At 60.0% G+C, this 82078-nt stretch carries 87 protein-coding genes; 47 read left to right on the top strand and 40 right to left on the bottom strand.

Annotation, left to right across the window (positions count from 1 at the left end):
- The 10 genes from VWZ85_RS19430 to VWZ85_RS19385 form a co-directional block, all read left to right on the top strand.
- The coding region (locus tag VWZ85_RS19430) for a multicopper oxidase family protein (protein WP_416535768.1) at window positions 1-785 on the top strand (785 nt) is incomplete at its 5' end.
- Window positions 786-825: 40 nt separating this feature from the next.
- Window positions 826-1281 carry a DUF411 domain-containing protein gene (locus VWZ85_RS19425; RefSeq protein WP_416535767.1) on the top strand — a complete coding sequence of 152 codons (456 nt, stop codon included), beginning with the start codon at window positions 826-828 and terminating at the stop codon, window positions 1279-1281.
- A 66-nt stretch (window positions 1282-1347) separates the two neighbouring features.
- A complete protein-coding gene (locus tag VWZ85_RS19420; RefSeq protein WP_416535766.1) occupies window positions 1348-1482 on the top strand; it encodes a hypothetical protein in 135 nt (44 codons plus the stop codon).
- A gap of 154 nt (window positions 1483-1636) precedes the next feature.
- The gene (locus VWZ85_RS19415) at window positions 1637-2062 is read left to right on the top strand and encodes a c-type cytochrome (protein WP_416535765.1); all 426 of its coding nucleotides are present in this window, start codon (window positions 1637-1639) and stop codon (window positions 2060-2062) included.
- The gene (locus VWZ85_RS19410) at window positions 2059-2655 is read left to right on the top strand and encodes a DsbE family thiol:disulfide interchange protein (protein ID WP_416535764.1); all 597 of its coding nucleotides are present in this window, start codon (window positions 2059-2061) and stop codon (window positions 2653-2655) included. Before VWZ85_RS19415 ends, VWZ85_RS19410 begins: the two co-directional genes overlap by 4 nt.
- Window positions 2652-3164 (top strand): TlpA family protein disulfide reductase, encoded by a 513-nt coding sequence (locus tag VWZ85_RS19405; RefSeq protein WP_416535763.1) that lies wholly within the window; start codon window positions 2652-2654, stop codon window positions 3162-3164. Before VWZ85_RS19410 ends, VWZ85_RS19405 begins: the two co-directional genes overlap by 4 nt.
- A gap of 82 nt (window positions 3165-3246) precedes the next feature.
- Entirely contained in the window at window positions 3247-3546 is a 300-nt protein-coding gene (locus VWZ85_RS19400; RefSeq protein ID WP_416535762.1) for a hypothetical protein, read from the top strand.
- On the top strand, window positions 3543-4241 hold the full coding sequence (locus VWZ85_RS19395; RefSeq protein ID WP_416535761.1) for an SCO family protein: 699 nt from the start codon (window positions 3543-3545) through the stop codon (window positions 4239-4241). The genes VWZ85_RS19400 and VWZ85_RS19395 overlap by 4 nt, the downstream gene beginning before the upstream one ends.
- Window positions 4238-4729 (top strand): hypothetical protein, encoded by a 492-nt coding sequence (locus VWZ85_RS19390; RefSeq protein ID WP_416535760.1) that lies wholly within the window; start codon window positions 4238-4240, stop codon window positions 4727-4729. Before VWZ85_RS19395 ends, VWZ85_RS19390 begins: the two co-directional genes overlap by 4 nt.
- The gene (locus VWZ85_RS19385) at window positions 4726-5466 is read left to right on the top strand and encodes a cytochrome c biogenesis CcdA family protein (protein WP_416535759.1); all 741 of its coding nucleotides are present in this window, start codon (window positions 4726-4728) and stop codon (window positions 5464-5466) included. Before VWZ85_RS19390 ends, VWZ85_RS19385 begins: the two co-directional genes overlap by 4 nt.
- Here the strand turns inward: VWZ85_RS19385 and VWZ85_RS19380 are convergent.
- The 5 genes from VWZ85_RS19380 to VWZ85_RS19360 form a co-directional block, all read right to left on the bottom strand.
- Window positions 5463-6572, bottom strand: a complete 1110-nt coding sequence (locus VWZ85_RS19380; protein WP_416535758.1) for a permease — start codon at window positions 6570-6572, stop codon at window positions 5463-5465. The two genes, VWZ85_RS19385 and VWZ85_RS19380, sit on opposite strands and share 4 nt — an antisense overlap.
- A gap of 87 nt (window positions 6573-6659) precedes the next feature.
- Window positions 6660-7424 carry a MauE/DoxX family redox-associated membrane protein gene (locus VWZ85_RS19375; RefSeq protein ID WP_416535757.1) on the bottom strand — a complete coding sequence of 255 codons (765 nt, stop codon included), beginning with the start codon at window positions 7422-7424 and terminating at the stop codon, window positions 6660-6662.
- A gap of 22 nt (window positions 7425-7446) precedes the next feature.
- On the bottom strand, window positions 7447-8316 hold the full coding sequence (locus VWZ85_RS19370; RefSeq protein ID WP_416535756.1) for a DUF305 domain-containing protein: 870 nt from the start codon (window positions 8314-8316) through the stop codon (window positions 7447-7449).
- Window positions 8317-8423: 107 nt separating this feature from the next.
- A complete protein-coding gene (cueR, locus tag VWZ85_RS19365) occupies window positions 8424-8843 on the bottom strand; it encodes a Cu(I)-responsive transcriptional regulator (RefSeq protein WP_416535755.1) in 420 nt (139 codons plus the stop codon).
- A gap of 19 nt (window positions 8844-8862) precedes the next feature.
- On the bottom strand, window positions 8863-11370 hold the full coding sequence (locus VWZ85_RS19360; protein WP_416535754.1) for a heavy metal translocating P-type ATPase: 2508 nt from the start codon (window positions 11368-11370) through the stop codon (window positions 8863-8865).
- Window positions 11371-11508: 138 nt separating this feature from the next.
- Between VWZ85_RS19360 and VWZ85_RS19355 the strand changes: the two genes are divergently transcribed.
- The 11 genes from VWZ85_RS19355 to VWZ85_RS19305 all read left to right on the top strand — a co-directional run bounded on the left by VWZ85_RS19355 (window position 11509) and on the right by VWZ85_RS19305 (window position 21701).
- Entirely contained in the window at window positions 11509-11718 is a 210-nt protein-coding gene (locus VWZ85_RS19355; RefSeq protein ID WP_093734254.1) for a heavy-metal-associated domain-containing protein, read from the top strand.
- Between the two features lie 173 nt (window positions 11719-11891).
- Complete coding sequence (locus VWZ85_RS19350) at window positions 11892-12314, top strand: hypothetical protein (protein WP_416535753.1); 423 nt, start codon at window positions 11892-11894, stop codon at window positions 12312-12314.
- A 294-nt stretch (window positions 12315-12608) separates the two neighbouring features.
- Window positions 12609-14072: a TolC family protein gene (locus tag VWZ85_RS19345; RefSeq protein WP_416535752.1), complete on the top strand. Its 1464-nt coding sequence runs from the start codon at window positions 12609-12611 to the stop codon at window positions 14070-14072.
- An 11-nt stretch (window positions 14073-14083) separates the two neighbouring features.
- A complete protein-coding gene (locus VWZ85_RS19340) occupies window positions 14084-15442 on the top strand; it encodes a multicopper oxidase family protein (RefSeq protein WP_111550018.1) in 1359 nt (452 codons plus the stop codon).
- Between the two features lie 46 nt (window positions 15443-15488).
- On the top strand, window positions 15489-16205 hold the full coding sequence (locus VWZ85_RS19335) for a copper-binding protein (protein WP_027238594.1): 717 nt from the start codon (window positions 15489-15491) through the stop codon (window positions 16203-16205).
- Between the two features lie 109 nt (window positions 16206-16314).
- The gene (locus VWZ85_RS19330) at window positions 16315-16848 is read left to right on the top strand and encodes a cupredoxin domain-containing protein (protein WP_027238595.1); all 534 of its coding nucleotides are present in this window, start codon (window positions 16315-16317) and stop codon (window positions 16846-16848) included.
- A gap of 9 nt (window positions 16849-16857) precedes the next feature.
- The gene (locus VWZ85_RS19325; protein WP_027238596.1) at window positions 16858-18162 is read left to right on the top strand and encodes an ABC transporter transmembrane domain-containing protein; all 1305 of its coding nucleotides are present in this window, start codon (window positions 16858-16860) and stop codon (window positions 18160-18162) included.
- Window positions 18159-18617 (top strand): c-type cytochrome, encoded by a 459-nt coding sequence (locus VWZ85_RS19320; RefSeq protein WP_036783961.1) that lies wholly within the window; start codon window positions 18159-18161, stop codon window positions 18615-18617. The genes VWZ85_RS19325 and VWZ85_RS19320 overlap by 4 nt, the downstream gene beginning before the upstream one ends.
- 76 nt (window positions 18618-18693) lie before the next feature.
- On the top strand, window positions 18694-19146 hold the full coding sequence (locus tag VWZ85_RS19315; protein ID WP_027238598.1) for a c-type cytochrome: 453 nt from the start codon (window positions 18694-18696) through the stop codon (window positions 19144-19146).
- Between the two features lie 154 nt (window positions 19147-19300).
- Entirely contained in the window at window positions 19301-20371 is a 1071-nt protein-coding gene (locus VWZ85_RS19310) for a sialidase family protein (protein WP_096708181.1), read from the top strand.
- Between the two features lie 634 nt (window positions 20372-21005).
- The gene (locus VWZ85_RS19305) at window positions 21006-21701 is read left to right on the top strand and encodes a hypothetical protein (RefSeq protein WP_173674657.1); all 696 of its coding nucleotides are present in this window, start codon (window positions 21006-21008) and stop codon (window positions 21699-21701) included.
- A 120-nt stretch (window positions 21702-21821) separates the two neighbouring features.
- Here VWZ85_RS19305 and VWZ85_RS19300 read toward each other — a convergent pair whose 3' ends face one another.
- From VWZ85_RS19300 to VWZ85_RS19290, 3 genes are all read right to left on the bottom strand, one after another.
- Window positions 21822-22049, bottom strand: a complete 228-nt coding sequence (locus VWZ85_RS19300; RefSeq protein ID WP_027238601.1) for a hypothetical protein — start codon at window positions 22047-22049, stop codon at window positions 21822-21824.
- A gap of 169 nt (window positions 22050-22218) precedes the next feature.
- Window positions 22219-22476, bottom strand: coding sequence for a helix-turn-helix domain-containing protein (locus VWZ85_RS19295; protein ID WP_017470289.1), 258 nt, complete (start codon window positions 22474-22476; stop codon window positions 22219-22221).
- A 124-nt stretch (window positions 22477-22600) separates the two neighbouring features.
- A complete protein-coding gene (locus VWZ85_RS19290; protein ID WP_008327366.1) occupies window positions 22601-22852 on the bottom strand; it encodes a hypothetical protein in 252 nt (83 codons plus the stop codon).
- Window positions 22853-23062: 210 nt separating this feature from the next.
- Between VWZ85_RS19290 and VWZ85_RS19285 the strand changes: the two genes are divergently transcribed.
- Genes VWZ85_RS19285 through VWZ85_RS19215 form a run of 15 tightly spaced genes read left to right on the top strand, consistent with a single transcriptional unit; the run spans window position 23063 to window position 34561 of the window.
- Complete coding sequence (locus tag VWZ85_RS19285; protein WP_027238602.1) at window positions 23063-23431, top strand: hypothetical protein; 369 nt, start codon at window positions 23063-23065, stop codon at window positions 23429-23431.
- A gap of 43 nt (window positions 23432-23474) precedes the next feature.
- Window positions 23475-24089, top strand: coding sequence for a lytic transglycosylase domain-containing protein (locus tag VWZ85_RS19280; RefSeq protein WP_416535751.1), 615 nt, complete (start codon window positions 23475-23477; stop codon window positions 24087-24089).
- Window positions 24086-24379, top strand: a complete 294-nt coding sequence (locus VWZ85_RS19275; protein ID WP_009503803.1) for a TrbC/VirB2 family protein — start codon at window positions 24086-24088, stop codon at window positions 24377-24379. Before VWZ85_RS19280 ends, VWZ85_RS19275 begins: the two co-directional genes overlap by 4 nt.
- Window positions 24372-24650: a type IV secretion system protein VirB3 gene (locus VWZ85_RS19270; RefSeq protein ID WP_027238604.1), complete on the top strand. Its 279-nt coding sequence runs from the start codon at window positions 24372-24374 to the stop codon at window positions 24648-24650. Before VWZ85_RS19275 ends, VWZ85_RS19270 begins: the two co-directional genes overlap by 8 nt.
- A complete protein-coding gene (locus tag VWZ85_RS19265; protein WP_040182600.1) occupies window positions 24640-27015 on the top strand; it encodes a type IV secretion system DNA-binding domain-containing protein in 2376 nt (791 codons plus the stop codon). Before VWZ85_RS19270 ends, VWZ85_RS19265 begins: the two co-directional genes overlap by 11 nt.
- Window positions 27012-27179, top strand: a complete 168-nt coding sequence (locus VWZ85_RS19260; protein ID WP_024099338.1) for a hypothetical protein — start codon at window positions 27012-27014, stop codon at window positions 27177-27179. The genes VWZ85_RS19265 and VWZ85_RS19260 overlap by 4 nt, the downstream gene beginning before the upstream one ends.
- A 55-nt stretch (window positions 27180-27234) precedes the next feature.
- Window positions 27235-28323 carry a lytic transglycosylase domain-containing protein gene (locus VWZ85_RS19255; RefSeq protein WP_040104432.1) on the top strand — a complete coding sequence of 363 codons (1089 nt, stop codon included), beginning with the start codon at window positions 27235-27237 and terminating at the stop codon, window positions 28321-28323.
- Window positions 28323-29132: a type IV secretion system protein gene (locus VWZ85_RS19250; RefSeq protein WP_040104422.1), complete on the top strand. Its 810-nt coding sequence runs from the start codon at window positions 28323-28325 to the stop codon at window positions 29130-29132. Before VWZ85_RS19255 ends, VWZ85_RS19250 begins: the two co-directional genes overlap by 1 nt.
- A 17-nt stretch (window positions 29133-29149) precedes the next feature.
- Window positions 29150-29803 carry a virB8 family protein gene (locus VWZ85_RS19245; protein WP_024099335.1) on the top strand — a complete coding sequence of 218 codons (654 nt, stop codon included), beginning with the start codon at window positions 29150-29152 and terminating at the stop codon, window positions 29801-29803.
- 2 nt (window positions 29804-29805) lie between these two features.
- Window positions 29806-30504, top strand: coding sequence for a TrbG/VirB9 family P-type conjugative transfer protein (locus VWZ85_RS19240; protein WP_024099334.1), 699 nt, complete (start codon window positions 29806-29808; stop codon window positions 30502-30504).
- Entirely contained in the window at window positions 30501-31880 is a 1380-nt protein-coding gene (locus tag VWZ85_RS19235) for a TrbI/VirB10 family protein (RefSeq protein ID WP_024099333.1), read from the top strand. The genes VWZ85_RS19240 and VWZ85_RS19235 overlap by 4 nt, the downstream gene beginning before the upstream one ends.
- Before the next feature lie 4 nt (window positions 31881-31884).
- Window positions 31885-32871, top strand: a complete 987-nt coding sequence (locus tag VWZ85_RS19230; RefSeq protein WP_024099332.1) for an ATPase, T2SS/T4P/T4SS family — start codon at window positions 31885-31887, stop codon at window positions 32869-32871.
- The gene (locus tag VWZ85_RS19225) at window positions 32868-33062 is read left to right on the top strand and encodes a hypothetical protein (RefSeq protein ID WP_024099331.1); all 195 of its coding nucleotides are present in this window, start codon (window positions 32868-32870) and stop codon (window positions 33060-33062) included. The genes VWZ85_RS19230 and VWZ85_RS19225 overlap by 4 nt, the downstream gene beginning before the upstream one ends.
- Entirely contained in the window at window positions 33059-33472 is a 414-nt protein-coding gene (locus VWZ85_RS19220; protein WP_024099330.1) for a hypothetical protein, read from the top strand. The genes VWZ85_RS19225 and VWZ85_RS19220 overlap by 4 nt, the downstream gene beginning before the upstream one ends.
- A 12-nt stretch (window positions 33473-33484) precedes the next feature.
- Window positions 33485-34561: a type IV secretion system protein gene (locus VWZ85_RS19215; protein ID WP_024099329.1), complete on the top strand. Its 1077-nt coding sequence runs from the start codon at window positions 33485-33487 to the stop codon at window positions 34559-34561.
- 95 nt (window positions 34562-34656) lie between these two features.
- Here VWZ85_RS19215 and VWZ85_RS19210 read toward each other — a convergent pair whose 3' ends face one another.
- The 6 genes from VWZ85_RS19210 to VWZ85_RS19185 are packed head-to-tail and all read right to left on the bottom strand — an operon-like array spanning window position 34657 to window position 38774.
- On the bottom strand, window positions 34657-36003 hold the full coding sequence (locus VWZ85_RS19210) for a dihydrolipoyl dehydrogenase family protein (protein WP_024099328.1): 1347 nt from the start codon (window positions 36001-36003) through the stop codon (window positions 34657-34659).
- 45 nt (window positions 36004-36048) lie between these two features.
- Window positions 36049-36411, bottom strand: a complete 363-nt coding sequence (locus tag VWZ85_RS19205; protein WP_027238612.1) for a hypothetical protein — start codon at window positions 36409-36411, stop codon at window positions 36049-36051.
- Window positions 36412-36415: 4 nt separating this feature from the next.
- Window positions 36416-37828, bottom strand: coding sequence for a mercury(II) reductase (gene merA, locus VWZ85_RS19200; RefSeq protein ID WP_024099326.1), 1413 nt, complete (start codon window positions 37826-37828; stop codon window positions 36416-36418).
- A gap of 12 nt (window positions 37829-37840) precedes the next feature.
- A complete protein-coding gene (gene merF / locus VWZ85_RS19195) occupies window positions 37841-38032 on the bottom strand; it encodes a mercury resistance system transport protein MerF (protein ID WP_081731463.1) in 192 nt (63 codons plus the stop codon).
- A 32-nt stretch (window positions 38033-38064) separates the two neighbouring features.
- Window positions 38065-38361: a heavy-metal-associated domain-containing protein gene (locus VWZ85_RS19190; RefSeq protein WP_024099324.1), complete on the bottom strand. Its 297-nt coding sequence runs from the start codon at window positions 38359-38361 to the stop codon at window positions 38065-38067.
- Between the two features lie 14 nt (window positions 38362-38375).
- Entirely contained in the window at window positions 38376-38774 is a 399-nt protein-coding gene (locus VWZ85_RS19185; protein WP_024099323.1) for a mercuric transporter MerT family protein, read from the bottom strand.
- A 73-nt stretch (window positions 38775-38847) separates the two neighbouring features.
- On the opposite strand from VWZ85_RS19185, the gene VWZ85_RS19180 reads away from it, so the two are divergent.
- Complete coding sequence (locus VWZ85_RS19180) at window positions 38848-39282, top strand: MerR family transcriptional regulator (protein WP_024099322.1); 435 nt, start codon at window positions 38848-38850, stop codon at window positions 39280-39282.
- Window positions 39283-39374: 92 nt separating this feature from the next.
- On the opposite strand, the gene VWZ85_RS19175 is transcribed toward VWZ85_RS19180, so the two are convergent.
- The 5 genes from VWZ85_RS19175 to VWZ85_RS19155 form a co-directional block, all read right to left on the bottom strand.
- Window positions 39375-41378, bottom strand: coding sequence for a type IV secretory system conjugative DNA transfer family protein (locus tag VWZ85_RS19175; RefSeq protein ID WP_096873517.1), 2004 nt, complete (start codon window positions 41376-41378; stop codon window positions 39375-39377).
- A gap of 8 nt (window positions 41379-41386) precedes the next feature.
- Complete coding sequence (locus VWZ85_RS19170) at window positions 41387-43720, bottom strand: relaxase/mobilization nuclease domain-containing protein (RefSeq protein ID WP_416535750.1); 2334 nt, start codon at window positions 43718-43720, stop codon at window positions 41387-41389.
- Window positions 43707-44300, bottom strand: a complete 594-nt coding sequence (locus tag VWZ85_RS19165; protein WP_096708177.1) for a helix-turn-helix domain-containing protein — start codon at window positions 44298-44300, stop codon at window positions 43707-43709. The genes VWZ85_RS19170 and VWZ85_RS19165 overlap by 14 nt, the downstream gene beginning before the upstream one ends.
- A 562-nt stretch (window positions 44301-44862) precedes the next feature.
- A complete protein-coding gene (locus VWZ85_RS19160; RefSeq protein WP_007120662.1) occupies window positions 44863-45069 on the bottom strand; it encodes a hypothetical protein in 207 nt (68 codons plus the stop codon).
- A gap of 539 nt (window positions 45070-45608) precedes the next feature.
- Window positions 45609-46538 carry a DUF2493 domain-containing protein gene (locus VWZ85_RS19155; protein ID WP_096708176.1) on the bottom strand — a complete coding sequence of 310 codons (930 nt, stop codon included), beginning with the start codon at window positions 46536-46538 and terminating at the stop codon, window positions 45609-45611.
- A gap of 775 nt (window positions 46539-47313) precedes the next feature.
- Between VWZ85_RS19155 and VWZ85_RS19150 the strand changes: the two genes are divergently transcribed.
- The 4 genes from VWZ85_RS19150 (at window position 47314) to VWZ85_RS19135 (ending at window position 56033) form a co-directional block, all read left to right on the top strand.
- Window positions 47314-49545, top strand: coding sequence for an ATP-dependent nuclease (locus VWZ85_RS19150; RefSeq protein ID WP_024099315.1), 2232 nt, complete (start codon window positions 47314-47316; stop codon window positions 49543-49545).
- Window positions 49542-51386 carry a UvrD-helicase domain-containing protein gene (locus tag VWZ85_RS19145; RefSeq protein ID WP_024099314.1) on the top strand — a complete coding sequence of 615 codons (1845 nt, stop codon included), beginning with the start codon at window positions 49542-49544 and terminating at the stop codon, window positions 51384-51386. The genes VWZ85_RS19150 and VWZ85_RS19145 overlap by 4 nt, the downstream gene beginning before the upstream one ends.
- 67 nt (window positions 51387-51453) lie before the next feature.
- Window positions 51454-52632 carry a metallophosphoesterase family protein gene (locus tag VWZ85_RS19140; protein WP_096873515.1) on the top strand — a complete coding sequence of 393 codons (1179 nt, stop codon included), beginning with the start codon at window positions 51454-51456 and terminating at the stop codon, window positions 52630-52632.
- Window positions 52629-56033: an AAA family ATPase gene (locus VWZ85_RS19135; RefSeq protein ID WP_024099312.1), complete on the top strand. Its 3405-nt coding sequence runs from the start codon at window positions 52629-52631 to the stop codon at window positions 56031-56033. The genes VWZ85_RS19140 and VWZ85_RS19135 overlap by 4 nt, the downstream gene beginning before the upstream one ends.
- Before the next feature lie 159 nt (window positions 56034-56192).
- On the opposite strand, the gene VWZ85_RS19130 is transcribed toward VWZ85_RS19135, so the two are convergent.
- The 15 genes from VWZ85_RS19130 to VWZ85_RS19060 all read right to left on the bottom strand — a co-directional run bounded on the left by VWZ85_RS19130 (window position 56193) and on the right by VWZ85_RS19060 (window position 69420).
- The gene (locus tag VWZ85_RS19130; RefSeq protein ID WP_024099311.1) at window positions 56193-56729 is read right to left on the bottom strand and encodes a hypothetical protein; all 537 of its coding nucleotides are present in this window, start codon (window positions 56727-56729) and stop codon (window positions 56193-56195) included.
- 156 nt (window positions 56730-56885) lie between these two features.
- Window positions 56886-57614 carry a DUF736 family protein gene (locus VWZ85_RS19125; protein ID WP_024099310.1) on the bottom strand — a complete coding sequence of 243 codons (729 nt, stop codon included), beginning with the start codon at window positions 57612-57614 and terminating at the stop codon, window positions 56886-56888.
- Between the two features lie 124 nt (window positions 57615-57738).
- Complete coding sequence (locus tag VWZ85_RS19120; RefSeq protein ID WP_024099309.1) at window positions 57739-58044, bottom strand: hypothetical protein; 306 nt, start codon at window positions 58042-58044, stop codon at window positions 57739-57741.
- 18 nt (window positions 58045-58062) lie between these two features.
- Entirely contained in the window at window positions 58063-62331 is a 4269-nt protein-coding gene (locus VWZ85_RS19115) for a strawberry notch family protein (protein WP_096873514.1), read from the bottom strand.
- A 102-nt stretch (window positions 62332-62433) separates the two neighbouring features.
- Window positions 62434-62586 (bottom strand): hypothetical protein, encoded by a 153-nt coding sequence (locus VWZ85_RS19110; protein WP_024099307.1) that lies wholly within the window; start codon window positions 62584-62586, stop codon window positions 62434-62436.
- Entirely contained in the window at window positions 62576-62740 is a 165-nt protein-coding gene (locus VWZ85_RS19105; protein ID WP_009819683.1) for a hypothetical protein, read from the bottom strand. The genes VWZ85_RS19110 and VWZ85_RS19105 overlap by 11 nt, the downstream gene beginning before the upstream one ends.
- 94 nt (window positions 62741-62834) lie before the next feature.
- Window positions 62835-63353, bottom strand: coding sequence for a type II toxin-antitoxin system YhaV family toxin (locus tag VWZ85_RS19100; protein WP_024099306.1), 519 nt, complete (start codon window positions 63351-63353; stop codon window positions 62835-62837).
- Window positions 63350-63676 (bottom strand): type II toxin-antitoxin system PrlF family antitoxin, encoded by a 327-nt coding sequence (locus VWZ85_RS19095; protein WP_005668772.1) that lies wholly within the window; start codon window positions 63674-63676, stop codon window positions 63350-63352. The genes VWZ85_RS19100 and VWZ85_RS19095 overlap by 4 nt, the downstream gene beginning before the upstream one ends.
- A gap of 124 nt (window positions 63677-63800) precedes the next feature.
- Window positions 63801-64454, bottom strand: a complete 654-nt coding sequence (locus VWZ85_RS19090) for a DUF6927 domain-containing protein (RefSeq protein ID WP_024099305.1) — start codon at window positions 64452-64454, stop codon at window positions 63801-63803.
- Window positions 64454-65047, bottom strand: coding sequence for a hypothetical protein (locus tag VWZ85_RS19085; protein ID WP_024099304.1), 594 nt, complete (start codon window positions 65045-65047; stop codon window positions 64454-64456). Before VWZ85_RS19085 ends, VWZ85_RS19090 begins: the two co-directional genes overlap by 1 nt.
- 72 nt (window positions 65048-65119) lie before the next feature.
- Window positions 65120-67102 carry a ParB/RepB/Spo0J family partition protein gene (locus VWZ85_RS19080; RefSeq protein WP_024099303.1) on the bottom strand — a complete coding sequence of 661 codons (1983 nt, stop codon included), beginning with the start codon at window positions 67100-67102 and terminating at the stop codon, window positions 65120-65122.
- Window positions 67103-67258: 156 nt separating this feature from the next.
- Window positions 67259-67648, bottom strand: coding sequence for a DUF3768 domain-containing protein (locus VWZ85_RS19075; RefSeq protein WP_024099302.1), 390 nt, complete (start codon window positions 67646-67648; stop codon window positions 67259-67261).
- 86 nt (window positions 67649-67734) lie between these two features.
- Window positions 67735-67944, bottom strand: coding sequence for a DUF6330 family protein (locus VWZ85_RS19070; RefSeq protein ID WP_040182663.1), 210 nt, complete (start codon window positions 67942-67944; stop codon window positions 67735-67737).
- Between the two features lie 23 nt (window positions 67945-67967).
- Window positions 67968-68909, bottom strand: coding sequence for an ArdC family protein (locus VWZ85_RS19065; RefSeq protein WP_096705139.1), 942 nt, complete (start codon window positions 68907-68909; stop codon window positions 67968-67970).
- Between the two features lie 40 nt (window positions 68910-68949).
- Window positions 68950-69420, bottom strand: a complete 471-nt coding sequence (locus VWZ85_RS19060; protein ID WP_024099298.1) for a hypothetical protein — start codon at window positions 69418-69420, stop codon at window positions 68950-68952.
- Between the two features lie 292 nt (window positions 69421-69712).
- Between VWZ85_RS19060 and VWZ85_RS19055 the strand changes: the two genes are divergently transcribed.
- The gene (locus VWZ85_RS19055) at window positions 69713-70915 is read left to right on the top strand and encodes a Fic family protein (protein WP_024099297.1); all 1203 of its coding nucleotides are present in this window, start codon (window positions 69713-69715) and stop codon (window positions 70913-70915) included.
- Between the two features lie 212 nt (window positions 70916-71127).
- Here VWZ85_RS19055 and repC read toward each other — a convergent pair whose 3' ends face one another.
- The 4 genes from repC to VWZ85_RS19035 all read right to left on the bottom strand — a co-directional run bounded on the left by repC (window position 71128) and on the right by VWZ85_RS19035 (window position 75839).
- A complete protein-coding gene (gene repC / locus VWZ85_RS19050; RefSeq protein ID WP_024099296.1) occupies window positions 71128-72183 on the bottom strand; it encodes a plasmid replication protein RepC in 1056 nt (351 codons plus the stop codon).
- Between the two features lie 238 nt (window positions 72184-72421).
- Window positions 72422-73390: a plasmid partitioning protein RepB gene (repB, locus tag VWZ85_RS19045; RefSeq protein ID WP_024099295.1), complete on the bottom strand. Its 969-nt coding sequence runs from the start codon at window positions 73388-73390 to the stop codon at window positions 72422-72424.
- Complete coding sequence (gene repA, locus VWZ85_RS19040) at window positions 73390-74589, bottom strand: plasmid partitioning protein RepA (RefSeq protein WP_024099294.1); 1200 nt, start codon at window positions 74587-74589, stop codon at window positions 73390-73392. The genes repB and repA overlap by 1 nt, the downstream gene beginning before the upstream one ends.
- A gap of 341 nt (window positions 74590-74930) precedes the next feature.
- Complete coding sequence (locus VWZ85_RS19035; RefSeq protein ID WP_024099421.1) at window positions 74931-75839, bottom strand: recombinase family protein; 909 nt, start codon at window positions 75837-75839, stop codon at window positions 74931-74933.
- A 246-nt stretch (window positions 75840-76085) separates the two neighbouring features.
- On the opposite strand from VWZ85_RS19035, the gene VWZ85_RS19030 reads away from it, so the two are divergent.
- Window positions 76086-77135 (top strand): hypothetical protein, encoded by a 1050-nt coding sequence (locus VWZ85_RS19030; RefSeq protein WP_416535749.1) that lies wholly within the window; start codon window positions 76086-76088, stop codon window positions 77133-77135.
- A 173-nt stretch (window positions 77136-77308) separates the two neighbouring features.
- Here the strand turns inward: VWZ85_RS19030 and VWZ85_RS19025 are convergent, their stop codons facing one another.
- Both VWZ85_RS19025 and VWZ85_RS19020 read right to left on the bottom strand, forming a co-directional pair.
- A complete protein-coding gene (locus tag VWZ85_RS19025) occupies window positions 77309-78628 on the bottom strand; it encodes an MFS transporter (RefSeq protein WP_416535748.1) in 1320 nt (439 codons plus the stop codon).
- A gap of 8 nt (window positions 78629-78636) precedes the next feature.
- Window positions 78637-78897, bottom strand: coding sequence for a metal-sensing transcriptional repressor (locus tag VWZ85_RS19020; RefSeq protein WP_416535747.1), 261 nt, complete (start codon window positions 78895-78897; stop codon window positions 78637-78639).
- A gap of 501 nt (window positions 78898-79398) precedes the next feature.
- Between VWZ85_RS19020 and VWZ85_RS19015 the strand changes: the two genes are divergently transcribed.
- The 4 genes from VWZ85_RS19015 to VWZ85_RS19000 all read left to right on the top strand — a co-directional run.
- A complete protein-coding gene (locus VWZ85_RS19015; RefSeq protein ID WP_416535746.1) occupies window positions 79399-80127 on the top strand; it encodes a HupE/UreJ family protein in 729 nt (242 codons plus the stop codon).
- Window positions 80128-80144: 17 nt separating this feature from the next.
- On the top strand, window positions 80145-80768 hold the full coding sequence (locus VWZ85_RS19010; RefSeq protein WP_416535745.1) for a transmembrane anchor protein: 624 nt from the start codon (window positions 80145-80147) through the stop codon (window positions 80766-80768).
- Between the two features lie 212 nt (window positions 80769-80980).
- A complete protein-coding gene (locus VWZ85_RS19005) occupies window positions 80981-81334 on the top strand; it encodes a hypothetical protein (RefSeq protein ID WP_416535744.1) in 354 nt (117 codons plus the stop codon).
- Window positions 81335-81424: 90 nt separating this feature from the next.
- The coding region (locus tag VWZ85_RS19000) for a multicopper oxidase family protein (protein ID WP_416535743.1) at window positions 81425-82078 on the top strand (654 nt) is incomplete at its 3' end.

Below are 82078 nucleotides of genomic sequence, written 5' to 3'. Positions count from 1 at the left end.
GGGAACGCATCCGCCTGAGGTTGGTCAACGCAGCCAATGCCCGGATATTCGGGCTGGATTTCGGGGGGCTTGCGCCGGTCGTGGTCGCTCTGGACGGTCAACCCGTGGCACCTCATGCACCAGACGGTGACGTCGTGCTGGTCGGCCCGGCCATGCGTGTCGATCTGGTGATTGATATGACCGGCAAGCCCGGAGATAGCGTGACCGTGACCGATGTCTTCTACAGGGATCTGGAATACCGTCTGGTCGATCTCGCCTACGAGCCGGATCGGTTACGGGACGCGGTCCCGGACTGGTCGATGGCGCTGCCACCCAACCCGCTGGCCGAACCCGATATGCAAGCGGCCAAACGGCATCGGATTGTCTTCAATGGCGGCATGATGGGGCAGATGATGATGGGCGGCGGCATGGGGTCGATGATGGAGCAGATGCGCGAAGGCAACATGTGGTTCATCAACGGCGAAGCAGCAACGGGGCATATGATGGATCCATTGCTGGTCCTGCCGCAGGGCACGTCGCATGTGCTCCAGATGGACAATCGCACCGCGTGGCATCACCCGATGCATCTTCATGGACATTCGTTCCGTGTGATCACACGGAACGGGCAACCGACACGGCATCGCGAATGGCAGGACACCGTCCTGATGGCACCGGAGGAACGGGTCGAGATCGCCTTCGTGGCGGACAATCCGGGAGACTGGATGTTCCATTGTCACATCCTGGAACACCAGGCGGCCGGCATGATGGGCATCATACGTGTCGATCCTGGCACGACCAAAACCTGAAACAATTTCACGTAACGATCACCACGAAAGGAAAGAACCGATGAAGAAACTAATTGGACTTGCCAGTCTTGGCACCGCAGGTGCTGCCGCTGTCCTTGCAATGAGCCTGAATGCCGCGCCTGCCGCAGCGCAAGAGGCCACGCTCTACAAGAACCCGCAATGCGGATGCTGCGAGAGCTATGCCGACTACCTCCGCGAGAACGGCTTCACGGTCGAGGTAAAGCCGACTCACGATCTGGCTCAGATCAGCCGTGATGCAGGTATCCTGGACGATTTCCAGGGCTGCCATACGACCTTTCTGGGAGACTACGTCGTCAGCGGTCATGTGCCGATCAATGTCGTCAACAAGTTGCTTGATGAGCGCCCGGACATTGCCGGCCTGACACTTCCTGGCATGCCGTTGGGATCCCCGGGTATGGGCGGCGAGAAGCAGGAACCGTTCAAGATCTACACCATCGAAGAAGGTGTGAACCCGACCGTCTATGCGGTCGAATGATCAATTGCGCGGTCTGGTGCGATCCCGTGCCAGACCGGCTTGAAGGGAAATTAAAGGATGAACTGCATGATGACGGACGGTGGAATGATGGGTGGCGGCATGATGATCGCGATGGGACTCGTTTGGTTGCTGATCGTGGCGGTGCTGGTGCTCGCGGCGATCGCCCTGGTCAAATACATCCGCTCGGACAACGGGAAATAGAAATGCGCCGGGATGCGGAATGAGGGCGCCAACAGTGGCGACAGTTTGTTGTCGATGGGATTGGTCTGGGCGATTTGCGTCCTGCTTTTCGTGGCATCGCTCGTGGCACTCTTCATCCTTTGTATGTGGATCGCAAGAAGAAGGCACAAGCGACATGAAAAACACCATTAGGCTCGCCGCACTCTTGCTGGCTGCAACGGTCTTGCCCGTTTCGGCGCAGGTCGACCTGCTCGCGGGCGAACGCCTTTATCAGGAGAATTGCGCCAGTTGCCACGGTGCAAACCTGGAGGGGCAGCCTGATTGGCGCACCCGATTGCCGAACGGCAGGGTGCCTGCCCCGCCGCATGACGCCTCTGGCCATACCTGGCACCATCCGGATCGCGTATTGTTCGACATCGTGAAACGCGGACCAGCGGCGATTGTCGGGACCGGTTACGAAAGCGACATGCCCGGGTATGAGGGCGTGCTGACAGACGACGAGATCACGTCGATCATCGACTACATCAAGAGCACCTGGCCCGACAAAGAGCGTGCCTTTCAGAGTGAGCGGACCCGCGAGGACCAGCAAGCACAGCCATGACCAGCACTCGCGACAACAAGATTGTTCCCGCGCCCCGCCGGAGAAATCTGGGCTTTGTGCTGGTGCCCGTGGTGGCTTTGGCCCTCATGGTTCTGTTCGGCTGGGGGCTTTTCAGGGGTGCTGACGACCTGCCATCGGCGCTTCTCGGCAAATCTGTGCCGGAATTTGTGCTTCCCCCGGTTCTCGGTCGCAAGGAAGGTCTTTCGACGCAGGACCTGATCGGCCATGTCTCGCTGGTGAATGTCTTCGCATCATGGTGTGTGCCCTGCCGTGCCGAACATCCGCTGTTCATGGAATTGAGTGCCACAGGCGAAGTGCCGCTCTACGGGATCAACTACAAGGACCCGCCCGATCAAGCGCGCGCCTGGCTTGACGAACTGGGCGATCCCTACGCGCGCATCGGGGCCGACATCGACGGACGTGCGGGCATCGAGTGGGGCGTTTACGGCGTGCCCGAAACCTATGTCATCACGTCCAACGGCACCATCGCCTACCGCCATGTCGGACCGATCACTCGGGCAATCTTGCGCGAAACCCTGTTGCCGATCGTCCGGGATCTGAAAAACCAATCTTTCAAGGAGCCAACGCCATGAAATATCTCAAAACGGCGCTGCTCGTCTGGGCATTGTCCGTCGGCACGGCGTTTGCCGGGCCGCAAGGCTTCGCACTGCACGACACGCCGCAGCCGGTGATCAATCTGCGCTACGAGACCGAGGACGGCAGCCGTGGGGACATGGAGGATTTTCGCGGCAAGGTGATCCTCCTGAACGTCTGGGCAACCTGGTGCGTGCCGTGCCGTGAGGAAATGCCGACACTGGATGCACTTCAGGCGGAACTTGGCAGCGACCGCTTCGAAGTTGTCGCCCTGTCCATTGACAGGGCGGGGTCGCCCGTCGTGCGGCGTTTCTACGACCAGATCGGTATCACCAACCTCGCGATGTATGTCGACGAGACCATGCTGTCGATGACCGCGCTGCGCACCGTCGGCCTGCCGACAACGATCCTGATCGACGCGCAGGGGCAGGAGCTGGGACGGCTGGTCGGCCCTGCCGATTGGGATGATCCCGAGATGGTGTCATTCTTGCGGAATTTTATCGAATGAGTGCCGCCAAAAGAATAGCGCCCGCCCTTGACCATCCGGTTACTGGAATGGCTGGTTTTCAAACATCGAAAGGATTTTCCGGATGACCGACATATCACCTTCCAACATTGCGGGTGCCGCCGACATTGAAAGCGCTGGCAACCGGCCGCGGTGGCTTACGCGCAGACGATTGCTATTCGTCGGTGCGGCAACCGTGATGGGCGGCGGCATGGCCCTGAACTGGGGATGGCTCACCGCGATCGGTCTCGCGCCTGTCCTGGTCTCGCTGGCACCCTGTGTCGTGATGTGCGGCCTTGGTCTGTGCATGAAGGGCGGGTCCGGGGGGAAATGCAGCGATGCGGGTAGTGGCAAGCCCGATCAACCCGAAGGGCGAGAAAGTTGAGCAGGTTTCTAACACGGCGCGCTGCCTTGGCGACACTTGCGGCCACGATCTCCTCTCCGGCCTTCGCCGATCATCCCGGTGAAAACTTGGATGCGCGCATGTTCGAGATGGAGCCGTACTTTCAGGCCATCGATGCAGCGCAGGCTCCCGATTTCGAGTTGCAGGATGCGGAGGGCAATCCCGTACGCCTGTCCGATTTCAGCGACAAGGTTATCATCCTGCATTTCATCTACGTCAACTGCCCGGATATCTGCCCGCTCCACGCGGAAAAGATCGCGGCGGTTCAGGCTTCGATCAACGACGGGCCGATGAAGGATCTGGTCCAGTTCACCTCGATCACGACCGATCCGGTGAATGACACGCCGGACGTTCTGCGCGGGTACGGAGACCGGCAAGGTTTCGATCCGACCAACTGGGTCATTCTGACCAAACGGCCTGATCAGGCTGACGACGCGACGCGCCTTCTGGCGCGGGACTATGGGCTGGAATTCACGATGACCGCCGACAGCGACATGATGATGCACGGTGCGGTCACCCATGTCGTGGATATCGGGGGGCGGTTCGCCGCAAAGTTCCATGGCATGGAATTCAAGAATGTGAACCTGATCCTCTATGTCAGCGAGTTGATCAACAATGCCCAGCACCGACGCCGGGAACGCGGTTGGTGGGACCGCCTGACAGGGGCTTTTCAATGAGTGATATCGCGATTGGCGTCATGCCATCTTCGGCGGATAGAATTTCCCTGACAGCGCTGCGTCGGTATTTTTCAGTGATCATCCCAGCCAATCTGATCTGGGAATTCGCCCACATGCCGCTCTACACGATCTGGAACGAGGGCACCTGGGGTGAGATCGTCTTCGCCGCGGTTCATTGCACGGGTGGCGACATCCTGATTGCCATGAGCGCGCTGGTGCTCGCCTTGATGCTGACGGGCCGAGGCTGGCCCATTGTCGCTTCGACGCGACGCTCGGTAACCGTCCTGACGGTGGTGTTCGGGTTGGGATATACGCTGTTCAGCGAATGGCTCAACATCGTGATCCGCGCGGCTTGGGCCTATTCGGACCTGATGCCGATCATTCCGGTCCTCGATGCGGGGCTGTCGCCCGTGCTGCAATGGATCGTGATCCCGCTGGTCGCGTTCTGGTGGGCGGCGCGACCCTTCAGCGGACATGGAAACGCATGATGGATATTTCCGGCATCGGCATCGTCGCGGCGTTTCTGGCGGGGGCCATTTCGTTCCTGTCGCCCTGCGTCCTGCCGCTGGTGCCGGGCTATGTCTCCTATATTGCGGGCCAGCCGGATTTGCGCACGACGCGATCGGTCGGCCTGCGGGCCCGCGCCGGGGCACTTGGGCTGAGCGCCTGCTTCGTTTTGGGATTTTCCACGGTCTTTGTCGCGTTGGGGGCCGGGGCCAGCGCGCTCGGGTCGCTGCTTCTGACCTGGCGCACTGAACTCAACTATCTGGGCGGGGCGATCATCATCCTATTCGGACTGGTCATGCTGGGTGCCTTCCGTTTGGAAGCGTTCTCGCGTGACACCCGCTTCACACTCGACATTCCGGGGGGGCGCCCGCTTGGAGCCTACGTCCTGGGCTTGGCCTTCGCCTTTGGATGGACGCCCTGCATCGGGCCGATCCTTGGCGCGATCCTGACACTCAGTTCGACCTCCGGCGGCATGTCGGACGGAATCTGGCTACTGTCGATTTATTCCGCTGGGCTGGGCGTGCCGTTTCTGCTGGCCGCGCTGTTCACCGACGCCATCGCCGCGCGGGTCAGACAGATCGGCAAGGCCGGTCGCTGGCTCTACAAGGGTGCAGGCGTCGCCATGATCATCATGGGCGTTGCCATCATGACCGGCCAATTGTCCCGGTTTGCCTACTGGCTCTTGGGAACCTTCCCATTCCTGGCCTCAATCGGTTAATTCTCCTTGGCATTTCTGAGGTGAAGCCAGATCAGTATTGCCCCAATGACGAGAAATATCAGGTTTAGGAAGAACGTGTAGTCGATGCTGAACCGGACCATCTCCTGAAGCGAAGGCCGCTCGGTCGGGATCATCCCGACGAGAGCGAACAGGTAATGCACCGTAATTCCCGCAGCGACCATGCACAGGTACAGCAAGCCTGAAAGATAGAGCGCATACTGCCAGCCGTAATACTTTGCGTGCACCCAGATCACCGTGGCAGCAACAAGATCGGCGCCGAGAAAGGCGATCACACCTCCGAACGACGCGTCACGCGACCAGAGCATCGCAGCCAGGGGGACATTGCCCATCGACCCGATGAAGGTGAAGAAGGCCACGACCGGTGCCACCAGCGCGTTTTCAAGAATGATCAGGAAGCCCGGCGCGCCCTGCGCACCGCCATCTCCGACCAGGAAGATCGCGTTCCAGAAGCTCTGTGGCACAAAGACGGAAATGAAACCCGCGACCGTGAAGCCGAACAGGATCTCCTTCCAGACCATCTGCCATTCCATGAAGAAAGCGCGGGCGATCCGATTCCATCCTTCGCGGGACAGCAGCTTGTCGCGGAACGATCCCTTCATGGTCTGGTCCCTGTCCATACCTTCGTCGGACTGGGCCTTCTCCGCGTGCTCTTTTGCGCTTTCGACAAGCGATCTTGGAAACCATATCAGGGTAAGGGCATAGGCGTAGATCGTCATCAGGATGCCAAGCATGAAATTCGCCACCATGAATTTCCAGCCCAGCAGGACCAGAAGGACGATTCCAAGCTCGATCACCAGATTTGTCGATGAAATCAGGAAGGCGATGGAATTGACCGGATGAGCACCCTTCACGAGGATCGAACGCGACGCGGCAAGGGCCGCGAAGGAACAGGACGACGACACGAAACCAAAGAAGCTGGCAATGCCTGCCTTCCTGGCACCGCGATCGCCCAGAACACGCGCCATCTGATCCCGTGTCACGAAAATCTGGATGCCTGCGGAGATGATATACCCGAAGATCAGCGCCCAGAGCGCCTTCCAGAGCATGCCCGCCCCGGTCGTGAATGCTTCGACTATCTGGTCCATTCAGCTTGACCTTTTTTTGCAGTGATGCCTGATCTGCGCACCTGCCGGGAGAACGAGTCTGAGGGATGTGAAAACGGCATCCGCCTTTCAGCCGATCAGATAGACTCTGATCGGCATCCAAATCCCCATGACCATCATCATCAGATTTTCCGTGAGCGAGACAAAGCCAAGCGGAACATTGCTGTCACCACCGACACAGGCGCATTTCAATTCACGCTTGTCGATATAGACCGCCTTGAAAACCGATACCGCGCCGACAGTGCCGATGAACAAGGCCACCGGTGCCGAAAGCCAGGTCAGCGCCCCGGCGACCATGAGGATACCTGCGAAAGCCTCTCCGAACGGATAGATCTTGCCATAACGCACCCACCGACGCGCCAGCAGGTCGTAGTTCAGGAACATGGTCGAAAAGCTTTCGACATCCTGAAGTTTTTGTACGGCCAGAAAGCACATCGAGATGGAAATGAACCATTCCAGCCCGCGCAGGGTGAAAATGGTCTCGAAGCTGTACCATGACAAACCGAGCGCCATCAGGAACGCCACGGCAAAGATCGCAATCACCGGCTGATAGGACGTGTCCGAGCGTTCGTCTTCGGGCGCATCGATGCCGAAATGGACCCGAAGGTCGTCATATCCGCCGATCCGCTCGTCCCCGATCCAGGTTTGCGGGGTGGTTTCGACGCCGTGCTTTTCCATGAAAGCGTCGGTTTCCTCACGCGTGGTCAACGGGTGATCCTCGACCTTGAAACCCTCGCGCTCCAGCAGGTCCTTGGATTTGAGTCCATAGGGACAGAGGTGGTCGGGCATCACCATCCGGTAAAGCCTGGCTGTCTGGGTTGTGTCTTTTGGCATGTCATATCCTCCGTTTCAGGGTTCAGGCGTCGCAGCCATAGAAGCCGCGATAGCCTGCCCGCAGGCCGGCATCGAGCTCGAGAACGAGGTTGGCGTCCTGCATTTCACCGCTGTTTACCAGCGCCGCAGCCCCGTCCGGGGCACTGAGGGCCACAGACATTCCTTCGGCGCTCAGGGTGTCGGTTCCGCCGGTTGAACCAAGACGCACCAGATCGCCGCTGATCTTGGCCAGCGCTGCCGGGGTGCCGTCGATCTGTCCTGCGGCAAGCACAGGTTTGCTGGTCGTGGTATACCTGAAGGTGCAGATGGCCCCGTCCGGGAAAAGCTGCGCGATCTCATCGCCGGTCAGGAATTCCAGATCGAGGATGGCGATTTCAGCGGATGAGAGTGCCTCGTTCAGATCGACGATGCGGGCCGGACCATCCGGGCTCTCATCAGCCGCGTCACCATTCGCGTCGATGTCATTCACCAGATACCGCATCTCGGCGATTTCCTTGTCCTGGGCAAAGATGATCTCGTCGGCCAGTTTGCGCACCCGCGGGTCAGAAATGTTGGCGCGGCTCGACGTCATGATCGCGATCGAATGGTGCGGGATCATTGCCCTCATGTAGCTGGTATCACCGACCGTCACCTGGCTCCGGACCAGCCAGAGGGATCCGGCAAACACCACGGCGCCGCCAACAAAGATGGCAGCGTTGATCGCCTTGTTGGAGTACATCGACAGCATGAAGCCCAGCATGATGATCGCCATTGTGGCCCCCATCAGCACGGCCATATACGCGCGTGTTTCGGACCAGAAGATATGGCTCAGCAGATAGGTGTTGAGATACATCAGGATGAACATCACCACCGTGGATGTGGCGATCATTGCGAAAAAGCGTAGGTATGACATTGGCGACCTCCAGTCTCGAAAAATTGATGACCTACGGGAGGAACAACTTTACCGCGCTGGAATGTTCCACCGCTTCCGTGAGGGTCCGGCTTTTGGGAACGTCAAAGCTACCCGGACGCCTTGCTGATACTGCCCGCCTTATGTTCCATCGCCAGATCGGCCAGGATCGGGCAATCGGGACGGTGATCGCCCGCGCAAGCATCTACAAGATGCGACAGAGTGGCGCGCATTTCGGTCAGTTCCGCGATCTTGCAGTCAATCCGGTCAAGGTGCTCTTCGGCGATCTGCTTTACCTCGGCGCTGGCGCGGTCGGTGTCGGCATAAAGCTTGAGCAGGCTCCGGCAATCCTCGATGGTGAATCCAAGGGCGCGGGCGCGGCCGAGAAAGGCCAGCTTGTGCGCGTCGCTCTGCCGGAAGCTGCGATAGCCATTTGAACTGCGCAGCGGTTCGACAAGACCGATGTCTTCGTAGTAGCGGATCGTTTTGGCGGGAAGGCCGGAAAGGTCGGCCACATCTCCGATGTTCATGATCGTTTCCTCCTAAAGTTCATTCAGCTGGAATTGCGGATGCCGAGGCTGCGGAGACGGGGCGCGCCGTTTCGTCCATCGCCGGGCGCACGCGGCGCAGCCGCAGCGCATTCGTCAGCACGAAGACAGAGCTGAGTGCCATCGCACCCGCAGCCAGAACCGGCGAGAGCAAAAGCCCTGACACCGGATAAAGTACGCCGGCCGCAACCGGGATCAGGGCGACGTTGTATCCAAATGCCCAGAACAGGTTCTGGCGGATGTTGCGCATGGTGCTCCGAGACACCTCCAGGGCGTTCACGACGCCGCGCAGATCGCCGGACATCAGCACCACATCGGCGGATTCGATGGCCACGTCGGTGCCGGTGCCAATGGCGATACCCACGTCCGAATGTGCAAGCGCGGGTGCGTCGTTGATCCCGTCGCCAACGAACGCGATGCGCTGGCCCGCGCCCCGCAGATCGTCCAGCGCCGCCACCTTGCCGTCGGGCAGAACGCCAGCGATCACATGGTCGATGCCGGTTTCGCGGGCGATAGCCTCTGCCGTTTCACGCTTGTCACCGGTGATCATGGCAACCTTCAGTCCCTGTGCGTGCAAGGCGCGGATTGCAGCGGCGCTGGACGGCTTCACCGGATCGGCTACAGCGATGACGGCGGCGACACGACCGTCAATAGCCGCGAAAAGTGCGGTGCGGCCCTGTTCGGCCAGCCGGCGCTCCTCGTCGGCCAGATCGCCGATTGTCCGCCCCTCGCGGATCATCAGGCGGTCGGCCCCGACAAGCACCTCGCGGCCCGCCACTTTTGCTCGCACGCCGTGGCCGGTAATGGATTCAAAATCCATGACGTCGTGCCGCGCGACGCCTTCGACCTTTGCCGCGCGCACGATTGCCTCGGCGATGGGGTGTTCCGATTGCGCCTCAACAGCGGCGACCAATGCCAGCACCTCGGCGCGGTCAAAACCGTCAGCAAGCACGAGATCGGTCAGTTCCGGGCGGCCCTGGGTAACCGTTCCGGTCTTGTCCAGCGCCACCACATCCACGCTGGATAGCTGTTGCAACGCGTCGCCCTTGCGAAAGAGCACGCCCATCTCGGCGGCACGTCCCGTGCCGACCATGATCGACGTCGGCGTGGCAAGACCCATCGCGCAGGGGCAGGCGATGATCAGCACGGATACGCCGGCCACCAATGCAAAGGACAGCGCGGGCGAAGGACCGACCAACAGCCAGACAATCACCGTCAAAAGCGCCAATGCCATGACAGCGGGCACGAACCAGAGCGTGATCCGGTCCACCAGCCCTTGAATCGGCAGCTTGGCGCCCTGTGCCTCTTCGACCATCCGGATGATCTGGGCCAGCGTCGTGTCGGCGCCCACACGCGTCGCGCGGAAGTGGAAGGCACCGCTGCCGTTGACGGTGCCGCCGGTGACGGGATCGCCCATGGATTTGGCCACCGGTACCGGTTCGCCGGTGATCATGCTCTCGTCCACACGGGCACTGCCCTCGGTCAGCTCACCATCCACTGCAATCCGCTCGCCGGGGCGCACGATCAGAATATCGCCCGCGACGATGCGGTCGATGGCCACATCCTGCGGCTCCCCGTCAACCAGCACACGGGCCGTCTTTGCCTGAAGGCCCAACAACTTCTGGATCGCAGCCCCGGTCCGGCCCTTCGCGCGGGCCTCCAGCCAGCGGCCCAGAAGGATGAGCACCACGATGACCGCCGCCGCCTCGAAATAGACCGCGCGCGATCCCGCAGGCAGCAGCGTCGGTGCGAAAAGCGCCACAAGTGAATAGATGTAGGCCGCCGAAGTGCCAACCGCGACAAGGCTGTTCATGTCCGGCGCGCCTTTCAACAGTGCCGGGAAACCGCGTGTGTAAAAAGTACGTCCTGGCCAGAGCAGGACTGCCGTGGTCAACACGAACTGGATCATCCAGCTGGTCCAGTGGCCGATGGTGTCACCGATCAGACCGTGCATGCCGGGGATCAGATGTGCGCCCATCTCAAGTAGAAACACCGGCAGGGCGAGGGTCGCTGCCACGACAGTCCGTCGTGCCAGATCCCGCGCCTCTTCGTTCTTGCGCGCTCCTGCGTCTTCCGATGAACTGTCTTCGGCCTGCGTGGCGGGGTAACCTGCGTCGCTGGCCGCCTTGATGAGGTCGACAACCGCGACCGCGCCCTCCAGATAGGTGACCGTAGCGGTTTCCGATGCCAGGTTGACGTTCACGTCCAGCACACCCGGCAGCACTGCCAGTGCCTTGTCCACCCGACCGACGCACGAGGCACAGGACATGGATGAAATGTTCAGACGTACGCTCCGGCTCCGGGCCGGATAGCCGATCTCCTGAAGGGTCGTGGCGATTTCGGCGATGCGCTCCGGTGCGTCGATCTGCGCCTGAGCGGTCTCGTTGGCGAGATTTACACGGACATCGCTGACCCCCGGCAGACGCGTGAGGCCACGTTCCACGCGGCCGACGCAGGAAGCGCAGGACATGTTTTGCAGGGAAAGCCGAAGGGTGCGTGGATCCGACATGAGAATCTCCTTGTTCTGATCCTCCTACAGATAGGGCCTCCAGTTACTGGAAGGTCAACAGGCATGTAGAATAAAATTCTGGCCATTGACCTTCCCGCGCCAGAACGCCTTACCTGCATGTCGTCAAAGGAGATTGCGATGTTCAGATTCAGCGTACCGAACATGAGTTGCGGCCATTGTACCGCTTCCATCCAAAAGGCCATTATGGCGGCCGACCCAGATGCAACGGTTTCGTGCGATCTGACTGCACGTATCGTCGACGTCGACAGCACTCTGGATGAAACTGCATTGGCCGCAGCGATCAGCGATGCGGGCTACAGGTCTGAGAAGCTGGCAGAGGTTCAGTAGCCAAGATGCGTCAGCAACGCTCCGCTGGACGGAGATAGTGGCTCTCTCTATGTCGCTGATATGCAACACTCTCTGACAGCAGCGGCCAAAACTCGCCTGTTTCAAAAAAAAGCGACAAACCTTCCTGCGCAGGACGGATTGACTGTACTGCGTCGGTATCCGATGTTCGCGGCATGAGCTTTCGAGTTTTCATATCAAGCTGGTCAAGGGCGTTTACGTGCATTGCGTTTGCGCTGGCATTGGTATTGTCACCACCTTCTGCCGCTCACGCGGCATCCGGCATGCATGACGGACATCAAGCCAAGTCTATTGTTGTCGTTGGTTCCGCCATGACTCATGACACCGGAAGCGATGCGCATCACGCGCATGAGAAGCTTAGGGTCGCAAGCGACATCGACATCGCAGCGTCCGACAAAGATGGCAAAGAGCAACAATCCCAAGAGTGTTGCAACGGTATCTGTATTTCTGTCGTCTTCCTCGAAGACACCAAGATCAAAGCAGAGCCGGTTGGTACAAGTGAATATGTCATTCTGGACGGTCAAACGTATTCGGTAGAAACAGCAGGGTTCCTGCGGCCCCCTCGATTCCTGATCTGAACCGGCGCCCAAATCGGGTGTGAGCCTTGCGCAGATTCTGCGTGAGACAACGTTCACCAATCAGGTTACTTTCATGAAAACTCATCTACTTATGGGGGCTTCGGCCCTCGCACTTGGCGCATGTGCTTACGAGCCTACGCCACTGCCCATCGTGACGGCCCAACAGGCTGTTACAAATACTGCGGTCGCATCACCAATCAGGTATCAAGATCCGCTTGCCGGCTACACCTATCGTGGCCCCACCGGCCCACGTGATTGGCGCTCAGTCAACGAAGAACAGACGGAGGGCAACTGATGCGCGTTTCAAAATACCCGGTGATCGTTGGGTTTCCGTTACTCTTGGGCGCCTGCGCGACAGCCGTTCCCGGAGCCTATACCGAGCAAAAAGCCGGGTTTTCCAACGTGTCGAGCCAAACCGCTGCGGCGATCGGAAAACGCACCGCATTTGCTCAGACCCAAGCGGAAAACGTAGCGTTGACTCGTGAAGTAAAGAGCATGGTTTATCGTAAAACTATTTCCGCGGAAACTGCGGTTCAGGTAGCTCTACTCAACAACAAGGGTTTACAGGCGGCTTATGCAAACGTCGGATTGTCTGCTGCTGAGGCATGGCAACAGGCGACGCCCGAGAACCCAGTAGTTTCAATTGGACTGTTCGGCTTGGGTGCTCCGGAGCTGGGAGTGTATCGTAGTATCGAAGGTCTGATCCGAACGAATATCCTGGATGCGACGACCCGAAAGCAGCGTATGGCGATCGCAGAAGCCGCATTCCAGCAGGCCCAATTGACAGCCGTGAACGATACGCTTTCTCTGGCCGCTGAAACGCGGGCCGCCTGGATTGATACCGTGTCCGCTTTTGAGACGGTCAGTTATCTCAGACAAGCAAAGGCGACCTCCGATGCTGGCTCTGAATTGGCCCTTCGATTGGGAGAGACAGGGGCATTGAACAAGGCGGGCCAAGCGCGGGAGCAAGCCTTTAATGCCGAGCTTGCCGGCCAATTGGCTCAGGCGCGCCTCAACGCCGCCCGGTCTAAGGAGAACCTAACGAGATTGATGGGGCTATGGGGATCAGACCTTGAGTATTTCGTACCTGATGCTTTGCCGCCGCTTCCGGGATCGATTGGCCGTGTCTCAAACATCGAAGCCAAGGCTTTGGCAAATCGAGTTGATCTGCGCGTTGCTCAGTTAGGACTGGAGGCTCAAGCCCGTGCTTTCGGCCTTACGGACAAGACACGGATTGTGAGCGATCTTGAACTTGTTGCCGGGTTTGAAGCTGAGCGGGAACGCGAGGACGGCAACACTGAAACCGAAACCTTACCGCAACTCGAATTGGAATTTGCAATTCCAATTTATGATACTGGGCAGGCGCGCATGCGAAAAGCAGAGCTGATGTATCTGCAATCTGCAAACGTGTTGGCCGAAAAGGCGGTCAACGTTCGCTCAGAAGCGCGTGGAGCAGAAACCGCCTATCACGCATCCTACCAGATTGCGCGACATTACCGAGATGTTCTTGTTCCACTTCGTACCACTGTCGAGGAACAAGGTTTGCTGTCTTACAACGGTATGATCACCAACACATTCGAACTGCTTCAGGACGTGCGTGAGAAGCTAAGTGCGTCTCTCGAAGCGGCAAATGCAAAACGCGAATTCTACTTGGCCCAAGCTGACCTGACCGCTGCCATTTACGGCGGTGGTGCAGGCAGTGCCGGTGCCGGTGGAGAAGGCGCAACACTTGCCGCCGGTGGCGGCGCAGGACACTGAAAGGAACTGACATGTTGAACAGACGTCAATTACTCGGAGCCGGTGCGGCAGGTGCAACGCTGGTCTCTTCGAAAGCCTGGGGTCAAACCTTGAACATGGGATTGCCCGAAGCCGCGCAAATGGACAGTGCGGCAACGGCGATCACGGCGCGTCCCAATTCCGGGCCGGACTACACACCTGTGGTCACATTGAACGGATGGACCCTGCCACACCGGATGAACAACGGCGTGAAGGAATTTCACCTCGTGGCCGAACCGGTAGAACGCGAGCTTGCCGACGGCATGATCGCGCATTTGTGGGGCTACAACGGCCAATCCACCGGCCCGACGATCGAAGCAGTCGAAGGCGACCGGGTGCGCATCTACGTCACCAATAAGCTACCGGAAGGCACAACGGTACACTGGCACGGGCTGATTCTTCCGTCGGGCATGGATGGGGTCTCCGGGTTGAGCCATCCCAGCATCCCGCCGGGCAAAACCTTCGTCTACGAATTCGACTTGGTGAAGTCCGGAACGTTCATGTACCACCCCCACGGCGATGAAATGACCCAGATGGCGATGGGGATGATGGGCATGTTCGTGGTCCACCCCAAGGATCCCACATTCATGCCGGTGGATCGTGATTTCCTGATCATGCTGAATGCTTTCGACATCGATCCGGGGACCTATGTACCCCGCATCATGACGATGACGGATTTCAACCTTTGGACCTGGAACAGCCGGATCTTCCCCGACATCGATCCGCTGGTCGTGAACAAGGGCGACCGGGTGCGAGTACGGGTTGGGAACCTTACGATGACGAACCACCCGATCCATATGCACGGCTATGACTTCAAGGTCACCTGCACGGATGGCGGCTGGGTGCCGCCTGAAGCACAGTGGCCGGAGGTCAGCATCGACATTCCCGTAGGTGCGATGCGCGCCTACGAATTCGTCGCCGATCATCTGGGAGATTGGGCGATCCATTGCCACAAATCGCACCATACGATGAACGCCATGGGCCATGACGTGCCGACGTTCATCGGGGTGAACAAGAAGCCGCTGACCCAGAAGATCCGTCAATTCCAGCCGGAATACATGCCAATGGGCATGTCCGGCATGGGCGACATGGCAAAAATGGAAATGCCGCTACCCGACAATACCATCCCGATGATGACGGGTTGGGGCCCGTACGGACCCATCGAGATGGGCGGCATGTTTTCGGTCGTGAAGGTGCGGGACGGCATCGACGCGGACGATTACTCCGATCCCGGCTGGTACGAGAACCCTCCGGGCGAGATGGCCTACGAATGGACTGGCGAATTACCCGACTTTGCCTCCAACAACAGCCCCAAAACCATTCTCACACCGAAACCAACCTCGAAGGGCTGAGCGGCCCTTCGTCATCTCCAACCGAACCAACCTACAGGACAATAAAATGAGAAATCTTCTTTTGACGACAAGCTTCGCGATCGCGCTATCAGCACCGGCCTTTGCTGCAGGTACACACGACGGCGGACATGGGGAGACCAAGCCAGCCGCAATGATGGTCGGCATGCCGGGTGACGCCGCCAAGGTTGACCGCACAATCGACGTCACTTTGCTCGAAAACGATGAGGGCCAGATGCTGATCGAGAGTGAGCCGATGGATATCAAGGAGGGCGAAACCATCCGCTTCAACATCACCAACAAGGGTGAGCTGGAGCATGAATTCGTCCTCGACACGGTAGAGCGTAATGCCGAGCACAAGATCGAAATGGCCAAGATGGACATGGAACATGACGATCCGAACCGTATCCGTCTCGATGCGGGCGCCTCGGGCGAAGTTGTCTGGACTTTCGCAAATTCTGGCACATTCGAAGCAGCGTGCCTGATCCCGGGCCACTACGAATCGGGAATGCACCGTGAGGTCGCAGTCGGTGACCAGATGGCTCAGGCTGACGTGGAATACACAAGCGGCACCATCAAGAAAATCGACGCAAAGGCCGGCAAGGTCACAATTATCCACGGCCCTCTCGTCAACCTGGATATGCCGGCAATGACCATGGTGTTCCGCGCCGACGAGGCGATGGTGGCCAAGATGGCGGAAGGTCAGGACATCGAGTTCGTTGCCGACCGGGTCAAGGGTAAACTGACCGTCACGCAGATGAAGTAACTACTAACAATGGGGCCGGGGGTAAACACTCCGGCCCCATCGCCTTGATCGCTTAGCCCAAGCAAGCAAGAAGATCCCATAAAATCAAGCGCTACGGAGGTAGCCGAGCATGAAGAATTTCCTGAGAACCTGCACCATCGCCCTTGCGCTTGTCCTTCCGGCTTTTTCAGTGGGCGCTTCCAGTGGCAAGGGCCAGCAGCCTCACGCGCGAGCCTTCGAAGTGCCTGGCCATGATCCGATCGGGAAACCCGGTGATGGCTCCTCGATCGACAGGACGATTGAAATATCCATACGGGAGACGGAAAGCGGCTACATGCTTTTCGAGCCGGACGCGATCCAGATTGAAAGCGGCTCGGTTGTCCAGTTTTCAATCAGAAATACCGGCGCATTGGATCACGAGTTCTTTCTCGGTTCCTTTGACGAGGTCGCAAAACATCAGCAATGGATGCGCGAACATCCCGATATGCAGCATGACAGCGCCAACTCGGTTTCGATCCCTAGTGGGCAAAATGCCGAGTTGATCTGGGATTTCTCCGATATGACCAACCTGGAGTTCGTATGCTTGATTCCCGGCCACCGGGAAGCGGGCATGTGGGGCGTCATCATCGTGCACGATCACCTTGCGCCGAAGTCCAAGGATTAGACATTTTCAATGTCACTCTTGGATAGGTATCACCTGCTTGTACACGACGTAGCTGCCGCCCTTGGGTACGACTACAGCGATGCCACGCCGGACTGGGTTCATCCGTTCATTCATCTCATACTGGTCTTGGCCCCCGCGCTGCTGATCAGTGTTGGCTCATATCTTGCTATTCGCGGCATTCTGAAGCTTTGGAAGTACCGCAGCACGCCTGCGATCCACCCAGAGCCCATACGAGGGCTCGAAGGAAGTCTTTTCAGCACCGTCTTGCGCTATTCAAGAAGGCAGCAAGCGTTGATGATCGTGGTTAGCCTCATCGCGATGCCTATACTCTATCTGACTTTGGAACTGCCAAAACAGATCGTAAACAACGCTCTGGATTCTGGCCGTTTCCCAGTTGCCGTTTTGGGACGAGACGTCGACCAGGTCGTTTTCCTCATGCTTCTTTGCGGTCTCTACCTTTTGGCTATTATCCTGAATGGGCTAAACAAATATAGCCTTAACGTCTTCAAAGGGTATGTCGCCGAGCGTTTTCTGCGGCGCTTCCGCCTGCTGGTCTATCGGCAATGGCGCAGCGATCCAGACTCCGGAAACCAAAGCGAGATCGTCCCTATTCTCGCACAGGAAGTCGAGCCCATCGGTGGCTTCGCGGCAGATGTCCTTACGCTGCCAATCCTGCAAGGCGGTACGCTTCTGACGATCCTGTTTTTCATGTTCGTTCAGGACCCTGTCTTGGGTGCCGCCGCACTGACGGTACTGCCAATTCAGCTCGTGCTGCTGCCCAAGCTGCAACGGCGGGTCAACGCGCTTTCACGCACCAGGATCAAGGAGGTCCGACAGCTTGGCAGGCAGCTCAGCGATCAATTGCGCGAACGGCAGGTCAATCCGGCCGGGCTGCTGCCAGTAAGCGCAAGTTTTAGAGAGCTTGAGCACGTGCGCAGGAAGATTTTCCGTCTGAAGTTCTTCATCAAGGCCCTCAACAATTTTCTGACCGCGCTGACGCCATTCCTGTTCTACTCTCTGGGTGGATATTTCGTCATCGAAGGGCGGATCACACTCGGCGCGCTGGTGGCCGTCCTGGCAGCGCACAAGGACTTCTCGGCACCGCTGAAGGAACTTTTCCGCTACTATCAGACCTTGGAAGACACCCGAATCCGGTATCACGAAATCACGGCTTTTTTTGCCGGGTCAGGCCACTCGTCCGAAGTGGCCCAGGCTGATGACAGTACGCTGGAAAAGGTCAGCCAATTCGAGCAATCGCCGCTCAGAAAAACGACTTTGCCTTTCGAGGGGCATGGAGACCTCGCTTCACAATGAAGGAGTTTGATAGCATGAAATGGGCAGCAATATTTTTTGCTCTGATCGCCGTTTCTGCGGCAGGATGGTACATCCTGCAGCCGACCCACTCCCAGACGAGTACTCAGACGGACGAAAGAATGGCACTTCCCGCAGGTGCGCTTGCAACTGTCAGGCTGCCCCCAAGTTTCACCGAGCAAGAGCAAATCGGCAAGCGTGCCTATGGTGCGGCCTGCGCGACCTGCCACGGCGTCAATGGGCAGGGTCAGGACGGCGTTGCTCCACCGCTGGTGCACAAGATTTATGAGCCGGGCCACCACGGTGACATGGCGTTTGTCCTCGCAGCACAGAATGGTGTTCGGGCGCACCATTGGAAGTTTGGCAACATGCCAGCTGTCGAGGGCGTAACACGAGCAGAAGTATTGAATATCGTGGCATATATACGGGCTCTTCAAAGGGAAAACGGAATTAACTGAGTGACCTGTCGACCTGAGGCAAAAGCATAACAGCCATCCAGTAGATAATAACTGTCATCAACGGGGAGAGAAACGAATGAAACCTAAATTTATCGCAACGCTAGCATTGGCATTGTCCGGAACAGGTGTTCTCGCCGATGGACATGCAACCGGCGACGCATCGGCCGGAGACAAGGTATTTAACAAGTGCAAGGCCTGCCACTCAATCGTCAGGACGGATGGTGACGTTATCCGAAAGGGTGGCGCGGTTGGGCCAAATCTTTATGGTGTGTACAACCGAACAGCAGGGACCGAAGAAATGTTTGGGAATAAATTTCGGGACTCTATTCGTGAAGCGGGCGAGAATGGCTTGGTCTGGAACGAGAGCGATTTCGTAGCCTATATTGCAGATCCGAAGAAGTTCCTCGCGACTTTTCTGAACGACAGCAAGGCGAAATCTGGCATGTCATTCAAATTGAAGAAAGAAACGGATGCCAAGGCAGTCTGGGCTTATCTCGTTTCGGTTGGACCGGAGGTTGAGGCCGATTAGATTTTTATTCGTTTGCACGGCTCTTTTTATGCTCGGTGCGCCCTTTGTAGCGGCTGAAGATGCCCCTCTGTTTCCAGTCAGACCACTGGTTGCACCGGTTGGGGATCACGCACGTGAACCCTCGCTTTCAACACTGCCCGATGGTCGGATCGTGATGAGTTGGACCGAAGGTAACAACGCCGTTCGGATGGCCCTGTTCGATGGCACCTATTGGACGGAGGCGCGTACAATTCATCAATCTGAGACACTGTTTGTGAACTGGGCCGACTTTCCGTCAGTCGTTGGGCTTAGCGATGGGACGCTTGCAGCGCATTGGTTGGAATTGAATGGGCCGGGCAGCTATCAATACGACGTAAAGATCGCTTTCTCCTTCGATGAGGGTTTGAACTGGACAACGCCAATCATACCCCACGATGACCGATCAAAGCGTGAACATGGTTTCGTGTCGCTAATCCCTGATGATAGCGCTGGTTTGACAGCTCTTTGGCTAGATGGTCGTGCATACGATAATCAAGCCGCAGACGACAGCTATGAGAATGCCATGCAGGTCCGCGCACGTCGCATTGCGCCGGACGGTTCAATGGGACCGGAAAGCCTGCTCGACCCACGCGCTTGTACGTGCTGTCAAACATCGGCCGTCCGCAAGGAAGCAGGTAACATCATAGCGGTTTACAGGGACCGAACAGCCGAAGAAATCCGCGATATTTCGGTTGTCAGGTTGGTCGAAGAAGAATGGACCGACCCCGAAACAATCTACGGCGACGGCTGGGAAATCGCAGGATGCCCTGTCAACGGACCTGCCATCGATGCGTTGGGAACGTACGCGGTAGTCGTGTGGTTCACCGGTGCCAATGGCGAGGCAAAGGCTCGAATTGCGTTTTCCAGGGATGGGGGCGCATCCTTTGAAGACCCGTTGCAACTCGATCTCGGCACACCCGCAGGTCGCGTAGATGTCTTGCAGATGGGTGACGGCAAAGCACTTGCTCTTTGGTTGGAGTATGCGAATGGCGGTGAAGCAATAGTCGTGTGTCAGGTGTCGCCGGAGAGCGGGTGTACTTCGCCACAAGCACTCCACATCAATCGTGGGCGAGAGTCGGTAGGATTTCCAAGGATTACGCGATCAGCAGCTGGCGTTGTCGTTGCGTGGACCGGGTCTGCACAGGGCAACTTGGCGGGGACAACCGTGGTTGGTGTCGAAGTAGCGATACCGTCTCCCGCAAGGTAATCTTCAGGACCAAAGCGACAAGTCGGTTCAAGGCTGTTCCATGGCGGTGAAAGTCAATATTCCGTCCTACTCTTAGAACCCCGCAAACGGATTATTCTAGCCTTGGAGGTTTATCGCTGCGCGAGGATCTCGTAGCCAAACAATCTGGTCACTAGAGCTTCGAAATCGTGAAATCTTTAGATCAAGAGCGCAACAATTGGACCGTCGAGGAATCGCTTCAAGATCGTCGGTAAACCATGGATAAAGATCCCGTCATTATTTACGGGACTGGTGTGATTGTTGTAGGTGCTTCAAGTTGTTGTGCGCCTTACTGTTTTCGAAAACATGCTGCGAAGAGACAGCGAAGGTGGAGTTTGGACTTTGTGACATTTAGCCAGATTGAATGACCGCATTGGCAACTTGAGCTGCAACGCAGCGACAAACCTGCCGCATGCGCGAAGCCGTGCTGCGTCAGCGAAATATGAAAAACGAATGACGGCATTGTCCCGCGATGTGCACCTTTACCAAGCATAAGCGAAGGTCGGCATTAGCCGGAGAAGAAATAACATAAACTTCATTATGCGAATTTATACTTAGCGTTGCGATAGTATATTATTGTATGTATGCTGAACTCCTATCCCGGAGGCTCCACAGCATGCGCCATTTACTCAAGAAGCTCCTCCCCTCGGTCGCAGTCGCTTTGACCGTGACAGGTTCTTCGCTGCCAATACCCGCCCGCGCGCAGACATACCCGATCGATTGCGCGATCCTCTTGTGCCTGTCTGGCGGCTGGCCTGCTTCCGTCCCTTGCGCCCGAGCCCGCGCCGAATTTATCCGGCGGATTACACCTTGGCCGGTCGAACCACCGCTGCAAATCTGGCGCTGTCCCATGGGCGCCTCCTACGAGAACGATCGGTTACAAAACAACGCTGGCGGCATCTTTGAAGCCTTGTACCGAACCGACAGCCGTCGACCGCTTCAATCCTTGCCAGTAGATAATCTCGTTCCCACCGACCTCGCCCTGCGGCTCGTTCAGGACCGCGCGGACATCGATATCAGCGGGCCAGAGTTCAATTTCGTGCGGTCCATCCGCGTCTTCGATGTACGGTATGCACGACAGCACGAGTCCGGGCGCGATGGGGATTGTAACCGAAGCGCGACCGTGGTCCTCGGCACCTACGGGACCCAAGGCGATTTCTCATGGCAGCGATCTTCGATAACTGCCCTGCCCGAGGCCCATGTGGGACTTGAACGTTGGGGCGAGCATTGCCCTGGCATTTATCACCGATCCGTCTTCGTCGATTGGCGTGACTATGACGGCAACTACGGGTTCGAGCAGGTGAACTACTGACCTGCCGCTACGTAGATTTGTCATGGAAGACGGCTTCTTTGGCTTGCACGACCGCACCGCATACGCTTCGCGGTCCACATGCTGTTTGGCGTTTAGGCAAACACCGCGGGTTCGCTCTGTTCACCCGTCGTCGCTTCTTCCGATCCTCGTCAGCGCATCGAAGTCGATTTCTTGCTTCTGTTCGTCACTTATATCCGGCCGGGTTTCCGATACCGGCTGGGGCCCTTGGACGTCCCACATCACCGCATGTGAGCCTGTCCTCCAGCGATAAACCCAACCAACAACACTGCACCCATCGGTCCCGATCAGATTGGCGATCGCGACGCCCTCACCCTTATCTTCGTTCACTGTTTACTGGCTTCCTGCACTGCGGCGCTGCGAATTGCGGCGTGGGGTTGCAGAGCGTTCACTACGACCGCGCGCCGGGCTTCTTTGATGTTGGCTAACTGGTCCTCGATGAGGAAATGATCATCAGACCGGGAAAGTGGGTTCCCGTGTTCTCAACAATTCATTGGCTTCAAATCCTGTGGTCGGGCTCCGTGGCGGCTTCAACGATCGCCAGAACCTCGAACGGGTCAAAGCCGATGGCGCGCGCCAAGACGACCAGCTCGACAACGTCGACCCGGCGCTGGCCGCTCTCAAGGCGGGCAATAAGGGACTGGTGGCATCTGAGCCTGTCTGCCAGGTCTTTCTGACCAAGGCCCGCTTTGACACGGGCGTCGACCAACGCCTGACAGAGTGCCACTTGTCCCTTGCTTCTGATTGTCTTTGCCACGCGTCACATACCTTTTGTGACGTCGCTAGCGGATGAAATCTGTTATCTAAAAAGTAGATATATGAGGGTGTTATCGGCGTCTGGTTTCCATGGGCTGCAAGTCTGATGCTCCCGAGGTTGCCCATCAATCCCCTACCAATTGCAGGAACCGGCCATATTCCTCGCTGACTTCGCGCGCTTCCTCGAAGGCGCGGGCCCGTTCACCGTCGAGGCAACGGAAGTAGCTCTGGATATCCTGAATGTAATCTTCGAAGTCGCCGCGGATGATATCCGCATAGTCCCGCGCGGCCTGCGAATCGCTTGGCAGGAAAGGACGGGATGGCGCAAAGCAGGATTCCGCCAAAACCGGCCCAGGAACGCAGATCAGAAGGGCCATAGCTTGCAATGGGAGCAGGCATGTCAACCTTGGGTTTCTCAAACCTGTTATCTCCTTGATCGCGGACACTGGCCGTGACTAGTGTTTGCGTAACCAAACTACAGCCAAAGCACGATATTACATCTTGCGGTTGATAATATACTATCGTAACTCTGGGCTTCAAGTAGGAATGCCTGGGGTCGCGCCATTGGAGAAAGCGTGAGCCGGGCCATGAACTGGGACATCGAAGCACCAAATGTGGTTACGGAAGCCAGGTTCCGCGAGCTCGTGGAAAGCGGCTATAGCGCAGAAATCCTGTGCCAGGAGTCGGCACATAAGAAAGGCCCCAGCTATTACGGGGTCTGGATCATGCGCGTTGTCTCTGATGATGGGGTGGAAAAGCTCCTCGTCACCGCCCGCACACGGACGACCTACAACGATATCAAGATCCGCGAGTTCAAGACGATCTCCGGCGTGGTGTCTTTCTTCATTGGCCTTGGCTTTGCGCATGTCGACCTGCCGCTTGAGGCGGGCACAAGCCGCACGCATAAACTCGCCCCGTCAGACAAAGCCTCGTCAGACAAGGCCGCTGACAACTAACCTCGTCTGCCTCTGGCTGGTCGCAGCACCTGCCTCAGCGCAAATGGTCCTGGTCATGGAGAGCGACGGCTCCCTGATCCCGTCCCGCTCCCAAAGCAGCTTTGCTCGAAACTACTATGACGGGATTGGTCAGAGTTCGGCTTCCGATGGGATCGCGATCTTCGGCGAGGTAGAGGCCGAGCAAGAGGGCGTCCAAGTCGCGGCCCTTGCCCGCATGACTCCCCTGCCCCGCGCCGATGTTCTCTCCGGGATTCAGACCACGGCCTTGCGCTATGCCGGCCATCCTGGCCTGCGTCGCGCGGGGCTTTCCCTGACGGATTGGCTGGCTCTCTATCGGGCCAATATCGAGGTTGAGAGCGCCTACCGGCAGGATGCGATTTCAAGTGCAGGTGCCATTGGCCTTGGTCAATTGATGCCAGCGACGGCGCGTGATCTGGGCGTCGACCCGCGTGATCCGCTGCAGAACCTCGACGGCTCCGCCCGCTACCTCGCGATAATGCTGGAGACGTTCGGCGATCCGCACCTGGCGCTGGCTGCCTACAACGCCGGACCCGATGCGGTCCGCCAGTATGGCGGCGTTCCCCCCTACCGAGAAACCCAGAACCACGTGGCCCGCGTCATGGCCGTCGCGGCCCGATTGGAAGGATCAAATTCATGAAACAGATTTCAAACCTCTTTGTCGCCTCGCTGGCGCTATTCCTGCTGATTGCCGAACCCGCCCTCGCCCAGAGCATTGATCTCTCCCCGATCCAGAGCCTGTTACAGGGCATCGTGGATGCGCTGACCGGCCCACTTGGCGTTGTCATCGCGACGCTTGCCGTTCTCGGCGTTTTCTTGAGCTGGTTCTTCAACATCATCGACCTGCGCCAAGCGCTTTGGGTCCTCGTGGGCATCGCCGGTGTCGCGGCTGCCCCCACCATCGTTGCCGCGGTCTTTGCCGGTGGCTGAGCGCTCGCCTCTCTTTCTCGGCCTCGTGCGCCCGCCGAAGCTTCTGGGCCTGCCCATCATGTACGCGATGGTCTGGCTCTTTGGCTCGGTGCTCTTGTTCGTCTGGGTCCAGCACATCGCGGTGCTGGGCGTGGCCACCCTTCTCTATCCGGTGCTGTGGAAGGCCGCCGATTGGGACCCGCGTTTCATCGACGTGATGATGACGGCCCTGCAGGAGACACCGCCCACGCGCAACAGGTCCATCCATGGCGGGGACAGCTATGCCCCGTGATGACGCCCGTGATGCTGCGCTCGATGCCCGCACGATGACGCCGGACTGGTATGCGCGCGAGACCCGCCTCGCGCATATGCTGCCCTATGTGAGCCTCGTCGACGACCAGACCGTGCGGACCCGGGTGAACGAACTCTTCCGCTGCATCCGGCTCGAGGGGATCAACAGCTACACGACGGACGATGCCTATCTCGACAAGGTGACGGCGCTCTTTGCCCGCATCGTCGCGCAGCTCGGGCCGGAATTCAGCTATTACGTCCACAAGGTCTCCAAGGCCATCAAACCTGATCTCGACCCGATCCGTGAGGACAGCTTCGCAGGCGAGGTTGACCGGCGCTGGCGCGCGAAACTCGAGACCAGCGGGCTCCGCGACAAAACACTGACGCTCACCGTCATTCACCGCCCGCCCCCGAAAAGCCTCCTGCCGTTCCTCAGCCGCAGCGCGCCGGACCGACTGAAGGAGGAGACCCGCAAACGCCTGCAGCGCCTCGGTGAGGCCGTGAACGTCTTCCTGTCCGGCCTCGCAGAGCTCAAGCCGCGCATGCTCTCAGCCGGATCGGGAGAGTTGGTGGGATTCTTGGGCGCGCTGAACACGGGCACCGAGCTGCCGCTCTACCCGGCCAACACCTACGGCTTTTTGTCCTTCAACGTCGCCAATACCCGCGTAACGTTTCACGGAGACCATTTCGAGCTTTCCGAAGGCGTCGTGGGCCATCGCTACGGCAAGAGTTTCACCATCGGGGAATATGCTGAGGCCACCTCCTGCACCATGTTCGACATGCTGAACCTGCCGGTCGACATGATCGTGACGCACTCCTTCACGCCGATCAATTCGAACCTCATGGCGGGCCGCATCAAGCGGCAAAAGCGCCAGATGCAGGCCAGCCAGGACGCGGCCCTCTCGCTCCTGGAAGCCCTCGACATCGCCGCCGATGATCTCGAGGCCAAGCGCCAAAGCTTCGGCGAGCATCACATGGTCGTGACGCTCTTTTGCGACACGCTCGAAGAACTGCAAACCCTCAGCGCCGAGATCATGAACGCCGCCGCAACCGAAGGCGTGAAGATGATCGGCGAGCGGGTCGCGGCCAAGGCGCATTACTTGAGCCAGCATCCCGGCAACCAGCCCAAGCGCGTCCGTGCCAGCGCCGTCACCAATCGCAACTTCGCGGATTTTGCGGCCTTTCACCGGACACAGCTCGGCAAACCCGCCGCGAAAACCCCATGGGGCCGGGTCGTCACCTATTTGCCCACGCCGGAGCAGAGCGCCTACCGGTTTTCCTATCACGAGCAAGGTTCGCCCGACAAAGAACCGACCAGCGGGCATACCCTGATCATGGGACGGCCCGGGTCGGGTAAATCGGTGTTGTCGGCCTTCCTGATGACCCAGGCCCGTCGCGCAGGCGCACGGATCTTCGTCTTCGATTACCGTAATGGTATGGAGATGGCGGTCCGCGCCAATGGCGGGCGTTACGCGTCCCTGAACGCCGGTCAGCCTACGGGTCTCAACCCGCTCTGGACCGAAACCGATGCACGCGGCACCGCCTGGCTCTCGGACTGGCTCACCACGCTGCTCTACCGCGCCGACAAGCCCCTGACCCCGGCACAGACCAACCGCATCCAGGAAGTGGTGCGCCAGAACGCGCAGGCCTCCAATCCGGCCCTGCGGAACTGGCGGGATTTCGCATCGCTTTTTGTGTCCACCGATGATGGCGGCGATCTGCACCAGCGCCTGTTTGAGTGGACCGAAGACGGCCGCTATGGGTGGATCTTCGGCCAGACGCTGGAAGATACGTTCTCGCTCGAAGGCGAAGTGGTCGGGTTCGATCTCACCGGCATTCTCGACAGCGAGGCCGAGAAAGAACGCATGGCGGTCCTATCCTATCTTTTCCGCCGGGTCGAGCGCGAGATCGAGGATCGTCGCCCCACAATCATCGTGATCGACGAGGCCTGGAAGGCGCTCGACAACGCATATTTCGCCGAACGGTTGTCGAACTGGCTCGTGACTGCGCGCAAGCAGAACACCGTCGCGGTGATGATGACGCAATACGCAAGCCAGCTCGAGCGCACCCGGACCGGCAAGACCATCGTCGAGGCCGTGCCGACGCAGATCCTGCTGCCCAATATCCGCGCGCAGCCTGCGGACTACGCCATGCTGAACCTCACGGAGAAGGAGCTCGACGTCCTTCTCAACACGGGCAGCAACAGCCGCTTGGCGCTCATCCGTGACGATCAGGGCTCGATCGTCGTCGATGCCGATCTGAGCGCGCTTGGACCCAATCTCACCATCCTTGGCGGCATGGAAAAGGGCGAAGCGCACGTTGGCGCCGATTATCGCACCCGCCCGGACTTCTGGAGGCTTTCATGATCCGTATTCTCTTGTCCCTGACAGCACTCGGCCTGCTCGCTTCCTGTGCGCAGTATCGCGAACCGCAGGCAAACTGCTTCACCTTCCTGGCCTCGACAGCCCCTGTCGCGCCTGATTGCACCTTCACGCCTCTAGATGCGCCGGAGGGCGACATTGAAGTCTAGCCTGCCTCATATCCTCGCGTTTTGCCTGCTGCCTGGTCTCGCCTTGTCTCAAGGTGTGCCGACCAATGACAGTGGGCTGACCTCGCGTGACATCGTCGAGACCGGTGATCGCGAGGCTGACTTGGCCGTTCAGGCCGACAAGCTCGCCGTGCGCGAACTCATCGCGGAGATCGAGCGCGAACAGCTGGCAACCCTGCAACGCATCCTCGATGCCCAGACCAGCTTCGGCGGTCAGGGCTTGCCGGCTATGGTCTCGGGGCTGGAAAGCGGCAGCGGGTATCCGGCCCGGTCAGTCGAGGCGGTCTATGGCAATGCCGACATCGACCCCAATCCCGGCGGTGCGCAGATGTTCGGCGACGCCGCCGAGAACATCGAGCAGCTCATCATCCGCGTCGCCCAGGAAACCAGCGACTTTGCGGGTGTCGGCCGCGCTGGTCTCTCACCCGTCCAATGGCGCGCGTTGCTGCAAGCGCTCATCTGGCAGGAAAGCCGTTTCACCATTGGGGCACGGTCTCCCGTCGGCGCCTATGGCCTCACCCAGATCATGCCCGGCACCGCCAGCGATCTCGGCATCAACCCGGATTACTATGACAGCCCTTACCTGCAGGTGCATGGCGGCGCGCGCTATCTCGCGACCCAGCTCAACACATTCGATGGCAACATCATCAACGCGCTCGCGGCCTATAACGCCGGACCCGGCCGGGTGTTCGAGTATGGCGGCGTGCCGCCCTTTGCCGAAACCCAGCATTACGTTCAGGTCATTCCCGAACGCTACAATCTCTACCTGAGCCGTATCGGCGGGATCGAAGCGCTTGGCACGATCGACCCCGCGCTTCTGGCCAATGCCAACCTCTCAATCACCGGGCACGGCGCGGCCTTCTATGGTAACAACTCACCCGCCGCGATCAGGCAAGCCGCCTTCCGTATTGCGGACATCGTCGAGCGGATTTCCGAGACGGAAGACGTGCAAGAAAGCATCGCGCTCAACACCTATGCCCGCGCCGAACTCGTGCGCCTCGTCGCTGCACGCATCCGGCTTCAGGCGGCCCGCACCCGAGTCCTCTCTGCCGAGGAGCTGGCCCAGGCCAGCGCCCGCATGGCCGAAGGCGCGTTCATGGATTTTACGATCAGGGAGATTGAATGATGGGACGGAAGTTTCTGAGAGCGGCCTTGGCCGCAACGCTTGGGATTGGCCTGCATCTGGGAGCCCTCTCCCCTGCCGCGGCGCAGGGCGTGCCCGTCGTCGACACCCAGAACATCGCGCAAAACATCCAGCAGCTCCGGCAGATGATCGAAGACGAGATCCTGCAAAACGAGCAGCTGACGCAGCTCCGCGAACAGCTCGGCCTTCTCACGGATCAACTCGCGGAGCTGCAAAGAACCTATGAAGCGCTCACCCGACTTGCCGAGCTTCCAGAAATCATCCGCACGGAAATGGAAGACGAGTTGAACGGACTGCTCGACCAGGAGTTCGGAGACATCCTCGCCACCATCGAGGCCATCAAGACGGGTGACTTCTCAGGTCTGTCGGGCTCCGGTGCAGGCGAGATCGAAACCCAGATGGACCGGGTGCTGGCCGATCTCGGCTTCGATGAAGACACGCTCTCGGAAATGGCCACCAGCGGCAATCCCGGGGCCAACCGTGTGGCCACGCAGGCAACAACCGGCGCACTCGTCTCAGCCGCCGCCCAGAACAGCTATGAAGATGCCGGCCAGTCGCTCGAGCGGGTAGACCGCCTTGTCGGGCTCATCGACGACATGGAAGAGCTCAAGCAAAGCATCGATCTCAACACGCGCGTGACCGCGGAGCTCGCCATTGCGCTGGTCGCCATGTGGCAACTCGAAGCCATCCAGACCGTAGGCGATGGCACAGGCGGCGTGATCGATGCCGCCACCATCGCCGAAGAGCAGCGCTTCATGGATTTCACGTTACCGGACCTCCGGGCCGAGTGATCGCGAGGGCATGACGGGTGGCGACTGAACAAGAAATCATCGAGGAAGAACTGGTCTACGGTGCCTTGCGCCGCGAACGGCTCTGGCAACGCCTTGGTCTGGCAGGTCTTGTCTTCGGCATCATCGGCTGTCTGAGCGCAGCAGCAGTCGCGATCCTCGATGTCGATCCGCCCCCCGTCGTTGTCCCCTATGATCCCGCCACCGGCTTTGCACTCCCCGAAGCCTCGGTGGGCGCCTCCTCGGTGACCGCCAACCAGGCGATCATCGAGGCGGAGGTGTTCCGCTATGTGGCCGACCGGGAGGTCTATAACCAGCTCGACAACGATCTGCGCATCCGCAGCGTCCTGCGCCGCTCGGACGGAGCTGCCGAGAGCGGGCTGCGCCAGATCTGGAACAGCGCAAATGAAAACTATCCGCCGACCGTCTATGGCCCCAATGCTCGGCTCGACGTGGAAATCCTCAGCATCAACCGGATCGGAACCAACCGCGCGACGGTCCGCCTGCGCAAGCGCCTGACGTCCATTAACGGCACCCAGACCGGCCTCTTCACTGCGACGCTTCTCTTCGAGTTCCGCCCGGAGACCCGCCGCTCCATCGATGAGGTCTGGACCAATCCATTCGGCTTCACCGTCCTCGAATATTCCATCCGCTCCGACAGATTGGAGAACTGATCTTGTTTCCCGTACGAATTGCATTTGTTGTCCTTATCGTTTTGTTGCCGGGGTTGGTCGCCGCCGAAGCCATCCCGCGTGGCGGTCCCAACGACAGCCGGGTGCGCTTGGCCACCTACCAGGAGGGTCAGGTCTACCGTCTCAGCGTGTCACTCACCCATGTGACCACCATCGAGTTCGGGATCGGCGAAAGCATCCGCTCGATCATCGCGGGCGACACCGAGGGCTTCGAGATCGACGGCGTCCCGGGCGGTCAGGCCTTCGCGATCAAGCCCGTCGCGCGCGGGGTGCATACCAATGTGACAGTCTATACGAACCGCCGGAGCTACTACTTCAACGTCGAGGAGGTCCGCAGCCCAACCTTCTACGTGGTGCAGTTCCGCTATCCTGATGACGCTGCGCGCCCGACCCGGGCCATCGCCGCCCAAGCACCAAACTACAATTACGGCGCCAGCGCGCGGACCGAGTTCACGCCAACGCGCATCTGGGATGACGGGACGTTCACGTATTTCGCGTTTCCGAGAAACGCACCTGTGCCAGCGATCTTCCGCTACGCGGGCGGCCGTGAACGCACGGTCAACACGCAAACCCCTGAAGACGGCGTGATCCGCGTCAGCGGCGTGAACCGCCAATGGATCCTGCGACTTGGCGAAGAGGTGGTCTGCATCGAGGCGATCGCGCCCGCGGAGGCCACCTCATGAGCGATACCGGGAACACCGAGCTGGAAAAACGCCTCGCCGCCCTTGAGAAAGGCAGTGCCCGCGCCCCCACGGCGGCGCAGCGCCGGTCGCCCCTTCTCGCGCTGATCGTGATCCTCGTCATCGGCGTGGGTGGTGCCCTGCTTTATCTCCTCTCACAGCCCGACGAAGAGGAAGCCTTACCGACGGCCACCCCGGACGTCTTCCAAAACGAAGGGGACGGCTTTGGCGCTATCGAGACCTTGCCCCCGCCCGAGCCCGAGGTTGTGTTCGTCGGACCAGACCCCGTCGAGCCCAACGCGGAGCTTCTGGCGCAGATCACCGCCCTGCAGGCCCAGATCGAGGAGTTGCGCAACGCCCCTGAACCAGTTGTCGAGGAAGACACCGCCGCCGCAGAGGCAATTGACGCGCTGACTGCTCAGATCGCGGCGCTACAAGCCGCCTCGGAAGCAGCACAGCAACGATTTCAGGACGAACTGACGGCGCGGGATCGAAGTCTTGAACAACTCCGCATGGATCTGGAATTGGCCCAACTCGAGGCCAGCCGACCGCAACCCGCACCAGCGGGCCCCACGGAAGATGAGCTGCGCGCACGCGAGCAAGAGCGACTGCGCCGCGAGGAAGAAGCCCGGCGCATGGCCGAGCTGGAGCGCCGGGCCGCGGAGGAACGCGCCTTCCAGGAGCGGCGCATCGCCTCGCCCACCATCGCGTTTGGCGGTGCCTCAGGAGCGAATGAAACGGCTCTGACCGAACGCACCTTCGGCGAGGTGACGGATTTCGTGCTGAACGGTGCGCTGCCCTCCACCGTGACGCAGGCCGAGGTGATCGCCAATCCTTCCAACACCATCATCCAGGGCACCATGATCCAGGCCGTCATGGAAACCGCCCTCGACAGCTCACTGCCCGGCCAGACCCGTGCCGTGGTGTCCGAGGATGTCTACAGCGTCGATGGCGCGCGCCTCTTGATCCCCCGCGGATCCCGTCTCGTCGGGCGCTACCGCGCTGGCGTCGATATTGCGCAGCGCCGCGTCACGATCGCTTGGGACCGGATCATCCTGCCCGCGGGCCAAACCGTCCAGATCAGCTCCTTCGGGGGCGATGAACTTGGCCGCTCCGGCGTCACGGGTTTCGTGGACACGCGTTTTGCCGAGCGTTTCGGGTCGGCCGCCCTGATCTCGCTGATTTCGGCCGCGCCAAGTGCCGCCGCCTCCGAGGTCCAGGATGAGACTGCCGCCGACGTTCTCGAAGACGTTGGCGATGATCTGGCAGATGCCACGGACAGCGTCATTGGCGATTACCTCTCCATCGGCCCCGTCATCTATGTCGACCAAGGCGCGCGCGTCACCGTCATGGTCGACCGCGATCTGGAGATCTTCTAGCCCGATGTCGCTCAGCTATCTCGAGACATCCCTTGACCGGATCGACGCCGCCGCCCGCGACGATGTCATCGAGATCTGTATCAACCCCGACGGGACCTGTTGGGGCGAATTCCAGGGCGATCACTTCATGCGCGCGCTGGATCAAAGGCTGACGGGCGTTCAGGTCAGGGACCTCGGCAACCAGATCGCCTCCTCGGCCAATACCACGATGAGCAAGGACCGCCCCATCGTCTCGGTCTCGATCACCTACAAGGGGCGCCCGATCCGCGCACAGGTCATCACCCCGCCCGCCGTGCTCTCGGCCTCGTCGATCAGCCTGCGGTTCTTTTCCAGCCTGCCGCTCAAGGGCATCGAACTCGACTTTCTCTTCGGTAAGGAACGCAAGCTCGAAGAACTGCGCCTCGAGAAAACGCGCGAGCTGCGCGAGGTCGTGGCCTCCGGTTTGATCGATGACGCCCTCGCCTTCTGTGTCGAGAACAAGCTCAACATGATCGTCTCGGGCGGCACCTCGACCGGCAAGACCGTCGCTGCGCGAAAGATCCTCTCCCATGTCCCGTCTGAGGAACGCATCGTCACCATCGAAGAAGCCGCCGAGCTTCTACCGACGCAGCCCAATGCTGTGACCCTGATCGCCAATCGCGATGCGGAATTCCAGACCGCCGATGTGCTTCTCACCGCCACGCTGCGCATGCGCCCCGACCGGATCATCCTGGGCGAGGTGCGCGGCAAGGAGGCCATGACCTTTCTGGAAGCCATCAACACCGGCCATGGAGGCTCGATGACCACGCTGCATGCCGAAACCCCGCAATTGGCCGTGCAGCGGCTCGCGATCGCGGCGCTGAAGACCGAAATCCCGATGACCTATGCCGACATGATCCAGTACATCGAGAACTCCATCGACGTGATCATCCAGGCCGGCCGCCATGACGGCAAACGCGGCATCACAGAATTCTACCTCCCCGGCGCAACTGAGATTGGAATTTCCCAATGAAGACATTTGAATACGATATTCTGTCCTTTCCCATGACCCGCAAAGCCAGCCTTGCCGACATGCAGGCCAGCCTGAATGCCAAAGGTGCGAAAGGCTGGGAGGTGGTGTCGATCAGCTCCTCGGAATTCGCCAATGTGGGACACACGGTCTTCCTGAAGCGTGAAACCACAGCCACCGGATCCACGGCATGAGGCAGGCGAGCTGTACCCTCGTACTGACTGCGCTGGTCCTGGGCCTGACGTCGGCACCCGGCTTCGCTGAGCGCAATCTCGTGCCGACCCTCGAGCGCAGTTTCGACGTCTGTCCAGACCGGCCCGCTGAACCCGTGTGGATGCAGGAGATCCCCCTGCGCCAATCTTATCAGCGAGTTCTGGTTCAGGACATCTACCGCGCCCAGAACCTCGAGCGGATTGTCGAGACCGTCAGCTGCGCCTGCGAAATCCGGTTCCCGTCCTGGGACGCTGCCGAAGCGGTGTTTCGGGAGAGCTACGCGAGCGACGAACGATGGGAAATGCTCGAAGCCTCCGACGCCTACAACCGCCGCGCCAACGCCGCCCGAACTGCCGCCAAGGCCATCTGCGACGCCGCAGGTAATTGGTAAGGCAGCCCCGCGATGAGTGTCGTCACCTACTTCGTTGAAACCTCCCAGGGCTATCTCGACACCGCCGCAGAAACCCAGTTCGGATCGGTTGCGGCAACGGTTGGCACGCTTCTGGTGCTGGGAACAACGCTGGTGGTGGTTCTCGTTTTCCTGAACATGGTCTACCAGTACAAGGCGATGGACGGACGCACGGCATTCTGGCTCGCGGTCAAGATCGGGCTCATCGGGATATTTGCAACCAACTGGGTGCAGTTCAACGCCCTCTCCTCCGCCATCCTGGCCGGGATCGACAGCATTGCGGGTGCGCTGGTTGCTTCCGTTGGTGGTGGAACTCCCGGCCCTTCTGGCACTTTCGCAGAAGAGTTTGACCGGCTAATCGCGGAACTAGGGGACTATCTCAACGCCGCTGGGTCCGAGCTGAACTGGATGGCAGGGGCCATGCTCGACATTGTCGGGGTCCTCTTGCTCTCGATCCTCGGCGGGCTGGCCGCCTTCATCCTCGTGGCATCCCGCCTGATGATCGCACTTCTGATCGGGATCGCACCGGTGATGATTTTCCTGACCCTCTTCGAGGTCACCAAGGACTATTTCGCGCGCTGGCTGTCGGCGCTGGTCTCCTTCGCGCTCTACCCCATAGTCGTGGCCGGTGTGTTCGCGACAATCACGGGTGTCTCCTCTGCCCTCATCGGCGAACTCGGCGACCCGGAGGGAGCCTCAAACATCGGCGCGCTCATTCCCTTCTTCATGATGGTGCTCATGGCCAAGGGCTTCATCATTGCCACGCCCTTCATCGTCCGCGCGATCTCCGGAAACATTATGATGCCCGCCCTCTCCGGTGGTCTCGGCGGCGGCTACAGCTTTGCCCGCGCCGCCATGGGAAGCCAGCAGGCCTACAATCGCTACCTGATCGGAGGCGCAAGTGGCGCAGAATACGCAGCCCTCAGGGCGCGGCAGTTCTTCGGCGTGCAGCAGATGCCCGTGAGGCAGGGCATGGGGCAGACGGGTTCCGCAGGAGGCGCAGGATCCGCAGACTCGGGGTCAAAAATGCTGGCGCAGCTGGCGAGACTGGGTCGACTTGGCCGACGGTGACGGCCCGTAGCGGACCTTCACATATCGAGTCGCGAAGGTCCGGTTCCGGGGTGTTACTAACATGAAGGAGTGCGCAACGGAAAGCCGTTGCACCATCAGAACATTGACCCCAAGTCAGAAGCCCCTGTCGGGTAAGCGGCAGGCATCGCTTTCACCTGCGCCGCCGTCAGCCCCAGCTTGATCGCCAGCGAGAAGACGTTGATCAGCTCGGCATACTCCGGGCCGAACATGTGGGCTCCGAGGATCTTGCCATCCTTGCCGGTGATAATCTTCGCACCGGCATGTGTTTCACCGATGCGCTTCTGCGAGAACCAGCCCGAGGTGTCGGTGAAGCTCACCTCCACATCACCCACCTCTCGCGCCTCTTCCTCGAGCAACCCGACCCGCGCCAGCTCGGGTATGGTGAACACCACGCTCGGCACTCCAGTGTAGTCGGGTTCAGTCCGCTTGCCCTTCAGCATGTTGGAGGCGGCGATCTTACCTTCGAACACAGCTACCGGGGTCAGCGGCTTTCCTGGCGAGGCGGCAGCGTCTCCGGCCGCATAGATGCGTGGGTTCGACGGAGATTGCAGCCAAGGCATGACCTTCACGCCACCGTGCTCGGTTTCGATATCGGCAGCCGCAAGGTCAAGATGGTCGATGGCAGGCACCCTACCTGCACCGTGAACGACGAGATCGGCTTCGATGGAATGGCTCTGACCGGCCCTGCGGTAGAGCACCCGGCGCGCCCCATTCGCGTCCTCGATCCGTTCCATTTCGGCCTCGGCCGCGATCTTAATCCCGGCTTCGCGGCTCCGTTCGAGCAACATCTTTACGAGTTCGGGGTCAAACATCTTCAACTGGCGTGCGCCGCGGTCGAGGATTGTCACCTCAGCTCCCGCCAGCGCGGCGATATGGGCGAATTCGAAGGAGATGTAGCCGCCACCGACAAAGGCGATCCGGCGCGGCAGTTCGGCGAGGTTCAGGAAATCGGTGCTGTCGATCAGTCGCTCGGCACCGGGAAATTTCAGCGGCCTCGGCTTTGCGCCCGTAGCAATCAGTGCGCGGCGAAAGGCGATCTCGCCGTAGCCGTCGATCTCGATCCGGTCCTCGGCGGTGAAGCGCGCGCGGCCATGTAGCGTTTTCACCCCGGCCTCTGTCAGCGCACTTTCCATGCTCTCGGGCACCGGGTCGGTGAAGCTCTCCTTGTGCTTCATCAGCGTGGGCCAATCGATCCTGGTCTCTCCTGCGACGCCCTTGCCTTCGAGCAGCCGCACGGCCTCCACCGCCTCGGCGCCGGCGCGCAGCATCTTCTTCGGGTCGCAGCCCCGGAGTGCGCAGGTGCCGCCATAAGGCAGCTCGTCGACGATGGCGACGGACCAACCCGCCTGGCTGCATTTTTTCGCGGCGTTGATCCCGGCCATGCCGGCGCCGATGACGATCAGGTCGAGTGTCTCGGTCATATGTGCTCCTCGTTCATGCTTGTCAGTCTGGGGCCGCTTACGCGTTCAACGATAGCGACCCATCAATCGTTCACTCAGCCCCCAGATCGCCATAGTGCCTCCACCCGTCGCAATGCCGAGCCAACGCCAGCCGTCCTCTCCGAGCGGCACCAGCCCCGTGCCATGGCCCAGCACAGGAAGCGTCATCGCCAGCAGGAAGGGCCCGGTGTAGCGGCAATGGACCCGGCCACAGCGCCGGGCATTGAACAGGCAGGCACTTCCCATCCACACCAATGCCAGCAACCAGATCCCCATCTTGGGTCCATCGGGCAGTGGAATCGCCAGCACCATGGCACCTATCGGCAACCACCAGGCAAGAGCGGCGCCGAGAGTCGAACCGAGGAGGTCGCGCTTCGATTTTCCGCTCATGCCTTCACCCAGCGCAGCAACTGAGAGCGGCCACGTCCTTCTCGAAGGTCTGGGCCGCAAGCTTCAGCCCTTCCACTGTCGTGAGATAGGGCATGATGGTATCGCCCAACTCCTCGTAGGTGAGCCCGGCTTTCAGCGCCATCGCTGCGGTCTGGATGCTGTCTGCGCCCTCGGGGGCGAGGATCTGCGCCCCCAGCAGGCGTTTGCTGCCTGCCTCGGCCACCAGCTTGATCAGACCGCGCGTGTCGCGGGCGGCAAGCGCGCGGGGGACTGCGTCGAGCGGCAGGACCGAGGTGAGGACCTCGTGTCCAGCGGCGCGGGCCTGTGCCTCGCTCAGTCCCACGCCCGCCACCTGCGGATCGGAGAACACGACCCAGGGCATCGTGCTGTTGTCGTAGCTGCGTGCCTCTCCCGCCACCGCGTTCCGGGCGGCGAGCTTGGCGCCGTAGGCCGCCATATAGACGAACTGGTTGCGCCCTGTGACATCGCCAGCGGCCCAGACGTTCGAGTTGGTGGTGCGCATCTGCGCGTCCACCACGATGCCGCCGCGCGCGCCGGTCACGATCCCGGCCGCGCCGAGGTTCAAGCCATCACTGTTCGGCACCCGCCCGGTGGCAAGCACCAGTCGCTCGGCGATGAAGTTCTCACCCCCGTTACCGGTCAAACGTAGGCCGTCGCCGTCGCGCACCACGCTCTCGTAGCCGGCGACCCGCGCCAAGCGAATACCCTCGGAAGCGAGGTAGCCCTCCAGTGCTTCGGAAATCTCGGGTTCGGCCTCGGGCAGCACACCGCGGCGGCTGACCAGCGTCACCGCGACACCGGCACGGGCGAAGAGCTGCGCAAACTCCACGCCGATATAGCCCGCACCGAGGACCAGCATTGAGGCGGGTAGAACGGTGAGTTCCAGCGCCGACGTGCTGTCGAGGGCGCCGATATCCTGAATGCCGGGGATCGCGGGCGCGTGGGGACGCGATCCGGTGGCGATAACGATCTTCGCTGCCGGGAACGCCGCGTCGTCTACGGTAAGACTGCCTTTGCCGTCGAACCGGGCGCGACCTTCGATGTAGTCCACGTTCTCGTGCCGAGGCAGCACGTCGGCGTATTTTGCCGCGCGCAACTCCTCAACGAGCGCCTGCTTTTGCGCAACCGTCGCAGTCCAATCAGTCACGCTGGCTTCGGCACTGATGCCGTCAAACCGATTGGCGGCGCGGGCGTGGTGAAGGCCCTCCACGGCGCGGATCAGGGCCTTGGAGGGCACGCAGCCCACGTTCACGCAGGTCCCGCCAATCGTCCCATCGCCGATCAGCGCGACTCGAGCCCCGGCTTCGGCGGCGGTAATGGCGGCCGAAAATCCGGCCGAACCAGCGCCGATCACAGCGAGATCGTAACCGCCCTTGGGAGTGCAGCAATCTTTCATATCATTCTCTCTTCAATTCGTGCGTTGGCGCCGCCAGAGCGCAAAAATGGTGATGCCGATGAACACTGCCAGCGCCGGCAGGAGCACGAAGTCGAGCCAGCCCAGCATGGCCGAGAGCCCGACCGCGCCCAGCAGGACCACAAGGACCGGGGTGAAGCAGCACAGCGCCACCAGGACGGTGCCGATCAGCCCGTATTTCAGCATGCGGTCGTCCTTGGGGTTTGTCTCGCGCTCGCTCACGAGACGTCTTCCTGGGCCACTGTTGCTCCATAGCCCACTCCGGTGACGGCGGCGATCAGCTGGTCCGGGTCGGTGGCGAGATCGTCATAGTGCAGGACGTAAACGCCATCCTCGGCCTCGCCCTCGAGGAATTCCGCGATCTCCACAGTCTCCACGCGCTTGAGCGCAGTGGCGACGATATAGCTGCACGAGGGGCAGGTCAGACCAGTGACGTGCAGGCGGGTCTCGGCTTCGGCTGCAAAGATCGCGGTCGGCGAGATCCAGAGGATGGCAGCGAGTAACACTTGTCTCATGATGGGCTCCGATATCAGAAGGTTAGGATGCGCGGCGCGACATAGGGAAAGACCAAGGCCAGCAGCACCACGGCCAGCGCACCCCAAAGCAGTCCGCGCATCAGGCCGCGATCCACCGGGCGCGCGCAGACCCCGGTGCCACAGTCCTCGGCAGACACAGGTCGGTAAGCCTTCCAGAATCCATAGCCGAGCGCCGCCAAGGCGAAGGAGAGGGTTATCCACTTGTAGGAGTAGAGCGCTGTAAGTTGGCCGATGAAGACCCCGGTGACGCCAAGGCTAACCAGGACCAGCGGCAGGATGCAGCAGGAGGTCATCGCCAGCGCCCCGAGCACCCCGGCGCCAGTGGCGGTCCATCCGGTCCTGTCGGGGCTGTCGCCCTCCCAACGTTCGGTATCGTTCGTCTCGATCGTCATCGTGTCACCCTGTTGTCGTTCGATGACTGACAAGATAGGGTCTGTAGCAGCTACAGGATCAAGGAGAAATTTCATGTCGGCTGATCACGCCCCCGCGAGCGAGCTCAAACGCTCCGATCTGGCCAGGCTGACCGGCTGCAACCTCGAGACGATCCGTTATTACGAAAATGTCGGCCTGGTGCCTGATCCGCCACGCACCGCATCGGGCCATCGCCGCTACAGCACGGCACATGTGGAGCGGCTGAACTTCGTGATGCGCGCGCGGGACCTTGGCTTTACTATGGAAGAGATCCGCGGGCTGCTATCTCTCGTCGATCGCGGCAGCCACACTTGTGCCGAGGTCGAGCGGATGGGGCGCCACCATCTCGAGGTAGTGCGCGACAAGATCCGCGATCTCCAAGTGATCGAGACCGTGCTCGCTCAGACAATCGCACGCTGCACCGGCTCGGACACACCAGATTGCCCCCTGCTCGACGTCCTTAGTGCGGGACAGACCAAGTCAGAGTAATCAGAAAGCTCGGTGGAATAGCTGTCATACACGCGAATTGCAGCGAATGGCCGTTGTCCGCCCTCTATGACCGTCAGACCATGCCCACCGCCCTACCGGTGAATTGGCTTTTTGCCACCCTCCTCCTCTCGCAGCATCTCTTCCATTTCATCCAATCCATCGACAGCAGAGCGCATCTGCGCCTCATCATCCACGCCCACTGTCTCGGCATCCGCAACCTGGCCCCCAAAATCCATTTCCATCTGTCGCTGTTCCTCGGCGATTACGGCTTGAACGACAGGCGCAGTCTTCTTTGGGGTGACATCGGTTTGCCCTGACGATTGGCCATCAGCAGCGTGGCGTGCGGCCTCAACGTCGGCGTCGGGTCCGCCTGCTCCGTCCGAAGGCGGCGTCATCGGCATGGCGCGCACACTCAGCGGCAGCGTGCCCTGCGGCCCCCCTCCCCCCGGCTTCGGAAACGGCAACTCCCCCGTCTGCGCCGCGTGGATCGCCTTGAACAGCCGATCGTCAAAATATTGGATCCGCTTCGCGCGGACCGGCATCTGGGCATCGATCACCATGACGATCTCGTCGAGCGGCAGGCGGCGCGCCTCATCCTCGGGCAGGAGAGAGCTTTCTTCGGTCCGGGTGGACTGGCTGCGTCCTTCAAAGGGGTTCTTGCCGATGGACTGGGAGCGCGTGATGACGGTCTTCGTGGTCTTGCCAACCGCCTTGCTCAGCTCTTCGACGGTCTTCTCATCAGAAGGCGTCAGGTAGAGCTTCACGCCCGCGTTGCCCTGCAGGGCGCGGCGGGTGTTCTCGCCGTAGATTTCATCGAGGGCGGGGATGGTTTGCGTGACCACAGCCAAATGCCCGCGATAGGTGCGCAGGGTCTCGATGCTCTCGACCACGATGGGCATCTTGCCCAAGCGATTGAACTCGTCGAGCATGATCATCACTGGCCACTGCTCATCCGGCCCGGGGTCCTTTTCCTGCATCGCCGAGAGGAGATCGGAGAAGAAGAGCCGGATCAGCGGCGCGAGGGGTTTCACCATCAGCGGCTGGACCACGAGATAGACCGAAAAAGGCTTCTTGCGGATCGTGCGGAAATCAAAGTCCGAGACTGCCGTCGCCTCATCGATGGCCGGGTTCTGCCATTGATCGAGCCCCGAGGTCATCAGGAGCGAGACGTAAGAGGTCAGCGTGTCATTATTGGTCGAGGCCAGCCGGGTGAAGATCAGCTTGGCGGCCCTGTTGTCGACCTCGTGGCCGCGCGCGAAGTATTCCTTCTGCTTGTTCCCGCCCGAGGCGGCGATCCGATAGATTTCGCCCAAGGTGGGGCGCTTGCGCTGGAAGGCCAAGAGCCCTGCCGCCACGAAGAGATCGATCCCGCCCTTGAGGAGGCCCTGCACCCGGTCATTGTCGCTCTGCAGGAACAGCGTCGCCAGGAGCTGCAGTTCCATCTGCTGGCGCGCGGGATCTTTCAGTTGATGGATGCGCAGGAGCGGGTTGTAGCGATGGGTGCGCTTGCCCTCCCAATCGGTGGGGGCAAAGCGATAGACCTTGTCGCCTTGGCCTGCGCGGTGCCGGGCCGTTGCCTCGAAACACTCGCCCTTCACATCGAGCGTCACGGCGGAGCCTTGCCAGGTCAGCAGGTTCGGAATGACGAAGCCCGTAGTCTTGCCGCGACCGGTGGGGGCCACGATCAGCGCATGCGGGAAAACCTTCGAGCAGATGTAATTGGCGCGGGAGCCCGGCGGCCCCAGCTTGCCGAGGATGAACCCGGTGCCGGGCGCCCCGAAGAACCCATTGGCCTTCATCTCGCGCGCGGTCTGCCAATGGGTCTGGCCAAAGCGTGTCAGGGCGGACCCCGAGAGGGCGAGGCTCAGCATCAGGCCGGCGGCAGCGAAGCTGCCGATGATCAGGTGAATAAGTTGCGCATCCTCCGGGCGGCGGTCCAGGATCGCCAGATAGTTCTGCGCGATATATGCAAAGTCGATCTCGGCCCCGAAGCCGAGATCCTGGTAGGTCAGCACCGCCGAGGCGATGGTATAGCCCATGGCCCCGGTCACCAGCGTCACCAGCAGGACGCCTGTGGCGATCCGCGCTTTTCCCATGGAGGCGCTCAATGGACTTGGCCCCGCTCGGTCTCGCCATCCACGTCTGTCGGGCGGTGCTTTTCATATTCGGTGTCGGCAAGATCATCGACCACCTGGCGCAAGGCCTCCGTGTTGGCCGTCGCTGCATCCGATTGCAGGTAGACCTTGGCGACATAGAGCCGGTCGAGACGGTCCTCGAGAACCTTTTCCAGCGCATCGGCATCGCCAGATGTGAGCCGCTCAAGTTGACGGTTATCAAGCACCCGCGCGATCTCGTCGCGGAAGGCGTCCCGCTCCGCCTCGCTCTCGAAGGGCGCGGACAACTCCCCCGCCCGCTCATGGTCCAGAACACGCGCAATCTCGTCTGCGAGGCGGTCGGCATTGTCAGACCGCGGCGCAGTTTCATCGCGGGTTGCGAGGATGTCGTCGCGCGTGCCAGACCCGAGCCTGTCGCGCAACTCGTTTTCGCGGCGGACCTGATTGATGACCTCCGTGTCCCGGCTCTCGACGACGGCCGCATAGGTCGCGCCAAGCCCGCGGGCGAGGTGGGACGGCATGTCCGGATAGCGCGCGCGCAAGTCATCCGTGACAGCATCTGCAACCGGCACGCGGAGGTCGCGTCCCTCCATGATGCGGTCGACCTCGCGGGTGATCTCGCTGGCGCGGGCCGCATCGGTGATGGTCTCCCTGTAAGGCTCAGACCGGTCGATCACATCGCCGGGACGTGCGAGCAAGTCCGGGTGTGCCTCGAGATACGCGCGCTGCTCCGTCTCGATCCGACGCTCCGCCCGCGAGACCACTTCCCAGTCCCGGTCCTCCACCTGCTGCGCTGTCAGGCCCTCTGCGCGCATCTCCTGACGGATTGTCCCTTCCATCGCCCGGACCGCGTCCCGGTGATAATGGAACCGCTCGCTGATCGGTTCCGCTTCCATGACACCATCCCGGCGCAGCACCTTCTCCTGTTCCAGCATCGTGCCAAGTTCGACGTGCACATCGTTGAGAATGTCGCGGGCCTGTTCCAGATCGGCGCGGCGTTCGAGGTTCAGATCGCGCGCCTCGGCCACCTTGGAGAGATCATTGGCGATCCATTGATGCTCAAGCGCTGCATTTGAGGCGCCCGTCTCGATCCGGGCCACCACTTCCGATGTGCTGATCCCCGTGCCCCGTAGTGCTACGTCAATGCGCGATCTCAAGTCGGGCTCGGCCAGTCGCTCGCGCTGGCTGGCGTCGATATTGGCTTCAGAATAGATCCCCCCCTCCGAGGGGGCCTCTGATAGCGAGCCCGAGCGCAGCCCCAAGGGCTGCATGTGCTGGACCTGCGCCTGGATCTCGATGAGGCGTTTTTCCAGCACGGGACGTTCCGCGTCAGACTTCTCGGCGATCATGCCCTGCACCCGCGCGAGCTTTTCCGCATAGAGGCTTCTGAGATCCTCGAAGCTTTGATCCTCGGCCATATACACATCTCCTGTTCGGTCCACCTGCCCGCCATGGGCCAACACCTCGCCCGCGCGGAAGAGCGCCGCGGCGATGTCTTCGCGGGCCGCCCGGGAGGCCTCTGTGGCCAGCGAATGGTAGACGGTTCTGGTGTTGGCGATCTCCGCCAGCGTCCGGGTCAGGTCTGTCCCCACACGCTCGCGCTCGCGGGGCGCGCGACCCTCTTCTTTCGCCGCATAAACCTCGCTGGTCCGGGCTGGGTAATGCACAACCCCGCGATCCACCCGCCGCGTGGCTTCCAGCCGCACACCGTACTTCTCGGCCTCCTCGACCATGGCGAGGCGGAAGTCGTCATAGTTGAAGCGATGGTTGCGCCCCAGAAAGAAGAACTCACCTTCCTGCGAGCGGCGGTTCAGCACCAGATGCGCATGGGGGTGATCTCGGTCCTCATGCACCGCGATGATGTAATCGAAATGCCCCGCGTCGGTCTGGAAGAACCGCTCGGCCACATCGGTCGCGATGTCGCGCACATCCTCTCCACGCGTGCCGATCGGGAAGGACATGAGCATATGTGTTGTCTGCCCGAGCTTCGGCTTGAAGCCCGCATCCCACCGCTTGGCAAAGCGCTCTGTGAGGTCCTTGATGTCACCCGCCTCGAGCTTCGCCTTGCCATCCAGAAACCCGCTACTGTCGACGATATGGGTGGACTTGGTGGTGAGGTAATCGAGCTGGTTTGCGAGCTGCGATTTGGTATGCGTGCCCCCGCCCCGGATCGCCTTGAAGACCGCCGGCCGGTGCCCTGCTGCCGCGCGCACAAGCTGGGTCTGCTTGGCGACATGCAGCCCCTGCATCGAGCCCCGGATCCGGCTCCAGCCGTCTCGGAAGACCTCGCCCGTGACGGCGTCGACAGCATCATTCAGCCGCATGGGCAAACTCCCTCAGCGCGGCCGTGGCCTGCAGCTGCATCGCGTCTCGACGGCGGCGCAGAAGCAGATCGATCTCGTCCGCGGAATCCAGAATGAACCGCGCCAGCCCGCGCATCTGCGCGAGGCGCAATTCGGTGAACTCGGCACTCGTGCCCCCCACGGCCCCCTGCCCCCGCCGGTTGGCCTGCGTCATCTGCTTGGCAATCTGCGCGACCCCATTGCCGACCTCGTGCAGTGAAGCGCGGTAACGCGCCATCTCGGCTGCCATCTGCGCGTCCGGAACGAACACCCCGCCTGCCGCCTGAATGAGCCGCCGCAGCCCTTCGGCCCGGCTTTCGATTCCGGCCTCGGCCAGCACCTCGTCGAGCGCCGCAAGCTCCGCAGCCGTGACCTTCACACTGACCGCTGAGACCGGAATTGCGGCATCCGTCTGGCGCTCGGCATCGGCTTTGAGCGTGTACTGGATCGCCCGCACCGACACGCCAAACCGTTCTGCCAGCACTGAAGTGGAAACGCCTTCCGCAGCTTCGCGAACGATCTCCATGCGGTCCGCATCTGTGAGACGTTTTGAGCGCGACATGCGAAGAAAGACCCCCTATTTCCTGCCACCTTCCACCAAGGCTGCCCCTACCTTACGATAATATACCAAGCTGTCAATTATATACTTACGTCGCATTCAGGCTCAGGCAGCCTTGGTGTCCGCTTCACGCCGCGGCCCGCAGGGACGCGGCTCTGCCGCCCTCACCACCGGGCGACCCACCTGTCCTAGGGGTCCCGTCCGCCAGCCCCGCCCGAGGGTCTGGCCGAACGCCAAGTGTTCGGACGGAACCGCGGGCGGGCGCAAACCCCACCGACAGGGCGGACAGGCAGGGTCAAGGAGGGCCAGATTTGGCTTGCCAAATCTCTGCCGCAAAAACCGGGAGGCCCTGGCCGATAGGTTTTTGCGGATGGCCCCCTTGAGGCTGACTGGCCGGTCTGTCGCGGCCTGATCATTCCGGGGGGAGTGCGTCCGTTGAACGCGCAGGGACCGGCACCAAGGCGAGGTCGCTGCCGGCGATCACCCGCGCCGGAACCGGCATCCCTGGAACAGGGATCGGGCCGCCCCAAGATCGTCCTGGGGCGGCCCATCCTCGTCAGAGGATTCAGTCCTGGGGATCTTTCGCGCTCGGCGGGAACATCACCAGCTCCGAGACCGCGACCGGGAAGTCGAGCTTGAGGCTGAAGAACTCCGAGCCGTCCCCGTTGCGGGTGTTGCGGAACATAGCGCCCACGCGCTGAAAGCGGGTGCGCTCCTGGCCATCGGTATCGGTGAACTTGACGGGGACGGTTGCGACGTAGTGGTTGGTCATTTGGGTTACTCCTTGTTGCGATGGGGATCACCCGGCACGGGGGCAAGAGGCTCGGTCGCAAGCGCAAATGCGGAGGGTCCGCGGCTTTGCCGTGGAAGCCGTATTTGTGCTTGCCGAAGCGTGAGCTGAGGGCACGGACGGGCCGACCCCGTGCGATCCACATCGATGAGCAAAAAGGAGTGATCCGGATGACCCCTTACATCACGCCGACGCCGTCATCTGCGTCCTCGTCCCGCCGCTCCTGGCCGGGGTGCTCACGGAGCCCGCCCGCGTGGGTTCGATGTTCCGAAACACGCCCCGAGGGACGTGCAGGGCTTCAGCCTAAAGTGCGACGGCTCGACCCCTTGCGTCTTGTGCTGCGAACGATGTGCGTGAGGTGCGCACCATCCCCAGCCCGTACCGATGCGGATGGGCCGCACTCTGACGGACCGGGTAGAGGGATAACGGTACTGGACGCCACGAGCTGCCGATCACGCGTGACCGACCGCACGCACCATGAGACATGACGAAAGGGCCGCGCCAAGCGCGACCCCCTCTCTTCAATTCTGCGACGCCTTCTTCGCCGGGTCCGCAACCCGCATGACCGTCAGACCTTTCGCTTCCGCCTTCTGCCCGAGGTTCAGCGCGACTCCGTTGCCGCCGAAGAGTACAACCCCCGTCGCCGCGAACTTGTCGTCCAGCATTTCGTCGTTGCACTTGAACGGTGCCGCCCGCCCATGCGCGGACCAGCGCGGATCGAAGCGCGCCTGTGCTATCCCGCGTGCTCGGGCCCACCGGGCCGCAATCATCTCTGCCCCGTGCTTGCCGCCCTTGTGGCAGAGGAAGATCTCCTGGTTGCGGTTCTGCTTGATCCGTTCGCGAACCTTGTCGAGCGTGTTGAAGATCACATCGACATCGGTCCAGTCGGTGGCGCCTGAGACGATCAGGGGCACCCCCGCGACTTTCGACTTCTCGGCGGTTTCACGGTCGTGCTGCTCCAGGAGCTGCCGTGCCTCGAAGACCGCCCCGGTCTCCTGCGCCCGGACGCTTGCGCGCGACCCGGCTGCCGGGATGAAGGCGTGGCCCGTCTCGATCTCGTAGCATTCCGCCGCCGCCTCGCTCATCACCTCGATAGCGCTGACAATCTCGCGCAGCTGCAGAAAGCGCGCCTGCGCCTCGTCGAGCGCGGTCTCGGCGATCTCCGATCCGTCGTGGGATTTTGCCAGCGCGCCGATCTTGTCGGCGGTGCGGTCGACCTCCTTGCCAAGCGCCACCTTGCGGCGCTGCAGGATCGTGGCGAGCCCATGGGCCAGCGGTTCGATCTCTGCTTCAAGCCCGGTCCCGCGCAGCTGACCGAGCAAAGCCTCGAAGCTCTCGCGGATGATGTGGTCGCTCAGGATGTGATCTTCCGGGATCGGCAGGTGGGCGTCCTTCTCGGTCAGTCCGAAAAGCTCGATGGTCTCGTAGGTGTTCGCAGTGTCGTAAGCCATGTCTGGTCTCCAGTGTTCGGTTGCAAGGCCACCACGTGAGTGTGGGGGCATGGCCGAATGTCTGGTTTCCGAATCTGCCCGGGTCAGGGACGGCGCAGCCGCCGGCTTGCCGGGCGCAAAAGTTTTCCGCGTGCAGCAACTGACACATGCGCGCCCTCACGCACGGGACCGCCCCAAGCCACAGGCCCCGTCCTCGCCGAAAAGTTTTGCGATCCTTGACGCGGGCTGATTTGGGGGCCATCCGGAGGATATGCTTCCACGCTCATGTGTGTGTGTTTTGACGGTAGGTTTGCCCGACACGAGCAGGCAAACGGCCCGACCGGACGCGGGAGACGGATGCAGCGGCGGGATCGTTTTGCCCCGCAAAACAGACCAGAGCGCAATCCGGCGGAGCGGCCAGGGAGAGACGTGCTCGCGAGGCGGGCAAACCGGGACGCCGGGTGCGACGCCGCGGTGAGGCCGCATGGCCGAATGCGCGACGGACCGAAGGGCCGTTCTCCCCTGCGACACGCGAAGCCGAGCTGGGGAGGCCGCAAGGCATAAGCCAAGGTTGATGTGCAGGCGACTACGCTGCAGAATACACGGATTACTTTTCGAAGCACTCCACGTGATGGGCCGGGAACGGACTGGCGGCTTCATGGCAATGAATGCAAATAAGGGGACATCCCTCGTTGCCATGGTTCGGTCCTCCCGAAATTCTACACCTAGGGAGCGACGCATTGGACTGCCCCTTTCACGGTAGACAAGCCCTGCCTCATAAGGTGGGTTTGGATGGGTGACGCAGTTGTCTTGCTTTTGTCAGCTTGGTGACATTCGCGCCGTTGCGAGCATCAGTTTTGTGTCAACCGGCGACGAATTTACCTTCCCGAACACAACCAATGATTGCTATCATCTTCGCAGCTTACAGGGGGACTGGATGCGTCTAGGTAGTATATCCATTCGAAATTTTCGGCGCCTGAATGATGTGTCCGTTGATTTCGAAAGCAAGGAAACTGTTTTTGTTGGCCCGAACAACAGCGGCAAGACTTCTGCGACGGCTGCCATTCGAAGCTTTCTCGGGAACCGGGAATTCAAGATTCATGACTTCTCCATTCTCGCAATTGCCTCTATCGACGCATACGCTCCAAGGAACGAATCCAGCCTACCTCAAATAGAACTTGATCTCTGGTTTCACATCGATCCGGACTCAATTGCGTTCGGTCGGGTCTTTGCCCTGGCAACGAGCCTTTCCGCTGATTTCTCGGAAATCGGGATGCGCTGCTCGTTCGCTGCGGATGACGCAGCAGAACTCTGGAAGCATTACGATGCAGCTTTCCCGACAAAGGAAGACGGTACCCGCAAGCGCCCTTTGAGCTTCTTCCTTGGAATGGAAGGCAACTTGAAAAAGTATTTTGGCATCAAGGTGTCCTCGCTGGAAAAGCTGGAAGAGGAATTCGTGGCAACGGCACTCTCCGCGCAAGAAGGCAAGAAGATTGTCCATTCTCTGCTGCGCGTCGATTTCGTTGATGCCCAGCGAAATATTGACGACGAGAATGCCGCGAGGAGCAACAGACTGTCAGACGCCTTTGCGACGTATTACCGGAGAAACCTGGAGCAGGCGGAACTGGCCGAAGAAGCTGTAGCGATCATTGAACAGAATAATGAAAATCTGACTAGGCACTACGACGAACGCTTCAGACCCCTGATGACAATGATCGGAGGTCTTGGCCTTCCCTCCGACAACGACCGCGCGATGAAGGTCGTTTCGACACTCAGTTCGGAGGTTGCGTTACGCGGTAACACCGAACTCTTCTACGTCGATGCCAGCACCAGCCATGAGCTACCCGAGGCCTATAACGGACTGGGTTTCAAGAACCTGGTGTTCATGGCCATTCAGGTCGATCATTTTTATCGGCAATGGCTCGCGACCGAAGACAACCGTCCGCTGTGCCAGATGATCTTTATCGAAGAACCGGAAGTGCATTTGCACGCTCAGGTCCAACAAACATTCATTCGCCAGATGTGGGACGTGCTCACCGCTGACGCACCAGAAGGCGAAAGCAAGCCCCAGCTCACAATCACGACCCACTCGTCGCACATCCTGGATACCGTGGATTTCTCAAAAATCCGCTACTTCCGTCGGTGCCATATCAACGGTGAACAGGATGGAGTGACCTATCAGGGAACGACCGTGCACAGCCTTCGCCAATTTCAACCTGAGCCACTTGAATTGGGCGGCGATATGATTGAACCAGAGGAATCACTTTCCTTTCTCAAAAAATATCTGAGACTTACGCATTGCGACTTGTTCTTCTCCGATGCTGCCATACTCGTTGAGGGGTCTGCGGAAAAACTGCTTTTGCCGCGCATGATTGACATATCGGCGCAGAATCTGAACAAAAAGTATCTGACCATTCTGGAGGTAGGTGGCGCTTATGGGATGCGCTTCGCCGGATTGTTGGAATTCCTCGAAATTCCCTATTTGGTCATCACCGATATCGACTCCGTTGATCCCGCGAGAAACCGGGCGAGTTGCGTCGCTACCCATCCGGGAGCCGTTTCGTCGAATGCGACTCTGGGGTATTTCTTTGGAGAGACGAGAGTCGCCGAACTCTCCGGCAACACCTTTGACGATTGTCTGCAAGCTGAAGGGATGCGTTTTGTCGCCTATCAAAAGCCAGTAGAAGTTAACCGTCAGGACAATGCTCAAACCTTCCACGGGCGAACCCTTGAAGAAGCCTTTGTCTTCGAAAACCTCGACCACTTCCATGCCGATGGACTCAGTATCGGCATTGACTTGCCGGATGGTCGAGCCGAATTGCAAGAGGCCGTCTGGCGACGCATTAAAAGCGATACTTTCAAAAAAACAGAATTTGCTATGGATGTCCTTGCCTTCGAAATACCGGCAGGCGGGGACGAAGAAGCGAATGCGGGAGAGAACCGGGACTGGAATGTTCCCCACTACATCGACGAAGGCCTAAAATGGCTGGAGACACGTCTCTCCCAAAACCTGGGAGCCGGCGAATGACGGCAGAACTCAAGCCAACTGAGGCCGATAAGAAAATTGCTGAGTGCATCGCCAAGGACGTTTCATTTTCGGTTATCGCAGGCGCTGGTTCAGGCAAAACCACATCGCTCGTTGAAGCTCTGAAAGGAATCCAGAGGTCCCGTGGAAACGAGCTTCGGAAAAACGGTCAGCGCGTGGTGTGTATCACATACACAAACCGTGCCGTTGGAGTGATTTCGTCGCGTCTAGGTTTCGATGACCTCTTTTACGTTTCCACTCTGCACGGGTTCCTTTGGGCGGAAATCGCGCGCTTCCAGGATGCTATTCGGGAGACCCTTCGTGATGCGATCGTCCCGCAACATATGGAAAAGGCCCGCGAGAAAGACAACGGGGGGACGTCTCAGGCCGCTCAAAAAGCGAGGAAAGACCTTGAGCGCCTGACTGCCCAACTTGCTGCGCTAAACGCGCATAAACCGCCGATATGCTACGAAGAAACCGTTATCAGCGACTATTCCAAATGTGTCCTGAACCATGATGATGTTATTGACGTCGCGGCCTATCTAATCACGAACAAACCACTCTTGCGCAAAGGCCTCGGGTTCAAATACCCCTACATCTTTGTCGATGAAGCTCAAGACACCTTCCCGCAGGTCGTCGAGGCGCTCAATGCTGTGTGCGCGGACGAAGGTTTACCAATCGTCGGATATTTCGGCGATCCGATGCAGCAGATTTACGATAAGCGTGCCGGAGGTTTTGCCGGTCCAAAAGGCTCCGAAAAGATTCCGAAGGAAGAGAATTTTCGAAGCTCAACCTCGGTGATCGACCTTCTCAACAACTTCAGAACCGATCTGAAGCAGGTTCCGGGTGGGAAGAACTCCGACGTTAAGGGCAGCGTCTTGATTACGATCGCGCAGGCTCCCGACCCTGCCGGTCCACGGAAAACCTATACCTCTGAACAACTCGATGAGGTAACGGCGAAGTTCGAGGAAGCCGTTGAACAATGGGGATGGACCGATATTACTCCTGTAAAGAACCTTTTTCTGGCACGCCAGATGATCGCCCGGAGGCTCGGATTCGTTACACTGCACAAGCTCTTTACAGGTGACTATTCGTCGTCCAGATCCCAATCCGACTATGAAGACGGCACGCACTATCTTCTCAAGCCCTTTGTGGACGGCATTTTTTCTTTGGTCGATGCATCCCGCAACAACTATCCTAAGAAGCTGATTGAAACACTCCGAAGAATAAGCCCTGCTTTTGACGACACTGGAGCGAACAAGAGCAAAACCCTCAAACAGATGCTCGAGGAAGCCTCAAAACACGCCGCTGCTTTGGCAGAAAAATGGGAAGGCAATACGGTCAAAGAAATTCTGGAATACTGTAGCGCGAACGCGCTTTATCCAATTTCGGACCGCCTTGCAGGTCAGTTGGCTCGCGCTCCCCGCCAAGCTTATGACTCCGGCAATGAGGATCACCAAAGGGAAAAAGGAGATTGGCTGGCTGATGAATTCTTCAAGCTGAAGGCTGACGAACTCGAAAAGTACATCGAATTTCTGGATGAGAATTCTCCTTTCAGTACGCAGCACGGCTCGAAAGGCGAAGAGTATGAAAACGTGCTGGTCATGATCGACGATATCGAGGCAGCCTGGAATACCTACAGCTTTTCGAAAGTTCTGACCCCTGGTGTCGCGGGCAATCCGACCGACCGGCAGCAAGAACTTACTCAAAAGCTGGCTTATGTCTGTTTTTCACGGGCGGAAGTGAACCTTAGGATTTTGATGTTTTCGAAAGCCGCGGAAGCGGCCAAAAAAGAACTGGTTGAGCGCGGTTTGTTCCAGGACAGCCAGGTTTCAATTTTATAGGTACCGGACAGATCCTTATGCAGATTCATTTTTTCACATCGATCGTTTTCAGGAAGATTTAAAATCTATGCGTGTCCTCGTTTCAGCCGACATTCATCTCGGGTCGCCGATTCGCTCGACCGCGATGCGCAATCCGGATCTGGGTGACCATCTGAAACAGGCAAGTCGGGACACGTTCATTCGCATTGTTGATCTGGCAATCTCGGAAAGTGTCGATGCACTGGTTCTCGCTGGCGACATCTTTGATAATGACCAACCAGACCTGAAGTCCCGGGCATTTCTGATCTCGCAATTGGCACGCGCCGCTGACGCGGGTGTTCCCACAGTACTGATCCGTGGCAACCACGATGCCCTTCTCGATCACCGAGCCCACGGTAACCTGGGTCCGAATATTCATTTGCTGCACAAGAACGAGCCCAGCGTGGAAATCGGTGGCGTGTGGTTCCACGGACTGTCTTTCGACACGGCGCATGTCTCAAAAAGCTTCCTGCCCGACTACCCGGCGCCGGTGGCTGGCCGGAAAAACGTCGGACTGATGCATACGTCGCTGGATGGCTCGCCAGGTCACGATCCCTATGCTCCCTGCTCCGAGCAGGATCTGCTGGCACATGGCTATGACCTTTGGTGCCTCGGCCACATCCATGCCCCCTTTGAGCGCACATCAGGCCCAGTTCTCGCTGTCATGCCGGGCATTCCGCAACCACGCCACTTCGGAGAACTTACCGGCGGTACGGTCGCGATTGTCGAGCTTGATGATGACACTCCGAATATCGAACGGCATCGGGTTGGACATCTGAGATTCACCGAATGCGCTTTGGATCTCAGTAAATCTTCAGATGTTCAGGAAGTTTTGAGCGCGCTTCGGTGTGCACTCCAAGGGGTGCAGCATCCAGAACACCGCATAGCGGTGCGTCTGCAGGTGGCCACAGGCCACCATACTGCTGAGACACTGACGGCCCTTGCGAACGAATTGTTCGATGACATCGAGCGCGTGTTTATCGACAAAATCAAAGTGGTTGCCCCCAAACAACTGATCGACGCAAAGGCGGATGACCTAGTGCGCCTGATGCGGGCCGAGCTCACCGAACCGGGCTTCCAGCTGGCCACCAAAGAGATCCTCGAAGAACTCAGAAACGCAATGCCCCGTGAAATTGCCGACGAATTATCTGAAGACGCCTTGGATGACCTTTTGGAGGAGGCCGTTACTGAAGTTACGCTGTCTCTGCACTCAGGAGCCGCGGAATGAGACTGAACCGGCTTGATCTCATTCGCTATGGCCGTTTTGACGGCGCCGAGATCGTGCTCCCGGCACCAGCCGAGGGCAAACCTGATGTCACCGTAATCTATGGACCGAATGAATCGGGAAAATCCACGGCCTTTAACGGGTTTCTGGAACTTCTCTTTGGTATGAAAGCAGGAACCCACCCGTACGCTTTCAGGTTTGAACGCAATGACCTTTTGGTCGGAGCGGAGCTGGGTATCCCCGGACGCGGGGTGACAGTTTTGCGCCGAAATGGCAAACGCACCCAGTCCCTGCTTGATCATCAGGACCGCCCGGTCGACGAAGCCATTCTTTCAAGTGCGCTCCATGGCCTTTCCATGGAGGGTTATGTCGAAAGGTTCTCACTCAACGACGAAGGACTCCGCAAAGGCGGTGAACGGATTGCCGAGGCAAAAGGCGACCTGGGCCAGCTTCTGCATGCGGGTGTATCAGGCCTGACCAGTATGGCGACGACACTGGAAGACATGACAGCCCGCGCCGAAAAGTTTCACAAGAAGAGCGGCCGAGGTACGGCGCTCAAAACCGGCAAAGACCACTTGAAAGAGATCCATCAGGCACTTCGAACGGAACGTCTCACGCCGGATCGGGAACGCACTCTTCGGAAAGACAGAGAGACCGCGCAAAAGGCTTTCGAACAGGCGGACACCGACCTCACGCGTGCCCGAAAACGGCAGGCAGCAGGAGCGGCGGCGCAGACCTGGTATGACAAATCGGAGGAAATTCGGAAAATCGACGAATTTTCTGCCGATTTTCCGGAAGGTCCGAATTTGAAGAAGGGCACGGATGGGCAAGTCGCCACACTCGTGACAACCCTATCGGAGAAAGCAGAAAGTATCGCAGGCGCCGATGACAGAATTGCGCGCCATGAAGCGGTCATTTCAGAAAATGAGGCTGACCCGGCTGCCGGACATCTCGAAGCGGAACTCACAGAGCTGGATCAAATCAGAATCGATGGGGCGTCCCTCACCTCCCGAGCGGACACGGCCAGATCGGATCTGGAAAAGCGCGCAGGTGAGCGCGATGACGCGGGCCGCCAGATAAAACAGATTCTGACAGCGTTGGCGGTAAGTGACGAGCCTGTAGAGGCCTTGGTCCTGACGACCGAAGAACTGGAGACACTCGCGGATGCGGTACAGGCCTGTCAAACCAGCGAGGGCGAGCTGCGAGCGGCTTCAAACGTGTTGAAGACCGCACGCGATCAGCTGGGGGATACTCCAACCGAACCAAAGGACTTGTCTCACCTGCAGATCGCGTTTGACGCATGGCAGAAAGTTTCGGACGTGTCAGGTCTTGAACATAACCTCGCATCGGAACTCGCCCGGCTAGCCAAAGCAGTTTCGGGTCTACCTGCTTCTTGGCAGACACTTATCGAGAACGGCCTGCCTGCACGTGAAAGTCTCGATGAAATCCTCAGGGAATGGAACACCCTGAATGCCAACATCGTTTCCGCCACAGAAGATTTGGAAGGTCGCGAAGCGGACTACAAGGCCGCGCGCGCAAAACGCGAAGCCGACGAAAGCGCGCCGGATTCGATTGACGCTGCAGCGACGGAAGAAACCCGTCGTCAGCGTGACACAGCCTGGCAATCCCATCGTGGCAGTCTCTCCGACAAAACCGCGGAGCGTTTTGAGGAGGCCATGCATGCAGATGATGGCGCCCGAACGAGCTATCTGATGGGCACGGAGGCGCGCAAACAGCTTGCAAACTCGCGCGCACAGGAAAGCACCGCAAAAGCCGCACGTGACACGGCAAAAGACAAACTCGAAGCACTCACCGGAAAACACGAAGCTTTGACCAAGCGGGGCGGCTCACTCGCGACTGCCCTGGGCTTTCCCGTCGATACGGGGCCGGCTGCGTTTGCTGCTAGACTTACCAGCCTGACGGCGGCGGCTGAGATCGCAACTGAGGTCACTATTGCGGAGAATGCCTTTGAGGACCGCGCCAAGCGCCGCAAGGCAGCCTTTGACGAACTGCTGGCAGCAGCCCGCCTAGTCGCCCTTGAAGGTGAAGATAGTGACCTCCCTGAGCGGGTTGGCAAGGCTCTCACACTTCAGGAAAGTGTCCGTAAGACATGGGAGAACTGGCGTCGCGGGGAACGTAGCATTGCCGACTACCAGAAAGCTGTATCCCAAGCCGAGACAGATCATAAGGCAGCCTTGAACCGACTGGAAACGCTGACCTCGGCGCGACCTCTTCCTGATCGCTCGGCCACGGGCGTGAAAGCAGCGCTGCCGCACCTGCGCACGCTGCAACAGGTTCACAGTAATCACAGAAGCCTGGCGGGACGTGTTGAAGCCCTGGAACGCGCCGTTGCCACCCTGGCAAGGAGTGCCGCACGATTGGCGGAGATCCTGGAGGAGCCTTACAATCCGAAAGACGATCCACTTCCCATCATCAACCGCGCTCGTGCGCGTGTAACCAAAACCGCTGAGGCGGATCGTGTGAGAAAACGAGAAGAAGACCTTCTCGACAAGGAGGTCAAAGGCCGAAAGCGTGCGATAGTTGCCCGGGACGAAGCGCAAACCCAGCTGGAAAACTTGTTTGAAGGACAAGGTGGTGAGGATCTTTCGCCGACGGAGCGCGTGGGGATTCTAGCTGAACGCGACGAGTTGCGCGAAGACCGGGCCAATGCGGACACGAGCCGCAATAAGGCGCGCGACGGCGTGGATCGTACGCTCTTTGACGAAGAGCTGACGCGATTGCCCGATGTAACGCGAGAAGCGGAACTGCAGCAAAAACTTGACGATGCGCAAACGGCACGGGATGCCGCTTTGAAGGAAATGAATGAAAAAGAACGCCTTTACGAGGAAGCTTTTCATGCCGCTGACAACAGCGATCTGATCACCGAACAGGCCACGATCCTCGAAGAGTTACGAAACGGTGCAAGGCATGCGGCTGTCGCAAGGCTCGGGATATTGGCTGCGCGGGGTGCCTTAAAGCGCCTGGCTGCCGAACGAAGCAGCGCAATGCTGAAAGACGTGGAAGAAGCTTTTGTCACCATGACATCTAAGGAATGGGAAAAAGTCGTTGTCTGGAGTGAATCCGAGGGCGAAAAGCTGGTCGGCATCAAACCCGGCGGCGGCCCCGTGAAGGTCGAAAACATGTCCACTGGAACCATGGGCCAATTATATTTTGCCCTGCGCCTGGCCGGTTACCGCAGCTTCGCGCGTGATCCGGGCCCCCTGCCCATGGTTCTCGACGATATTATGGAAACCTTCGACGATACCCGTGCATCTGCCGCATTGAATCTCTGTGCCGAGATCGGACGGAGCGGTCAGGCAATCATTTTCACGCACCATGCGCACCTGTTGGAGCTTGCACGCAAGAACATTCCAGGAGTTTCCGTCGTGGAGATGCCGCATTAGCATCCCGCTGTTCACTCTTTCACCTGAAGTTTGATGACTATGGAACAGCTCTTCAAAAAATATGGACCGCTTTCGCGCGCTACCGGCGATACGCCTAAGGGACCGGTGGCCAAGGCGGCAAATCCGATCACAGCCTGAGCCAGGGGAGCGGCCTCGATTTTACAGGGTGTTCCCAGGCCGCAGCGGCATGATTTCACGCTCGGGGCGCTTCAGGGCTTCGGCGTATTTGCGGGCGTTGTCGTCAATCGTGCCGTGCCAAAGCTTCGAGACGAACGCGCGGGCGTCTTGGACTTTCATGTCTTTCAGCGAAGAGGACAGCGCCATGAAAAGCTCATCCTCGCTGATCGCAGCGGCGCTGTGCATGGCGCCAGCGTAAAATGACGGGTCGTTGAGAACCTGCTCGCTCAGCGGCATCCGCGCGAGGTTCTCTTCCGGGATCGCCATGAAAATCGTGTCCTGCAGGTCGGTCAGATACGCACGCCGCGATGTGGACACCGGCTTTCTCGCCGCCTTGTCCTCCAGATGTGCCTGCCTTGTCCTGTCGAGATTTGCCCTTGCATGGGTCATGATGACTTCACGCTTTCGGGCGGGTAGCGCGAATCCGGTGCAGCGCTCGATATGGGCGAGGAGATCTGCAACCTCTGCCTCAACATCAAAGTTGTCAAACCATGGAACCGTCCCTGATCTAGCCGCCACGTGCCCGCCCTCGATGTATCGATAATATATTATTGTATCACATTTGCACCTGATCGCAAGCGGGGGACGTCCTTCACGCAAACGGACATGGAAAAAGGGGAACCGTGATCCCACGGCTCCCCTTTCGGTTCAGATCGTCTCCCCCCCGCGCGCCGATTAGGCGACCAAGGAGAGCCCCGCGCCCGCGTCCTGCGGCTGCTCACCGCTGTCGATGAACGGGATGATCGAGAAGGTCTTTCCGCCGCGCTGTTCTTCGTTCTGCACGGCGTTGACGCGCAAGTCGCCATCAGGCGTGTTGATCAGCAGCGACAGGTAGTCATTGCCCGTGCGGCTGCTTTTGGCCATCCACGCCGAGCCGACGCGGATCGGTTTACCCCGGGGCGAGCTGACCTCGATGCGGTAATCGGGGTGGGTCTCCTCGGATTTGTAGCTGTTCTCGATCAGCATAAACTCCAGATCGAACATCATGTTGGCGATGTAGCCCGTGAAGGCGTTGTCAGCGTCCATGGCGGTGAGCTCGCCCGAGATCGAGCCGGATTTCATCAGGCCGTTCGAGACCAGCGGGATGATCTCGAATTCGCCGCTCTGGGCCGCGCGCGCCTCTTTCGTCTGCACCGCGTTGACCCGGAACGGGCCGAGGCCGACATCGATCTGCATCGAGATGTAGGGGTTGCCGCTGGTATTGCCGGTCTCGTTCCAGGCCGTGCCGATACGCACCTTGCGGCCTGATTTGTTGACTGCCGTCACGTCGTAATCCGGGCTGCGAGCGGACATCTTGGCCCGTGCCTCGATCTGGATGGCGATGTCAAAGCGCGTCGAATGGATCATGCCGGTGTACTCGGCGGCTGCGGTCTCGACATTGCGGGTGAGGGTTCCTGCGAACATGGGATGGTTCCTTTTGGATTGGCCGGTGCCTGACGTTTTTGCCAACGCAACCGGGATTGCTTTCTCGACCCCTTGAGGGATCACAAACCAGAAAGCTCGCTTTCCTTTCTTCCCAACCTTCAGTTCAGCGCTGACGCCTGAAAGACTGTGCCACCTTCCCGCCGGGTACGACGCCCCTCCCCTGTTCGTCTGGCCTCGGATGGCTGTCCTGGGTATTCTCGTCGACCTCCTCCGATCCCGCGATGAAGAACTCTGCTTCCTCCCCGTTCAACCGCTGCCCGCTCCGGTCGGTCAGCCCGATGGTGCTGCCGTTCGGCTCAAACGTGATCAGGTATTGGCCGAGGCTGTCCTTGTGAACAACGTAGCCGGTATTGGCCCAGTGCACGGTCTGGCCTGCATCGATGGCGGTTTTGATCTCTCCGAGTGTCATGATCTTTCCCCCCATTGCCTATTCTGCTGCCACTGAAGCGGCATCTGGTGCATGCCCCAAGATCCGAGTCAGAATGCGGCCCGTGTCGATCCCGTCCCCATGCGGCAGAAACACCCGCAACTGAAAGGCGATGATCTCCGTGAAGCAGCCGAGCGCCTTGAGGCCTTCGATCATGCCCTTGTCCGCACCGCCCAGCTCAAGGCGCATCTCGCCTGCGACCCGGCGACGGGTCAGGGTGAGACCCCGGCCCAGATCGACAGGCGCGGTGGTGCCGAGGGCGGCGGTCAGCATCTCCTGTGGCGTTTGCGGGTTGGAGACGAGGAAGCTGGCGCGCAGCGCGGCCGCCCCTTCCTCGCTCAGCGTGCGCCCGATCATGGCGGTCGCCCCGTCCGGCGTGACGCGGTAGATGCGTTCATTCGTGGTCGGGATGTCCTTCCAGATCGGCAACAGCAGCCCGGTCAGCAGGTAGAGCTTGGTTGTGGTGGTTTTTGGCAAGGACGCTGCCTCGGCATCCCAAAGCCGTGCAAACTCGGGCCTGTCGATCTCTTCCCAAGCCGAGGACTCGAAGCGCGTCTCTTCGAGGTAGCTGGAGCCATTGGGCCGCACCGCCTTGCGCATGAGCGTGACGATATCCTCGTCATACATCTGCATGGGGCGCGCCGAGATGAGCGCCGCGCGACCGGAGGCGCGATTGACCATCGGTAACTTGTCGGGATTGCGCGACATGGCCTCTTCGGCGTCCAGCACATACACTGGGTCGGTGACCTCCAGCCCGATAATCCGCGTCACGGCGCCGGATTTCGGGCAGGTCCAGAGATCCTCGGTGGAGACCTGTTCTATCTTGTCGCCGCGTAGGGTTTCCACGCCGAGATCGAGCGTGCCCGCCGCGCGCGCCCGTTCCGTCTGATCGGCAATCCGGCGCATGAACTCGGCAAAGAGTGCGTTCTGCATGTGGATGGGAAGGGCAAGCACCCGGTTGAGAAACCGCTGGATCGGGGGAAGCTCCTCAAGGAGCACCCCGTCCTTGTCGATCAGCCGCAGGGCGGTCCAGTCGGTGAAGCTCTCGTAGCTCATCGCCTCGGCCCGCCCGGCGGCAAGATCGGCGAAATACCCACGTAGTGCGGCCCGCGCGATCGGGCTTTCGAGATTGTCCTCCTCCCGGAACATGCCTTGCGAGCCGGTCTCGCGCTGACCCTTCGTCAGGGCCCCCAGCTGGTCGAGGCGTTTGGCTATAGTCGAGGTGAAACGCTTTTCGCCATGCACATCCGAGGTGCAGACCCGGAAGAAGGGCGCGCTGACTTGGGCAGAGCGATGCGTGCGGCCGAGCCCCTGGATGGCCGCATCGGCGCGCCAGCCGGGCTCCAGCAGGTAGTGCCGCCGCCGTTTCTGGTTCTTCGCCGTTTGCGCCGCATGATACGACCGGCCCGTACCGCCCGCATCGGAGAAGATAAGGATATCCTTATCACCGTCCATGAAGGCTTGGGTTTCGGATGAATTGCTGCTGGCGGCGCGCTTTTCGATGAAGAGATGACCATCCTCGGCCTTGAGGGGCCGGATGGACCGCCCCGTGACTTCTGCCACGGCCTCGTCGCCAAAGGCCCAGAGGATCTGATCCAGCGCCGAGGGGATCGGCGCCAGCGTCATCAACTCCATCATGGCCGCGTCACGCAGAGCGAGCGCCTCGCGCGAGACGACCAGCGCGCCAGTTTCATCCCGAAGCGGCTCAGCCACCATGTTGCCGTCGATCTCCACGAGCTTTTGGGCATGGATCGGAAAAGTCTGTTCGAGGTAGGCGAGAACATAGTCGCGTGGCGTCAAGGCACCCTCGACGAGTTCATCCTCCGGGTCCATCGTCTCAAGCCGACGCTTCAACAGGCTCTCACCCGTCGAGACCACCTGGATGACGCAAGCCTTGCCTGCCGCCAGATCGTCCGCGATGGCGTGGATGATGGTCGGGGCCTTCATGCCCATCAGCAGATGATTGAAGAAACGCTGCTTTGTGCTCTCGAAGCGGGACTTGGCCGAGGCGCGTGCTGCCGAGGCATTGGTCTCGCCCGAGGCACCGTTGACGCCAGTCGCGGTCAGCGCGGCCTCGAGATTGTGGTGGATCGTCCGAAAAGAAGCCGCGTATGCGTCGTAGATCTCGATCTGGGCCGAAGTGAGCGCGTGTTCGAGCACGTCATACTCCACGCCGTCGAAGCTGAGGGCACGCGCCGTGTAGAGGCCGAGCGTCTTGAGATCGCGCGCGACCACCTCCATGGCGGCGACACCGCCGGCTTCCATCGCCGAGACGAAACTCTCGCGGCTCGGAAAGGGGTATTCGGGGCCCTGCCCCCAGAGCCCCAGCCGCGCGGCATAGGCCAGGTTGTGCACACTCGTGGCACCCGTGGCCGAGATGTAGAAGACGCGAGCGCGGGGTGCTGCCAGTTGCAGCCGCAGGCCCGCAAGGCCCTGCTGGGAGGGTTTGACCCCCCTGCCCTGCTCAGACCCGGCCGCGTTCTGCATGGCATGGGCCTCATCGAAGGCAAGAACGCCGTCAAAGTCTGCGCCCATCCAGTCGAGGATCTGGCTCAGTCGCGTGGTGCCGCATTTGCCCGCAGACCGCAGCGTGGCGTAGGTGACGAAGAGGATGCCACAGGTCACGGTGATCGGCTGGTCCGGTTTCCATTTGGAGAGCGGCTGGATGTCGGCGGGCGAGCCGCCGAGATCGGTCCAGTCGCGGATCGCGTCCTCGATAAGCGTGGCGGATTTGGAGACCCAGATCGCCTTCCTGCGCCCGGAAAGCCAGTTCAAAAGGATCAGCCCCGCGCATTCGCGTCCCTTACCGCAACCGGTGCCGTCGCCGTCGCCGAGGAAATAGCCGAGGCGATAGGCCCATGCGTCCGGGTCATCATCAGCACGCGTCAGCTTGGTTTGGTCGTCATCGATCATAAACCGCCCCGGCAGATCACGCCCATGGGCATCATGTGCCATGATGATGGTTTCCAGCTGCGCCTCGGAGACGTGACCCTCCTCGATCAGCTTCGCGGGCAGGCGCAATTCCGCACTGGCCGCGCCTGAGGGCACCGGCGGCGCGACAGAGGCCATGGCGATGCTCTCGACGAGCGGCGTGGGATGTTCCTGCGCACCCGCGATCTCGATCCGCTGCGGCCGGTAGCGCGCATAGATGTCAGAGATGGGCGTGTTGTCGCGCGGGGTCTGAAGGCTTGTGAAGCTGAGCGGACGGACGGTATTGGGCCGTGGTTTGGAGGCGGCGACAGGCGAAGCGGCGGTCTTGCGCGGGGCAGATGATCGAACGGTCGGTCGCGCTTGAGGGATCGCTTCAGCCCGCTGGGCGGGGCGCATCTCGATCCGGGTTGCGGCCACGGCATCGACATATGCCAAGGCTTCCTCCAGATCCTGAACCGCGGCGCGGATGAGTTCGCCATCGTCCTGCACCTTGTCGAAGACCATCAGCTGGGTTTCGACAGAGGTGCCGAGCTTGCGGTAGACCTGCCCCGGCATCGTCAGCGCCAAGCGCGGCGTCAGAAGACCGCAGGCCCGCGACCAATGCGCGGCATCGCGTTCGGGCGTGAATCCTGGCGGCATGATCGCCACCAGCCGCCCGCCGGGTGCCAGACGCTTCGCAGACGCGATGAGATGCTTGGCGGCGATGTGTTTGTCCCGGGAACGATCGACCGAGGAGGCGAAGGGCGGGTTCATCACCACGACGTCGGGTAGAACCGGCGTTTGCAGCAGATCATCGATATGCTCGCCGTCATGGCCCGTCACCTCGCCGCCGAAAACCGCGCGCAGGAGGCGCTGGCGAAAGGGGTCGATCTCGTTGAGCAAAAGCGTGGCACCGGCCCGGGCGGCAAAAGCGGCCAGTGCACCGGTGCCCGCCGAGGGCTCCAGAACGGTCTCGCCCTTGCGGATCGCCGCGGCCCGCACCGCCGTGGTCGCGAATGCCAGCGGCGTGGAAAACTGCTGCAGACGGATCTGCTGCTCTGACCGGCGGGTTTCCGTAAGGAGACGTGAGGCGAGGAGTTTTGCGTTGGCGATGTCTGCTGTGGCACCGGCCCCACGCAGAAGCACCTGGATGGCCGCTGCCTGCATCATGTCATAGGCCATGCGCCAGTCCCAGGCGCCACCGGCATCGCTGCCATGAAACGTCTCGCGCATGATACGCGCGAGCGCTGAACTGCGCAGGGGCTGGTCATCGACCTCCGTGCCGATTTGCGCGAGGGCAGAGGCGAGATCGGCTTCGGAGATTGCGAGAGCCGGGTTGGCCGTTCTGGGTTTGGACATGGGGATTTTCCTTTGGATCAGGGTCTGAGTTCCAAAGGACAAAAAGCCCGCTTTCGCTTTTCAGGGTGACGTAGTCAGACCGCGCTGACCTCCAAGGCTTGGTCAGGACTTGGGTTCGACCTGCCGCTTCGCATCAATCAATGCCTGTGCGGCCTGCATCACCTGAACCTGAGATGTTCCCGAGCGTGCATCCTCCAGCGTGGCCTGCACCTGCGCGCAAAACCACGTGTCATAAGAATTCGCTTCAGCGGCCACGGAAATGCTCCTCGAGCCCGATATCCAGCAGCTTGCCGAGGTCATCGGGCATGTCTGCAACGCGCACAGCAATTGGGAAACGGTGCCCCGTCAGGTCAGGCGCGCATTGCTCCTCTAGACCGAGGTGCTGCCTATCCTTTTCCGTCTCATTCATTGTGCTTTCTCCGACCGCATTATCAGCCGATGCTACATCTTCGAGCGTGGCGTCGTAAATGATGTTGCCAAAGGGTCATAGCAAGCTGGCCCACTTACCGATCGGGCACCGCTTCAAGGGATTTCTCGAACCGCTTGCCTGCCGCTGCAGCTTCTTTCAAGAGCGCGTCGAAATTGTCAGGTGGGTTGCCATCTTCCAGCATCCCTTTGAACGTCGCATAGGCATCCGTCTTGCTGCCATAGGCGCGCAGGGTCTTGTCGTCGTTCACCCATGCCACCACGATGACCTTCGCATCGCTGTTGAACCGGTAGAACAACCGATACTGCTGGAAGAATTTCGCCCGGAACCAGTGCTTGCGGTGATCGCCTAGTGTGCCGCCTTGCCGGAAAGCGGCGGCACCCGGATCTGCAGGTATGGCCTCGGTGACCAGCTTGAAGATGGCGGCCAGCCGTTTCGTTGGGTTTTTCTTGTGCCAGGTCTTGGGATCGCGAGCCTTACGCGCCTCTACCTCCTCGACCAGCCCTTCGAGCTGGTCCAGAAAGAGTGGGTGCGCATAAATCGACCATCCATTCACGACAAGGGGCGCTTGGGCGGGCACGCTATCGCCGCTCATTCATCCTCGAGCGATAGCGGCGCATCGAGATCGACATCAACGTCTCCGACCAGTGCTGCAAGACGGTCATGCAAAGCCCCATCGAAAGCCCGAATGCGGTCCGGATGCGCCTTGATATCGGCCTCGACAAAATCGAGAAAGGCTCCGAGCACGGGATCTTCCTCGTCGCTGCGCACGGGCTCGATATAGACCCTGCCACTCGGCTCGGTGCAGTAACGAATCTGGTCGCCCTTGCCCAGCTTGAGCTGTTTGCGCACACCCGCCGGCACGGTCGTCTGATACCGATCCGTGAGTTTCGAGACATCTTGTGCGAGGGCTGTCATGGCAGTCTCCTGAAGAAAAGGGGCTTTGCTGCCCGCGATAGGTAATGCATTTGCATTGCCTTGTCAAGACAAGCCGCAGCATCTGCTGTCGCCGGGCAGGTCGATGAACCGTCCGGCGCAGGACCTAATTTCGCCCCGCCAGGAACTCCGCCAGCACCGGGCTAGCCGCACCTTTCGTGGAGCTGAGCAGCTCCGAGCCCGCAAGCGAGGCCTTCGACAGGCGTACGAGCCCACCAGTTTCCTCGATGCGGTAGCAGCGGCGCTTTTGCCGCCCGCGCCTGTAGTGGGTCGCGGTGACAATCTGGCAGGTACTGCCATCGGTGAGCGTCACAGGGGTGGCGAGCTTGATCTTGTCGCCTTCCTCGTAGTCCGGGATCGCAGCCCAGTCCTGGCAGCGCTGGCGCCAGGCATGAGCATAGCTGTCTGGGTCTTTCAGCTCGGACAGCAGGGCCAATAGGCTCAGTGGCGCGCGGGATTCGACCGGTCCCGCGCTTTCCTCCATGTCCTTGTAGCCCCAGCAGCCGTCATCATATCGGGTAAGGAATACGGCGGCGAAAGTGATGGAGCCATCCGCATCGGTGACATAGGTCGTGTCTTCGACAGGGGTGCCGTCGATATTTGTGACCTTTGCCGCCGCGTACCAAGTCGAACCCACCTTGCAGGCTTTGACCAGTTCCGTCTTGCGCCTTTCGCCCTCGAAGGTGCACAGCCGAGCAATCTCCGCTTTCTCATCCGCGTAGGTCTGGACGCGGCCGTCGGTGTAGAAGAGCCAACCCATCACGCCGCCCTCCGGTCATCGATTTCCATCAGCGCATCGAGCGGCACGCGGTAGGGCTGCATGGCGTCAAAATCCTCGCAATTGCCGCAGTTCTGTACGATCGCGAAGGTGTCGCAGGCATCCTTGAGGATGACCCGGAAGGTGCCGCCGAGGCCTGACGGCACCTCGTAGGTCCCGCCGATGAGATAATCCGAGGCCCGGCGCACGAAGACGCGGATGCTGTGGCCATCGGTGGCGAGCCGGATCGCCCCCCGCCCCCGGTCGATGAGCACCTGCACGTCATCCAGGATGTCGGTATAGAACTGGCCGGTCAGATCGCGAAACGCCATGCGGCGCTGCGCCATCCAGTCGGTGTCCCGAAACGGGTTCATGCCGTCGGCGAAAGCGAAGGAGGGATCGGCCTGTTCGGTGGTGACGATACGGGTGGTCGTGCCATCGATGCCGTTTGAGCGCAGATGCACACCATTGCCGACGATGAGGATCAGGGCGGGCCTGTCCACGGGCCCGTTCCAGTTGGGCAAGAAGGTTTTGCAGGCGCGCGCATGGGCGATCTGTTCCGCAACAGCGGACGCAGAGAACTTGAGAATAGCCATGAGGATGTCTTTCGGTTGGGTGTGGGAGGGTCGACCCGCGCGGGGAATGCCTCGCGCGAGTCGCGTGAGGACTCAGGCCGCTTGCGCGACCTCGCTGTCAGGCTCGGGGGTTTCCGCAGCGGGCTCCGCCTCATCACAGGCGACACCGGCGGTCTGCATCATGGGCGGGCACCAGGTGGCCACGGCAGCGCGCTGCGCGTCCGTGAGTGTGGCGAAAGGCTCGGCGAAGAGCTTGTCGCAGAAGGCGACGATCTCTTTCTTGCTCGACGAGGCGAGCGTCACCGCCTCTTGGGCGAGACCCAGATCCTCGCCGAGAATCTTCAGGAGCCAGGCCTTCTTGAAGCGGTTGAAGAGCGCCGCATTCGGCGTCCAATATGCGCGAATGTCGGGCATGATCTCGATCTCGAACGCATGCATCAGGCTGTCGCGCCGAGGATCCCGCGCGAAGCAGGACTGCGTGGTGCTGGCGGTGGCATAGGCCACGAGCTTGGCCTTCTCGCCTGCCTCCAGCGCGCGAAACGCCGCGAACTGATCGGCGGGCGCGCGGGTGTCATCGAGCCAGGAGAGATCAAGCGCATCATGCGCCGCCGCCACCTGCTCGAGCGAGGTCTCGTCGATCTCGTCCATCTTGGCATGGCTGCGGTATTCCTTGCGGGCATCGATCTTGATCGCCTGCGTGACACTCATTCCGCTGGCCAGAACGTCACTGACCAGCTTGAAGAGCGTCAGATCGAGCGTGGCTTCCGGATGCAGCGCCATCGCGGCGCCAAGGGCCATGGCCCGCTCGGTCTTGAGGTCCTCAGCCAGCGAGGCTGGATAGGTGATTTCGCCGGCGTCCGGTGCCTCCTCCCCCGTCGGGTTGACCGACGAGCCGCGCGCGCCTTCCACTTTCACGGTGTCCTCGGGGCGGACGAGGCCAACATGGAGCGTGACCTGCCCACCCTGCCACGACGCGATCACCCCGGACCGCGCGAGGTCCTCGGCGCTGTAGGCCTCCTGCAGATCGCGCACTTCTTCTTCCAAGGCGTCCACGCGCTCGTAAAGGGCATTGTAGGCACCGTCCTCGAGCCCCTCATCCTCCATCTCGAGCTGCAGCTTCTCGAGTTCTGCGGTGATCTCATCGATGCGCTTCTGGGCCGCTTCATCCGGCTCAATCGGGCCGGGATAGACGCGGCCATAGTCCGCCATGGTCGCGTAATCATAGCGGACCATCGCATCGGCCCAGGCAAAGCCCAGCCTCATACGGGCCTCTTCGGCGGCGGCACCGAGCTTCTCGAGCAGGATGGTCTCGACCAGTGCTGCATCCTCAAGCACGGAATGCTCTTCCAGAAGGTCAGCCGCGACAGCACCGCCCCGCGCCTCGTAGTCCGCGCGCACAAAGGCCCCAATATCATCGCTGACCTGCACGCCGCGGGATTTGAGGGCCTGACGGACGGTGTAGGCCTGCAGATAGCCGCCGTCTTTCGTGAGCGCCTCGAAGACCTCGCGCTGCGCCTCCTGGCTCGGGTGCTCGGCGAAGGCCTTCATCGTGTCGAGCGTGATCACCTTGCCCCGGGCTGCGGCGCGGATGTCGGGGTGGATAAGGCCATAACGCAACCGGCCTTTCACGGCCGCCACCGTGGCGCCGAAGGTCTTTGCGATCGTCTCGGGCGTCTGGCTGTCGACCTCCATCATCCGGGCGAAAGCCTCGAACTCGTCGATGGCATTCATCGGTGCCTGGGTGATGTTCTCGGCGAGCGACAGCGCCGTGGTGACGTCGCAGTCGTCTGGGACAAGGCGACAGTCGACCTTGGTTTTCGCCATGAACCCCTTGGTGGCCTTGTCGGCGACCAGCTCCTTCAGCGCAGCATGGCGTCGGCCACCGGCGAGGACAGCATATTTGCCGTCAAGCTTCTGGACCAAGAGCGGCTGGAGCAGGCCCAGCACAGCGATGCTGGCCTTCAGATGCGCGATGTTCTCGGGGTCATAGGTTTCCGGCGCGTTGCTGCGCACATTGGCGGGATGCGGGATCAGATCGCCGATGGCGACGGTAAGGGGAGCAAAGCTTGTGGTCATGGGATATCCTTCCAGGAGGGTGAGGTGTGGCCCGCGCGCTCACGCGCGTGACCAATCCCCGGCTTCAGGGATCACCAAGACAAAAGGCCCACTTTCCCTTTGAGGGGTCAGTGGGCCTTGAGTTTTCAGATCGACACTTTGGGAAGCCCTCCTACCCTACCAGTCACGCGCCAGCATGATGGTCAGCACGCGCATGGTTGTGGCAGGATTGTCCGGGGTCTCGGCCCCGTAGCGGAAATCCGAATCTGCCTCATAGAGATCGATTTTCCAGAACACGGTCTCGCCCCGGATCTCGACCGCGCCAAAATCGTGCCATCCCTCGGGATCATTCTCAGGCTCGAATGTATCGAACGCACCGGTGGCCTTCACCGCCTCGGCCATGAAGCCGTCACCGGCCTCCATAAGCGAGCGGGTGACATGCATTCGGCCCTGGGTGGGCTGCGCGGGCGCCACTCCAAGGCACGCGAGCTTGCGAAACGCGTCGTTTTGCGCCGCGATCACGGTCGGATCCGGACGGTCTGGCTGGGATTGAACGGTCATGGACATGGGATCTCCTTTGAGAAGTTGAAACACCCTTCCCAAAGCCCGCTTTCACTTTTCTGCTTGGCGGAAGGACCGAAGCAGAAGGCGCCTTACCCGAACAGCCCTCTGGCTCTGTAGTTCGGGTTGGGGATGGTTTCGATCCAGCCGCCCTGTTCCTTGATGCTCTCGAGTGCCGCCGAGAGCGGGTAAGCGCCCTCGGACGGGCTCCACCAATAGGCACCGCGTTTGAAGGTGATGATCTTGCGGCGGCCGTCTTCGAAGCAGGCCACCCGCAGCGTCTTGGGTTCCTTGCGTGACATGCGAGTCTCCGTTCTCCGTGTGGTCAGGCGGCCTCGGCACTGCGCCCTGCCCTACCCGCCTCAGATTGTGCGATCAGATAGTCACAGGCGCGCTGCGCATCCGCGGCGTGCTTGAAGATCGCACCCTTGTCCGACCGAAGAACGCGCAACCAGTTGTGGAGGTAGGCGGCATTCATCTCGAGCGTATGCGCCGTGAAGCCGAGCGTCTGACCCAGGAACACCGAGGTCAATTCCGCGACGATCTCCTCGCGCGCATAGGACGTGTTGCCAAACTTCGAGAACCCGAAATCACGGTTCAGCCGATGCGGGGCTTTCGTGGCATGGGCCAGCTCATGGGCCCAGACCCCGTAGAAATTGCGCGGGTCCTGGAACCGCGTGATGGACGGCATGTAGACCTTGTCCACGGGCGGCAAATAGTACGCCTCCGTGCCCGTGAAGACGGTTGTGATGTCGATCGCATCAAAGAAGGTCTGCATGTGCGGGATGGGCTCGGACGGCGCATGCTCGGGCACGGGCTCCGGGTCGGGGAAGAAACTGTCGGGCAGGCCATCGATTTGGCAGGCATTGAACACGCGGTAGGATTTCTGGAAGCGGAAGATGCGGGCTTCCTCGGAGTGATCATCCCCGTCGCTGCGGTCATGCTCATCTGCGCCCGCATCTTTCCGGCTTTGACCGTAATAAACGACGACAGAGGATTTTTCGCCCTTGCGGACCTTTGCGTCCAAGGCATTGGCTTGCGGCAGCGTCATCCAGAAAGGTGAGCTGTGGCCCGCCATCACGGTCCGCATCGTCAGCAGGAAGTTGTTCACTCCCTGGTAGGGTTCTCCGCCCACGCGCAGGGGACGAGAGCTGCCACCTGCGGTCCATGGCTTGCGCCACGGCAGGACGCCGCGCTCGATGATGCGGATGATTTCGTTTGTGATGACCTCGGAGGCATCGAATTTGGGCGTGCGGGATCGGGCCATGGCTGGCCTCCTTTCGAGTTTTGGTGAGAGTAAGTGGTGATCAGGCTGACTGATGGGACCGCGGATCGTTGAGGATCCTCGCGCCGAGCCCTTCGACCATGTCGATGTAGGTGGTCAGCGAGACGGACTTGCCGGAACCCGAAGGTTCAGGGTCAACCGATCCGTCCCGCGCCACGCACGGCAAGTTCGCGAAGGCGATGACGTCACTGATGGGTCGGATATCGATGAACGGGGTTCCTCGTGCGACCGCAAGAGTGGCCAAGGGAAAGCGCTCGATCAGCGCGAAGGTCGAAACGGTGGTCCAGCCGAGATGGATGAATGTCCCGCCCTCTCCGCAGATCACATGCGCGTTTGGTAATGACGCGGCCTGCTTCAGATAGCCGAGATCACGCAGGACGGTCTGGCGTTCGAGCCGCTGTGCCAGCAACGTCTGGCCAGTTCGGCGCAACTCTCTATGCCGCCACCACGAGGCAGCGGTTGCGCGGAGCACGCGCAAGACACCTGTTTGCATGGGAATGCCCTTCATCAGGAAAGACAGACCGGAATCCGGCCCGGACCCATCTGAGGGACCCCAAAGGTCCTCATCCGTCAGTCACAAAACCCGAAGAACACTTTCTCTTTTTTCGGCCCCTTTGGGCACACAACAAAACCGAAAAGCCCGGCACATCTGCCGAAGCCATTGATTTCATGCAGCAATTCTAGATCGGCAACCAAGATCGGCAACGCATATCGGCAAAACCTTGCTTAAAAGTACAAAATGTGTTTATTTTTCAATTACTTTGCAAACATGGAAGATCGGCAAAATGCTGGAAACACCCGCCAGGATCGAACCCTGCTTCTTCGAGGAGCATATTCCGACAGAACTGGCAGACCTTTCGGTCGACATCCAGAGGGAAGCCACCGGGCTGGGACAAGGGTTGCATCCTGACAGCGCAGCCGAACTTGCCGATCTCGTCCGTGTGATGAACTGCTACTACTCCAACCTGATCGAAGGACACAACACGCGCCCCCGCGACATCGAAAGGGCGCTGGCTGGCGCCGAGCTTGAGGAAGAAACCCGTCCCCTCGCCCTTGAGGCCCGGGCGCACGTCATCGTTCAACGGGCCATCGACGAGATGCATCGCAAGGGCACCCTGCCCCGCCCCACATCCGTCGAATTCCTGACTTGGGTCCATAAGAGCTTCTACGACGAGATGCCGGATGAGTTTCGGGTCATCGAACATCCCGACGGCACACAAGAGCCCATCGTTCCGGGACGCATGCGCCAGGATGATGATCGGGAAGTTGCGGTCGGGCGCCACCTACCTCCTTCATCGTCGCGCGTCGCGGCATTCATGGACCATTTCGACAAACGATTTCAGATTGCGGCGCGGTCTTCGAGCGGACGGATCATCGCGATCGCCTCTGCGCATCACCGGCTCAACTACATCCACCCTTTCCCGGATGGTAACGGCCGTGTCAGCAGACTGATGTCTCATGCCATGGCCCTCACAGCGGGGATTGGTGGCCAAGGGCTCTGGTCCGTATCACGTGGGCTGGCCCGCGGGCTAACCGATCGGGGCGAGTACAAACGGATGATGGATCTGGCCGACAGTCCACGCCGCGGAGACCGCGACGGACGGGGGAACCTGTCAGAAGCGGCACTGAAGACGTTTAGTGAATGGTTCCTAAAGGTGACGCTCGACCAGATCACCTTCTCAGCAAGATTGTTCGATCTCGGCGGACTAGACCAACGGTATCGTCGTCTTGTTGCAGATACCATCGATGACAAGCGAGCGCCGGAACTAATCTCGGCGGTTCTTCGGCATGGGGCACTGGAACGAGGCGATGCGCAGATTGTGCTCAAGACGTCCGAGCGTACTGCTCGCAACACGCTGAGTAAACTGACCGCCGCCGGATACCTGAGGTCCGCCTCGCCGAAGACGCCGGTTCGGTTGGCGTTTCCGTTGGATTATCGAGAGCGGCTCTTTCCAAACCTCTTTGGAGACGGTGACCTCCCACAATAACTTTAGGCATTTAGGGTGTAATGCCTGGCCGCCGATTTCTTCCATGGGCGGCCAGATTTTCATCAAGGCTTGCTCATGTGTCACTTGTCCACCGCGGTGGACATCTGCTGGTCTGAGATAAACTGAAGAACCACCACGCGCCGCTATGTGCGTTTGGACAGTTTTGGTTGCCACAAGCGCCGATTCTCGTTCGAAGTCCACCGCGGTGGACATTAGACAGTTCGCTCATTGTTTTCGGACAGTCGCTTGATCAAAGCTAATGGATCAAATTGGTTTTGCCTTTGACCCAGGGTGATACTGTGAAAATACGCTGCAAAATCCCTGATGCGTTTTCCAAGCTGTAGCATGATGAAGATCGCGCATGACGCTTTCTGAGCTCCTACAGCATTCTTGGCTTTCTCGAAAGTCTCTGGGTGAATGCCCATCATGGGTGCAAGTGTTCGAGCATGGTTTTCAATGTCCAACCAGTTTCTAAGTCTCTCTGTGGAGAACGATGTCGCCTGATCGCAGACTGAGGTCAGCAAGTCTGGTTTCAGGGCCTCAAGGCCTATGTTGCTATCTAAATCTTTTTTTTCTTCTTCAGACTTAGATTGATGCCGGACAGTTTGTCCGTCATTGGCGGGCAATTCCATAGTTTCAGGCGGGTCATCCGGGGTAGACAAACTCTGGCATTCTGCATCTGTATTGGCGAGCAGAGCGTGGTATTCGGGGAGGCTCAGCTTCCTGCGTAGAGCTTTCCGTGCGTGGTTGATGAATGCGTTGCTAGGATCGTGCTCTTCCAAATGGGCGAGCTTTGTAAGGATCTGTTTGCGGACAAATATCCGATCTCGCCGGTTATTCTCCATCTCTTGCGCGATGGCTATAAGCTCGCTCGCACGTTGGAGCAGGGGGGTGAGAGACAATCCATAACTGATGCACTCCCCGCCGGATGAGCGAACGCGGTAGCGCTTTCGGTTCGAGCTGTCATTGCGCTTGATGAATCCGAGTTCAACGAAGCGGTTGATGTGCCTCCGGAGTGTCCGTTCGTCGATTCCGCCAACGCGCTGGCAAAGTGAATCGTTAGACGCAAAAACCGTTTCGCCATGGCCAGGTTTCAGAAAACTGAGCATTGCTTGAAGTGTCTGTATGTGGCCAGGACGTAGACCAAACACGCTGCGTGCATCTCTCAGGGCTCTGAAGATGGTCCAGACGTCGGTTTCAGATGGGGGAAATGAGCCGCGGGTTGCATCAGCACCTGCGGCTTCGATCGAGAGTTTTGTAAATGCCATGGCTTGTTCACGACGACCGTTCGGCCCACAACTTCCCCGTCTCTTTCCTCGAATTTTCGCGGAAAAAGGCAAAAAATATCAGTCCACCGAATCGGTGACTCTTGACCGGTATGCTGGAGGTTGCTACATCAAAGATGCTAATCAGATGATGAGGGCTCTCCAGGGGAAACTTTGGGGGGCTCTTTTCTTTCGGGTCTTCGCTTTTCTCCTCTGCTCGTGTTGCTCTGTGTGGCCTGGGTTAGGACCCAGAGCCTCTCTCATTCCGCCACTGTACGAAGAGTTGCAAAAGCGTAGCTTCCGCGTGCTCTTCGAGCCATTGGCCGAATTCTGGATTGTCCTTCTTGGTGACCTTGAGCGCGATCGCCTTCTCATCGATTGTCAGCGTGCCCAATGAACTGCCGTTCTCATCATTGATGACCGAAGTCAGCCCACGATTGGGCGGCTTCTTGTCGCTACGTGCTTTGCTCGAGCAAGCCGAATAGACCGCTTGGAACTTTTCGGAACTAGGAGTGTCGTCGGGCAGGGCGGCGAGCGCCTCTTTGGCGATGTCCACCAAATCTACCTTCACCGACAAGGCAGCTAGATCACCCCACTGCCGTCGTCCGATCCCATGTGCTGGCCCGATGAGTTGAACAAGACCGTCTGGCAGTTGTTCTATGACGACCCTGTGGTTGGATACGCCTTGCCGGGTCAGACCTAGAGCATCTTGAATGACACCGGGTTTGTACCCGGATTCTTGCATCTCTTTGATAAAAAGAGACTTTTCTATAAAAGACGGATCAAGCCTGAGGTTGTTCTCCTGGCCTTGAGCGATCAGAGATGCGTCATCGTCCAAGGTTCGAACAATTGCCTTGACCGTTCCACCGACCTTACGGATCGCCGCAAGCCTGCGGCGGCCGTAGATGATGCGGTATCTGTCCGGTTGGGCTGATGGACGGACCATGATGGGCACTTGTTGGCCATGCTTGCGAATGCTCTCGGCCAACTCATCGATACTGGAATCTTCCAGCACCAACCGATCGCGCAGCCCATCCATGTCAATCTGATCGGGTTCGATATCGCGAATCGAGTTTGCTGTGATCTCGCGCAAAGAGTCGCGCAATCCTCCAACAGATCCCGGCAGCTTTGCCGCTTTTGGCGGGGTAGGGGAGGGGGCTCCGCTCTCCGTCTCATTCCTTGGAGGCTGGTTGAAGATGTTTCGGGCCATCAGCGACGCCCCCATGCCATTTGGATCGTCTGCTCTAGCTCATCGCCAACGCCATTCACGCTGGTCAGGGCGCGATCAATTGTCTTTCTGATGAATTGGCTTGGATCGACTTCGTAGACGGTCTGCTGGGTCATCCCCGCGTCGGAGATCGCCGTAGACTTCAGCATTGGCTCTGTCATGACCTGACCTGCCAGAATTGATCTCAGGTAGCCTGCCATTTGGGTCTGCGGACCGTCCGACGGTTCATATCTGGTAATCAGGAACTTGACAAAATCCCATGTGACACGCCGACCGATGGCTTCCTCCACGGCCTTGACCGTTTCTGAAGCAAGCTTCAGGAATTGGCTCATGGATGCGATGTCAAGCATGCCAGGTACCACGGTAACCAAAAGCCCCGTCGACGCTGCCAGCGCAGTCAGGGTTAGAAACCCAAGCTGAGGCGGGCAGTCGATCAGGACGATGTCGTAGTTTGCCTCAACCTCTTCAAGCGCCAAGGCGAGGCGCTCTGCAAAGATGGGCTGTACGCGACGGGCGAGAGCGTTTGCGGTCTCGGTTTCGTACTCCGAGAGCATCAAACCGGCGGGCACCATGTCGAGCTTATGGAAGTAGGTCTTTTGGATGACGTTCGAGAGAGGAACTTGGTCCTCATATCTCAAAGCATCATAGATTGTGCCGCCATCGGCGAACTCAAGCTCGGGCCGAAAGCCGAAAAACGTGGTCAAACTTGCTTGCGGATCGAGGTCTAGGACCAGCACGCGGTAACCGCGCAAGGCATACCTTTGCGCAAGATGAATCGTTGTAGTAGTCTTTGATGAGCCGCCTTTGAAGTTGACGACGGATATCACCTGGAGACGATCGCCATCACGTCGACCTGGGCGGTAGCTTTCTGCGTTCTTTCCAGTGCGTCCAAGAACATCGCGCAACTCATCAATCTCTTGGGCTGTGTAGAACCGGTGTCCGCGGTTGTCTGTATGCACTTCCGGGAAGCTGCCGTCCTTGTGCCGGTTGCGCAGGTTAGATGTGCTTACGCGCAGGAGGCCGGCGACTTCGGTGGAACTGAAGCGACGTAGGGACTTTCGTTCTTCGGGTTCGAAAGCGATCTTCATCTGGCGATCCAAAGACTCAGCCAGATTGTTGGCAAATGCTCCGATATCGGAAGAGCCTATGCCTTGCGTGTATCCAATGTTACGATCATCCATGTCCTGCCGCCCACTCTCGGCCTCTGTTGAGGCTCTTAGTCATTCTGACGGTGTACAGCGTGTCTGACGCGTTTTGCCGTCAGAATGGGAATGCCACGATCCAGTGAGTCCGGCAAGAAGAATCTAAATGTAGTGTGAAAGTTATCCACAACACCTATAGGTGTTGTCGTGTAAAAAACTCAGCAAGTCATTGATATAGATATATTAAATGCAGATCTAACCAAATCGAGCCGCTACTCTGTTGAGTTGGCATATTAGCAGCTAACCCCAAGCAACTAATGGCACTTTCTGCCTCCTGCGGAGTTTTCTCCCGGTGAAATTTTTTGGATTCGGGTCAGAAGCTACATCTGATTTTGGCTCGATTCGTACGGCATGAGGCCAAGTCGTTCCGCCCGCTCCAACAGCATTTTCACCGAAGACGGCTGCCATCTTGTTCGGCCACGAGGCGTGCGTTCGCGCATCGCTTCCAGCCGGGTGCAGATCGCCTGAAGCGTGATGTCGGGGTCCGCGCCCTTGATGCCGGCGACGATGGCGGGCAGACGGTCGTCGGTTTCGCGGCGCCCGGCGCGGGCTAGCACCTCGGCCGGCAGGAAGCCGTCGCCGACATAGGCCTTCACAGCGCGCAAGAGACGGCTTTGGGTCCAGCGACGCGCCTCGGGCAAGGGGCCGTTGATGATGCGCACCACGTCTTCCCAGGCCAAGTCGGGTCGCAACCGGCGCACATGGGGCACCCAATCTTGTGCCGTCTCGTTCAGACGCTCCATGTAGCCGTCTTGTCGCGCCAGCCGTACTTTGCGAAGAGCAGCAGGGTCTTTGGCCCGCAGTCCAGGGTTCCCGCCGACCCGGCCCTTGGTACGGGCGCTCGCCAGCCCTGCTTTGGTACGTTCCCGGATCAGCGCCCGCTCGAACTCGGCCGCGGCGCCCAGAACCTGCAGCGTGAACTTGCCTTGCGGGGATCCGGTGTCGATCGGGTCCTGAATGGAACGAAAGAACGCCCCCTTGGCCTCCAACCGTTCGATCACCTCGAGAAGGTGCGACAGAGACCGTGCGAGCCGGTCGATCCGTACGACAACCAGCGTGTCGCCCTTGCTAATGCGCTCCAGCAAGCGGGCAAGCACCGGCCGGGCACGATTGCCGCCTGAGGCGTGCTCTTCGAAGATCTCGACGCATCCCGCAGTTTGCAGGGCCTCAGACTGGGGCAGGGGGGTCTGATCCTCTGTGGATACGCGCGCATAGCCTATCAGGGGCATGAAAATCGGCCGTTTGCAATTTCATATACCGTTACTAAACGACCGTTTGTAAACGAATGCAAGGGCGTGCACTGTGAGCGCTGCTCAGCAGAGAACCCCTGGTTTTCCATACGTTGAGCGCGATCAGCGAGCTCTCGCAGACCATCGCGCGCCCGTGCTATGTAAGGTGTGCAGGCGCACCCTGACAAAACACTTGGGTAAAAGGCAAAAGTGCCATATTTTGCACACATGAAGACTCAAGTATCTATGCAGTATGTTAGTTTTTACGATCCTCTAGTGGATGCGATGGGGCTTGAAGAGACGTCTGAGGACGACCTGTGGTTCCTGCCCGGTCCGATAGAAGAGGAGCCGGATTTTCTGCCGCCCAGACCAAGGGCAGAGTTGCGTGAAACTGCAGTCCTCGACGATTGGCGATGCGCTGAGGCGGGCAGTGCCGCCCGTCTTGCCCGCGTGGCTGGCCGGATCGGCGCGCTGGACGACCGGCTGCGCCGTGGCCCGAAAGGTTGGCGGCACAGGCTCGCGCTGATGGAGGCGGCAGACCTCAGCTGGTTTGTAGGCGACCGAATTGGCCCGGATCGGCTGGCGCTCTGGAAATCCATGCGCTTGTCCGGCGTGCAGGACGACACCGCGGCGCTCGCGCGTGTCGGATGGGCAGTGCGGCGTCTTACAGGCGGCCCTGGACCGGAAGTGGACCTGTCCGCCTTCCTCGACCGCCGCGACCCCGAGAACCTCGGCGTCGAAGCCGAACCCTTCGCGGATCGCGCGGGCGGTTGGCTCGATCTCATGGCGCAAGCCGCCGATCTTCACCCAATCACTCGCGCTTGCATGGGCTTCCATCTCTGGAGTCTCGCGGGCCTCGGGCAGCACGGCGACCGGATGGAAGCGGCGGTCACAGCCGCACGGATCGTGGCCAGTGAGGGCAAGGGGGCGCTCTTCGCGCCTTTGGCCATGGGCGGGGCAGGAGGATTGCGCTTCGGTGGCCCACCCGCTGACCGTCTGTCTCGTTGGCTTGACGGGATGGAGACCGCATGCCTGACCGCAATGCGTCACCTTGATGATATCGAGGCATGGTCGGCGAGGGCGGAAGCCGAGATGAGCCCGCTTTCCGGCCGCACGCCCCAGGCCTTGTGCGCGGTACTTACCGAATGGCCGCTCGTGTCCGCTCCGATGGCCGAGGCCCTGATCGGCGCCAGCCGGGCTGCCGTCCAGCGCAACCTTGCTTGGATGGAAGCGCGTGGTCTGATCCACGAGATGACGGGGCAGGGGCGGTATCGGATGTGGAGGGTCGCAACTTAAGCCTTGCTCTTTGTCAGGGGGCCGACAGTTTATGTTAGAGTCAACGCTTCTGTCCGCCAAACTTGCAGAGAATTCGCGCATCTAGCCCAGTTTGACGAATGTTGCTCGAAGCACGAATGTCCGCACAGATGAAAACGAACCGCCCGTGTCCAGTCTTCGTCTCTTGCTGCGGCTTATAAATGCGTGGCCCAGCGAGGATGGCTCTCGTCAATGATCAAGGCATGGCTGTGCCTGCGATGTCCCCTCAGGTGGGGATGGTCGAATGGCAAATTATCGTGGGTGTGCTCAAGCTCAACGGGATCGCCGGACGGCCAGAGTTTCAGCGCTGCGAGCATTCCGAAGGCGGCGATGAGGGCCAGTCCGATCAGTGCGGGAACGACACCATAGACCGTCAGCAGCCATCCCGACAGCGGATAGGTCACAAGCCAGCAGGCGTGGGACAGCGCGAATTGCGCCGCGAAGAGCGCGGGGCGGTCCCCGGCAAGGGCGGAACGACGCAGCAACCGGCCCGAGGGGGTGAGGACGGCGGAATATCCGAGCCCGACCAGCAACCATGCCCCCAGAAGGATGGACCAGCCAAGGCCTGCTCCAAGGACCGTCAACGCCAGACCGACCAGAGTAGCCACCATCAGCGCGGCTCCGCCGAACATCACGGGCCGGTCCGGCAACGCATCGAGAACACGCGGCAGGACCAGCGCTGCGATCATCGACCCTGCGCCGAAGGCGAACATCGTCCAGGCCAGAGCACTTTCCGACAGGCCGAGCGAGCCGCGCACAAGAACGACGGTGTTGACCAGCACCATCGCACCTGCCGCCGCCGCCGCGAGGTTCAATGCCAAGAGCCCGCGCAAGCGGGGCGTGGCCAGATAGATGCGGATGCCGCGCGTAGTGCGGTCATAGACATCGCGCGGCTCGGATGGGCGGGGACTGGGCAGCACGACCGAAACAACCAGAAGGGCCGATGCGGCGAAACCGAGGACCGTGCCGAGGAAAAGCGAATTGTAGGACATCACCGCGAGCAGAAGGGCCGCCAGCGTCGGGCTGACGATGTTTTCCAGATCGTAGGCCAGCCGCGACAGCGACAGCGCGCGGGTATAGCGCGCCTCTTCGGGCAGAACGTCCGGGATCGTCGCCTGAAAGGTCGGCGTGAAGGCGGCGGAAGCCGATTGAAGAAGGAAGATCAGGACGTAGACCTGCCAGACCTCGGTCACGAAGGGCAGTGCGAGCGCGACACCCGCACGCACCAGATCGAGCGTCACCAGAAGCGCGCGGCGCGGCACGCGGTCTGCGAAAGCCCCTGCAATGGGCGCGATGCCCACATAAGCAACCATCTTGATGGTGAAGACTGTGCCGAGGACCAGCGCCGCCCCGTCGCCCGAAAGATCAAAGGCGAGCAGGCCGAGTGCGACTGTGGCGAGTCCGGTACCCAGAAGGGCTACGACCTGTGCCAGAAACAGGTGCCGATAAGTGCGGTCGGAGAGAATATCGAGCATGGTCAGCCTCAGAGATATCGGGCGATCGCCCGCAACTCGGCGCGATCACTTTCAGAACTTTCAACGTCGATACAATGGTCCATATGATCATGGATCAGCGCACGCTTGGCGTTCGTCACGGCCTTTTCGACCGCTTGCATCTGCTGAGCAATCTCCAGACAGGGTTTGCCCGCCTCGATCATTTCGATCACGGCGCGCAAATGGCCGTCAGCGCGTTTCAGCCGGGCGACAAGGGCGGGATGGGTTGCGTGGACTGGATGTTTTGTCATAAAGTAGTTCTATCCCCCCCGGGAGGATAGAACAAGATGGTGCCACGACGCACCACGCTAGAGACGGGCAGACGGGCAGAACCTATGGATACCTTGAGGACAGTTGTAAACGCCGCGTTTGCGACACTCTTATGTTTGGCCGTACTCCTCTGGTCTGTGGTGCCCGCAACCTCGCACGCACCCTCAGTCATCGGCGTCCTTCAAGAGCACGCAGAAATGGTTGCTGAGCACGGTCATTCGCATGGACTGGAAGAAGACCTCGCCTGGGCCATGCATGGACATAGCCATGACAGCATCGATCACGATCACAGTCAGGCGGTCGTGCCTGGCCCAGACCGATCGCCGCACCCGCTCGATATTTACAGAGCCGCATGGCCGTTGAGTTCGGCCACGTCGAACACCTTACAGACATACCAAATCGAACGACCTCCGCGCGTCTGATCGACTGCGCGCCAACAGCGCGCTGCATTCGATCATCAACACATATGCGGAGTCAAATCCATGAATACAGTCCACCGGGGCTGGACCGATCCCGGCATACGCCGGATCGTGATCCTGTCCTTCATTGCCCTTTCGGCGCTCGTCCTGAGTGCGGGCAACGCTCTTGCCCATGCCGTCACAGAAGGTGACGCAGGCTACATCCAGGAAATCTGGGGGATCAACATCATTCCCTTCATGTATCTCGGCGCCAAACACATGGTGACGGGATACGATCACATCCTGTTCCTGCTCGGCGTCGTCTTCTTCCTCTACAAGATGAAGGAAGTAGGCATCTACGTGAGCCTCTTCGCCCTCGGACACTCGACCACGATGCTCGCGGGCGTCTGGTTCGGATGGGGCATCAACGCCTACATCATCGATGCGATCATCGGCCTCTCGGTCGTCTACAAGGCGCTCGACAATCTCGGGGCGTATCAGCGCTGGTTTGGGTTCCAGCCGAACACCAAGGCCGCAACGCTGATCTTCGGCTTCTTCCACGGCACGGGCCTGGCGACCAAGATCCTCGACTACGAGATCGCGTCAGACGGGCTGCTGGCCAATCTTCTGGCGTTCAACGTGGGCGTCGAGCTTGGCCAGATCATGGCGCTTGCCGTGATCCTCATCGTCATGGGCTTCTGGCGGAAATCCCCAAGCTTCTTCCGCCAAGCCTACACCGCCAACGTCGTCATGATGTCCATGGGATTCATCCTTATGGGCCTGCAAATCACCGGCTACTTGGTAGCCACCTGAGAATTTAGGAGACCAAAATGTTTAACGCAAAAAAACCGAGCCTTGATGAGCTTCCCAGCTCCGCGCAGCTTATCCGTTCCACTGCCATTGCGGCGGCCAGCGCCGTTGCGATCCTTGTGAGCGTCGTGCTGCCTGCCGAATACAACATCGACCCGACCGGGATCGGCGGGGTTCTCGGGCTGAGCGAGATGGGTGAGATCAAAGCCCAGCTTGCGGAGGAGGCCGAAGCCGACAGGCTGTTGGAGATCGAAGCCGAAGAGCAGTCGAGCCTTATCAACGATATCTTTGGACTTTTTGTCGGCGCGGCACATGCACAGGAGGCCGAAGTCTGGCGTGACGAAACCACCTTTACGCTTGCACCCGGCGACAGTGCCGAGTGGAAGCTGGTCATGGAAGAGGGCCAGACGGTGGAATACCGAATGCTGGTCGATGGCGGACGGGTGAATTTCGACATGCACGGCGACGGCGGCGGCAATTCGGTGACCTATGAAAAGGGCCGCGGTTCGACGGGCGATGAGGGCGAGATCATTGCGGCATTCGACGGCGAGCACGGCTGGTTCTGGCGAAATCGCGACAGCCAGCCCGCAACCGTGACTGTCCAGGTCCGCGGCGAATACACCGAATTCAAAGACGCAAGTTGACACAAGGGCAGCCATCCGCATGAAAGGAAGCGGATGGCTGCCTGGCTCCGAAGCAGACCCTGGATGAGTATGCAAATCTCGCGTCGAAATTTCCTCTGAAACCAACCTCCGGCAACCGTTGGCAAATCAGCGAGCACCCGAGCAGCAATGTCACGCCTATGTTACAGGATACTTCTTGACCTCCCCCTACTGGAAGCTTGCATAAGAACTTCATGACTCGCGTTTTCCGCCTCATTTTGATTCTTGCATTGAGCTTCGGCGCCGTGATTGCGCCGGATGTATCGGCAGTTAATGCGGCTGAGGCACCAATGGCTCAGATGGTGGGCGCCGAAGGCGCGGACAACCATTGCGGCGGATGCGATCCGATCGGATTTGCTGACGGGATATCCTGCGAGGGTGGATGTCCTGTGCCTTGCGGCGCGGGAAGTATGGCCGGTATCGTAGCTCGTACGTCAGCGATGCCGCTTGAGGTGTCCTTCGGTGTTGTCATCCCGGTCGCCGAACCCGTGATCCCGATCGGTGCGATTACCTTGCTTGATCCATTCCCTCCCAAGCAGCCTGTCTGAACACGATTTTGGCCTCGCCAGCAGCGAGGCCTGACCGCTGCCTTTGCCAAAGCTGGCTGAGCGCGACCCTTTCAGATCAAGGCACGTGCAATGACCCTCAACAGACTGATTTCACGACGGCACGTGCTGCGCACCGGTGCCGCTTTCACTGCCATATCTGCCCTGTCACCGGCACGAGTAGCGATGGCAGGTCCGACAGAGAACCCTTTTGTGCTACGCGCGGCGGCCGGACGAGCCGCCCTGCGACCGGCACCCTACGGCCCGACCGACGTCTGGAGCTATAGCGGGTCCGTCCCCGGCCCCGAGATCCGGGTACGCCAGGGCGACCGCATTCGGGTTCTGGCCCGGAATGGGCTGGATGAAGGGACTACGGTTCACTGGCATGGCATTCGCACACCTAATGCGATGGACGGCGTGCCGTTCCTGACTCAGGATCCTATCCCTGCCGGTGGCGATTTTCTCTACGAATTCGATGCACCGGATGCTGGCACGTTCTGGTATCACCCGCACCAGCGTAGCTCGGAACAGGTCGGGCGCGGGCTTTACGGGCCGCTGATCGTCGAGGAAACAAACCCGATCCGCGTGGATCGTGATCTGACCTGGATGCTCGATGACTGGCGGATGACCGGCGACGGACAGATTGCAAAAGATTTTGGAAGCCGGCATGACGCTGCGCACGGCGGGCGTATCGGCAATTCCGTGACCATCAACGGGCAGATACCGAAACGCATCGCCGTGCGATCC

The sequence above is a fragment of the Phaeobacter sp. JH20_29 genome, from assembly GCF_048056175.1.
Classification (GTDB): Bacteria; Pseudomonadota; Alphaproteobacteria; order Rhodobacterales; family Rhodobacteraceae; genus Phaeobacter; species Phaeobacter bryozoorum.
This window is presented reverse-complemented; position numbering and strand designations above follow the sequence as displayed.

What these genes read in the sequence shown, in the direction of transcription:
- VWZ85_RS19425 (WP_416535767.1), top strand. Translation starts at nt 826, where the DNA reads ATGAAGAAACTAATTGGACTTGCCAGTCTTGGCACCGCAGGTGCTGCC.
- VWZ85_RS19420 (WP_416535766.1), top strand. Translation starts at nt 1,348, where the DNA reads ATGATGACGGACGGTGGAATGATGGGTGGCGGCATGATGATCGCGATG.
- VWZ85_RS19415 (WP_416535765.1), top strand. Translation starts at nt 1,637, where the DNA reads ATGAAAAACACCATTAGGCTCGCCGCACTCTTGCTGGCTGCAACGGTC.
- VWZ85_RS19410 (WP_416535764.1), top strand. Translation starts at nt 2,059, where the DNA reads ATGACCAGCACTCGCGACAACAAGATTGTTCCCGCGCCCCGCCGGAGA.
- VWZ85_RS19405 (WP_416535763.1), top strand. Translation starts at nt 2,652, where the DNA reads ATGAAATATCTCAAAACGGCGCTGCTCGTCTGGGCATTGTCCGTCGGC.
- VWZ85_RS19400 (WP_416535762.1), top strand. Translation starts at nt 3,247, where the DNA reads ATGACCGACATATCACCTTCCAACATTGCGGGTGCCGCCGACATTGAA.
- VWZ85_RS19390 (WP_416535760.1), top strand. Translation starts at nt 4,238, where the DNA reads ATGAGTGATATCGCGATTGGCGTCATGCCATCTTCGGCGGATAGAATT.
- VWZ85_RS19385 (WP_416535759.1), top strand. Translation starts at nt 4,726, where the DNA reads ATGATGGATATTTCCGGCATCGGCATCGTCGCGGCGTTTCTGGCGGGG.
- VWZ85_RS19380 (WP_416535758.1), bottom strand. Translation starts at nt 6,572, where the DNA reads ATGGACCAGATAGTCGAAGCATTCACGACCGGGGCGGGCATGCTCTGG.
- VWZ85_RS19375 (WP_416535757.1), bottom strand. Translation starts at nt 7,424, where the DNA reads ATGCCAAAAGACACAACCCAGACAGCCAGGCTTTACCGGATGGTGATG.
- VWZ85_RS19370 (WP_416535756.1), bottom strand. Translation starts at nt 8,316, where the DNA reads ATGTCATACCTACGCTTTTTCGCAATGATCGCCACATCCACGGTGGTG.
- cueR (WP_416535755.1), bottom strand. Translation starts at nt 8,843, where the DNA reads ATGAACATCGGAGATGTGGCCGACCTTTCCGGCCTTCCCGCCAAAACG.
- VWZ85_RS19360 (WP_416535754.1), bottom strand. Translation starts at nt 11,370, where the DNA reads ATGTCGGATCCACGCACCCTTCGGCTTTCCCTGCAAAACATGTCCTGC.
- VWZ85_RS19355 (WP_093734254.1), top strand. Translation starts at nt 11,509, where the DNA reads ATGTTCAGATTCAGCGTACCGAACATGAGTTGCGGCCATTGTACCGCT.
- VWZ85_RS19350 (WP_416535753.1), top strand. Translation starts at nt 11,892, where the DNA reads ATGAGCTTTCGAGTTTTCATATCAAGCTGGTCAAGGGCGTTTACGTGC.
- VWZ85_RS19345 (WP_416535752.1), top strand. Translation starts at nt 12,609, where the DNA reads ATGCGCGTTTCAAAATACCCGGTGATCGTTGGGTTTCCGTTACTCTTG.
- VWZ85_RS19340 (WP_111550018.1), top strand. Translation starts at nt 14,084, where the DNA reads ATGTTGAACAGACGTCAATTACTCGGAGCCGGTGCGGCAGGTGCAACG.
- VWZ85_RS19335 (WP_027238594.1), top strand. Translation starts at nt 15,489, where the DNA reads ATGAGAAATCTTCTTTTGACGACAAGCTTCGCGATCGCGCTATCAGCA.
- VWZ85_RS19330 (WP_027238595.1), top strand. Translation starts at nt 16,315, where the DNA reads ATGAAGAATTTCCTGAGAACCTGCACCATCGCCCTTGCGCTTGTCCTT.
- VWZ85_RS19325 (WP_027238596.1), top strand. Translation starts at nt 16,858, where the DNA reads ATGTCACTCTTGGATAGGTATCACCTGCTTGTACACGACGTAGCTGCC.
- VWZ85_RS19320 (WP_036783961.1), top strand. Translation starts at nt 18,159, where the DNA reads ATGAAGGAGTTTGATAGCATGAAATGGGCAGCAATATTTTTTGCTCTG.
- VWZ85_RS19315 (WP_027238598.1), top strand. Translation starts at nt 18,694, where the DNA reads ATGAAACCTAAATTTATCGCAACGCTAGCATTGGCATTGTCCGGAACA.
- VWZ85_RS19310 (WP_096708181.1), top strand. Translation starts at nt 19,301, where the DNA reads ATGAGTTGGACCGAAGGTAACAACGCCGTTCGGATGGCCCTGTTCGAT.
- VWZ85_RS19305 (WP_173674657.1), top strand. Translation starts at nt 21,006, where the DNA reads ATGCGCCATTTACTCAAGAAGCTCCTCCCCTCGGTCGCAGTCGCTTTG.
- VWZ85_RS19290 (WP_008327366.1), bottom strand. Translation starts at nt 22,852, where the DNA reads ATGGCCCTTCTGATCTGCGTTCCTGGGCCGGTTTTGGCGGAATCCTGC.
- VWZ85_RS19285 (WP_027238602.1), top strand. Translation starts at nt 23,063, where the DNA reads ATGAACTGGGACATCGAAGCACCAAATGTGGTTACGGAAGCCAGGTTC.
- VWZ85_RS19280 (WP_416535751.1), top strand. Translation starts at nt 23,475, where the DNA reads ATGGTCCTGGTCATGGAGAGCGACGGCTCCCTGATCCCGTCCCGCTCC.
- VWZ85_RS19275 (WP_009503803.1), top strand. Translation starts at nt 24,086, where the DNA reads ATGAAACAGATTTCAAACCTCTTTGTCGCCTCGCTGGCGCTATTCCTG.
- VWZ85_RS19265 (WP_040182600.1), top strand. Translation starts at nt 24,640, where the DNA reads ATGCCCCGTGATGACGCCCGTGATGCTGCGCTCGATGCCCGCACGATG.
- VWZ85_RS19260 (WP_024099338.1), top strand. Translation starts at nt 27,012, where the DNA reads ATGATCCGTATTCTCTTGTCCCTGACAGCACTCGGCCTGCTCGCTTCC.
- VWZ85_RS19250 (WP_040104422.1), top strand. Translation starts at nt 28,323, where the DNA reads ATGGGACGGAAGTTTCTGAGAGCGGCCTTGGCCGCAACGCTTGGGATT.
- VWZ85_RS19235 (WP_024099333.1), top strand. Translation starts at nt 30,501, where the DNA reads ATGAGCGATACCGGGAACACCGAGCTGGAAAAACGCCTCGCCGCCCTT.
- VWZ85_RS19230 (WP_024099332.1), top strand. Translation starts at nt 31,885, where the DNA reads ATGTCGCTCAGCTATCTCGAGACATCCCTTGACCGGATCGACGCCGCC.
- VWZ85_RS19225 (WP_024099331.1), top strand. Translation starts at nt 32,868, where the DNA reads ATGAAGACATTTGAATACGATATTCTGTCCTTTCCCATGACCCGCAAA.
- VWZ85_RS19220 (WP_024099330.1), top strand. Translation starts at nt 33,059, where the DNA reads ATGAGGCAGGCGAGCTGTACCCTCGTACTGACTGCGCTGGTCCTGGGC.
- VWZ85_RS19215 (WP_024099329.1), top strand. Translation starts at nt 33,485, where the DNA reads ATGAGTGTCGTCACCTACTTCGTTGAAACCTCCCAGGGCTATCTCGAC.
- VWZ85_RS19210 (WP_024099328.1), bottom strand. Translation starts at nt 36,003, where the DNA reads ATGACCGAGACACTCGACCTGATCGTCATCGGCGCCGGCATGGCCGGG.
- VWZ85_RS19205 (WP_027238612.1), bottom strand. Translation starts at nt 36,411, where the DNA reads ATGAGCGGAAAATCGAAGCGCGACCTCCTCGGTTCGACTCTCGGCGCC.
- merA (WP_024099326.1), bottom strand. Translation starts at nt 37,828, where the DNA reads ATGAAAGATTGCTGCACTCCCAAGGGCGGTTACGATCTCGCTGTGATC.
- merF (WP_081731463.1), bottom strand. Translation starts at nt 38,032, where the DNA reads ATGCTGAAATACGGGCTGATCGGCACCGTCCTGGTGGCGCTGTGCTGC.
- VWZ85_RS19190 (WP_024099324.1), bottom strand. Translation starts at nt 38,361, where the DNA reads ATGAGACAAGTGTTACTCGCTGCCATCCTCTGGATCTCGCCGACCGCG.
- VWZ85_RS19185 (WP_024099323.1), bottom strand. Translation starts at nt 38,774, where the DNA reads ATGACGATCGAGACGAACGATACCGAACGTTGGGAGGGCGACAGCCCC.
- VWZ85_RS19180 (WP_024099322.1), top strand. Translation starts at nt 38,848, where the DNA reads ATGTCGGCTGATCACGCCCCCGCGAGCGAGCTCAAACGCTCCGATCTG.
- VWZ85_RS19175 (WP_096873517.1), bottom strand. Translation starts at nt 41,378, where the DNA reads ATGGGAAAAGCGCGGATCGCCACAGGCGTCCTGCTGGTGACGCTGGTG.
- VWZ85_RS19170 (WP_416535750.1), bottom strand. Translation starts at nt 43,720, where the DNA reads ATGCGGCTGAATGATGCTGTCGACGCCGTCACGGGCGAGGTCTTCCGA.
- VWZ85_RS19165 (WP_096708177.1), bottom strand. Translation starts at nt 44,300, where the DNA reads ATGTCGCGCTCAAAACGTCTCACAGATGCGGACCGCATGGAGATCGTT.
- VWZ85_RS19160 (WP_007120662.1), bottom strand. Translation starts at nt 45,069, where the DNA reads ATGACCAACCACTACGTCGCAACCGTCCCCGTCAAGTTCACCGATACC.
- VWZ85_RS19155 (WP_096708176.1), bottom strand. Translation starts at nt 46,538, where the DNA reads ATGGCTTACGACACTGCGAACACCTACGAGACCATCGAGCTTTTCGGA.
- VWZ85_RS19145 (WP_024099314.1), top strand. Translation starts at nt 49,542, where the DNA reads ATGACGGCAGAACTCAAGCCAACTGAGGCCGATAAGAAAATTGCTGAG.
- VWZ85_RS19140 (WP_096873515.1), top strand. Translation starts at nt 51,454, where the DNA reads ATGCGTGTCCTCGTTTCAGCCGACATTCATCTCGGGTCGCCGATTCGC.
- VWZ85_RS19135 (WP_024099312.1), top strand. Translation starts at nt 52,629, where the DNA reads ATGAGACTGAACCGGCTTGATCTCATTCGCTATGGCCGTTTTGACGGC.
- VWZ85_RS19125 (WP_024099310.1), bottom strand. Translation starts at nt 57,614, where the DNA reads ATGTTCGCAGGAACCCTCACCCGCAATGTCGAGACCGCAGCCGCCGAG.
- VWZ85_RS19120 (WP_024099309.1), bottom strand. Translation starts at nt 58,044, where the DNA reads ATGACACTCGGAGAGATCAAAACCGCCATCGATGCAGGCCAGACCGTG.
- VWZ85_RS19115 (WP_096873514.1), bottom strand. Translation starts at nt 62,331, where the DNA reads ATGTCCAAACCCAGAACGGCCAACCCGGCTCTCGCAATCTCCGAAGCC.
- VWZ85_RS19105 (WP_009819683.1), bottom strand. Translation starts at nt 62,740, where the DNA reads ATGAATGAGACGGAAAAGGATAGGCAGCACCTCGGTCTAGAGGAGCAA.
- VWZ85_RS19100 (WP_024099306.1), bottom strand. Translation starts at nt 63,353, where the DNA reads ATGAGCGGCGATAGCGTGCCCGCCCAAGCGCCCCTTGTCGTGAATGGA.
- VWZ85_RS19095 (WP_005668772.1), bottom strand. Translation starts at nt 63,676, where the DNA reads ATGACAGCCCTCGCACAAGATGTCTCGAAACTCACGGATCGGTATCAG.
- VWZ85_RS19090 (WP_024099305.1), bottom strand. Translation starts at nt 64,454, where the DNA reads ATGGGTTGGCTCTTCTACACCGACGGCCGCGTCCAGACCTACGCGGAT.
- VWZ85_RS19085 (WP_024099304.1), bottom strand. Translation starts at nt 65,047, where the DNA reads ATGGCTATTCTCAAGTTCTCTGCGTCCGCTGTTGCGGAACAGATCGCC.
- VWZ85_RS19080 (WP_024099303.1), bottom strand. Translation starts at nt 67,102, where the DNA reads ATGACCACAAGCTTTGCTCCCCTTACCGTCGCCATCGGCGATCTGATC.
- VWZ85_RS19075 (WP_024099302.1), bottom strand. Translation starts at nt 67,648, where the DNA reads ATGTCCATGACCGTTCAATCCCAGCCAGACCGTCCGGATCCGACCGTG.
- VWZ85_RS19070 (WP_040182663.1), bottom strand. Translation starts at nt 67,944, where the DNA reads ATGTCACGCAAGGAACCCAAGACGCTGCGGGTGGCCTGCTTCGAAGAC.
- VWZ85_RS19065 (WP_096705139.1), bottom strand. Translation starts at nt 68,909, where the DNA reads ATGGCCCGATCCCGCACGCCCAAATTCGATGCCTCCGAGGTCATCACA.
- VWZ85_RS19060 (WP_024099298.1), bottom strand. Translation starts at nt 69,420, where the DNA reads ATGCAAACAGGTGTCTTGCGCGTGCTCCGCGCAACCGCTGCCTCGTGG.
- VWZ85_RS19055 (WP_024099297.1), top strand. Translation starts at nt 69,713, where the DNA reads ATGCTGGAAACACCCGCCAGGATCGAACCCTGCTTCTTCGAGGAGCAT.
- repC (WP_024099296.1), bottom strand. Translation starts at nt 72,183, where the DNA reads ATGGCATTTACAAAACTCTCGATCGAAGCCGCAGGTGCTGATGCAACC.
- repB (WP_024099295.1), bottom strand. Translation starts at nt 73,390, where the DNA reads ATGGCCCGAAACATCTTCAACCAGCCTCCAAGGAATGAGACGGAGAGC.
- repA (WP_024099294.1), bottom strand. Translation starts at nt 74,589, where the DNA reads ATGGATGATCGTAACATTGGATACACGCAAGGCATAGGCTCTTCCGAT.
- VWZ85_RS19035 (WP_024099421.1), bottom strand. Translation starts at nt 75,839, where the DNA reads ATGCCCCTGATAGGCTATGCGCGCGTATCCACAGAGGATCAGACCCCC.
- VWZ85_RS19030 (WP_416535749.1), top strand. Translation starts at nt 76,086, where the DNA reads ATGCAGTATGTTAGTTTTTACGATCCTCTAGTGGATGCGATGGGGCTT.
- VWZ85_RS19025 (WP_416535748.1), bottom strand. Translation starts at nt 78,628, where the DNA reads ATGCTCGATATTCTCTCCGACCGCACTTATCGGCACCTGTTTCTGGCA.
- VWZ85_RS19020 (WP_416535747.1), bottom strand. Translation starts at nt 78,897, where the DNA reads ATGACAAAACATCCAGTCCACGCAACCCATCCCGCCCTTGTCGCCCGG.
- VWZ85_RS19015 (WP_416535746.1), top strand. Translation starts at nt 79,399, where the DNA reads ATGAATACAGTCCACCGGGGCTGGACCGATCCCGGCATACGCCGGATC.
- VWZ85_RS19010 (WP_416535745.1), top strand. Translation starts at nt 80,145, where the DNA reads ATGTTTAACGCAAAAAAACCGAGCCTTGATGAGCTTCCCAGCTCCGCG.
- VWZ85_RS19005 (WP_416535744.1), top strand. Translation starts at nt 80,981, where the DNA reads ATGACTCGCGTTTTCCGCCTCATTTTGATTCTTGCATTGAGCTTCGGC.